Origin of the sequence: Mesorhizobium denitrificans (assembly GCF_003403035.1) — a bacterium.
GTDB classification, from domain to species: domain Bacteria; phylum Pseudomonadota; class Alphaproteobacteria; order Rhizobiales; family Rhizobiaceae; genus Mesorhizobium_G; species Mesorhizobium_G denitrificans.
The window spans coordinates 1-114,804 of sequence record NZ_QURN01000010.1 but is presented as its reverse complement, the minus strand read 5'-3'; the positions used below and the strand labels follow the sequence as shown (position 1 = coordinate 114,804).

Below are 114,804 nucleotides of genomic sequence, written 5' to 3'. Positions count from 1 at the left end.
TCGAGCACTGGCCCTGGTCCACATTTGGCGATGCGGACAAGCTGAGGGAGTACAATCCGCTAACGCGCGTGCCCACGCTTGTGCTGGACGGCGGCGAAGTGCTGATCGAGACGTCTGCGATTGTCGATTACATTGATGGCTTGGTATCGGCGGAGCGCAGACTGTTTCCCGTTAAGGAGCCTGCCCGCTATCGCGCCATGCGGGTTGTAGGGCTTGCGTCCGGCCTGTCGGATCTTGCGGTGCGGCTTTTCTACGAGCAGGTTTTGCACAAGCAGCCGTCGGACGTTCTAGTCGAACGTTTGCTTACGCAGATCAGGGCGGGTCTGGCGGTGCTGGAGCGCGAGTGCGCAGATTTGACCTCGACATATTGGTTTGGTGAGAATCTCGGATATCCCGACATCGCTGTCGCGGCTTGCCTTCGCCACATCAAGGAAGCGCATCCGGGGTTAGCCGATGGTTCGGATTATCCCACGCTCAACGCGTTTTCCGAACAGTTGGAAAAGCTGCCGGTGTTTAAGAAGATTTCGCAGGTTTTTATACCGCCTGCTTGAAGGCGTTTGCCTGTTATCAAAAGCAGCGCTGCCCCTCTCCCTGTTCTTCACGGGGGAGAGGGTAAGGGTGAGGGCAATTTACCTATTTGCCATCGAAGGCGTTTTGCAAGGTTGCGATTTCGATCTTGCCCATTTTCATGAGCGCCTGAAATGCACCGTTTGCCTTTTCCTGATCAGGATCGGTGTACATTTTGATGGCAGGGCTCCAGTAGATTTGCCATGAAAGGCCGAAGCGGTCCTTGAGCCAACCGCATGGTCCCGGCTCTCCGCCACCTTCAAGCAGCGCATTCCAGTAGTAGTCGATTTCGGCCTGATCCTTGCACTCGATCATCAACGAAATGGCTTCGGTGAACTTGAAGTGTGGCCCACCATTGAGGGCCACGAGCTTCACTCCTTCAAGTTCGAACTCGATGACCATCACCGTTCCTTCAGGTGCGTGGCCGTCCTTGAGATAGTGAGCGGTTCGCAAAATGCGCGAATTTTTGAAAACTGACGTGTAAAAGGTAACAGCTTCCTCGCCGTTGAAGTCGAACCAGAGACACGGCGCGATTTTCTGTACGATTGGCATAGCATTCTCCTCACATGTGCGCAGCATTGCGCGTCATGCCAAGGACGAATAGCGCCCAATGGCGCCGACAATTATTTTTCAAGTTTGGCGCGGCTCAGACGAAAGGCCGCCCAACTTCGTATTTGCGTGGGATCAGACGCTTGAAATAATCGATGCCGGGCTGCGCCAGATGCGTGCCGTCGGCAGCCAGGAAATCTTCTGGCATGTGCCGCGTTTTGGCGGCGACCGCCGAGAGTGGCACCTTGCGCATGACGGTTTTGCCGCCCTCATATTTGAGCGCAACGGAACCGCCGCCTTCTTCGGCAACCTGAATGGCATATTGCCCCGCCTCATAAGCCTCGCGGGCGTCCGTGGCGTTGATCGCGCCGATGTAGCCGCGCGGCATGTAACCGAGAGCGTCAACGCGTGCGCGCTTGCCCGGCAAACCATTGGCAAGGGCGGTTTCAAAGGCGCGGTTCAGGTCGCTGCCGGAAAGCTTGACGTTGCCGTGGGCGTCGCGCTCGACCTTGTCTGCGCCGACAATGCTTTCGACCAGCGACTTGCCGTCTTCTGTCGTGACGCCTTCGGAAACGGCCACCACGCAGCGCTTGTATTTGTCCATCGTGCGCTTCACATCATCGATAAAGCGCGCGGTCGAGAAGGGACGCTCCGGCACATAGATAAGGTGCGGGCCATCATCCTCATCGTCGCGCCATGCTGCCGCTGCGGCGGTGAGGAAACCGGCGTGACGGCCCATGACGATGCCGACATAGATGCCGGGCAGGGCGCGAAAATCGAGATCGACACTCTGGAATGCGCCGGCGACAAACTCGCCAGCGGAGATGAAGCCGGGCGTGTGGTCGTTTTCCATAAGATCATTGTCTATGGTCTTGGGCGCGTGGACGAAAGCCATCGAGCCGCCAGCTGCATCAGTCAATATCTGCTGGGTGCCGGAGGTGTCATTGCCGCCAATATACATGAAAGCGTCGGCATTGATTTTCTGCAGGCCTTTCAGAACCTGTTCGCAATAGGCAGCATCTGGCTTGTCGCGGGTGGAGCCAAGAGCAGCGCCGGGCGTGTTGCCGATAGCGCGCATACGAGCGGGCGGCACATCGGAAAAATCCACATAATCGCCATCTCGAACACCACGCACGCCATGCCGTGCGCCAAGGATGCGGGCGTCAGGATAACGCCGTTCGATCTCTGCGACTGCACCAGCAAGTGTCTGGTTGATGACGGCGGTGGGGCCGCCGCCTTGAGCTATGACGAAAGTCTTGGGCATGGTGTTCTCCTCCCACAATTACGGGGACGCGGTCTAATCGTTTTAGACCTCAATTGCGAGAGAAGAAATGGCTACAGCACAACGATTTGCGTCTTGTTCATAACCGCATTGGAATTCACGCGGTCGAATAGGTCGATAACGTCCTGATTCATCATGCGCACACAGCCTGACGACATGGCCTGACCGATGGTCCACCACTCTGGTGAACCGTGAACGCGATAGCCCGTGTCTTGATTGTCGCGATAGATATAGAGCGCGCGTGCGCCCAGCGGATTATCCAGACCGCCCGGCTGTCCACCCGCCCATTTGCCAACTTCCGGCTTGCGCGCAATCATTTCCTTCGGCGGAGTCCATGTCGGCCATTTGCGGCCATATTGAATGACGCCGCGACCCGACCACTCAAAACCAGCCTTGCCGATACCCACGCCGTAGCGCAGCGCTTCGCCGCCGGTTTGAACCAGATAGAGGTAGCGGTTCTTGGTATCGACAACGAGTGTTCCCGGTGCCTCGCCAGTGGGATCGACGACGATCTGACGACGGAACTCCGGCTTGACCTTCTGATAAGGGATCGCGGGCAGCACGAAGCCGGAATCCTCAAACGAGGCGTACATCAACTCCGGATTCGTGACGTTGCGGTCGATGCTGATCTGCGGACGGATCGCGCCCGTGGGCGCCATGTCGACGCTGCTCATCGCCGGAACGCCGGCGCTTAAATCGATAGTCGAGCAACCGGCCGCGCCAAGTAGCGCAGAGCCGAAACCGAACAGCGCTGTTCTGCGCGTGATGGAGAATTCGGAACGCGAGGGTTCGGAATTTTCAGACGAATGCTTAGGCAACATACACACCCACACAAAGTTACTGAGGCCACGGCTCCGACAAGCCAATTGTCCCGCATTTTCAAGGCTTATGGTTGATAAAGGGTGAAAGCCGAAAAGCGTTTCTTTTCAAAGGAATATAAGCGCGTAAGTCGTTGTGGGGCTGCCAAAACCGGGTTTGCCGCGACTTTTCCCGCTTTTCGTCACAAAGCCGTCCAGAGGCTGCGGGTAGTATCATGCTGCATTGCACAATCGGGGCACAATCGGGGCACAATCGGGCGGTTAAGGGGATGCGGAGCATGTCACCAGTATTGTCGGCCACAGTGAAACGCTGTTCTTTTCCGGGCGTTTTGGTAGGAGCGGCGATCCAGGAATTTGCTGAACCATTTGCGCCTCGCGAGCGACATGCTATGCGTCGGCAAGAGGTGCGGCGGCAGTTCTAGTCTGTGCCTCATTGTAAGAGGCGCGCATGACATTCGAAACCTGGCTTGCCTTTTGTGCGGCATCTGCGGTGCTGCTGGTTATACCCGGTCCGACAATTCTGTTGGTGGTGTCCTATGGACTAGGGCAGGGGTGGCGTACGGCGCTGCCGACCGCTGTCGGGGTCGCACTGGGCGATTTCACGGCCATGACGCTTTCCATGCTCGGCGTGGGCGCGCTGCTGGCGACATCCGCAACTGTGTTCACCGTGCTGAAGCTCGTGGGTGCGGCCTATCTGATTTATCTCGGCGTGAAGCTGTTCCGCGCGGGCGGGACATTTCAGGCTGAACCGAAACGCGATGCGGCGTCTGCGGCGAAGATGATTGGCCATGCGTGGGTGGTTACGGCACTGAACCCGAAGAGCATCACGTTCTTCGTTGCGTTCCTACCGCAGTTCATCGACCGCCATGCCGATTTCTGGTCGCAAATGCTGGTGTTTGAAACGACATTTCTCGTTCTCGCCTTCCTGAATGCACTTGGATATGCGCTGGCGGCGGCGCGAGCGCGCAGGGTTTTTGCAAATCCGCGAGCAATCAGCATTTTCAATCGGGCGGGTGGCACAATGCTTGTTGGCGCGGGCATTGCAACCGCTGCGGTGCGAACCGGAAGCTGAGTGTGAAAAGAATCTGGTAGGACCAGTTTTTTCCATTTGATTTTTTTGCTAGTAAGGCGGCGCGGGCCTTGCAGTCAGGCCGCGAGCTTCGGCTCCGCGCCCCCGTAAGGAGGAGTGGCATATGTATCTGGGCATTGACCTCGGCACGTCTGGCGTAAAGGCGCTGCTGATCGACGCCAACCAGAAAGCGGTGGCATCCGGCCATGCCGCGCTGGATGTGTCGCGACCTCATTCGGGCTGGTCTGAGCAGGATCCGGCGGACTGGATTCGTGCGGTTGATGAGGCGATCAATGCGCTGAAGGTTTCGCATGGCGCCGAACTGGCGGCGGTGAAGGGCATTGGCCTTTCCGGCCATATGCATGGCGCGACGCTTGTGGATAGTTCCGACAAGGTGCTGCGGCCCTGCATTCTCTGGAACGATACGCGCAGTTTTGCCGAGGCGGCGGCGCTTGATGCCGACCCTCGCTTTCGCACGATAACGGGCAATATTGTGTTTCCGGGATTCACAGCGCCGAAGCTCGTCTGGGTGGCAAAACACGAACCGGACATTTTCAAGCGCGTGGCGAAAGTGCTGTTGCCGAAGGACTATTTGCGGCTTTGGCTTTCGGGCGAGCACATTTCCGAAATGTCGGATTCTGCCGGTACGGCATGGCTGGATGTCGCCGGGCGGCGCTGGTCGAAGGAATTGCTGGACGCCACGGAACTGACGGAAAGCCAGATGCCATCGCTGGTGGAAGGCACCGAGAAGGGCGGAACGCTGCGCGCTGATCTTGCTGCATCATGGGGCATGAAGCCGGGCGTCGTGATTGCAGGTGGGGCTGGCGACAACGCGGCTTCGGCGGCTGGCATGGGCACGGTGCTGCCCGGACAAGCCTTTGTTTCGATTGGCACATCGGGCGTGCTGTTTGCTGCGAACGGCTCCTATATGCCCAATGCGGCAAGCGCGGTGCATACGTTTTGCCATGCGCTGCCGAATGTCTGGCATCAGATGGGCGTGATTCTTTCGGCATCGGATTCTCTGACCTGGCTGAGCGGCATTACCGGCAAGAAGCCGGAGGAGTTGACAGCCGAACTTGGCGAGACGTTGAAAGCGCCGGGTGGTGAGACTTTCCTGCCTTACCTTTCCGGCGAGCGCACGCCGTATAATGACGCGGCGATCCGCGGTGTGTTTACGGGGCTGGCGCATCAGTCCGATAGGGCGGCGCTGACGCAGGCTGTGCTTGAGGGCGTTTCGTTCGCCTTCCGCGATAGCCTTGAAGCGCTGCGCAAGGCCGGTACGGAGCTGGCGCGGGTGACAGCTATCGGAGGCGGTTCGCGCTCGCGCTATTGGCTGAAATCGGTGGCGACGGCGCTCAACCTGCCGGTCGATGTGCCTGCCGACGGAGATTTCGGCGCAGCATTCGGCGCGGCGCGGCTCGGCCTGATTGCAGCAGAAAATGCGGATCCGGCAGCGGTTTTGACACCACCGCGCACGGCGGAAACGATTGAGCCGGTCGGCGAACTGAGCGGCGCCTACCATGATGCATACCAGCGCTATGTGGCGCTCTATCCAGCGATCAAGGGAGCAGACCAATGACGACGCGTTTCTTCGGCGACATCAAGCCGGCGAAGTATGAAGGACCGGACAGCACAAATCCACTCGCTTATCGCTTTTACAATCCCGACGAGATGGTGATGGGCAAGCGCATGGAGGACCAACTGCGCTTTTCTATTGCGTACTGGCACAGCTTCGCGTGGCCCGGCGGCGATCCATTTGGCGGGCAGACGTTCGAGCGACCGTGGTTTGGCGATACCATGAAGCACGCCAAGCACAAGGCTGATGTAGCGTTTGAGCTGTTCACGCTGCTGGGCGCGCCGTACTACTGCTTCCACGATGCAGACGTGCGGCCAGAGGGCAAGAATTTTGCAGAAAGTGCGGAGCGGCTGGACGAAATCACCGATTATTTTGCGCAAAAACAGCAGGCCACGGGCGTCAAGCTGTTGTGGGGAACCGCGAACCTGTTTTCCAACCGCCGCTTCATGAGCGGTGCTGCGACCAACCCTGACCCGGATGTGTTCGCCTATTCCGCAGCGACGGTGAAGAAGTGCATCGACGTGACCAAGAAACTCGGCGGCGAAAACTATGTGCTGTGGGGCGGTCGCGAAGGCTACGAAACGCTGCTGAACACCGACTTGAAGCGTGAACGAGAGCAGGCGGGGCGTTTCCTCTGCATGGTGATCGATTATGTGAAGAAGATCGGTTTCAAGGGAACGATCCTGATTGAGCCGAAGCCGCAGGAGCCGACCAAGCATCAGTATGATTATGACGTGGCGACCGTCTACGGCTTCCTAAAGGATTTTGGGCTTGAGAAAGAGGTGAAGGTCAATATCGAGCAGGGACACGCGATCCTCGCTGGACATTCCTTCGAACATGAACTGGCGTTGGCTGACGCTCTGGGCATTTTCGGCTCCATCGACATGAACCGTAATGATTATCAATCCGGCTGGGATACGGATCAGTTCCCGAACAACGTTCCGGAAATGGCACTGGCTTATTATTATGTGCTGCAGAATGGCGGCTTCACCACCGGCGGCACAAATTTTGACGCCAAGCTGCGCCGACAGTCGCTTGAGCCCGAGGATCTGCTGATCGCCCATATCGGCGGCATGGACTGCTGTGCGCGCGGACTGAAAGCCGCAGCCAAAATGCTGGAGGACAAGGCATTGTCCAAGCCACTCGCAGAACGTTATTCCGGATGGGACAGCGGCGAGGGTAAGGCAATGCTTTCCGGCAAGCGCACGCTGGAAGAGGTAGCGGCGCGAGTTGTTAAAGACGGAATCGAGCCTCAACCGCGCTCCGGGCGACAGGAGTATCTGGAGAACGTCGTTAATCGATACGTGTGAGGGCCGTTTTCAGCAAGGCGGCAAAGCGCGCAAAATTTTGTCACGCTTTGTCGCGGAATTGCCAAGCTCCTGCCTTCAAGCTGTCATGGACCATGCGTTACATTCAGCGCATGGTACAGGAACACGCAAATCAGTTTATCGAAGCAACGCCGATCCCCGAGATCGAGGCGCTTCTTTCGATGTGCGGTTCGGCCTCATTTGTCGACCGCCTTCTGGCCATTCCACGGCCACGTGATCATGACGCTCCCAACGAGTGGGAGCGTGCCGTAACCAACCGCTTACAGATGCGTATTTCAAACATGATGCGCGAAACGCTTGAAGGCGGTAACTGTCGCGCTGCATGAGACCGGTGGCGCATTGCCAGGGATTGCGAACCTAATTCAACGGAATGTCGTTGTCGCCTTTGTCGGCCTGATACTGGTTTGAAAGCCGGTCGTACTCGGCAGAGATCTTACCAATGCGCGCTTCCAGCCGCTTGCGATCTGCTTCTGGAAGCGTGCGAATCAACTTACGGATGGAGTGACTTTTCCAGTAAGCGTTTTCGGCATTGTAGCCGCCGGGCTCGAGCGTGAAGACCTCTTTCAGAATTTTCAGATCGTGCGGTATCGCGAAGGAGTCGCGCGAATCTTCATGGCTGAAGAGATAGTAGAAATTGTCGAATCCGGTCCATGTTATAGCTGACAGGCACAGCGAACAGGGCTCGTGCGTTGCGATGAAAATGCAGTCGCGCGTGTCGGGACGGTCGGCCTTCGGCATTTCATAAAAGCGCTTCAGGCAATGAACTTCGCCGTGCCAGAGCGGATTTTCCATTTCATTGTTCGTTTCGGCGATCACCAGCGACTTGTCGTCTTTTCGAACGATAGCCGCGCCAAACAGCTTGTTGCCATGTGAAACACCTTCTGCCGTTTTGGGCACGATGTCGTTCTCGATGACGTCCAGCAGGCGCTCCGCCAATTCGGTTTCGTTCGTCATGACAATCGCACCTCGTAGGGGCTTGCGAAGTGGAATTCTTCGAGGTTCTTTTCGGTGCCGCCGCGGTCGACGACCACGAATTCCTGCGGTTCGCCGATGGGCGTCAGAACGCCGTGCCAGGCATTGCGGGGATAGTTTACACCCTGTCCGGGTTGGGTGATGAAGGCGTGAGGTTCGCCAGGACCGTCTGGTGTGTCGTGGCATACGACGACGAGAAACGGACGCGCGGACAATGGGATGAATGCCTGGCTGCCGTAAGGATGGCGCTCGACCATGCCGAGCTTTAGCGGGAACTCATAGGGCGTTGCTTTGAAGAGAGAGATCAGAACGCGGGCATTTTCGCCAGTCGCTTCTACACGCGCGAGATCGTGATAGCGCTCGCAGCGCCCAGCATTGATCGAATAATGATTGTCGCCCCCCGTGTCGATCACATCGCCAAATGGTGCGAAGTTTTCGCGGGTTAGCTTAGTTGCCAAGATTAGCTTGCTCATTGCCAGATACCCCTCATCATCGCAGGAAATAACCGAGGCGTGGGTGGCGGTTGACGTCTTTATAAAGCAGGTAGCGGAAGGGACCGGGGCCGCCCGCATAGCAAGCCTGCGGACAGAAAGCGCGCAGCCACATGAAATCGCCAGCTTCGACTTCAACCCAGTCATTGTTGAGCCGGTAGACTGCTTTGCCTTCAAGCACATACAGGCCGTGTTCCATGACGTGCGTTTCCGGGAAGGGAATTATGCCGCCCGGCTGGAACGTGACGATTGTGACGTGCATATCATGGCGCAAATCGGCAGGATCGACGAAGCGTGTGGTTGCCCATCTGCCATCAGTGTCGGGCATCGCGATGGGTTCTATATCTTGCTCGTTGAGAACCAATGGGTCCGGCGCTTCCAGCCCTTCAACATATTCATATGCCTTGCGAATCCAGTGGAAACGGGCAGGCTCGTCGGAGCGATTGCGCAGCTTCCAGTGCTGCGAGGGCGGGAGATACGCATAGCCGCCGGGTGCGAGATCATACTGTTCGCCCTCAATAACAAGCGAAACAACGCCGTCTACGACGAATAGAACGCCCTCGGCATCCGTATCCGGTTCGGGTTTGTCACTGCCGCCACCGGGCTGAACCTCCATAATGTATTGGGAGAAGGTTTCCGCGAAGCCGGAGAGCGGGCGCGCGATGATCCAGAGGCGGGTCTTGTCCCAATGCGGCAGATAGCTGGTGACGATGTCGGAAAATTCACGACGGGGAATAACCGCATAGGCTTCCGTAAACACGGCACGATCGGTGATGAGGTCCGTCTGCGGCGGCAGGCCGCCCTGCGGCGCGTAATAATTGCGAAGTTTCATCCGCTGTCCCTGTTTCTGTGTCATGCGGGCAAAAGGTCTTTCAGCCGATACCATGCGATGCGCTCGACCTGCTTGCAGGCGGTCGCAAACTCTTCGTCTCGACTGTTTGCGAGGCGCTTGTTGAACGCCTCAAGAATGCTCGTTTTGGTGTTGTCGCGAACGGCGATGATGAACGGAAAGCCGAATTTGGCGACATATTCAGCGTTGAGCCGTGTGAACGTCTCGCGCTCCGCGTCGGTGAGCGCATCTAGTCCTGCGCTGGCCTGTTCCGATGTGGATTCGGTGGTGAGGCGCTTGGCCTGCGCGAGCTTGCCGGCAAGATCCGGGTGAGCGGTGAGAACGCCAAGCCGCTCCTGTTCTGCAGCGGAACGAAAGACGCGGCATAGCGCATTGTGCAGCCCGCCGGCGCTGTCCATAGCGGGGCCGAGTTCCAAGCCGTAGGCGCGTTCGGCAATCCAAGGCGAATGTTCGAATATGCCGCCGAAAGCGCTGACGAATTCGTCCTTCGCCATACGGGAGGGGCGAAGTGCCGGAGCTTTGTAAGGGTAATTTTCTTGCCAGTGGCGCGCGATGTCTATGCGGCGCGGAATCCAGACCTTGTCGTGTGATTGGAAATAATCAATGAAACGCTTGAGCGCAGCGGCACGACCGGGGCGACCGACCAGGCGGCAGTGTAAACCGACGCTCATCATTGCCGGGCGGCCTGCCTTGCCTTCGGCATAAAGCGTGTCGAACGAATCCTTCAGGTAGGTGTAGAATTGCTCGCCGGTGTTGAACCCTTGTGGTGTGGCAAAGCGCATGTCGTTGGCGTCGAGTGTGTAGGGAATCACCAGTTGCGGCGAGATGGCATTGCCGTGGCCGTCATGGTCGAGCCAGTAGGGCAGATCGTCATCATATGTGTCTGAGAGATAGGTGAAGCCGCCTTCCTCCGCGACAAGGCGCACCGTGTTGACCGATGTGCGGCCCGTATACCAGCCGGTTGGGCGCTCGCCAGTGACTTCGGTGTGCAGGCGAATTGCTTCCTGCAGGTCGCGGCGCTCGTTTTCCATCGAGGTTTCGCGATAGTCGATCCATTTCAGGCCGTGCGAGGCGATTTCCCAGCCTGCCTGCTGCATGGCTGCCACCTGATCCGGCGAGCGGGCGAGCGCGGAGGCGACGCCGTAGATCGTGACGGGAACATTGGCTTGCGTGAACATGCGGTGCAGGCGCCAGAAACCAGCGCGCGCGCCATATTCGTAGATCGATTCCATGTTCCAGTGGCGCAGGCCGAGCCACGGCGCGGCGCCCACAATTTCCGAAAGAAACGCTTCGGAGGCAGTGTCGCCATGAAGAATGCAGTTTTCGCCGCCTTCCTCATAGTTCAGCACGAATTGCACGGCCACATGAGCGCCGCCCGGCCATTTCGGATCGGGTGGGTTCTGGCCGTAGCCGCGCATGTCACGAACGTAACGCATATGGTCTCCGCTGATCGCTGCCGCTGTGTTGCTCTTATCATATGAGTGCGCAACGGCTTTCAACAGCTTGATAGCCTCATCTTCTTCAACAATAACGTGGCGAGTTTGGAATATTCCCCCTAAAAAAATTGAAAATGCTTTTTGAAGTGAAGAGCTTCCGGCCTATTGTGCATTGGTCTTTAATCGACGGAAGTTTGACCATCAAAAAGGTGGCTAGGGGAATATGGCTGAAGGCAAGAGCGGAAAACTGACAACCCATGTTCTCGATACGGCGCTGGGTGTGCCCGCAGCGGGGCTGAAGATCGCGCTTTATAAGGTGAGCGGGAACTCGCACCACAAGATGCTGGAGGTCGTGACCAATGCGGATGGGCGCGTTGATGCGCCGCTGCTCGAAGGCAAGAGTTTCGCGACGGGCGTTTATGAGCTGGTTTTCTTTGCCGGTGATTATCTGCGTGCTTCCGGGCAGAAATTGCCTGAGCCAGCGTTTTTGGATCAAGTGCCTCTACGCTTCGGCATGGCCGAGGACAAGCACTACCATGTGCCGCTGCTCATCTCGCCCTATAGCTATTCGACATATCGCGGGAGTTGAGAGTTGAAAGCAATCAAACCAACATTCAGGGGTTGATGGAAAATGGCCAAGGCACAACCCAGGTCGGAAATCCGCTTCCTGCTAAACGGCGAGGAAGTCGCGCTGCGTGATGTCGCGCCGGATGAAACACTGCTCGATTATCTACGCCTGCGGCAAAATTTGCGCGGCACCAAAGAGGGCTGCGCAGAGGGCGATTGCGGCGCGTGTACGGTACTGGTGGGGCGGTTTCTCGCGGGCAAGCTGATCTACGAAAGCGTCAATGCGTGTATCCGGTTTGTCGGATCGCTGGATGGTACGCATGTAGTGACGGTCGAGCACCTCAAAAGTTCGGATGGTCGGCTGCATCCTGTGCAGCGGGCGATGGTGGATTTCCACGGTTCGCAATGCGGTTTCTGTACGCCAGGCTTTGTGATGTCGCTCTACGGTTTGCGGATGCGCGAGCCGAACCCTACAGATGCCGCGATTGAAAAGGCATTGCAGGGCAATCTCTGCCGCTGCACCGGCTACGAGGCAATTGTTCGCGCAGCGCATGCCATCTCGGACTATGGCAGGGCTTCGAAAGACCCGCTGCTGGCCGAGCGCAATGCAGTGGTCGCGCGGCTGACGGCCATGCGCGATGGCGTGCGCGTCGAGATTGGCTCGGGTAAGGATCGGCTGGTCGTTCCAGCCAGCGTCGATGATTTTGCGAAGCTGCTGAATGACGAGCCAACCGCAACGGTGGTTGCAGGCTCAACGGACGTCGGGCTGTGGGTAACGAAGCATATGCGCGATATTGCGCCGGTGGTGTTCATAGCCGGGCTGGAGGAGTTGAAATCCATAAGCGAGGAGAAGGGCGTCGTAACTATCGGCGCTGGTGTGACCTATACGGAAGCGTTTGAAACGCTGGCGAAACGCATTCCTCCGCTCGGAACCTTGATCAATCGGATCGGTGGCGAACAGGTGCGCAATATGGGGACGATCGGCGGGAATATCGCCAACGGTTCGCCGATCGGTGATACGCCGCCACCGCTCATTGCACTCGGTGCATCGCTGACGCTGCGGCGAGGCAAAAAGCGCCGGACAATTTCGCTGCAGGATTATTTTATCGCCTATGGCAAGCAGGACCGCGCGCCCGGTGAATTCGTGGAAGCGGTGCATGTGCCGGTGCCGAAGAAGGGCACGCATTTTGCGATTTACAAAGTGTCGAAACGCCGCGATGAAGATATTACCTCCACGCTTGGCGCGTTTCTGATCGAGGTGAAGGGCGGTGTCGTGAAGGAGGTGCGGATTGCTTATGGCGGCATGGCCGCGACCCCGAAACGGGCAAGCGCGGTTGAGGCCGCACTTTTGGGCAAGCCGTGGAATGAGGCGACGGTTGAAGCCGCGCTTGGTGAGTTTGCCAAGGATTTTGCACCGCTGACCGATATGCGCGCGACGGCGGATTATCGCGCATTGGCCGCACGCAACTTGCTCGTGCGGTTTTATGCAGAAACGACCGGCACCAAGGCGCCGATCCAAGTTTCGAGGGCCGCGTGATGACTGCTCACCAGCCAAGTGTGAAGGCCACGAAAATTGCGGGCGGGGTGCATACCGACCAGCGGCATGATTCCGCGCATAAGCATGTGACCGGCGAGGCGATCTATATTGACGACATGCCGGAACCGCGCGGCACGCTGCATGGTTGCCTCGGCCTCTCGACTGTTGCGCATGGCAAGATGGTGAAGATCGATCTTGCTGCGGTGCGGACCGCGCCCGGCGTGGTCGATGTGCTGACGGCAAAGGATGTGCCGGGCGTCAATGACATTTCGCCAACCGGTCGCCATGACGAGCCGGTGCTGGCCGAAGGTGTCGTGCAGTTTTATGGGCAGCCGATTTTCTGCGTGATTGCGCAAACGCGCGAACAGGCGCGGCGAGCCTGCAAGCTGGCGAAAATCGAATATGAAGAACTGCCGTTTGTCGTGGACATTGGCGGGCTGGATGTCGAGAAGGACAAGCTCGTTACGCCGAACCTGACGCTGACGCGCGGCGATGCGGCGGAAGCCATACGCAAAGCGCCGCGCCGTCTCAAAGGGCAGGTGCGCAATGGCGGGCAGGACCATTTCTATCTGGAGGGCCAGATTTCCATGGCGGTTCCGGGAGAAGATGGCGACGTAACCATCTATTGCTCTACGCAGCATCCGAGCGAAGTGCAGCACATGGTTGGTCATGCGCTTGGCGTGCCGAGCCATGCCGTGACAATCGAGATTCGCCGCATGGGTGGCGGTTTTGGCGGCAAGGAAACTCAGGGCAACCAGTTTGCGGCGCTGGCTGCGATTGCAGCCAAGAAGCTGGGCCGCGCGGTGAAGATTCGTCCGGATCGCGATGACGATATGACCGCCACCGGCAAGCGGCATGACTTCCTGATCGACTACGAAATCGGCTTCGATGATGAAGGCAATATTCTGGGCGTCGAGTTTACATATGGCGCGCGCTGCGGGTTTTCATCGGATCTGTCTGGACCTGTGACGGACCGCGCGCTGTTCCACTGCGACAACGCTTATTTTTATCCGGCGGTGAAGGCGGTTTCTGCGCCGTTTTATACCAATACGGTGTCGAATACGGCGTTTCGTGGGTTCGGTGGACCGCAGGGCATGATTGGTGCCGAGCGGATCATCGATGAAGTGGCTTTTGCGACGGGCAAAGACCCGCTGGAGATACGCCGCAAGAACTTCTACGGCACCACCGACAGGAATGTGACGCCGTATCACCAGACCGTCGAAGACAATATTATTCACCGTATATTCGATGAGCTGGAACAGAGCGCCGACTATGACGGGCGGCGGCGAGAAATCCGCGCGTTCAACAATAATAGCCGGTTCATCAAGCGCGGGCTGGCAATAACGCCAGTGAAATTTGGCATCTCATTCACCGCTACGCACTACAATCAGGCGGGCGCGCTGGTGCATGTCTACACGGACGGCTCGGTGCATTTGAACCACGGCGGCACGGAGATGGGGCAAGGTCTCAACACCAAGGTAGCGCAGGTTGTGGCCGAAGAATTCCAGATCGACATCGATCAGGTGAAGATTACAGCCACCACGACCGGCAAGGTGCCGAACACCTCCGCGACGGCGGCGTCATCAGGTGCTGATTTGAATGGCATGGCTGCGCAGGACGGCGCGCGACAGATCAAGGCGCGGCTGATCGATTTCGCTGCCGAAAAGTGGAATGTCGAGAAGGATCAGGTCGTTTTCCTGCCGAACCGCGTGCGGATCGGCAATCAGGAAATTCCGTTTGGGGAGCTGATAAAGCTCGCCTATTTCGCGCGCATCCAGCTTTCAGCGGCGGGCTTTTACAAGACGCCGAAAATTCACTGGGATCGCGCAAAGGGGCAGGGGCGTCCATTTTATTATTATGCCTATGGCGCGGCGTGTGCCGAGGTTTCAGTCGATGTGCTGACCGGCGAATATATGGTCGAGCGCGTTGATATTCTCCACGAGACGGGGCGTTCGCTGAACAAGGCACTCGACCTTGGACAGATCGAAGGCGCGTTCATTCAAGGCATGGGCTGGCTGACGACAGAAGAATTGTGGTGGGATGCAAAGGGTAGGCTGCGCACTTTTGCGCCGTCGACCTACAAGATCCCGCTGGCTTCGGATCGTCCTAAGATATTCAATGTGACGCTGGCTGACTGGTCGGAGAACCGCGAAAATACGGTGTATAAATCAAAGGCCGTGGGCGAGCCCCCCTTCATGCTGGGCATGGCGGTTTATCACGCGCTGACCGACGCTGTTGCGAGTGTGGCTGACCACAAGCTACATCCGCAGCTTGACGCGCCTGCCACGCCGGAGCGTGTTCTGATGGCAATTGAGCGGTTGAAGGCGGCGCGATGAACTTCGTGCTATGATGGTGTGATGGCTTCGCTTGTAAAAGATCTGAGCGAATTTCTGGAGCGCGTCAGCGACGCGGCCTTGGTGCAGGTGACGTCCGCCAAGGGTTCAACACCGCGCGAGGCCGGAACGTGGATGCTTGTCGCGCGCGACGCGATTTTCGGCACGATCGGTGGCGGGCAACTCGAATATATGGCCATCGACAAGGCGCGCGAATTGCTGGCGCTGGACGGCGAAGCGGTGATGCTCGACGTTCCGCTGGGTCCTGAGATCGGCCAGTGCTGTGGCGGCCGGGTCGGGCTTTCGGTAAGCCGGATGGACGCAACGATGCGTGAGGAATTGCAAGCGCAATTGGCGCGGGAAGATGCTGCGCTGCCTCATATTTATGTGTTCGGCGGCGGGCATGTGGGCCGCGCCCTGGCGGCGGCGCTTTCGCTGCTGCCGGTGAAGACGATCGTGGTTGAAACGCGCGCCGAAGAAATCAAAGGCTTGCCAAAGACGATTGAGACGCGGCTGACGCCTATGCCCGAAGAAGCGGTACGCGATGCGCCCGCGGGATCGGCATTCCTTGTGCTGACGCACGACCATGCTTTGGATTTTCTGATCGTTGCGGAGGCGCTGAAGCGCACCGATGCTGCCTATGTCGGCATGATCGGCTCGAAAACCAAGAAGGCGACGTTTCGAAGCTGGTATCTGCGTACTGCGGGCGGGACGGAAGCGGCATTCAGCCAACTTGTGTCGCCGATTGGCGGGGACAGCGTAAAAGATAAGCGGCCAGCGGTGATTGCCGCGCTGGCCGCTGCAGAGGTTATGACTGCGCTGTCGCTCAGCCCGGCTGCAGATGCGATTCCAGGAACCAGAGATTCTTATCCAGTGACCGCGAGTAAGCGGTGAAAATGTCCGCAGCGTCGGCGTCGCCTGCTTCGTCGCAATCTTCGATAGCCTTGCGAACCAGTTTTGCTGTCATGGCGTAGCGCTCTACCAGCGCTTCCAGATGCTGGCTGATCTTGGAGATGTCGGTTGGATACGCCGGAAGCGGCGTGCGGCTGGCAACCGATTGCGATGTGCCAAGCGCCATGCCGCCAAGCTGAGCTACGCGTTCGGCAACCGTATCGACGTGTTCATCCTGATCCTTGCGAAGCTGATCAAGCAATTCGTGAACCGCGATGAAGGTTGGACCTTTCACGTTCCAGTGCGCCTGCTTGATGATGAGGGCGAGGTCGATTGCATCGGCCAGTCTGGCGTTGAGAATATCAATCACCGTTTTGCGCGTGTTCGATTTCAGATCATTATGGGTTTCGAGCTTGGCCATTTGCATTGTCCTCAAGAATTCAGAACTGAATTGAAGTTTATTCGCATTTAACAACGCGAATGTAACGCAAACGGTTTCATCGAAAAACGGCTTGATCAATCCATTCTCATGCGCCAGCGAGGGCTCCACGGATCATCTTTTCGCAGCGGTCGGCCATGAAATCGAGCAACAGCCGCACCTTGGGATCTTGCAGTTTTTTGTGCGGATACACGGCGGCGAACTGTATCGGCGTGGGCGGATAATCCGGCAGGACCAACCGCAATTGCCCTTCGCGCAAATAGGATTCGATCTCGAAACGCGGCTTTGAGACGATGCCGCGACCGCCCAACGCCCAGTTGGTCAGCACGTCGCCATCGTCTGAATCATAAGGGCCGGTGACTTCATATTTGGATGGGCCATTCTTCGTTTGAAGCATCCAATAGTGCTCTTTGGTGCCCGGAAAGCGCAGCATCAGGCAGTCGTGGCGATGTTCAATCAACTCGTCCGGTGTTTTTGGCTCGCCGCGTGCGCCCAGATATTCTGGTGATGCCACCAGAACGCGCTCGCACTGCATGATGCCGCGCATACGCAGACTGGAATCCTCGATGATGCCGAGGCGGAACGCGACGTCGATGCCTTCTTTCAGAATGTCGACATTGTGGTCTGACAGGCGCAGCCGAACCTGAATGTCCGGGTATTTGTCGTGGAAATCCGGGATGCCGGACGCGATGAACCGGCGACCAAGCCCAAGCGGAGCGGTGACGCGGATTGTGCCGCGCGGCTGGCCGGAAAGTGCTGACACGGCAGCTTCGGCCTCCACGATTGCATCCATCACCTTTTTCGCGCCATCGTAAAACACCGCGCCATGTTCGGTAGGCATTAGTTGGCGAGTGGTGCGGTTGAAGAGCCGCACGCCGAGGTGCTTCTCCAACTCCTTGATTCTGTTGGATGCTACAGCGGGCGAGATGCGCATATCGCGCCCTGCGGCAGATAGATTGCCGAGTTCGACGACGCGAACGAAAACCGAAACATTATCTAAATATGCCATTTGAACGTCCTCCTCATTCCCATGGCCCGCTCAATGTTATAGCGCATCTATTTTAAATGTTTTTTTGAAAGTCATCGACAGTTGGCTCTCTTTCCGATTGGTTTGGATTGGGTCAAAGTCGCGTCACCGAGGAGTCACAGGCCGAATGGCCGGACTGGGAGTTTCTGATGCTGGATTTCGTGATTTTCTGGGATTGGGCGAGCTTCGCCGTGCGGTGGCTGCACATCATCACCGCGATGGCGTGGATTGGCTCGTCGTTCTATTTCGTCGCGCTCGATCTCGGATTAAAGCAGCGACCCGGCTTGCCGAAGGGTGCCTATGGCGAAGAATGGCAGGTTCACGGCGGCGGCTTCTACAATATCCAGAAATATCTGGTTGCTCCGGAAGCACTGCCGGAACACCTCGTCTGGTTCAAGTGGGAATCCTACATGACCTGGGTGTCAGGCTTCTTCCTGCTGGCGCTGGTCTATTATGGCAGCGCGGATCTCGTGATGGTGGATCGCAATGTGCTGGATGTTTCAGGCACGACTGCAATCGCGATTTCGCTGGCGTCTATTGGCGTTGGCTGGGTGATTTATGATCTGCTTTGCAAGTCCAAGCTCGGCGACAGCCCGACACTGCTGATGCTGCTGCTCTACGGCATGCTGGTGGCGATGAGCTGGGGCTATACGCAGCTTTTCACGGGACGCGCGGCCTTCCTGCATCTGGGCGCTTTCACCGCCACGATCATGACCGCAAATGTGTTTTTCATCATCATTCCGAACCAGAAGATCGTCGTGGCCGATTTGAAGGCCGGGCGCACGCCTGACCCGAAATACGGCAAGATCGCCAAGCTGCGCTCGACGCACAACAACTATCTGACGCTACCGGTCGTGTTCCTGATGCTCTCGAACCACTATCCGCTGGCATTCGGGACGCAGTTCAACTGGGTGATTGCCTCGCTCATTTTCATTATAGGCGTGTTGATCCGGCATTTCTTCAACACGGGCCATGCGGGAAAGAATCCGCCCTACTGGACGTGGCTGCTTGCGGGCATTCTGTTCATTATTATCATCTGGCTTTCGACCGTGCCGCGCGTGCTGACCGGCGAACCGAAAATGTCGATGCAGGCGGAGCGGCTGGTGGCCGATGTGCATTTCGAAAAGGTGCGCGACACAGTGCTTGGGCGCTGCTCCATGTGCCACGCAAATGAACCGTCCTATGAGGGCATTTACTTCGCGCCAAAAGGCGTGAAGCTCGAAAACGATGCGGAAATAGCGGAGCATGCCGAGCAGATCTATATTAATGCCGGCCGCAGCCACGCCATGCCACCCGGCAATGTCACGCAGATAACGCCGGAAGAACGCGCGCTGCTCGTTGCATGGTATGAGAGCGCACGATGAGCCAGACACTGCTGCGCGGGCGGACGTTGAGTTTTCATCGTTGGCCCGAATCCGTCGAGGATCGTTCGGCGTTTTCCTATGAGGAGGATGGGGCGATCCTGATCGAGGACGGCCGCATCGTTGCATCAGGTGCGTATGCGAACGTGGCCGGCAAGGCGAAGGCAGACGTGAAGATCGTTGATCACCGGCCAAACCTTATCCTGCCGGGTTTCGTCGATTGCCATGCGCACTATCCGCAGATGCAGGTGATAGCGTCCTATGGCGCGGAACTGCTCGACTGGCTGAACAAATATACGTTTCCGGAAGAGACGAAGTTTGCGAATCCGCAGCATTCGCGGCGCATTGCGCGCGTGTTTCTGGACGAGCTGATCCGTCACGGTACGACAAGCGTGGTGGCTTATTGTACGGTGCACAAATGCAGCGCCGAGGCGTTCTTCGCGGAGTCGCATTCGCGCAACATGCTGAACATCGCCGGCAAGGTGATGATGGACCGCAACGCGCCAGCGGGTGTGCTGGACACGCCGCAATCAAGCTATGACGACACCAATGCGCTGATTGCCGAATGGCATGGCAAGGGACGGCAGCATTATGCCGTGACGCCGCGCTTTGCGATTACGTCTTCGCCGGAGCAGATGGAGATGGCGGGTGCGCTGATGCGCGAGCACCCGAACCTGCACATGCAGACGCATCTATCGGAAAACCATGCCGAGATTGCCTATACCTGTGAGCTTTATCCGCAGGCCAAGGATTATACGGACGTGTACGCGCAATACGGTTTGCTAGGGCCGCGCGCGCTGTTCGGTCATGCGATCCATTTGTCTGACCGCGAGCGAGATGCGCTATCCGACAGCGGATCGGTGGCGGTTTTTTGCCCGACCTCAAACCTGTTTCTGGGATCAGGGTTATTTCCCTATCAGGAGAACCGGCAGCGCGCGAAACCACTGCGCATTGCGACGGCGACGGATGTTGGCGGCGGCACGAATTATTCCATGCTGCGCACGATGGACGAAGCCTACAAGATCATTGCCTTGCAGGGCGAAAAGCTCAATCCGTTTGCGTCGTTCTGGCAACTGACCCGCGGCAATGCCGAAGCGCTTTCATTGGCCGACCGGATCGGTACGCTTGAAGCGGGAAGCGATGCGGATCTCGTGGTGTTGAATGCGAAAGCCACGCCGGCGATGCGCTTGCGCATGGAAACCATCGAGACGCTCGCGGAGGAGCTTTTCCTGCTGCAAACGCTGGGCGACGATCGCGCGGTTTCGGAGGTTTATGTGGCTGGAAAGCCAGCAAAAAGCGATATTCTCAACGCTTGAGGCTTGCATCTAGTGTAAAGCGCGATAGGCATTGCACGCGAGTTGAGACGGGACGGAGCCCATGAGCGCAGCAGATATTGCCAAGATCAGCGAACAAGAGGCGGCGCTGGTTTTTGACCGCTTTGATGAAGCGGCTGCCTATGAGATCGGCACGAAATTGCGTGCGCGCGCGAGCGCCGAGAAGATGCCGATCGTCATCGAAATCCGCTTCTGGGACAGGCTGCTGTTTTATGCGGCGCTGCCGGGTTCGACCGCTTCCAACACTGACTGGGTTCGGCGCAAATTGAACGGCGTAAAAATGTTCCAGAAGAGCAGCTATCGCATGACGCTGGAGCAGAACTCGCCCAATCGGCTGTTCAGGCCGGACTATGGCCTGAACCCTGCCGATTACGTGCTGGCGGGTGGCGGGTTTCCAATCCACGTGAAGGACACCGGCGTTGTGGGTGGAATTGGCGTTTCCGGTTTGCCACAGCGGCAGGACCATGCGGTGATTGTCGACGCGCTGGCGACGTTTCTGAAGCTCGACGCTGCGGCGCTAGCACTGCCGCCGGAGGCCTGAACGTGCAAGCAGATGCGAAGGCTTTCCTGACCTCCATATTCGAGGCGGCGGTTGCCGCTGCCGACCCTGAAAAGACTATCCGCAAACATCTGCCGGAAAAGCCGAAGGGCCGCACCGTTGTGATCGGTTTCGGCAAGGGGGCCGCGCAAATGGCACAGGCTTTCGAGAAGGTTTGGGATGGGCCGTTCGAGGGCGTTGTCGTGACGCGATATGGCTATGGCGCGCCGTGCCGGATAATCGAGGTGCTTGAGGCGTCGCATCCGGTTCCCGATGAAAACGGATTAAATGCATCGCGGCGCCTGATGGACCTGGTTACTGGGCTGAGGGCGGATGATCTGGTGATCGCGCTAGTGTGTGGCGGCGGTTCGGCGCTGCTGCCTGCGCCTGCGGGCAAGCTTTCGCTGGCGGATGAGGTTGCCGTGAATGAGGCACTGCTCGCATCCGGCGCACCGATCTCCGCCATGAACGCCGTGCGCAAGCATGTGTCGAACATCAAGGGCGGACGGCTGGCCGCATTGGCGCATCCAGCACGTGTGGTGTCACTGGTGGTTTCGGATATTCCGGGAGACAATCCGGCGCTTGTGGCTTCAGGTCCGACAGTGCCGGATGGTACGACGCGGCAAGATGCGCTGAAGATTATCGAGACGTATGGGATGAAATTGCCGGATGCTGTGATAGCGCATCTCGCGAGCGACGAAGCCAATGCACCGATGCCGGATGATGCGCTGTTTGCGGCGCATAGTGTGCAGGTGATTGCCTCGGCGGCGGTTTCGCTGGAGGCGGCGGCGGATGCATCGCGCGCGAAGGGCGTTCCGGCGGTTATTCTATCCGACGCAATTGAGGGTGAGGCGCGCGACGTGGGCGGTGTTCATGCCGCTATTGCGCGCGAGATTGCCACGCGGAACAGGCCGTTTGAAAAGCCAGTGTTGGTGTTGTCGGGTGGTGAAACGACCGTGACGCTGCGCGCTAAAGGCAAGGGCGGGCGCAATAGCGAGTTTTTGCTGGCGTTCGCGCTTGGTGTCGATGGGCTGGAAGGCATTGATGCATTGGCGGCCGATACCGATGGCATTGACGGCTCCGAAGACAATGCTGGTGCATTTGCCGACGGCTTGACAGTCGTGCGGATGCGCGCGGCAGGCGTTGACGCCAAGGCCATGCTGCAAGGTAACAATGCCTGGACGGCGTTTGATGCCGTTGACGATCTTTTCGTGCCGGGTCCGACCGGTACGAATGTCAATGATCTGCGCGCGATTTTGGTGCGGTAGTTAAGTACCCCTCATCCGCCTGCTGGCACCTTCTCCCTCAAGGGGAGAAAGGGGGTAACTGCGGCGTTGGCTTCAATCTTCCACGTTGCGGAATATGTGAGACGTTGACACTGCTGCTTTCTCCCCTTGCGAGAGAAGGTGCCGGCAGGCGGATGCGGGGTAATGGCTATCTTGCCATCAGTGATTTCACCTCCCGCATATCCTCCAGAAACCTGGCGCGTTCGGCGCGCTGTTCGGCAGGGTCGGGGATGCGCAGGATGAAGGACGGATGGATCGTCAGGAACACGCGCAGGCCGTCGTCGCGTTCGACAACATTGCCGCGCATTTTCGTGACCGGAATGGCTTTTCCAAGCAAAGCAAGCGCGGCGGTGGCACCCATCGCGACGGCCAATTTCGGCTTGATGAAGCCAAGCTCATGATCGAGCCACCAGCGGCAGGCGGTGACTTCGCCGGCGTTAGGCTTCTGGTGGATGCGGCGCTTGCCGCGCGGTTCGAATTTGAAGTGCTTCACCGCATTGGTGACATAGGCTAGGTCGCGGTCGATACCGGCTTCCGCCAGCACATCGTCGAATATCTTGCCCGCCGGACCGACAAAAGGCTTACCGGCCAAATCCTCCTGATCGCCGGGCTGTTCGCCCACGAAAACAACCGCGGCTGACGGCAGACCCTCGCCGAAAACGGTTTGCGTGGCATCGCGCCACAGCGGGCAGCGGTGACATGACATTGCCTGCTCGCGAAGCTCTGCAAGGGAAGTCGCCTCGCTTTCCGGATCTGGCGTTTTGTCGCGAGTGCCCCAGTGCTGTGCCCGGACACTGCGGTGGTGTGGTGCAGGTTGGGTGGGCATGTTCTTGATCATCTCCGTTGCGGCGCTTTCAGCCCCCGCAATCAGATCAGGAATGAGCGAAGCCTCGGGCAGGTTCCGCCAATATTTCTTCGGCATTTCCGCCTGCATGGCTTTCACCTTCAACCGCGCCGGATTGAAGATGTTGCGATAATAGGTCAACCAAAGATCCTCGGCAGCATCATCTGCCGGAACGTCGCTTTTGTTTGCACCGGGACCGAATGTGATTTCGCTACCATCCCATGAAGCGGAGTGGTGGGGCGTGAGTATCGTCCAGTTCATGCCGGTGAAGCGGCGCACGAAAAAAGGCGCGTTGCGCTCCACGATGAAATGCGCAGGCTCGAACCAAGCCAGGAAATGGCCGTCCACTTCGCGAAAGCGGACGAAAGCACGCATTTTGTGGATGTCGCGGCGAACCGCTTTTTCCATCTCGCGCATGCGCACCACATCACGATCCGAGGCGATAGACAGCAATTCCGGCGTTTGCTGGAGCCAGGTGAGGGCTCGATGTAGAAGCGCAAAGCGCTCCGGGTCGATGTGGCAGATGATCGTCTGAGCGAGTTCGATGAAACTGCGCGGAACGCGAAGCTCAGGCGCATTTGGTCGGGGCTCCGGCAAGCCCGTGCTGTCGCCGCCCACGATCCACTCTACATCAGCGGGATCGACGCCTGCGAGTGCAAGGCTTCGGGCGGCTTTGCGCCATCCGTCGAAATCTACGGGGCCGCTGAGAGCGATTTGGTAACCTGTGAGGGAGAGGGCGTGCTGCAAAGCCATTGCGCGACCTCAGAGCAAAGAGAGTTGCTGAGGCTGCGGCGTCAGCTTTTCACGTAGACGCGCTGCATCAAGTGTGCCGCCCGGCGACCAACCTTCCGCAGTGATGAAGGGGCGCACCTTGGCAATCGAGCCGCAAAGACGGCCAACATCTTCCAGTCGCAAGCGGTGGTGTCGCCGCGTTTCGATTATGCGTGCGACGGCCTTTGTGCCAAGGCCGGGAACGCGCAGTAACATTTCGCGTGCGGCGCGGTTCACGTCGACCGGGAAGCGCTGGCGATTGCCAAGCGCCCAGGCAAGTTTCGGGTCTATGGCTAGGTCAAGCATTCCGTCCGGTGAGGATTGAAGAATTTCCTTCTGATCAAAGCCATAAAAACGCATCAGCCAATCGGCTTGATAAAGGCGATGTTCCCGCATGAGCGGCGGCTTGATGAGGGGCAAAGCCGATGAGGAATCCGGTATTGGGCTGAAGGCCGAATAGTAAACCCTGCGCAGTTGATAGCTGCCGTAAAGGCGCGCGCTGGTGTGTAGGATCGTATCATCGGTGGCGGTGTCTGCGCCGATAATTATTTGCGTCGATTGCCCGCCCGGAGCGAAGCGTTCCTTGCGCTTGGTGCGCACGGTTGGCTCGGATTTTTCCTCCATGCGCAGGCGCAGCTTTGCCATCGACTGGCGGATGGTTTCGGGTCGCTTTTCGGGGGCGAGCCGGTTCACGCTCTCGTCGGTCGGGAGTTCGACGTTGATCGACAGCCGGTCTGCGTAAAGCCCGGCTTTGTCGATCAGTTCCTGCGAGCATTCGGGAATGGTCTTGAGGTGAATGTAGCCACCGAATTTTTCATCGACACGCAGGCGGCGCGCGACTTCAACCATTTCCGCCATTGTTTCATCGGGTGCGCGAATGACGCCAGAGGAAAGGAAAAGCCCCTCGATATAATTGCGCTTGTAGAAGGACATTGTGAGCGCAATGATTTCATTAACCGAGAACCGGGCGCGGCGGACGTTTGAGGATGAGCGGTTGATACAATAGCTGCAATCGTAAATGCAAAAATTGGTCAGCAGGATTTTGAGCAGCGAGATGCAGCGACCATCTGGTGCGTAGGAATGGCAAATGCCCATGCCTTCCGTTGATCCGATGCCACCCGTCTTGCGGGAATCTCGCTTGGCAGCACCAGAAGATGCGCAGGACGCATCATATTTTGCGGCGTCAGAAAGAATCGCCAGCTTTTCACGAATCGATAGCACAGCCATATGTTCATGATACGTTCTTTTTGATATGATAGCGATAACATTTGAGGGAGAAGGTGCCGGCAGGCGGACGAGGGGTATTTTTCAGCCCCGGCTCAAACTTCGTGCAGGTAGAGGTGATAATCCAACTCGCTGACCGTGCGGGCGACGCGCAGATATTCCGCCTGTTTGATGGCGGTGAAGGTGCGGTGCAGCTCTTCACCCAAGGCGGACTTCAGGAAGCTGGAGGCCTTCGCGGCTTCGATCGCTGAACGCCAATCGGCGGGAGTATCACCCTCCAGCTTTGGCGTGTTTTCATAGCCATTGCCGGTGACTTCAGCGCCGGGGTCGAGCTTTTCGTCCAACCCTTTCGCGATGCCAGCGAGTACAGTTGCCGCGACCATGTGCGGGTTGGTGTCCACTCCGGCGGGGCGGTGTTCGATGCGCCGCGCGCGTACGTCACCTTCTGGTACGCGCAGCGCGACGGAGCGGTTGTTGACGCCCCAAGTCGGGGCCATCGGCGCGTAGGATTGCGAGACAAACCGACGCCATGAATTCGCATGAGGAGCGAAGACGAGCATGGATTCCGGCATGGTGGCCAACAGTCCACCCATCGCGTTGAGAAGGGTTGGTTCGTAAGCGCCGGGCGTCTTTTCAGAAAAGATGTTCTTGCCGTTCTTGTCCGGCATGGAAACATGCAGGTGCATGCCCGAACCGGCGTAGTTTTCGAACGGCTTGGCCATGAAGCAGGCCGTGACGCCATGACGCCGCGCCTGCATGCGGACAAGTCGCTTGAGCATGGTGAGATCGTCGGCGGCTCGCATGAGGTCGGTGCGATAGTTAAGCGTGAGTTCGTACTGACCCGGTGCATATTCGGAAATTACGGTTTCGACCGGTAGGGCCTGCGCCTTCGCGCCAGCGTAAATATCCGAGAATAGCGGCTCCATGCCGTGCAGATGATCCACAGAATAGACTTCCGTTTTGCCGCTCACGCGACCGTCCAGAACCGCCTCTGCGGGGCGCACGCGCCCATCGGCGTCGCGCTTGTTTGACAGCAGGAAAAACTCAAGCTCGAAGGCACCTGCAGGCACCAATCCGCGTGTGCTCATGTCGGCAAGCTGCCGCGCAAGCGCATGGCGCGGGTCGCTGAGCATCGGCTGGCCGTCAAGGTGATACATACTCATCAACACCTGTCCGCGCGGCGGCGTGGTGCCATGGAGCGGAACCAGTGTGCCGGGAATGGGCCACGCACGCATGTCACCGTCGCCTGTATCCCAAGTCAGGCCGGTTTCGTGAACATCCTCGCCGCAGATGTCGAGGCCGAGTATCGAGGTCGGCATCGGGCGGCCGCTCTTGTAAACGGATTCAAGCTCGTGGCGGCGAATGATCTTGCCGCGCCCAATGCCGTTACAATCGACGAGCACGATGTCGATGGCTTCGATTTCAGGATAGAGGGCCAGAAATTCTTTGGCTTCGTCGAAGGTCGAGCCGGATGGCGAGGTCATGATTGGAAGTTACCGCATTGAACAGGTGGGTTTTCTCACGCCGCAAGGCGCTGTGCAATATCGCTGAAATTGGCAATAAGGCGGTCGATCTGGCGGTTCGTGGTGGCAGGCGACACCAGCATCATGTTGTGGAACGGCGCAATGAGCGTGCCGCGATTGATAAGCGCGACCTGAATGGCGGCTTCGAGATCCGGTGCGTGGGCAAGCTCGGCCTCAGCGCCATTGTGCAGCGGGCCGGGGGCGCAGATGAATTCGACGCGCGCGCCGACCCGCGTTACATGCCAGGGCAGCGCGTGCTTTTCGATTGCTGCGGCGATGCCACTTTGCAGGCGTGCAGCTCCGCGCTCCATATGAGCGTAATTGTCGGCGGTCATGATCTGCGAAAGCGTGGCGCGCATCGCCGCGAATTGCAGCGGGTTGGCGGAAAGCGTGGTTCCCATGCCGGAATAGCCGGGCTCGCGACCGTCGCAATCCTGCTGCCAGCGTGCGGCTACTTCGTGCGTCATGCCCCAAACACTCGCCGGTACGCCGCCCGCAACAGGCTTGCCGAGAACGAACAAGTCCGGCAGCAGTCCGTGGACGCGTGTGTAGCCGCCGAGGCCGGACGAAATCGTATGGGTTTCGTCGATGAGGAGCAGCGTGCCGTATTTGCGGGTGAGGGCGCGCAGACCATCGTGGAAGCCGGGATCGGGCAGCACCATGCAGGAATTGGTGAGCACCGGCTCTGTGATGACGCAAGCGACGTCCTCATGCGACAGGGCGGATTCCAGCGCGGCGAGGTCGTTGAATTCGACGATGCGCGTGCGTTCGGTAAGGTCGCGGAACTCACCCGCAAGGCCGGGCCGGTTGATCGGCTTGCCATTGCGGATGCGCACCATCGTTTCATCCACTGCGCCGTGATAGCAGCCGTTGAACACAAGGATCTTGTCGCGATTGGTCACGGCGCGCGCGACGCGCAGGGCAAAGCGATTGGCGTCTGTGGCGGTTGTAGCGATCTGCCATTCCGGCAGACCGAAGAGGGTCGATAGCATGTTGCCAAGTTCGAGCGCATCTTCGCTGGGCAGCATATAGGTTAGCCCGCGATTGGCTTGCGTGCGGATTGCTTTCGCGACGGGTGCCGGCGAGTGACCGAACATGGAGCCTGTGTCGCCAAGGCAGAAATCATCGAGGGTATGACCGTCAATGTCAGTGATGGCTGCGCCTTTCGCAGCGTGGACGACAAAAGGGAAGGGCATCGGCCAATCGCGCATCCAATGCATCGGAACACCATCGAGGAAATGCGCGATGCCACGCGCAAGCGCGGCCTTCGATTTCGGGCGCGCGGCGGAATAGGTTTGAGCTTCCGTGGCGCGAAGCTGCGTGATCTTTTGATGTGAGATGCCGGCCGTCATTCTTTCTCCCTCAATGCGGTGGTTGTATTGCCTGCAATGGCAAGGTCAACCGGGTGCCGGTGCTGGCACAATGGCAAGCTGGCATTGCCTGAAAATTGGCTCTAAATTCGCTGGATGCAGATGATTGCCGAACTTCTTCCAATTTCGCCGGATGATCGCGAAAAGATCCTTGCGCTGAACAATCTGTTTGCTGCCGAGCTTTCATATCTCGATGAGGCGCGGCTGGATCATTTGCTTGCGCAGGCGTTTCTTGCGCTAAAGGTGGGTGATGTCGAAGCGCTGCTTCTGACCTTCGATCAGGATGCAGATTACGACAGTCCGAATTTTCTGTGGTTCAAGCAGCGCTATCCGCGCTTTGTGTATGTCGACCGGGTGGTGACGGATGAGCGCGCACGCGGCCGGGGCCATGCGCGCAGGCTATACCAGCATTTGTTCGAGATGGCTCATGAGGCGGGACATACGGTCATTGCCTGCGAGGTCAATTCCGAACCGCCAAATCCGGCTTCGGATGCATTTCATGCCGCGCTGGGATTTCGCGCGGTTGGCGGTTCCGCGATCCACGGGGGTAAGAAGACCGTGCGGTATTTTGTGAAGAATATCGGATGATTTTCGGGGCTGCGTAATTACCCCTCATCCGGCTGCCGCCACCTTGTCCCGCAAGGGGAGAAGGCAAGAGGTGTCAGCGCTACGCAAGCTTTGCGGCGTTGCCGATTTAAACCAGCGCGTTTCAAATCTCCCTTCTCCCCTTGCGGGAGAAGGGGCCGGCAGGCGGATGAGGGGTATAATAAGAAAGGCCGTTCAGGCTGAAATATCGACCACGCCGCAGTCGCCAGCCTCTGAGCCGAAGGCAAGGCGGCGGCCTTCGTCATCCCAACTCATCGAGCTGATTGCGCCCTTGCCGGGGCGGCGCAGCAGGACTTCCTTCGTATCGGCAAAGCGGACGGCGAGGATCATGCCGTCACTGTAGCCAATGGCCGCGATTTCATCCGTTGGGTGGCAGGCAACGCAGGTGACGAGCACATCGCCGCGCGTGCCGAGTTCAAGCGGCGCTTTGCCCATCGGCCCGTCCTTGGCCTGAAATGGCCAGACGATTGCCGCCGGTGCGCCCGAAGTCGCCAGCCAACGGCCTTTGACGCTCCACGACATGGATTTGACCTTTGCGGGATAGCCGCTCATGCGCATGTGCTTGGCGTCGGAAATTCTCCAGCCATGTAGCGCATTTTCCTGCATCGCCGTGACAAGAAAATTGCCGTCGGGCGAGAACGTCACCTTGGTGTGTGCACCCTCCCAAAGCAGTTCGGTGGGCTTGGCCTCCGATGCGGGAAAGTGGAGCGTGGCGCCGCCATAATGCGCAGCGGCAAGGCGCATACCCTTGCGCGCAAAGGCAACTGCTTCGACGGAGCGCTTGTGCGTGAGTGTGCGCGACTTTCCATCCGCAAAGCGAACGACTGCATTCGGCCCATAGCCGAACGCGACCGCACCTTGCGGGCCTGCGGCAACGCAGTTGATCCATTTGCGGCCAATCGATGCCAACTCGGTGACGTTGCCTTCAGCGTCTACCGAGCACACGCGGCCATCTTCGCCGGAAGTGATCAGGCTGCGATTGTCGAGCGCAGGCGCAGCGGCGAGCAGGCCGTCATGGACCGTTACGCTTTTCTGGCCGTGGTCGAGGCGGTGAACTTCGCCCTCGGCAAGCGAAAAGAACGAAATTCCGGCGATGAAGTTCGCTGAAACGCAATGGCCCGCGAGGTCTAGTGGCGCGACTGTTGGCATCGATTAAAGATACTTACGCCTGACTTGCTTCAAACGCGCTCTTAAGCGCATCGGCATTGAGCTTGCGGCCAATGAAGACCAGCCGGCTTTCGCGTTTTTCATCATCCTTCCACGCACGCTGATGGTCGCCTTCCATGATCATGTGAACACCCTGAACCACATAGCGGTCCGGGTCATCCTTGAACGCGATGATGCCCTTGAGGCGCAGAATGTTCGGCCCCTCATTCTGCGTGACTTTTTCGATCCACGGAAAGAACTTCTTCGGGTCCATTTCGCCAGCGCGCAATGAGACGGATTGCACCGTTACGTCATGGATCGGGGATGCCGTGCCATGATGGTGGTCGTGATCATGGCCGTGATGGTGATGATGATCATGGTCATGATGATGGTGGTCGTGGTCGCAATCGGGTCCGCATACGTGGTCGTGATCATGATCGTCCGCGTCGAGGAAATGCGGGTCGTTGTCCAGCACGCGCTTGAGATCGAATGCACCGCGATCCAATACCTTATCCAGGCCGATGGATGCGCGCTCGGTGCGATAAATCTGGGCGGTGGGGTTGATGGCGCGGAGCGTGCCTTCGATGTCGCGAAGCTCTTCGCGCGACACGAGGTCGGTCTTGTTCAGCAGAATGACATCGGCGAATGCGATCTGGTCTTCTGCTTCCTGCGAATCCTTGAGGCGGAGCGGCAAATGCTTAGCGTCAACCAGCGCCACAACAGCGTCGAGCTTGGTCTTGGCGCGCACATCATCGTCCATAAAAAAGGTCTGTGCGACGGGTGCAGGGTCCGCAAGGCCGGTGGTTTCAACGAGAATGGCGTCGAAACGCCCCGGACGGCGCATAAGCCCCTCAACGGTGCGGATAAGATCACCGCGCACGGTGCAGCACACACAGCCATTGTTCATTTCGTAGATTTCTTCGTCGGATTCCACGATCAGATCGTTGTCGATACCGATCTCGCCAAATTCATTGACGATGACCGCATAGCGCTTGCCGTGCGTTTCGGAGAGAATCCTGTTGAGCAATGTCGTTTTCCCCGAGCCGAGATAGCCGGTGAGAACGGTTACGGGAATCTGGGCCGGTGAAAGTGTCTGGGCATCGCTCATGGTGATCATCCTGGAGACGGGAGGGCTTCATATAGGACTCTCTCCGCCAATTTGGAAGGATTTGACGTGCGCAAATCGGCGTAATTGTGGGTTGTCACATTCCTGAAATAAGAGTGTCGTATCGACAGCCGGCTATTCAGTTTCTGAGGGATATTATGGTGAAGTCGCGCAAGAACGTGGTGATGAACCGCCTGCAATCTGCCGCCAGGCTGTCACGCACCGTTTTGGCGGCGCGGCTAAACGGGCATGGATTCTATGCCGGGCAAGATCAGATTATGCTGGCGCTGAACAATCTGGACGGGCAGTCGCCAAGCGAATTGGCTACGCGTCTTGGGGTTCGCCCACCGACAATTACCAAGACGATCAATCGCTTGCAGGCACAAGGCGTGCTGGAAAAGCGCGCTTCCCAAGAGGATGCGCGGCAAACGCATATCTTCCTGACCGAATCCGGCCGCGAAACCATCAAGGCAATCGAAAAATCGGTGAAGAAGACCGAAAAGCAGGCGTTGCGCGGCCTGGACAAGAAAGAACAGAAAGCTCTTTCGAAGCTGCTGTCCCGGATCGAAGCCAATCTTGCAGGCGCTGTCGAGGCTGACGCCGATGACGATGGCGAGGTGGATGAGGGGGTCGCGTTGCCGCCCGCTGAGCCTGTCGTGACCGCAAAAGAATAAATTTAAGCAAGTCCACGATTCCCCCTTCGCGTCAGACTTTAGTTGCGGCCAAAAAAGCTTTACTTTCCCGACGCAGTTAGTCTAAACGAAATTAAAATTTTTAAAGTTTTTAGACGCCGCTTGGAAGGCGTTTCGCCAGGGAGGGGAAGCTGGCACAGAAAATCAAGCTCTCTACCATTGCCGATGCGTTGAATGTTTCGACGGCGACGGTTTCACTTGCTTTACGGGACAGTCCCCTTGTTGCAGAACAGACAAGGGAGCGGATCAAGGATCACGCCCGCGCGATCGGTTATATCTATAACCGACGAGCGGCCAGCCTGCGCACATCGCGCTCAGGGATTGTGGGTGTCGTGGTGCACGACATTATGAACCCGTTCTTCGCGGAAATCCTGAAAGCCATCGAGAGCGAACTCGACCGCAGCAGACAGACCTTCATTCTTTCCAACCATTACGACCAACTGGAAAAGCAGCGCACGTTTATCGATACGCTGCTGCAGCTTGGTGCCGACGGGGTGATCATGTCGCCTGCCATCGGCACGCCGCCGGAAGACATAATCGTTGCGGAGGAAAACGGCCTTCCGGCAGTGCTGATTGCGCGCACGGTCGAAGGCGCGCAAGTGCCGGTATTTCGAGGTGACGACGCATATGGCACGGCGCTGGCGACCAATCACCTAATTTCACTGGGCCACAAGCGCATCGCGATGGTGGGGGGTACGGACCAGACATCAACCGGGCGCGATCGCTATCATGGGTATCTGGGTGCGATGGAGAAGGCCGGCTTGCCGGTCGATCCGGCGTGGCGCATTTCCGGGCCGCGCACCAAGCAAGGCGGCTTCGAAGCGGCGGGGCAGTTTCTGGCGCTCAAGGACAAGCCCACGGCGGCATGCTGCTGGAACGACCTCGTTGCGATTGGCTTGATGAACGGTATTTCGCGCGCGGGTCTGGTGCCGGGCGTTGATGTTTCGGTTACGGGCTATGACGATCTGGAGGAGGCGGCTATCGCAACTCCGGCGCTGACGACTGTGTGGAACGGACAGCGGGAGGTTGGGCGGCAAGCGGCGCGCGCGCTTTTGGACAAGCTGTCTGGCGCAAGCGTTAAGCCATCTCAGGAATTGATCCGGCCGGAACTTCATGTCAGGCAATCGACTGCACGACCTGTCGAGCGAAGCTGACCCCGCGTGAGGTAGTTATGACTGATTTGAAGGCGATCACCGTTCTGGTGCCGGGAAAGTTGCATCCGCGCTCGGTGCAGCGGATCGGGGAAACATTCAATCTCGTGACGGTAGATGCGTTTGATCCGTCGACATTTGCAGACGATCTCACGCAGAGTGTGCGGGGGGTGGCGGTTTCGCCCGCGCTGGGCGGCGCATTTGTCGGGCCAGCCTTCATCGACGCTCTGCCCAAGGTCGAAATAATTTCCAACTTCGGTGTTGGCTATGACGGCGTTGACGCAGTTTATGCCGCCAAAAAGGGCGTGATGGTTACCAACACGCCGGACGTGCTGACCGAGGAGGTCGCGGATACGACGCTGGGCCTGCTGCTGAATACGGTTCGGGAACTCGCGCGCGCGGAAAATTATCTGCGAGAAGGTCGCTGGGCGCGCGAAGGCGCATATCCGCTCACGCCTTCGCTGCGTGGCCGCAAGGTTGGAATTCTGGGCATGGGACGTATCGGGCAGGCCATTGGCAAGCGGTTGGAAGCGTTCGGGCTGTCTGTGGCCTACCACAACCGTCGCAAGGTGGACGGGCTGACGTATGACTATTTCCCGACGCTGGAAGGATTGGCCGAGGCTGTCGACATTCTGATTTCCGTCGTGCCGGGCACGAAAGAGACGGAGAAGGTTGTTAATGCGCGCGTGCTGGAAGCACTCGGACCGGATGGAATTTTCGTCAATATCGGTCGCGGCAGCACAGTCGATGAGGCGGCGCTGGCGGCGGCTCTCAAGGGAGGCATTATCCGGGCTGCGGGGCTCGACGTCTTTGCCAACGAGCCGAATGTTCCGCAGGCGCTTCTTGAACTTTCAAACGCAACGCTGCTGCCGCATGTGGGATCCGCATCCACGTACACGCGGGATGCGATGGCCGATCTGGTTGTCGATAATTTGATCGAGTGGTTCTCGAAGGGCAGGGCGCTTACGCCAGTGCCTGAAACAAATCATGTAAAAGCCTAAAGTTGTTCATACTTCGTCAACATTAACGCCCGGATAAGGAAGTCTCCGTATCGGGAGGGCGGAGCGACGGAGTTCTTTGATGCGCAGCGTGTTTGTATTGGTTTTGATTGCGGGTGCCATGGGCGTGGCATGGATGGCTGCGAGCGCCCTGCAGAATACGCCTGAAATCGACCGCGATTTTACGACTGCAAGCATTCCCGTTCCGCAACCGGTTATACGGCCCACGCTTCAGGTTTTCACGCTTTCATCAGCGGAGGCGTCTGGTTCGTGCATGGTCGTAAAAGGGCGCACGCTTTCGCCCGGCTATGCCGAATTGAAGGTAAACCCCGCCTGCGACCGCATTCTGCAGGGGCTAACGACTGCTCGCTTCTGGCGCGAACGCGCGGATGGCTCTATTGCCTTCGTGGACAGCCAGAATGCGCCGGTAGCCGAATTCGCGATTGGCGATGACGCGGATTACGAATCCTATCAGCCCCGCGCTGCGCGCCTTTCGATGTGGGCCGAGTAGAAACGCGAAAAGTTTAGCGGCTTATAAAAGGAAGCCGAAACAGGCTGCGGCTAGTTTCCTTGCTAAAAGGCGAGGGGAAGGCGCAGACCGAATTGGAACTCATTCAACTTTCGCGGGATCCAGACGCAAACAGCTGGGTGATCTTGCTGATCTGCTTGGTGGCAGGGCTAGCATGCTACTTCGCACTTAACGAGATATCGCAGCGCCGATACAAATATCACTCCAGCTCAAAATCAAACCGCAGCTTTGGGCGACGCAGCAACTATGAATTTAGCAAGCGCAGTCGTTCGGCCGACATAGCTCCGCCATCAGCAATAAGTGACAACATTGTTGCGTTGCCAACGCCCAACGGCAACCTGAACAGCGATTACGTCGAACAGCTTCGCCACGTCATGGCCGCGCCTTTCCGCAAAAAGCGCGTGATGAATAAATCTGAATTCCGCGTTTTCCGTATCGTGGAGGAGGAGTTGCGGGTTGTTCGTGGCGGACACCGGATATTGTCGCAAACCTGCCTTGGGGAAATTCTCGATTCAGACGACAAGGCGGCATTCGCGTCAATCAATGCGAAGCGCGTGGATATCTTGGTTATCCAGCCGAATGGTGAGCCACTGGCCGTTTTCGAATATCAGGGGCAGGGCCACTACCAGAATATGGCTGCTGCACGTGATGCAGTGAAAAAGGAAGCCTTACGCAAGGCGGGCGTGCACTATCTGGAAATAAATGAACACCATGAGCCGGAGGAAATCAGGCAAATGGTTCGTAAAGTGACGAGGTAGGCTTTATTCGGCCGCGGCTTTGACGCCCGTGCGGGCAGCGGCGTGTTCGCGCACCGCATCGCCAAAGGCGCTGAAGATTTTTGCCGAGGTGCTGTCAGAATGGACCCAATATTCCGGGTGCCACTGAACGCCAACGGCAAAGGCGCTTGAATTGCGGACGGATACCGCCTCGACCGTTCCATCAGGTGCAACGGCTTCGACCTGCAAGGCGGAGCCCAGGCGGTCCACTGCCTGCCGGTGCACTGAGTTGACCTGAATGTCGCCAGCGCCGAAAACGCCCGCAAGGCACGAGCCGGACTTGATGCTGACCGTCTGCCGGATCGCGAAACGCTCATCCTGATTTTCGCTAACCGGCGCGCGGTGGTCCATGCTTCCGGCACGCTCCTGAATTTCGGTGGCGAGTGTGCCGCCGAGGGCTACGTTCAACTCCTGAATGCCACGGCAGATCGCGAGCAGCGGCACGCCGCGCTGGATAGCCTTGCGGATAAGCGGCAGCGTGGTGGCGTCCCTGTCTGGATCATATGGGCCATTCTCCTCCGTGGCGTCTGCGCCATAGAGCGAGGGATGAACGTTCGACTTCGATCCAGTGACCATCACGCCGTCGACAGAGGTAAGGAGTGTGTCCAGATCGAGACGTTCGCCGAAGGATGGGACCAGAACAGGGAACACTCCGGCGCCGACGATTGCCGCTTCAAGATATTGGCGCGGGGCCGCGTGCCAGGTGTAATTTTCGAACTGGCGAACATCGGTCGAAACGGCGACGAGCGGCTGATACATAGTGGATAGTTCCTGTCGTGCAGGCAGTTGATTTGCCTATTAAATAGGCGATTTTGTGCCCGATTTCCACGTCAATCCGAATTGGTATGCCGCGATCTCTAATACATTAGTTTTAGACGCCCGATATTGGGTCTCCAAACAAGAATTCGTGGTCCATGCCGTGCTAGACACCTAGGCCGTGGCGTGTATTGTTTCCGACCGGTGCATAGCAATAGACAAAAATGTATGCGCCCGATTCACTTGAGAGGAAACAAGGGAGGTCCACTTGGATCGTCGTTCATTTATCACCAAAGCTGGCCTTGCTGGCGCTGGCGCCGCTGCCGCGACCACGCTCGCGGCTCCGGCAATCGCACAGTCGAATCCGAAGGTTACATGGCGGCTTGCCTCGTCCTTCCCAAAGTCACTCGATACGATTTATGGCGGCGCGGAAGTGTTCTCGAAGATGGTGTCGGAAGCAACCGACGGCAATTTTGAGGTACAGGTTTTCGCGGCTGGTGAAATCGTTCCCGGCCTGCAGGCAGCAGACGCTGCCGCGAGCGGTACTGTCGAAGCGGCACACACCGTGTCTTACTATTATTGGGGCAAGGATCCGACATGGGCGTTGGGTGCGGCCGTGCCGTTTGCGCTGAACGCGCGCGGTATGAACGCCTGGCAGTATCATGGCGGTGGCATCGATCTCTTCAACGAGTTCCTTGCAACGCAGGGTCTGATCGGCTTTCCAGGCGGCAATACCGGTGTGCAGATGGGTGGCTGGTTCCGCAAGGAGATCAACACCGTTGCGGACATGAAGGGCCTTAAGATGCGTATCGGCGGGTTCGCCGGTAAGGTTGTCGAGAAGCTTGGTGTTGTGCCGCAGCAGATCGCCGGCGGCGACATCTATCCGGCGCTTGAAAAGGGCACCATCGACGCTGCTGAGTGGGTTGGACCTTATGATGACGCCAAGCTTGGCTTCCAGAAGGTCGCGCCGTTCTATTACTATCCCGGTTGGTGGGAAGGTGGTCCGACGGTTCACCTGCTCTTCAACAAGGCGAAGTTTGAGGAACTGCCGAAGAACTACCAGTCGCTAGTTCGCACCGCGGCACAGGCCGAAGACGCGAACATGCTGCAAAAGTACGACTATTTGAACCCGGCTGCCATCAAGCAGCTCGTGGCGAATGGCGCGCAACTTCGTCCGTTCAGTCAGGAAATTCTAGCGGCATGTTTTGATGCGGCGAACGAGGTTTATGCTGAAATCACCGCGTCAAATGCGAACTTCAAGAAGATCTGGGACTCGATCGTTGCGTTCCGCAAAGAGTATTATCTCAACATGCAGATCGCGGAATACAACTACGACACATTCATGATGGTGCAGCAGCGCGGCGGCAAGCTGTAAGCTCAGTCACTGCATTGAATACGGCCCCGGAGGCGAAAGCTTCCGGGCCTTTTTTATTATGGTGCATCGTCGCGGGCGGAATGACGCAGAATCAGCGTAGCCGCGAGAAACGCCAGCATCCAAGCATCGCGCCATTCCGATGGGAAATAGCCTGTCCAGACTGTTTCGCCGATGCCGAATGCAAACGCGCCAAGCGCCGCGCGAAAGGGGGAGGTATAGCTGCCTGCTGCGGTGACGAAGAGCACTTTCAAGCCATAGACCAGACCGGTGCCGAAACTGATATTGCCGTAGTAGGCTGCGGCGAGAATGCCGGATATCGCGGCGAGCAGGGCTGCGAAGATGGATGCCAGCCGGAAAATGCGCGGCGGATCGACTCCGCACAGAGCGGCGGCAAATGGATCATCCGCGACTGCCTGCCAGTTTCGCCCGAAGCGCGAACGGGCCAGAAATACAGAACTCGCTGCCAATATCATGAATATTATCAGGCAGCCGATGATCTGGTTCAGCGTCAGCGTAACGATGAAACCTTCCGCCTGGGCGAAAACGATGGGTTCGGATAGCAGCGGCGGCAGCCAGTAATCGCGCGTACCGGCGGCGATGCGCGATGCCTCCATTAGTACGATTGCGACACCAAGCGTGGCGGTGACGATGGTGTTGGGCGCGGCACTGCGCAGTGGCTCGAAAATGTGGCGCGACAGGACCATGCCGAGGATCGCCGCATAAGCCAGCCCGACAAGCGCGCCGAAGCCTATTGCTGCGGGCCAAGTGAGCCAAAGCACGTTCCAGCCGAACAACGTGGCCAGTATCATTGCGTGTCCGCAGAAGGCGAATAGTGCTCCGTGGGCGAGATTCGTGCGGCGCAGCAGCGCGTTCACCAGCACATAGCCAAACGCAAGCAATGCATAGATCGCGCCGGCATGGATGCCGAACAAGGCTTGCTGGAGAAAATAGAGCATCGAGTGAGTGGCCAATTAACCGATGTATTCTAACTTGCAAAAAGCATTTTACCAGTTAGATAAGCGTATGGCTGTCGATTGGTCCGAGCATAGATTTTCAGGCGGTGCGCTGGCGTTGGATGTCGCCAATACCGTGGTTCTGCGTATCGATCCTGCACGTCGCTTCGATCGCTTTGAGAAAGCCGAAGAGGTCGAGCGATTCGCAACGGCCGCTAGTCGGTTTTGTGCGGACGAATTGGGTGGTGCAGTTTTGACCGTTGCCAAACCGGAGGCTGCGAAGGCGACAGTCATACGACTTCGCGAGGCTACCGATTCACTGTTTCGCGAGACTGCGGAATCCGGGAGGCTGGATGCCGATAGAGTAGCTGAATTGTTGGGTGCTTGTTCTCAGGCGATGCAGGGCGGCGGCACGTTTACATGCCAGGGGATAGCGTCGACGGGAGCCTTGGAGTTGGAACCGGCGGTCGCCATGTCGGCGCTGCGCCTGTTGCAGCCGGACCGGCTATCGCGGATGCGAATTTGCGCGAATTGCGGCTGGCTGTTTGTCGATCGCAGCCGAAACAGCAGCCGCATCTGGTGCGACATGGCGGTGTGCGGGAATCGCCGCAAGGCAGCCCGCCATTACAACCGTCTCAAAAATGCAGAGGTGATTTATGAAAGCGTGGCCGATTAGAACGGCGGCGATGGGTTTGGCTATCGTCGCATTGGTGGCCGGATGCCGGGACAGCAAAGACACTGAGCGTTATGCGCTGGACGGCAAGCTGGTGGTGTTCAACTATCGAGTGGCGACCGCGCGCTTTCTGGTAAACTTGAAACATTTGCGCACGCCAGGCGAGGGAGAAGTTGCGGTTGCAAGCTTTGAGAATCCGGCAGGTGGCGACGCAATTGAGGTGCGCGAGAAAATCTGGCCAGCAACGGACAAGACGACACTGACCACACCGCCCCTGCGCTGTATCGTCAAAGACCATCCCTACAAGATCGCAATCAAGATTGAAGACAGTGCGGGCCAACCCGTTCAGACCATCGATACCACGGTAACTTCCTCGGAAGACCAGACTTTATTGCCCGACAAGCCGCTTGTTGTTGGCCCGTTTTACACGCCGAACCCGGAAATGAAGGGGCGCAGCGTGGCTGAGCAGGCGGCCGCTTCGCGCGAAGATTGTCCGAATTTCTGATACAACCGAATTTGTTTGACCTTCGCGCCTTGCGCGTCGACATTGGGCAAATCACCGACTCGACGTTGGCTTACGAGCCTCCGCAGAGGAACCTGATTTATGACCCTTCACAATATCTCGCTGGACGACAAATTCGATCTGGCGAAGGATCAGGTTTTCCTGTCTGGATCGCAGGCAGTCGTGCGCATGCTCCTGATGCAAAAGGAGATGGATCGGCAGGCTGGCCTCAATACGGCAGGATTTGTCTCGGGCTATCGCGGCTCGCCGCTTGGCGGGTTGGATCAACAATTGTGGCGCGCCAAAAAGCAGTTGGCGGAGTCGGACATCGTTTTCCAACCTGGATTGAATGAAGAACTGGCCGCGACGGCCTGCTGGGGCTCGCAGCAGTCGGAACTGCTGGGCGAGGGCAAATATGACGGGGTGTTCTCCGTCTGGTACGGCAAAGGGCCGGGCGTTGATCGATCCGGTGACGTGTTCCGCCATGCGAATCTGGCCGGATCTTCCAAACACGGCGGCGTTCTCGCGCTGATGGGCGATGATCATACGGCCGAATCCTCAACCAACGCCCACGCCACGGAATTCCTTTTCGTGGATACGATGATCCCGATACTCAACCCGGCGGGTGTGCAGGAAATTATCGACTACGGGCTGCTCGGCTTCGCTTTGTCGCGCTTTGCGGGGACTTGGGCTGCGATCAAATGCGTGAAGGACAATATTGAATCGACGGGTTCGGTGAATGCGGCGCTCTCGCGTATTTCGATAAAGGTGCCGGAATTCGAGATGCCTGCTGGTGGTTTGAATATTCGCCCGGAACTGGACCAATTGGGACAAGAAGCGCGGCTGCACGAATATAAGCGCGCTGCCGCCGCCGCGTTCATTCGGGCCAATGGGCTGAATCGCATTGTCTATTCCGGCGGGCGGCAGGCGAAAATCGGCATTATTTCTTCTGGCAAAAGCTTCCTCGACGTGCGGCAGGCGCTGGACGATTTGGGGATCGGCGAGAAGGAAGCGAATCGGCTCGGTATCCGGCTTTTCAAGGTGGGATGCCCGTGGCCGCTGGATTACGAACACCTCAAGGAGTTCGCCAAGGGGCTAAGTTTAATCATCGTCGTTGAAGAGAAGCGCTCACTGATCGAAACGCAGGTTCGCGAAAACCTCTATGGCACGGCGTCACAGCCTGTTGTGGTGGGCAAGCGGGACGAGCGCGGCAACTGGCTGTTCACGCCGAAGGGGGCGCTGGACCCGAACGACATTGCCATCGCCATTGGTGAACGCGTGTTGAAGCAGATAGGTCGTAGCGAGGAAATCGCGGCACGCGTGCATAGGCTGAAACAGTTTCAGGCGATGCTGGCGGATACGGTCGATGTTGCGAACCGCACGCCCTATTTCTGTTCTGGCTGCCCGCATAACAGTTCGACGAAAGTGCCGGAGGGGTCGCTCGCTGCGGCGGGTATCGGCTGCCATTTCATGGCGCTTTGGATGGACCGTTCGACCGTTGGTTTTACAGCCATGGGCGGTGAAGGCGCGCAATGGGTTGGCCAGGCTCCGTTTACAAAGCGTGACCACATTTTCCAGAATCTGGGCGACGGCACATACAACCATTCGGGTTCGCTGGCTCTGCGGTTTGCCAGGGCGTCAAACGCAAATATTACCTACAAGATCCTCTACAACGATGCCGTGGCGATGACCGGTGGGCAGCCGCATGAAGGAAATCTGACGGTCGATATGATCGCCAATCAGGTGCGAGCGGAAGGTGTCGAGCGCATCGCTGTCGTAACTGACGAGCCGGAGAAATATCGCGTCGCGTTTCCGGGTGGAACAACCATTCACCATCGCGACGACCTCGACGCTGTGCAACGCGAGTTGCGCGAGGTGCCCGGCGTTTCCGTGCTGCTCTATGACCAGACCTGCGCTGCAGAGAAGCGTCGTCGCCGCAAGCGCGGTTCGTTTCCAGACCCTGACCGGCGGGTGATGATCAACGAGCTTGTGTGTGAAGGATGCGGCGATTGCAGCGTGAAATCGAACTGCGTTTCCGTGCAGCCGGTCGAGACGGAGTTCGGACGCAAGCGCCGCATCGACCAGTCGAGCTGCAATAAGGACTTCTCCTGTCTGAACGGGTTCTGCCCGTCATTCGTGACCGTGCATGGCGCGAAGCTGCGTAAAGCTTCCGGTGCGGCGGGTGATGTCGATCCGCTCGCGGGCGTGCCTGCCGCGCAGGTTTGTCAGATGGGTTCGGACGGCTGGGCGTCCATTATCGATGGTGTGGGCGGTACGGGCGTCGTGACGATTGGCGCGATCCTCGGCATGGCGGCGCATCTCGAAGGCAAGGGCTGCGGCATGATCGACATGGCCGGTCTTGCGCAAAAGGGTGGGGCGGTTTTCAGCCATGTTCGCGTTGCGCGAACGCCTGCGGAGATAAATTCGATCCGAGTTTCGGCGGGTAAGGCCGATCTGGTGCTTGGCTGCGACCTTGTCGTTTCGGGTGCGCGCAAGGTGCTGGCGTCTGTGCGTGAAGGGCATACGCTTTTTGTTGCCAATACGGCAGAAGTAATGCCGGGTGAGTTTACGCGCTCGCCGGATTTTTCGTTGCCGGTGGAACGTCTCAAGAGGGCGATCCGTGCGGCTGCGGGCGACAAGGCGGTCTTCTTCGATGCGACGCGCACGGCGAATGTTCTGTTTGGCAATGCCATCGGCGCGAATATGCTGATGCTGGGAATGGCAGCGCAGGCCGGTGGTCTGCCGGTTTCGGTGCAGGCGGTAGAACGCGCCATCGAACTGAATGGCGAAGCGGTTTCCATGAACATCGCGGCATTTCGTTGGGGACGTCGCGCTGCGCATGATCCTGAGTTCGTGCGGGCAATGATCGCCGCGTCCGGCGTGCGCAAAGAACAGGTTTCGCAGACGCTCGATGAGGTGATCGCGGCGCGCGTGGAGTTCCTGACGGGATACCAGAACGCGGCTTACGCAGAGCGCTACCGCAAACAGGTGGAGCGCGTTCGTGACGCGGAGCAGGCGTCGGGAGCATCGACCGCCGTTACAGAAGCCGTGGCGCGGAACCTCTTCAAGGCCATGGCGATAAAGGACGAGTATGAGGTCGCGCGGCTTTACACCGGCGCGGCGTTCAAGCGGCAGCTCGGTGCCGAGTTTGCGTCGTTTGATCGGCTGGAGTTCCATCTGGCGCCGCCAATCCTTGGCCGTAAGAATGCAAGCGGCGAGCCAGTAAAATCGAAATTCGGTCCCTGGATGATGAAGGCATTCGGCGTGCTTGCATCGCTTAGAGGTTTGCGCGGTACGATGTTCGATTTGTTTGGCTATACGCATGAGCGCAAATCCGAGCGTGGTTTCCTCGACCAATACGAAGCCGATCTTGAAATGATTGCCGGTGGCTTGCGCGAGGGGCGGCTGGAAGCGGCAGTCGCACTTGCCTCGATACCGTCGCTCGTGCGCGGCTATGGCCACGTCAAAGAGCGCAATCTGAACGAGGCCCAGGCAGAGCGGCAGCGCCTTCTTCAGCGCTGGGACGAGCAACTTAAAGCTGTGGATGAAGCCGGAAAAAATGGAGTCCGGGCAGTAATTTAGAAAACAGGTCTAAAGTTTTCTTAATTGCCTTGTGTCACCAGTGAGGTGATGGTTGAGGCGAAATCAGATAAAATATCGGACGATATCTATCTTCCGTTCGTGGAAACGCTATTCCGCGACGGATTTACGCTGGCGATTGGCATCTTTGCCCAATCCGCGCTGATCACTCTCGTTTGGCTCAATACGGGCAATTCGGCCTATCTGACCGTGTTGACTTGTCTACTTGCGGTTGGTGCGATCCGTCTGGTCAACATGCGGCATATCAATGCCAAGCTGCCGGCCACGACTCGCGCAGAGGCGCAGAAGCGCGAAAATTATTACATCCTGTTCGGGGCCATGCATGGCGCGACACTGGGCTGTTTCAGTCTGGTGGCGATCTATTCGGGTGAGGACAGTTTCTCGGAAACGGCCGCGGTTTGCATCGCGCTCGCGACGGCCACAGGTATTGCGGGGCGAAACTATGGTTCGCCGCGCATGGTAAACATTCTGGTTATTGCGCTTACCCTGCCAATGGCCATGGGCTTCATTCTGCGCGGCGACTTTTTCCATGTGGCGCTGGGCCTGTTGTCGATCCCGTTCCTGCTGGCGATTCAGCGATATGCGACCACTGTTCGCGAAGTTTTGTTCGCCGCAATTTCAGCGCAGAACCGCGCGAACGGATTGGCCGAGCGCTTCAATCGCGCGCTCAACACCATGTCCCACGGGCTCATTATGTTGAGCAAAGAGGGACGCGTGGTGGTTGCCAATGGGCAGGCCGCAAAGATGTTGGGTATGCCCTCGGCGGATGCCATGTTGGGACGCACTTCCGGCTCGCTGTTGCGGCGAATCACGGCGGCTGGGCTGATCGGGCGGGCTGAGTCTGACTTCATCAGCGCCCAGCTTGGGAAGAACCTTCGTGAAGGCATCGACCGCAAGATCACGATTGGGCTGAACGACGGACGTTTTTTTGAAACGTCAGCGCGCGAAGGACGCTATGAACTCGGCGTCATAACGTTCGAGGATGTGACGCAGCGCGTTCAGGCCGAAGAGAAGATTCGCGCAATGGCGCGTTTTGACGATCTCACTGCTCTGCCGAACCGCAACTACTTCCAGGAACTGATCGGCCAGCGGTTGGCGGATGGCAATCCGCAGCGGCTTTGTGGCCTGATGGTTATCGACCTGGATGACTTCAAGAGCGTGAACGACAAGTTCGGCCATCCTGTGGGCGACGGCCTGCTTTATGAAGTAGGACGGCGTATCGGGCGGATTTCCGGCGACGTGGTGTGCTGCCGCTTCGGCGGTGATGAGTTCATGATTTTCTACAACAACGTCCGGAGCACCGACCAACTGTCGTCGATTGCCGAAAGTACTTTCGCCGCCATTGAAGGGCCGACATTCGTTGCGGGCAATGAATTTCGGATTCGATTGAGCATAGGTATCGCGTGCGAACCGGCAAATAATTTCAACATTGAGACAATGATTGTAAAGGCGGACCTCGCGCTGCACGTGGCCAAGAAGAACGGCAAGGCGCGTTGGCAGTTGTTCGAGCCGCGTATTGACGAGGCGTTCCGCACCCGCCAGCGGCTTATCGAGGATTTGCGCGCTGCGGTGGAGAAGGGCGGTTTGAACGTCGTCTACCAGCCAATCATTTCCTCAAAGACAATGAGAGTTGTGAGTTGCGAGGCGCTTTGCCGTTGGAACCACCCCGAGCTTGGTGTCATCTCTCCCGCTATCTTCATCCCACTGGCCGAAGAAATCGGGATCATTTCGGGGATTAGCCGCTATGTGCTGAAAGCCGCAACGCTTGAGTGCGCCAAATGGCCGGAGCGTATCGGTGTTTCCGTGAACCTTTCGGCCAAGGACTTCCATGATGACAGCGTCGTGGGGACCGTGCGCGAAGCGCTGGCAAATTCCGGCCTGGATCCAGCGCGTTTGGTTGTTGAGGTGACGGAGACAGCGCTGCTAAATAACAAGCTCGAAACTGCCGCAAAACTTGCGATGATTCGGGCAGAGGGCGTTCGAATCGCGCTTGACGACTTCGGTACGGGCTATTCTGCGTTGAGTTATCTGCATCGGTTGCCAATCGACAAGATCAAGATCGACCGCAGCTTTGTCTCGGATATTGCCACTAACAAGCATTCGCTCAAGCTGATCGCCGGCATTGTGGGCCTGTGCCATTCGCTCGGAAAAAGCGTGACGGTGGAAGGCATCGAAACCTTCGACCAACTTTCGGCCCTGCTGCCTGAAGCGCGTCCAGAAACGTTGCAGGGCTTCCTGTTCGGCTCCGCGCTAACCGCCAATGGAATCAAGACAATGTCTACTGCCGTTTGGCAGTTTGGCGCACCTCCCAAGCCTCGCAGCAGCCAGATTAGCAAGAACCGCTAGACGGTATTGCGACCCTGCGGGAACGTTATCGCCAGTTATCCGTTAAGGTTAACAGAAGGTAAACACTCTAATTTAATTTTAGTGCTTTACTCATTGTTAAGCATAGATGATCCTTCGCGGTGGGGTGGCGGAGTGGAAATTATGTCGGAACGGCGTGCCGTGTCGCGTGTGAATGACAGCGACGAAAATGCAAAATCGCAAAACGAGAGTTTCGCAAGTCATGTTGAAGCTCTGTTGAATCGTACCGAGTATCGCAAATGCGATAAGGGTGATGACCGCGAGGATATTTTCCGGCTTCGGTACAAGGCTTATCTGGCCAACGGAATCGTCACCGACATCGATAATCGCATGTTGAGCGACGATCTGGACGAAACGCCCAATGTCCATCTTTTTGGGGTGTTTGTTGATGGACGGTTGCTAAGCACGCTCCGCATTCACCATGTGACCGCCGAAATGCCTTGGTCAACCTCAACGCGCGCGTTCGAAGATATTGTCCTGCCGATGCTGGAAGAGGGGCTGACCTTTGTTTGCATGAGCCGTTTTGCATCCGACCCTGAATGGACGCGGCATTATCCGCAATTGCCGTATGTGACGCTGCGCCTGGCAGGCATGGCGTGCATGTATTTCGACGTGCCCTATGGGCTTTCGACTGTGCGTGAAGACCATGCCGGTTTCTACAAGCGCATTTATGGCTCGGAGTGCATAAGCGGGCCGCGGCCTTATCCAGGCGTTCTCAGCAAAGTGGTGCTCTATCGGACGGATGCCCACACGAATACCGAGACGTTCTTCTCGCGGTTTCCGTTCTTCCGTTCGACGCCGATGGAGCGGCGGATGCTGTTTGGCAAGCCTGCGTTGGGCGAGCCGGAACCGCTGACGATTTTGCCTACTACGCGTTTCATAAGGGCTGCGTGAAGGCAGCGTTCTGATCTCTCGATAGACGAACTGCCTATTGCGCTGAGCAGCACAGGTGGCAGTATCGGCATAGACCGCTTTAAAGCGGCTGGGAGGAGAATGGTATGAATGCGACGGCGCTGCCCGCCGGCATGACGCTTGACACGTTCCCTAAATATCTTCTGCTGAACGCGCAGCGCTTCGGTGACAGGCCAGCATTGCGCCACAAGGATTATGGCATCTGGCAAAGCTGGACATGGGAAGACCAGCTTGATGAGGTGCGCGCATTCGCGCTCGGACTGCAGGCGATGGGCCTTTCGCATGGCGAGCGCGTTGCGGTCATCGGTGCCAATCGGCCTCGGCTCTACTGGAGTATCTGTGCGGCGCAATCACTCGGAGCCGTGCCCGTGCCGGTTTACGCTGATGCGGTGGCGGAAGAGCTTGCCTATGTGCTCAATCACGCTGATGTGCGCTTTGCTGTGGTGCAGGATCAAGAGCAGGTGGACAAGATCCATTCCTTCGCCGACAGCATCCCGCATCTCAAGACGATCATTTACGATGAGCCGCGCGGCTTACGCGATTACGATCACACCAACCTGCACTCATTTGCCGATGTGCAGGCGCAAGGACGCTCTGCGGCGGCTTCGGATCATCAGCTTGTCTCGCGCTGGGAGCAGAGCATTCTCGCTGCCAGCGGCGATGAAATTTCGGTTATGCTGTACACCTCGGGCACAACGGGCCGCTCCAAGGGCGTGATGCTGACGGCCAAGGGTTCCGTTGGGGCGGCGCAGGATACGGTCACATTTGACAGGCTGACCGAGCAGGACAGCGTGCTGGCGTATCTGCCGCTGGCGTGGGTGGGCGACCACTACATGAACTACGCGCAGGGCTATGTTTCGGGCTTCTGCATGAACTGTCCCGAGAGCACGGAGACCGTCGCGCAGGATTTGCGCGAGATCGCGCCAACTTTCTATTTCGCACCGCCGCGGGTTTTCGAGGGATTGCTGACCAGCGTTACCATTCGCATGGAGGATGCGAGCAAGCTCAAGCAGCGCATGTACAAGCATTTCATCGGCGTTGCGCGAAAGCATGGAGAGGCGATTCTGGAGGGCAGGCCGGTGCCGCTTGGCGCGCGGCTTTCCTATGCGCTGGGGCGCTTCTTCGTCTATGAGCCTTTGAAGAATGTGCTCGGTCTATCGAATATCCGCGTTGCCTATACTGCAGGCGAAGCAATTGGGCAGGATTTGTTTTCGTTCTTCCGCTCGCTCGGCATCAATCTGAAACAGCTTTACGGTCAGACCGAAGCCTTCCTCTATGTGACATGCCAGAAAGATGGCGCTGTGCGCTCTGACGCGGTGGGGCCCGCCACACCAAACGTAGAAATTCGCATCTCGGATTCTGGTGAAGTGCAGTTCAAATCGCCCGGTCAATTCGTCGGCTACTTCAAGCAAGATGCGGAAACGCGCGAGACAGTGACCGCGGATGGTTTCGTTAAAACCGGCGATGCCGGCTTCTTCGAACCTGACGGGCAGTTGCGCATTATCGACCGGGCCAAGGATGTCGGCAAGTTGAACGGCGGCGCGTTGTTTGCGCCGAAATACATCGAGAACGTGCTGAAGTTTTTCCCGAACATCAAGGAAGCGGTTGCGTTTGGTCACGGCAAGGATTTCGTGACGGCCTTCATCAATATCGACTTGCAGGCGGTCGGGAACTGGGCCGAGCGCAACAATATCGCCTATGCATCCTATCAGGAGCTGGCGGGCCACCCGGATGTCTACAAGATCATTGCAGGACATGTGGACGAAACGAACAAGAGGCTGGCGCAAGAACCGATGATGGCGTGCGCACAGATCAACAGGTTTCTTATTCTGCACAAGGAACTCGACGCCGATGATGGCGAATTGACGCGCACGCAAAAGGTACGCCGCAGCTTCGTGGCCGATCGATATGAGCCGCTGATCAATGCGCTATACGACGGGTCGAGCGAGAAGTTCGTCGAAACGGAAGTGACTTACGAGGATGGTCGCAAGGGCCGCATTCGCGCGAATGTGCGCATAGATGATGCGGCGATTTATGGCGGCAAGGCTCCGATGCAGGAGGCGGCAGAATGAACGCGCCTCTCGAACACACTGAAATCGTTGCTGCTGGGGATGATGGAATTGCGCCCGGCGAATTGCTGATGGACGTGCGCAACGTGTCGCTGCGCTTCGGCGGGGTGAAGGCCATCACGGATATTTCCTTCAACGTGAAAAAGGGCGAAATCCGCGCAATCATCGGCCCCAATGGTGCGGGCAAGACGTCGATGCTCAATGTCATCAACGGGTTTTACACGCCGCAGGAAGGCTCGATCACTTTTCGCGGCGTGGAGCGCCGGGCGATGAAACCGCATCACGCGGTTCGGCAGGGCATCGCGCGTACTTTTCAGAATGTCGCTCTGTTCAAAGGCATGTCCACGCTGGACAACATCATGGCGGGGCGTTCGGTGAAAATGCATCGCGGCCTTGGCTGGCAGATGCTTTGGCACGGACCGGCGCTGCAGGAAGAAATCGCGCATCGCGAGAAGGTTGAGGAAATCATCGACTTTCTGGAGATACAGCACATTCGCCGGACGCCCGTGGGCAAGCTGCCTTATGGCTTGCAAAAGCGCGTTGAGCTTGGTCGCGCGCTGGCCATGGAGCCATCCCTGCTTCTGTTGGATGAGCCGATGGCTGGCATGAACCTCGAAGAAAAAGAGGACATGAGCCGCTTCATCCTCGATGTGAACGGGCAACGCGGCACGACGATTTGCCTGATCGAGCACGACATGGGCGTGGTCATGGATCTTTCGGACCGCGTGGTTGTTCTCGACTACGGAAAGAAGATCGCGGACGGCGTGCCGGACGACGTTAAATCCGACCAGCAAGTTATCGACGCCTATCTCGGCGTAGCGCACTAGGAGGAAGAAATGGTCTTTTCATCAATCGCGATAACGCCACTTATCTCTTTGATCGCGGGTATTCTGATCCTCGTCATGCCGCGCCTGCTGAACTACATCGTGGCGATTTACCTAATCATCATCGGATTGGTCGGCCTGTTCCCGAACCTGCTCGGCGGGTGATCAATGGAGCTTCTCAACTCCATTTTCATCAAACCATTTCAGGACATGGTTGCAGCGCCAGACTTTCTTTTGCAGGTGCTGTGGGAAGGGCTCGTGGCTGGTGTGCTTTACGCACTGATCGCGCTGGGTTTTGTGCTGATCTACAAGTCGTCGCGCATATTTAATTTCGCGCAAGGCATCATGGTGGTGTTCGCGGCGCTTACCCTTGTCGGCTTACACGAAAAGGGCATACCGGCGCTGCTGGCGGTGCCGCTGACGCTGGTGGTGATGCTCATTCTCGCCATAGCAATTGAGCGCGTGGTGCTGCGGCCACTGGTCAATCAGCCCGACATCATCCTGTTCATGGCGACCATCGGGATAACCCTGTTTCTCGTGGGATTCGGAGAATTGATTTTCGGCGGCGAAAACAAGGTGATGATTACCGAGCAACTCGGCATTCCGACCGGCAGTTTCACCTTCGAGCCCTTTGGCGGATTCGTATCCATCGAGCAGAAGGATTTGACCGCGGTGATTGGAGCGGTGGTGCTTGTGGCGGCGCTGCTGGTGTTCCTCAACAAGTCGAAGATGGGCCGCGCGATTCGTGCGCTCGGTGATGATCATCAGGCGGCGCTGTCGGTCGGCATTTCGCTTTCGACAATCTGGATTCTTGTGTGGTTCATCGCGGGCATTATTGCGCTGGCGACAGGTATCGTTTGGGGCGCGCGTGCCGGGGTTTCATTTGCCTTGGAGGTGATTGCCTACAAAGCGCTGCCGGTTCTGATGCTGGGCGGGCTCGAAAGCGTGCTCGGAGCCATCATCGGCGGTTTGGCAATCGGCATTCTCGAAAAGCTGTTCGAGATTTACTGGGGTCAGCCGCTGATGGGCGGCAATACTGAAACGTGGTTTGCGTTTGTCTTTGCGCTCATCGTGCTGCTGTTCAGGCCTCAGGGTCTGTTCGGCGAGAAAATCATCGAGCGGGTGTAACAGGCGATGCTCTATCGTACAGCGGGACAGTTCAAGACAAGCTACCATGCGGATCATGCGCTGTTTCCAGTCAAGCAGGATGCGTGGCTGCTCGGCATTATCCTGATCTTCGCCTATGCCATTATTCCCATGACGGCGAGCGAGTTTTCCTTCAACGCGCTGCTGATCCCCGTATTGATCTACGCGCTGGCGGCATTGGGACTCAACATTCTGACCGGCTATGCCGGGCAGCTATCGCTGGGCACCGGTGCATTCATGGGCGTGGGAGCTTATGCCTGCTTCAAGATCATCACGGCGTTTCCGGACCTGAATATCGTGGTCGCGATTGCGCTGTCGGGATTCGTCTCTGCGGCAGTGGGTGTGGCATTCGGTTTGCCGTCGCTGCGCATCAAGGGGTTCTACCTCGCTATCACGACACTGGCCGCGCAGTTCTTCCTAGTATGGCTGTTTGAGAAGTGGGGCTGGCTTTACAATTATTCATCTTCAGGCGCAATTCAGGTGCCCAATATCAAGATGTTCGGCATTACCGTTGCGGGGCCGAACGCTGCTCCGGTGACGCAGTATTATTTCGTTCTCGGTGTGGTGACGCTGGTGACCTGGTTCGCCATCAACATCACGCGCGGACGCATTGGACGCATGTGGAAAGCCGTGCGCGATATGGACATCGCAGCGGAGCTGGTCGGCATCGATCTCATGAAGGCCAAGCTCTCGGCGTTTGCAGTCTCGTCCTACATCGTCGGCGTGGCGGGTGCGTTGTTTGTCTTCCTTTGGCGTGGTGCTGCGGAGCCAAACCTGTTCGACATTCCACTGTCTTTCCGTGTGCTGTTTATCGCGATTATCGGTGGGCTGGGCTCAATCCTCGGCAATTATCTCGGTGCAATGCTGATCGTGGCACTGCCGGTTGTGCTTGGCACGCTGCCGGGAATGCTCGGTATTCCGATCCAGTCGGCCACCGTGGAGCATCTCAACGTGATGATCGTCGGTGCGACGATCATTCTGTTTCTGGTCGTGGAGCCGCACGGGCTGGCGCGCTTCTGGCAGATCATTCGGGAAAAGTTGATCATGTGGCCATTCCCGCACTGACTTCGCCCGGCGGCGGGCGCGAATGAAAAGGGGATGTTCGCCCCATCCACAACGGAGAAACGGACAGTTGGAGGAGTAGAGATGAGACGATTGATGAAGACCGCCTTGCTTGCGACAGCCATCGCAACGAGCGCCGCATTTGCCGGATCGGCCTATGCGGAAGACTCTGTGCTGTTGCCGAACCTTTCCTACCGTACCGGCCCGTTTGCGGCGACCGGCACGCCACTGATGAACGGCCAGCGCGACTACATGACCATGCTGAACGAGCGCGATGGTGGCGTGAATGGCGTGATCCTGAACTATCAGGAATGCGAGACGGGCTACAACACCGAGAAAGGTGTTGAGTGCTATGAGAAGACCAAGGCGGAAGGCGCTGTCGTAACGCAGCCCTGGTCGACGGGTATCACGCTGCAAGTGCTGCCGAAGTCGAACGTTGATTCCATGCCCATCCTCGCGCCGGGCTACGGCTTCTCGGCCATGCAGGACGGGAAGATTTTCAAATGGGCCTTCAATCCGCCCGCGTCCTATTGGGACGGCGCATCGATGATCTTGCAGAACATTTCCGGTGGCAATCTCGATAGCCTGAAAGGCAAGAAGATTGCGCTGCTGCATCTCGACCATCCTTTCGGCAAAGAGCCAATTCCGCTGCTGGAAACACTGGCGAAGAAACATGGCTTCACGCTGCTGCCGATTCCGGTTGGCCTGAAGGAGATGCAGAACCAGTCTGCGCAATGGCTGCAAATTCGCCGTGAGCGTCCCGACTTCGTCGTGATGTGGGGTTGGGGTGCGATGAACGCGGGCGCGATCACCGAAGCCGTGAAAACCAAATATCCGATGAACCAGTTCGTTGGCATCTGGTGGTCTGGTCTGGACGCAGACCTGAAGCTGGTCGGAGATGCCGGCAAGGGCTATCGCACCTTGTCGTGGAGCTTCCCGAACAACGAAGCCAAGGTGATGAAGGACATCAAGCAGCTCGTGGTCGATCCGGGCAAATCGATGCTTAACACCAGCACGGGTGAGTTTGACTGGGTCTTCTATCAGCGCGGCGTGTTGATTTCTGCGATGCTGGCCGAAGGTGTGAAGGAAGCGCAGAAGCATTTTAACACCAAGGTAGTGGACAGGGAGCAGCTTCGCTGGGGGCTGGAAAATCTCGATTTCAGCGAAGCCAAGATCAAGGAACTTGGGCTTGACGGGATGATCCCGCCTTTCAAGACGACATGCGCGAACCACACGGGCCATTCCGGAGCATGGATGCTTGAATGGGATGGCACAAAGTTTGTGAAGGCGTCGGATGTGCTTCAGGCAGACCGCGCGGAGATCGATCCGCTGGTCGCTGAAAAGGCGAAGGAATATGCCGACGCCAACCAGCCTTGGCCAACCAACGAAGAGTGCAAACTCTAAAATGGAAGGCGCTCCCGTTCAGGGAGCGCCATCAATTTGAAGATGGTGACGATGAGCGAAGCCGCCGCGAAAACAGAAGCTGCGAAGCCGATCCTTTCGGTCAACAATATCGAGGTGATCTACGACCACGTGATCCTCGTATTGAAAGGCGTTTCGCTGTCGGTTCCTGCGGGCGGCATTACAGCTCTGCTGGGCGCCAACGGCGCGGGCAAGACCACGACGCTGAAAGCGATTTCTAACCTGCTCCATGCCGAACGCGGCGAGGTGACGAAGGGCACAATCGTGTTCGAGGGCGACCAGGTGCAGGCGCTTTCACCCAACGAACTGGTGCGTCGCGGCTGCATTCAGGTGATGGAGGGGCGGCACTGTTTCGGGCATCTGTCTGTGGAAGACAACCTCATGACGGGAGCCTTTACGCGGCGCGATGGCAAGGCGGAAATTAATCGCGACCTTGAAATGGTCTATGAATATTTTCCACGCCTGCGCGTGCGGCGAGCCAGTCAGGCGGGTTATACGTCGGGCGGCGAACAGCAGATGACTGCAATTGGTCGCGCGCTGATGTCACGTCCGAAAATGATCCTGCTGGACGAGCCCTCAATGGGCCTTGCGCCGCAACTCGTCGAAGAGATTTTCGAGATCGTGAAGAAGCTCAACGAAGAGCAGGACGTGTCGTTCTTGCTCGCTGAGCAAAATACGAATGTGGCGCTGAGATACGCGAAGTACGGCTATATTCTGGAGTCGGGCCGCGTTGTGCTCGACGGGGCGGCCGAAGCGCTACGCACGAACGAAGACGTGAAAGAATTCTATCTGGGCGTCGGTGGCGAGGGACGCAAATCCTTCCGCGACGTGAAGCATTACAAGCGCCGCAAACGGTGGCTGGCATGAGTGGTGTTGTCGAAGGTCGCGGAAGCTCACGTTTTGATTCAAGCGCTTCGCGTGCAGATTCAACTACCTGACAAAACGAATCTGCTTTGCCGGTTAAGCTATTGGCGCGGAATCGCTTTTGGTGTCAGTGAAGAACCAGAACGTCGTTGGACGCGAAGGTAACTTTCGTGCTGTCGCCAATGGTTGGAGGCGGCGTGCGCGAATTGTTGAACGTATCCAGCGCGATGGTTTCCGCTCCTAGATTGACCCGCACACGGATGACCGAGCCCAGGAAATGAACGTCGGTGATCTTGCCGTGAAGCTCGGTGTCGTGACCACTATAGTCACCCAGCGCCATAGCCTCAGGACGCAGGGCGAGCGAGACAGCATCGCCCCTTTTTGCGCCGTTCAGTGAGTGCTTCACGGCGATCTCGTCATTGTTGACGCGGACCTTGCCGAGGGCAGGGTCAACTACGGTGCCTTCAAGCACATTAAGCGTGCCGACGAAGTTCGCGACGAACTTGGTCGATGGGCGGTTGTAAATTTCAAACGGCGTGGCGACCTGTTCGGCAACGCCACCATACATGACGACGATGCGGTCGGAGATCGACAGCGCTTCTTCCTGATCGTGCGTAACAAAAATAGTGGTGATGCCGAGGCGCTTCTGGATGGAGCGAATTTCATCGCGCAGAGACACACGCACCTTCGCGTCAAGCGCAGAAAGTGGTTCGTCGAGCAGCAGGAGCTTGGGGGAGGGAGCCAAGGCGCGAGCAAGAGCAACGCGCTGCTGCTGACCGCCTGAAAGCTGATACGGATAGCGGTCGCCAAGCTGAGGCAGCTTGATGATGTTGAGCATCTCCGCGACGCGCTTGTCCTGATCGGCCTTGCTTGCGCCCGCGACCTTCAGACCAAAGGCGATGTTCTGCGCGACAGTCAGGTTCGGGAACAGCGCGTAAGCCTGAAAAACCATGCCGATGTTGCGCTGGTTCGGCTTGAGGTTGGTGACGTCTTTTCCAGCGATGAAAATCTTGCCGGCGGTAGGTTCCTCGAAGCCTGCGACCATGCGCAGGACTGTGGTCTTGCCACAGCCCGACGGCCCGAGGAAAGAAACGAACTCGCCGGGCTCGACGTCCAGATTGAAGTCCTGAACGACAGTGTTGTCGCCGAACGATTTCTTGACGTGCTGGATCGAGAGAAAGGGCGCGGCCATTGGTTCGTCCTCAGTTCGGTCGGTTCGCTGAACGCGGCGCATAGCGCGACAGGAATTGGATCATTGCCATGCAGCCCCATGTCAACGCGAACGCGATGATAGCGAGCGCGGCTGGCTCATATGCGCGGTTCGCGCCGAGGTTCTGCATATAAGGCCCGAAGGCCGGACGGTTGAGCAGCGAGGCCATCGTAAATTCGCCGATGACAATCGCGAAGGTAAGGAACGCACCGGACAAAACGGCAATGAGCACGTTCGGCAGGATGACCCGAGCAATAATGGTGGTCCACCCTGCGCCAAGAATCTGCGCAGCTTCCGTCAGCGTCGGCACATCCACTGTTCGTAGGCCCGTATCCACGGCCCGATACATGTAGGGCAGCGAAAGCACCGCATAGCCGATGACCAGCAAGACATTCGTACCGCCTGTCGTACCCAGGAAAGGCAGCATCGAATTGGAGCCATACATGCGGATGTATCCAAACACGATCACGATTGCCGGGATGACCAATGGCAGGAGCGTGACGAATTCGATCACCGGCCTGAGATAGGGCATGCGCAGCCTGACCCAATATGCGGTCGGCACCACGATCAACACGCCGAGCAGAATGGTGAAGATTGCGGCGAGCACTGAGTAGGTGAAGGTTTGCTGGAAACGCGGATCACCAAACACATTGTTGAAAACGCCGAAGCTGTATCCCTGTCCAAAGAGCGAAAAAACGGGATTGTTTCGCTGACGCATAGAGAATTCCAGCGTCGCGATGAGCGGAACCAGAAAATAGGTCGCCCCGATTGCGAATGTGAGCCATGCCCACCAGGCGCCGCCCTTCCTCATTTGAGCCACCGTTCTGAACGTGTGCGGAACCAGATGTAGAATGTGTTGGCAACGCCAGTGATGAAGATCATCCCGAATGCAAGCGCGTAGCCAAGATGCGGGTCGTTCAGAACGTCGCCGCGAATTTGCGCATAGAGCAGGATCGGTACGATATTCAGCGAGGAACCCGTAAATGCGTATGCCGTGGCGATGGCGCCAAAGGCGTTCGCAAACAGAAGGATGACCGTGCCGAGGAAGCTCGGCCAAAGAACCGGAATGAGAACCATGCGCCAGAACTGCCACGGCGTTGCGCCGAGCGTCGCTGCTGCCTCACCCCATTCCTTGCGCAAGCCATCCAGCGCCGGCGTGATGATAACCACCATCAGCGGGATCTGGAAATAGAGATAGACGAGGATCAGACCATAGCTGCTGAGCAGGTTGAAGCCGGTCGTATAAAGATTGAGCCCGAAAACATCGCGCAGGATTATGGTGACAAGTCCCAGCCGTCCGAGCGTCGATATGAAAGCGAAAGCCAGTGGTACACCGGCGAAATTGGAAGCGACGCCTGAGAAGGTCATGGTCGCTGAACGCACCCAGTTAGGCAAACCGCCGCGCACGATTGCCAGCGCGATTGCGAGGCCGACTAGCGCACCAAGGACAGCAGACCAAAAACTGATCTTGATCGACACCCAGTAGGAAGCGCGAATCGAGGGGTCGAGGAAAAGCTGGCGGATGTTCGCAAGCGTGAACTGGCCATCTGAATTCTGAAACGCTCCAATGATGAGATACATCGTTGGCAGGACCAGAAACAGAACTGCAAACAGAAAAAACGGCGTTACGCCCAGCCATTGCGTCGGCAGGCGCGTTTTGCTGACAGCGGGCGTGGCCATTGTAGCGACGTTGGTTTGCTCGGTCATTTGCTCACGCTCAGTTGCGAAAAATGATCCGGGCGGCTTGTGGCCGCCCGGTTGATATGTCGCTTACTGAACGTTTGCGCCGACGACGCTATCCCAATTCTTGGTGATGGCGTCCTTCATGGCAGCCTGTTCATCCAAGGTCGGGAATACGGCAGCCTCATACGCTGCGGCTGGCGGCATCTTGTCTAGCATTTCCTGCGGGATCTTGCCGTTCTTGGCGAGATCGTTGAAGCGGATCGGGTGGCAATAACCCTTCAGCCAACCGAGCTGACCTTCGTCCGAATAGAGATGCTCCATCCAGAGCTTCGCAGCGTTCGGATGCGGCGCATAAGCGCTGATCGCCTGAACGTAAACGCCGGCGACAACACCGGTCTTCGGCACAATCACGTCGACTGGCGGGTTGCCAGCAAGCGTGTCACGACCACCGAGAGCATTATAGTCCCAGGTGATGAGGATAGGGGACTGACCCTGAGCCAAAGTAGCTGCCTTACCAATGACCGGAACGAAGTTGCCCTTGGCGTTCAGCTCCTTGAAGAAGTCGAGGCCCTTCGTGCCGCCTTCTGCACCGGCTGCGCCGCCGGCAGAGAGACCTGCAGCGTAAACGCCGAGGATGGCCTGGTTGGAAGCGCGCGGATCGCCAGCGAGAGCGACGCCGTTCTTGTATTCGTCCTTGAGCAGATCGGACCAATCCTGCGGTGCGTTCGGCACCAGATCCTTGTTCACCATGAAGGAAAGCACGCCGTAATAGTCGCCGTACCAGTAACCATCAGCGTCCTTGGCATTTTCAGGAATCGAATCCCAGGTCGAAACCTTGTAGGGCTGGATCAGGCCATCAGCCTTGGCCGACGGGCCGAAAGAGAGACCAACGTCGATCACGTCCGGTGCCTGCGGACCCTTGTTGTCCTTGTTTGCCTTGATGGCTTCGATCTCATCGCCTGAACCAGCGTCGGGGTTGAGTTCGTTCACTGTGATTTCAGGATACTTAGCCTTGAAAGCATCAATGACCGCGCCATAGCCGCACCAGTCATGGGGCAGAGCGATCGTGGTGAGTTGGCCTTCCTTCTTCGCAGCATCAATCAGTTCAGCGGATTGAGCGTTTGCGAGTGAACTTGTCACCAGCAGCGTTGCTGCGGTGAGGGAAAGGATTTTCCCTGTAATTTTCAGCATGAGTGTTCTCCGTTGGACTTTGGCATCTTGGACGCCTGTTATCGTTGTTATGCTTGTCTCGTGACAGTTGGATGAACCATCCGGTCTCGCTACATTCTGTTTAATGAAGCGCCTTTCCGGCAAGGTTGCAATGTGTTTGGATTGTTGTTCGGCTATCTACTCCCAAATTGCCAGATGTCATTTTCGTATTATTGATTGGCGAGTCAATAAAAGAGTTTGGAGAGGCCGAAGCCTCCCCAGATCAACCCTCGCCAAGCGAGGCGTTAAGAAGCGACAGCGCACCCTTTTTGGTAAGCTTGATCGGGTTGCCGCCAGCGGTCGGATCGACCACTGCCATATCTGCGATAAGCGCTTTGCGCTTGTTGTCCATGTGCAGATCTTTGATAAGCCCTTGAAGCGTATTAGGAACTTTCAGTTCCTTGCGCAGCTTGAGAACGGCTTTGCTGAACCCGTCAAAGCCGCCTTTGATGCCGCAATAGGCAGCCAGACGAGCGATTCGCTCTTCAATGACCTCGCGATTGAAGGCAAGCACGTAGGGCATGAACACAGCGTTGGTCATGCCGTGATGAGTGTCATATAGCGCGCCAACTGGATGCGAGAGCGAGTGAATCGCGCCCAAACCTTTCTGGAATGCTGTTGCACCCATCGCGGCGGCGCTCATCATATTCGCGCGCGCGGTAATGTCCTTTCCATTGGCAAAGGCTTTGGGAAGGTTTTCGAAGACGAGTCGAATGCCTTCGACCGCGATACCGTCAGCCAAGGGATGATAGCCCGGCGCACAATAGGCTTCGAGACAGTGAGCCAGCGCGTCCATGCCGGTGCCAGCGGTGATGAAGGGCGGCATGCCGACCGAAAGCTCCGGGTCCGCGATAACGATGGCTGGCATCATTTTCGGGTGGAAAATAACTTTCTTGGTGTGAGTCGCCTCATGTGTAATGACGGCAGCGCGCCCAACTTCCGAACCTGTTCCAGCAGTTGTGGGAATGGCGATAATCGGAGCGATCTTGTCCGCGTCGGCGCGAGTCCACCAATCGCCGACGTCTTCGAAATCCCAGACCGGGCGCGTCTGCTTGGCCTGAAATGCGATCAGCTTGCCAAGGTCGAGCGCTGAGCCGCCGCCGAATGCAATGACGCCATCGTGTTTGCCCTTAAGATAAACTGCTACGCCGGCTTCCAAATTCGATTCCACAGGATTCGGGCGCACCTCGGAAAAGACACCGTAAGGAATCTTCGCATCGTCAAGCAGCTTGAGCGTTTTTGGCACGACCGGCAGCTTGGCTAATCCGGGGTCGGTCACGAACAGCGGTTTTTTGATGCCGACAGCTTCCAGCACCTCCGGCAGTTCAGCGATGCGCCCTGCGCCGAAGCGCACCGTCGTAGGGTAATTCCATTTGGCAGCGAGTTTGCTCATGATCAGATCCGAATTCTTGCTTGCGTGAGTTACCCCTCATCCGCCGGCCGGCGTCTTCTCTCTTGTGGGAAAAGGTGCCAGCCGGCGGATGAGGGTGATTTGCTCAAAGTTAGATTTTTTCTCTCAGGTGATAGCTCTTGGGGCGCGTGAGATTGTCGTAGCCGATTGCCGAAAGAGCCGCACCCTTTCCGGTCTCTTTCACGCCAGTCCAGACAAGTGCGGGATCGAGATAATCGCAGCGGTTCATGAATACCGTGCCGGTCTCGATCTGATCGCCGATCTTAACAGCGTGTTCGGTATCCGCCGTCCAGACCGAAGCGGTCAGGCCATACTGGCTGTCGTTCATCAGCGCGACGGCTTCATCATCGTTGCGCACCTTCATTATGCCAACGATCGGGCCGAAGCTCTCCTCGCGCATGACGCTCATCTGATGGTTGACGTTGGTGAGCACTTCGGCAGGAAGGTAGGGCGAGCCTTCGCGGTTGCGGTCGTCCTTCGTGTTCATGTGGGCGGTTGCACCCTTGCGCAGGGCCTCGGCCTTTTGTTCGCGGATAAGGTCCGCGAAGCGCGCCTGCGCCATTGGTCCCATCGTGGTCGCTTTATCAAGCGGATTGCCCAGAGCGTAGGACTTCGTCTCTGCGACAAAGCCCTCGACAAATTCGTCATAGACTTTCTCGTGCACATAGATCCGCTCGATACCGCAGCAGCACTGGCCCGAATTGAAGAATGCGCCTTCGACCAGGTTTGCTACCGCATGGTCCATCTTCGCATCGGGCAAAACGTAAGCGGGGTCTTTGCCGCCGAGTTCGAGACCAAGTGTCATGAACGTGCCTGCCGCCGCCTTTTCGATAGCGCGACCGCCGCCGACCGAGCCCGTGAAATTCACATGGTCGATCTTGCCGGAGCCTAGCAGTTTTTCCGTCTGCGCATGGTTCAGAACGATGTTCTGGAACACGCCTTTAGGCAGCCCGGCGGCCTCGAACGCCTTGGCGAAGCGCTCGCCTACGAGCAAGGTCTGTGCGGCGTGCTTGAGGATAACGGTGGAACCGGCGATCAGCGCCGGGACAATGGTGTTGACCGCGGTGAGATAAGGATAGTTCCACGGCGCAATGACCATCACGACGCCAAGCGGTTCCTTTTTCACATAGCGGCGGAAGCCATCTTTCGGGTTCGACGCCATGACCGGTTTGAGCGCCTGCTCCGCGATCTCAACCATATAGTTCGTGCGTTCTTTGACGCCGCCGAACTCGCCTCCGTAGCGGATGGGACGACCCATCTGCCAGGCCAGTTCGGGCACGATCTCGTCGCTCATGCCAACCAGGGCTTCGAGCATCTTGAGAGCGTATTTGCAGCGTTCGGCAATGGACAAAGCTGCCCATGCGGGCTGCGCCGCGCGCGCTGCTTCCACTGCCTTGTTCAATTGAGCATCGGTGGCGACGGGACGCTCGACATAAACCGAGCCGTCAACCGGCGTAATGAGCTTGACCGTTTCGGACAATTTCTTCCTCGTTCCTGTCTATGTTTTTCGTACTGGCGATTAGTAGCGCTCGAAGCCGCGGTGCAATTCCCAATCGGTGATGCGGCGGTCGTATTCGAATTGCTCCCAGCGTGCAGTATGCACGTAATGCTCGATGACATCTTCGCCAAAAGCGGCTTTCAGCATCTTCGATTTCGCCATTGTTTCGGTGGCTTCGCGAAGTGTCTTGGGGATTTCCGGCAAGCGGGAAGCCATATAGGCATCACCCACGAACGGCTTTTGCAATTCCAGCTTTTCATCGATACCGGCCAGACCCGCTGCGATGAGCGCAGCAAAGGCGAGGTAGGGATTGAGATCCGCGCCACCGATGCGGCATTCCATGCGGATGGCCTTCGTGCCTTCGCCGCAAAGACGGAACCCCGCCGTGCGATTATCCTCGCTCCACATGATCTTTGTGGGAGCAAATGTGCCAGATTGGAAGCGCTTGTAGGAATTGATGTAGGGCGCGAGGAACCAGGTAAATTCCTTGGCATATTTGAGTTGGCCCGCGCTCCATTGCTGGCCGAGTTTCGAAAGCGTCCACGGCTGGCTTTTGTCGAAGAACAGCGGTGTCTTGCCGTCCGCGCTCCATAGCGAATTGTGGATGTGGCTGGAGTTGCCGGCCAGACCGTAATTGTACTTGGCCATGAAGGTGACGGCCTTGCCTTCCTGATCGGCAATTTCCTTTGCGCCGTTTTTCAGGAAGACGTGACGGTCAGCCATTTCTAGCGCTTCGGCATAGCGCACATTGATTTCTTCCTGTCCTGGTCCCCACTCACCCTTTGAATTTTCAATCGGGATTCCGGCAGCCTGCATCTCGTTGCGCAGCCTGCGCATGTAGCCTTCTTCCTTGGTGGTGATGCCAATCTGATAGTCACCGATATAGGGCGAGGCGGAGTTCAAATTCTGCCAGTGCTTGGCGCGCGCCGAGTCATATGTCTCAGTCAGCAGGTAGAATTCCAGTTCGGAAGCGAAGTAGCCGATATAGCCACGCTCCTTGAGAAGTTCGACCTGCCTGCGCAGGATAGCGCGCGGCGAATGCGGCAAGTCCTTGTGGTGATGGTGGTCCTGAATGTCGCAAATTACCAGCGCGGTTTTTTCCAGCCAGGGTACGCGGCGCATGGTGTTAAGATCGGGCTTCAGAACGAAATCGCCATAGCCCTGGCTCCAGCTTGCGGCCTTATAGCCGGGCACTGGCTCCATATCGATATCGAGCGCCAGCAGATAATTGCAGCCATGCGTCTCATCGGAGGCGGATTCCGCAAAGAATGAGGCTAGAAAGCGCTTGCCGAAAAGGCGGCCTTGCATGTCGACACCGCATGCCAGCACCGTATCGATGTCGCCTGCGGCGATTGCTTTCTTAAGGTCTTCAAAAGATAAACTTGCGGACATTCAGCGAACTCCCGGTTCCCGTCATTTTTTAAAAAAAGACTATGGCGGGCGTTGGCCCGCCACAGTCGGATCAAGAATTTACTTGCCAGTTTCGCCGACAGCCCGCTCGGCAGCGGCGATTTCGGCAGCGCGCTTCGCAACCTCATCACCGATGGGCGGGCCACGGAAACGGCGCGCCTCGAAGCCGAACCAGACGATGCCGGTGACGACGAGGAACCCGACAGTGATATACAGCGCCCAATCGTTTGGCGGCTGAATGCCGAGCACGAAGATCAAGATCATCGCGAGAATCGACAGAACGGCGAACAGCTTGAAGACGCCTTCGCCGAGGTCCCACGGACCCATCTTGTCCCACTTCGAGGTGCCCCAAGTGAGCAGACCCAGCGCGATCGGGATCGTGAAGGAGAAGAATAGGAAGATGACCGTGCAGGCGACGACGATGGTGTAGACCGGCGTATCGCCGATCGAGACCAGCGACGAACCCCAGACGAACAGCACTGCCAGGATCGAGCCCGTCCAGATCGCCGCCACAGGCGTGCGGTAGGTTGGGCTGACCTTGGCCAGCGCTTTCGAAGCGGGCAGGCCGCCATCGCGCGAGAAGGCGAAGATCATGCGCGACACCGACGTGACGGTCGCCAGACCGCACAGCCACTGCGCCGCGAGGATGGCAAGGTAGAGCAGGTCCTTTATGACTGGATGAACCTGTTGCTCCATCGCCCAGAAGAACACGTTCCAGCCCTGCGCCGCTGCCTCGTCCATGCTAGGCAGCATAAGGACGAACGAGCAGAGCATGATGTAGCCGAACAGCGCCGACCACAGCACCGAACTGACCATGGCGCGGGGAACGTTATGCGCTGCCTTCAGGGTTTCCTCCGACGTGTGCGCCGAAGCGTCATAGCCGGTGATGGTATAGATCGGCAGCAAAAGGCCGAGCAGGAAGACCCAGGTCGAGGAGTTTGTTGGCCACACATTGGCGCCGGCTTCTCCGGAATAGTTGGCGAAGGTGAACAGGCGCCCGATCTCGAAGCTGTCGGCGGCGGCAAGGCACACGATCGCCAGGATGATCGAGGTCGCGAAGATCAGATAGCCGGAGAAATCGGTGAGCTTGGCGGTGAGGCCGATGCCCATGTGGTTTACCAGCGCCTGAACGCCGGTGATGATCACCAGGAAGATGATACGCACCGTCGTCGTGTCTTCCAGCCCGAAATAGGGCGTGCCGAACGAACCCATGAAGAAATAGTAGGTGCCGACGTTGATCGCACCGAGAACCGTGACGAGGCCGAGCAGGTTGAACCACGCGGTGAGCCAACCGGTGAAGCGGTTGCCGAGGATCGAGCCCCAGTGATAGAGGCCGCCCGCCGTTGGATAGGCCGAGCTGATCTGCGCCATGGCGACAGCGAACACCAGCGAAACGAAGCAGCCGATCGGCCAGCCGATGCCGATCGCCGCGCCGCCCGCTCCGGACGTCGCCTGCGCCAGCGAATTGATGCCGCCGGAAAGAATGCAGATAATCGAGAAGGAGACGGCGAAGTTGGAAAATGAACTCATGCGCCTTTCGAGTTCCTGCGCATAGCCCATGCCGTGGAGGACCTTCATGTCCTCATGCTTGTCTTTTTCGGAATAACCCGGTGCTGCCATAACGTTCCCCTTTTGGCTTTAGTCCGTTGTCCCAATCACTCGAGGCGCGCTTGTCGACGCTTTTGGTCTCTCGATAGTCTTCGTCTCGCCGGATTCTTCCGGCCCCAATATTTCCGCAAGCCGCTTTGCCCACCTCGATTGAGCGGCTTCGTTTTGAATTTCATCATTTCGAATTTCGATCATTACGCAGGCGAGGCCATGTGCACGCCCATGCCTCTCCAGCGTGAAGTAAACGCGATCCGCCGGCGAATATGGTTCATTGTCGCCAACGACGATGTCATCGCCTCGTTGCAGTTCCAGAATAAGCGGCGTTGAGAGACGCAAGTCTTCGTCGTGAAGAATGCCGATATGCCAGGGCCGGGAAACGCCTTTATACACGGGCGTGAAAGAGTGAATGGAAACAAGGTTTGTTTCTCTGCCTTGCGAAAGGCGCGTTTCGACCAGTTCGTCAATTGCCGTGTGAAACGGATCGTAAGCCAGAGCCACGCGCTCGGCACGCTGAGCCTTATTGAGATTTTGATTTCCCGGAATGGGCGTCGTTTCGCTGACCTCCCAGATCAGGTCCGGCGCATCTAGCGGACGATTACAGTCGATGATCAAACGTGAAATGCCGGATTCGATCAGTGGCGCGTCCATCAATTCGGACATCATCTGCGCAACGGGCGCTGCGCCCGGATCCCAGGCGATATGCTTCGTGAGGTCGTCTTTTTTCAGACCGAGTGTGCCGAACTCAGCAGGCACGAAATTTGAGGCGTGATCGCAGATAAGTACGAAGGGACTCGTGCCATGCCTGTTCGAAACTCGAACGGACTCGAACGCCTGATCTGCGTTCATTTGCTCCATATGGCTCCCTCGGGCCTTGTAACGAATGATACGTATCGTTCAAAAAATTGTCATTATGGATGAATTCATACAAATTTTCTGCCATTGTCAAACGTGTTTTTTAGCCGTTTGCGGATTCATAACAGAATGCGAAGGGGAAGGGGCATGGAACCTAGCGTTGCAGAGCGTATAGCGGACCGCATCGACCAGATGCCGGCGGGTGAGCGCCGCGCTGCGCAGACGCTAATTGCGAACTATCCGTTGATCGGGCTGCGAACGGTGGCGGAGTTTGCGCAGCAGGCCGAAGTTTCCTCGCCCACGATCCTGCGATTTGTCGCGCGCCTGGGCTTCCAGAACTATCCTGATTTTCAAGCCGCGCTGCAGGCGGAACTCGCCGCACAGTTGCAGTCGCCACTTTCGCGAACTGTGATGCCGACCAAGGTGGCGCCTGCCGAGGCGGCGACCATTGTGGATTCTGCCGTCGAAAACATACGCGAGACGTTCCAGCATATTTCCGCCAAGCAATTTTCTGCGGTGGCGACGCGCCTGTCCGATCCGCGAAGCAGGCTTTACCTTTCAGGCGGGCGTTTCAGCGATCCGATTGCGCGCTATCTGGCGGCGCATCTCGCGCTGTTGCGGCCGGGCGTCGTGCATCTTGCAGGGCAGGAAAGCACATGGCGCGACAAGCTGGCAGACATGGGCAAGAAGGATTGTCTGGTGGCTTTCGACATACGCCGATATCAGACCGGCCTTGCTGACTTCGCTGAAAAGGCCGCGCGCCGGGGAGTCACCATCATTCTGTTCACCGATCAATGGGTTTCGCCTATCGCCCGTTTTGCGCGACATGTCATTTCAGCGCGCACGGCGTCTCCCTCAGCATGGGATTCGTCTGCCGCGCTGTTTGTTCTGGCGGAAACGCTGATTGATGCAGTGACACGCGAGCGCGCGGACCAAGGGGCAAAGCGAATGCAGGACATTGAATCTCTGCGGTAAGCCTCTGTTACGCGAATAACAATTTCGTTTGTTACAGAATTTTAAGGTGCCGCTAGGGTGCCCTTGCCATAAAGGTGATCGCTATCCTCTAGCGGGTTTGGCGCGCTGGGCTATGATTGATTAACGGCCCGCATCAAAGCCGCGCTAAGGCAGAAATGATCTGGAGTTTGCATGGCCGCCTGGAAGCAACTGGTTTTGGCGCTGGCGATATTGATTGCCGCGGGCGTGCTTTGGTTCTTTTTCTTCCCCGGTGCAAAGCAGACATTGGCTGGACTTGGGTTCAACGTAGGAACTGTTGAAAACGCTGCCCGCGGGTCCGGTTCCGGTAACGGCAATGGTTCAGGCGGACAACGCGGACCGAGCGAAGTGATAGCCGCTGCGGTAACTTCCGCGACAATCAATGACAGGCTTTCCGCTATCGGCACAGGGCAAGCGAATGCGTCGGTGGTGGTCAATCCGTTTGTGGCGGGCCGCATTGTTGGGATCAGCGTTCAGCCGGGCGGCAAGGTTGATGTTGGAACGATGTTGGCGAAGCTCGATTCCGACTCCGAGGAAATCGCACTTGACCGCGCAAACCTTTCCGTCGAGGACGCAACGACGAAACTGGAACGTGTGCGCGCGCTTCGCACGACGAACACGGCCACGGCAGTCCAGTTTGCAGATGCCGAAATCGTGCTCAGCAATGCCAAGCTGGAACAGCGCAACGCCGAATTGGCGCTGGCCCGTCGCTCTGTGCGTTCTCCGATCGCGGGCATTGTGGGCATTCTGCCGATTGAGGTCGGGGACTATGTTACCACCCAGACGCCTATCGCGACGATCGATGATCGCTCCAGCATCAAGGTCGATTTCTGGGTGCCTGAACGTTTTGCCAGTGAGATCGTTGTGGGCCAACCCGTGAGTGCTTCGCCGGTAGCACGACCCGGCGATATACTGGAAGGCAAGATCACTGCTGTCGATAACAGGCTGGATCAGACGAGCCGCACGATGCAGGTGCAGGCGACGATCCAGAATAAGGATGACCGCCTGCGCGCGGGCATGTCGTTTCAAGTGACCATGAAATTTCCGGGCGATACATATCCGGCGGTCGAACCGCTTGCGATCCAATGGGGATCGGACGGCGCATTCGTCTGGGTCGTGCGCGATGGCAAGGGTGAGCGCGTTCCGGTTCGCATCGTTCAGCGCAACACCGAAACGGTGCTGGTTCAGGGCAATGTCACCGAAGGCGAGATGGTCGTAACACAGGGCGTCCATCTGGTGAGACAGGGCAGCGCTTTGCGTATCGCGGGGCGTGACACGAGCGCGAACGGCAACGCGACCGTTGTGAGCGGCGGCTGAAATGTCTGCTTCCGCCAACACGAACGAGAACGATATCACCGCACTTTTCGTGCGGCGCCCGGTGCTCGCCTTCGTTTTGAATATGTTGATTATCGTGGCGGGCCTTGCCGCCTTTTACGGCGTCGAGATTCGCGAATTGCCGGATGTGGATCGTCCCGTCATTACGGTAACAACACAATATGACGGCGCGGCCGCAGAGACGGTGGACAGGGAATTGACCGATGTGATCGAAGGCGCTGTTTCGCGCGTCTCCGGTGTCAAGTCCATCTCATCCAGTTCGTCTTACGGGCGCAGTCAGGTGACGGTTGAGTTCAACGATGGCGTGGACTTGAACGTCGCCGCCTCGGATATGCGCGATGCTGTCAGCCGCGTAACCAATAATCTGCCGGACACCGCAGATGCACCGCGCATCGTGAAAGCGGATGCGAATTCCAGCCCGGTGATGCGGCTTGCCGTGACATCCGACACCATGTCGGTCGAAGACATGACGGTGCTGGTCGAGGATCAGGTCGTTGACGAACTGGCTGCGGTTCCCGGCGTGGCCGATGTGCAGGTTTTCGGCGACCGCGAGAAGATATTCCGCATCGACATCGATCAATCGAAGCTCGCGAGCCTTGGCCGAACGGTCGCGGATATTCGCAATGCGCTTGCGTCGATATCGCTCACTACGCCGGCTGGGTCGATCACCACGACCAATCAGGACATTGTGGTTCGCACCACTGCTGATGTGAACACGCCGGAAGCATTCGAGGCTTTGCTGATCGGCAAGAATGTGCGCTTGGGCGATGTGGCAACCGTCACGCTTGGGCCGGACCCGAGTGCCGCATCGTCCCTGCGCTCGGATGGCAAAACCGGCATCGGCCTTGGCATAATCCGCGCAGCAGAGTCGAACACACTAGATATTTCCGAAGGCGTTCGGCGTGTAACCGGCGAAATCCAGAAGAATTTGCCGGAAGGCATGACCATTCGCGTTACCAGCGACGACGCGACGTTTGTCGATGGCGCTATCCACGAGGTGGAAATTGCGCTCGGTCTGTCGGTATCGATTGTGTTGCTGGTGATCTTCCTGTTCCTACTCGACTGGCGCGCGACGCTTATCCCCGCGATGGCAATGCCCGTTGCGCTTATCGGTGTTATCGCCGCGATCTATCTGGCGGGCTTTTCCATCAACATCCTCACGCTGCTTGCGCTTGTTTTGGCGACCGGCCTCGTGGTGGACGATGCAATCGTTGTGCTCGAAAACATTGTGCGGCGACGCAATGAGGGTATGGGTCCGCGCGCGGCGGCTGTGCTCGGCACGCGTGAAGTGTTTTTTGCAGTCGTAGCGACCACCGCGACACTGGTTGCCGTCTTTGTTCCACTGTCGTTCCTGCCCGGACAGACCGGCGGATTGTTCCGTGAGTTCGGTTTTGTGCTGGCTATGTCGGTGATGCTTTCTTGCGTGGTTGCCCTTTCGCTCTGCCCCATGCTCGCATCGCGCATGTTGAAACCGCATTCGGGTGAGCATCATGGACTTGGCGGGCGCATCGGCGGCTGGCTTGCGCGCCTTTATCGGCGGTGTCTGGTTGCCTGTCTCAATGCACCGCTGATCGTTTTGCTCGTTTCGATCCTTTTTGCTGCGGGAGCGGCGTTAGCCTTTGGTATCGTGCGCCAGGAGTTGACGCCATTGGAAGACCGTTCCGTGGTGCTGTTGCGTATACAAGCGCCGCAGGGCGTAAGCCTCGATTACACGACTGCGCAGATGCGCGAGATTGAGAAACTGATCCAGCCATTGCGCGACTCCGGTGAGATTGTGACTACCTTCGCCAATGCGGGGCAGGGCGGCTCAGTCAACAATGGCTTTATGGTGATGACGCTTGCGCCGTGGGGCGAGCGCACGCGCACACAGCAGCAGATTGCCGCCGAGATCAACCAGCTTGTGAAGCAGGTGCCGGGCGTGCGCGCGACGCCGTTTCAGCCAAATAGTCTCGGCATTCGCGGCGCGGGCAGCGGCCTGCAATTTGCCATCGTGGCGAACAGCTATGCTAAAGCGAATGAGGCAGCGGCAAAGATACTGGCCGAAATGGAGAAAGACCCGCGGTTCCAGCAGCCTCGGCTTTCCAACGATGCAACGCAGCCGCAATTGCGTGTGCGTATCGACCGCGAGCGCGCGGCCGATCTTGGCATAGACATTACCGGTCTGGCCGAAGGTGTGCAGGCAGTGCTGGATGGGCGCGAGATCGCCGATGTGTTCATCGAAGACAGAAGCTATCCAGTAAAGCTGCTTTCTACGACCAATCCGATCAACGATCCGACCGACCTGGAAAATGTGTTCCTGAAGACGTCGGACGGGCGTTTCGTGCCGCTGGCGACCATCGCTTCGCTTGAAGAAATTGCTGTGCCGCCGACCCTGACGCGCGAGCAACAATTGCGTTCCGTGGCGATAACTTCGAACCTCGCCGACAATTTTGCGCTTGGCGATGCGTATAAAGACGTGCAGCGCATTTCAGAGTCGCTCCTTCCGGCGGGCAGCTACATCATTCCCTTGGCGGAAGCTGCGACCTTGGGCGAAACGTCCACCGGCATGCTGGCGGTTTTCGGCTTCGCGCTGGTGATTATCCTGCTCGTGCTTGCCGCACAGTTCGAGAGTTTCGTCAGCGCCATCATCATTATGGCGACGGTGCCGCTCGGGCTCGCCTGCGCGATCTATGCTTTGCTGCTGACCAATACGAGCCTGAACGCCTATAGCCAGATCGGGCTGGTGTTGCTCGTCGGGGTCATGGCCAAGAACGGCATCCTGATCGTCGAGTTTGCAAATCAGTTGCGCGACAAGGGTGTGGCGCTGCGCCAAGCAATCGAAGAAGCAGCGACGATCCGCCTTCGCCCGGTGATGATGACCATGATTTGTACGGTTCTTGGTGGCCTGCCGCTGGTGCTGGCATCCGGTGCCGGAGCGGAGGCACGCATCGCACTTGGCTGGGTGATTGTGGGCGGGCTCGGCATGGCGACGCTCTCGACGCTGTTCTTAACGCCGGTTGCCTATCTCCTGCTTGGGCGCTTTGTAACTCCGAAGGTTGAAGAAGAGGCGCGGCTCAAGCGCGAGCTTGAGGAGGCGGCCTATACAGGCATGGATCCGGCTGAATAAAATGCGCGGGTGACAATGCGGGCTGCAGCCTCTATCAGTCACGCCTCGAAAAAGATGAGAGACCGCGTGAATGCTTGAACCCGTATCCTTCGAGTTGGCCGAAACGATGGTGGGGCAAGAGGTCGGCGTTTCGCCTTGGCGCACCGTCACCCAGACAATGATCGATCAGTTCGCCGATGCGACAGACGATCACCAGTTTATCCATTGCGACCCTGAGCGTGCGGCGCGGGAGACGCAATTCGGCGGCACCATCGCACATGGTTTTCTGACGCTTTCGCTTCTCTCGGCCATGACCTTCGACGCTGTGCGACCGTTGGCCGGGGCGAGCATAGGCGTCAATCAGGGCTTCGACCGTGTGCGCTTTGTTGCGCCGGTTAAAACGGGTGCGCGCATCCGCGCTCGCTTCGTTCTGACCAAGCTCTATGCACGGCCTTCCGGCTGGATTGAAACCGTTCATGAAGTGACAGTGGAGCTTGAGGGATCACCAAAGCCGGCACTCACCGCGACGTGGCTGACACTGGCTTTCGTAGAACCTCCTGCTGATCCTGCCTGATGTGTGCTTGACGCGGCGTAGCCGATTGCCCAATAACGCGGCAGAAACAACTCTGGCGAGCATTTTCAATCCATGTCCCGACGCTTTGAAGGCATGACCGTGCTGCTTACGGGCGCGACCGGCGGGTTTGGGTGCCGCTCCGCCGAGCGTTTCGCGGCAGAAGGTGCGCGGCTGGTGCTGTCGGATCTGGATGAAAAGCCGCTGCAGGAACTGGCATCGCGACTGGATTGCGAGACGGAAATACTGGCGGGCGACATTACTGACGAGAAGCTTTCCGAGGCATTGGTCAAGCTGGCGCTTTCCAAATTCGGCCAGCTCGATGTTGCGCTCAACAATGCGGGCATAGTGCACAGCTTTGTTAGTCTGGCGAATTTGCCCACCGAAGAAGCACGCCGTGTGATCGACGTGAACCTGCTCGGCGTGTTCTATGCGATGAAATATCAGCTTCCGGCTATGTCGCGGCAGTTTCGCGAAACCAAACGGCCGGGCGCGGTGGTGAATATCGGTTCGTCCGCAGGTTTAAGCGCTGCGCCCAAAATGGCGCTTTATGCCGCTGCCAAGCATGGCGTGATCGGGCTGACCAAAACGGCCGCGATTGAATATGCGAGCAAGGGTATTCGCGTGAATGCGGTTTGCCCCTCTTATGCACGCACGCCGATGGCGCAATCCTTTTTGAAGATCACCAAGGCATCCGAAGAAGCCGCCTATGCCGAGCTGACCCGCAGCGTTCCGATGAAGCGGCTGGCGGAGGTTGATGAGGTTGTCGAAGCGATCATGTTTGCCGCCGATCCGAAGAATTCGTTCATGACCGGCGCGTCGATTCCGGTCGATGGCGGTGTTTCCGCAATTTAATTTTCGGTCGTTATGCTACAGAGTGGCTCCCGAACAGGAGTGCCCCACTTGCCCGAAGTAGCCATCATCGTTGAATTTGAAACTTTGGAGGGGGCCGAGCCGGAGTTCCTTCGCATAATGCAGGACCACGCGCAGCGTACGCTTGATGAGGAAGAAGGTTGCCTGCGTTTCGAGGTCTATAAGCCCATCGATGAGGATGGTGCGCCAATTCCGAACCGCGTCATGATCGATGAACTTTATGCCGATCAAGCGGCTGTCGAGTCGCATCATCTCAACCCGCGCATGTCCGCGTTTCGGCTGATTGTCGATCCGCTGTTGAAGTCACGCAAGCGGCTTGTGGCGCGCGCAATTGCCGAGCGCGAAATGGAGCAAGGCATTCTGCCCTCTGAACTAAACGCCGCCAACGACGACTAATTACAACTGGCGGACTCGTTTACGTTCGTTTTTTTTGCACCCCTCATCCGCCTGCCGGTGTTGGCAGGCGGATGAGGGGTAATGGCAAGTCAGCCAAGGCTGGCACGTCAATCGATGACGCTATTATTTCTTAGGCTTTGCCGGCCTGCGTTTGGGCTCGCCGGGGATGGATGTCGAAATCGCGGAAATGGGATCACTGGCCGGGAAAGTGTCCTCCAGCGCTTCTTCCAGTTGGTCGTCGGCTTCCTGCTTGGCGTTCGCGGCTTCCTTCGTCGCGCGCTGTTCGCGCTCAAGGGATCGAACGGCAGGGGACTTCTTTTGCGGAGGCTTGCTCATAACGATCTGGCTCGCGACAATTCGTGTTGTCGCGATGCTACCGCCAGTTGCGCTTTGCCTCAAGCGGCCGCGTCGTGTGCTGCTTCGCCGAGGAATTCGAAAACATAATCGGAGAATGACCGCCAGCACTCGACACGGAAGGCATCCGGCGCGGTGCGCAACAGCACAATTTCCACTTTGCCGAGAATGGTGCGAGTTGCCGCTCCAACCGGGAATACTGCGAGAGACAAGTCCTGCGGGCAGCCCGCACTGAGCGTTGCCTCTGCGCCGGAACCTGTAACGGCCAGCGCGACGTTGCGGTGAGAAATGTCGACCGCCGAATGCAAAGCCTTGACCGGCGCACAATCCGCTACCGGCGATTTTCCTGCCTCGTCAATAACCAGCCACTCATCCGGGCCGAGCCACAACGCCGTACGCCCACCCTTGGACGCGGAGGTCTTGGGCTTCGTTGGCAGGGTCAAGCCCAGCGCCTTCGACAGAGCCGAAACGGAACCGGCAGGTGCGCGCAACGAGATGCGTTCGGCGGGCGGCAGAACCGCAACCCGAACGGCAGCGGCTGCGATTTCGCGTCCCGCCAATGCGGGACGGCGCTCTGCAACCGCGCCTGATTTAGTGCTTGCCTTAGCCATTGAGCCGTTCTCCCTTCTCGTCGAAGAACACGGTGCTGCCAATTTCGACCTCGATAACGCCTTTGGGCATCGGGACGAACAGAGTTTGACCCATCCGGTCGCGACCGCCAGCGACCAGCGCGAGCGCGATGGAGCGGCCACAATTCTCCGACCAATAGCTGGAGGTGACGTGGCCAATCATTTTCATCGGGACCGGCTGGTTGGCGTCCGCGACGATCTGCGCGCCTTCTTCCAGCACGATCTTCGGGTCTTTCGTCAGCAGGCCGACAAGCTGCTTGCGACCGGGCGCCACAAGGTCGGGGCGCTTCATGCCGCGAATGCCCACGAAATCCGTCTTCTTCTTGCCGATTGCCCAGTCCAGACCGGCGTCGTTGCAAGTAACAGTGCCGTCCGTGTCCTGCCCGACGATGATGTAACCCTTTTCCGCACGCAGAACGTGCATGGCTTCGGTGCCATAGGCGCAAGCGCCATATTTGCGACCCTCTGCCCATAGCGCTTCCCAAACGGACTGGCCGTAATCGGCGGGCACGTTGACTTCAAAACCGCGGTCGCCGGTGAAGGACATGCGGAACAGCCGCGTTGGCACGCCACAAATCTTGCCCTCGCGCACGGACATATGCGGCATGCCTTCGTCGGAAAGGTCAATGCCTTCCAGCAACGGTGCGATGATGTCACGCGAGTTCGGACCTTGCACGGCGATGACAGCCCATTGCTCCGTGATCGAGGTCAGCCACACATTGAGATGCGGGAACTCGGTCTGGAGATAATCCTCCATGTGGTTCATCACGCGCGGCGCGCCACCGGTCGTGGTGGTGACATGGAAACGATCCGGAGCCAGTCGCCCGACAACGCCATCGTCATAGATAAAGCCGTCTTCGCGCAGCATGATGCCATAGCGGCAACGGCCCGGCTCAAGCTTTTCCCACGGGTTGGTATAGAGCAGTTCCATGAACTTTGCCGCGTCGGGACCAACAACCTCGATCTTGCCTAGCGTCGAAGCATCGAACATGCCAGCTGCCTTGCGTACGGTGACGCATTCGCGGTCGACGGCCTTGTGCATGTCTTCTCCCGCTTCGGGGAAATACCATGCGCGCTTCCACTGGCCGACATCTTCGAACACCGCGCCATGCGCCTCCGCCCAAGGGTGGATCGGCGTCTTGCGGGTGGGGTCGAACAGATTGCCGCGCGCGTGGTTGACGATGGCGCCGAACGTGACCGGCGTGTAGGGCGCGCGGAACGTGGTGAGGCCGACTTGCGGGATCGGCTTGCTGAGCGTTTCCGCTGCAATGGCGAGGCCATGCATGTTGGAGGTCTTGCCCTGATCGGTTGCCATACCGTTTGTGGTGAAGCGCTTCACGTGCTCGATGGAGCGCATGCCCTCATGCACCGCCTGGCGAATGTCCTTGGCGGTAACATCGTTCTGAAAATCAATGAACGCCTTGACCGTAGTACCGGGACCGGGAGCGGCACCGAGCATACCGCCCGTCCAGCCTTCCTGAGCCTTGATTGTAATCTTCAAAGTCTTGCCGGGCTTTCCGGCTGCATCGCTGCCTGCCTGAATGGCTTCAGCAATCGTCGCTTCCAGACCGTCCGTTCCCGCACAAGCGCCTACTGAAACGCAATCCTGTGCGTAGGTTCCCGGCAGGAAGCGCTGGGTATCGGCGTCGAACGCGACCTTGCCGCGCGACTGCGAAAACAGATGCACCGAAGGCGTCCATCCAGCCGAAACGAGCAGGGCATCACATTCAATGGTGCGGCTGGCGCCGCCCGTTTTGGGCTCGACCATGACAGAAGAAACACGGAGCTTGCCGTTTGCCTTGACAACAGCGCGTCCGGGCAGAATTTCAATGCCGAGCGAGCGCGCTTCATCGACTGCCGCACCGCTTGGCGCGTCGCGCACGTCGATGATTGCAGCGACATTCACGCCCGCTTTCTTGAGATCGATGGCCGCGAAATAGGCGGAATCGTTTGCCGTGTAGACAGCGACATTGCGACCGACGGCCACACCATAATGGTTGAGATAGGTGCGTGCCGCCGAGGCCAGCATAATGCCGGGACGGTCATTGTCGGCAAACACCATATGCCGCTCGATTGCGCCGGTTGCGATAACCACGCGCTTGGCGCGCACCTGCCACAGCCGCTCGCGCGGTGCCGTGCGATCCGGGCTGGCGAGGTGATCAGTGGCGCGCTCGGTCAGGGCGACGAAATTCTGCGCGTAATAGCCGAACGCGGTCGTGCGCGGCAGCAGCCGGACATTCGGCATTGCTGCCAGTTTGGCCGCTGTTGCTTGCGCCCAGGACCAGCCATCCTGACCGTCGATCTGCGCACCTTTTTCAAAATGCAGCGCGCCGCCGAACTCGGCCTGCTCATCGCAGAGAATGACGCTCGCGCCAGCCTGCGCCGCTGCAACTGCTGCGGTTAGGCCCGCAGCCCCACCACCGACAACCAGAACGTCACAATGCGCGAAGCGCGAGGAGTAGTGGTCCGGGTCGGGCTGATCCGGCGAAACGCCAAGCCCGGCGGCGGAACGAATATTGGGCTCGTAGAAGCTCTTCCAAGCCGATTTCGGCCACATGAACGTCTTGTAGTAAAAGCCCGCCGAGAAAAAGGGCGAGGCGAGATCGTTCACCGCGCCGACATCGAAAGCCAGCGACGGCCAGCGATTTTGTGAGTTTGCGGCCAGGCCGTCATAAAGCTCCTGCACGGTTGCGCGCACGTTAGGCGTGCGGCGTGCTGCGTCCCGCTCTACAGAAACGAGTGCGTTGGGCTCTTCTGCACCGGCGGAAAGAATGCCGCGTGGACGGTGGTATTTGAACGACCGTCCGACCAGATGGATGCCGTTTGCCAAAAGGGCAGACGCCAGCGTGTCGCCCTCAAGGCCGGTATAATGCTTGCCGTCGAAGGTGAAGCGGGCGGTGCGTGCAGGCGTCAGGCGGCCTGCATTGCCTATACGATAAGTTCCGGCCATTATGCGTCTCCCTTTCTGGAGCGCGGCTTGGCCGCCGCTTTCGGTTTTGCGGGCGCAGTTTTTGCCGGTTCGCTTACAAGCAAAGGTTTTGGCTCGCCAGCCTTATATGTCATCAGGAATTTGTCGCTGACAGTGTCGCGCACTGCATTGAAGAAACGCGCGCAGCCATGAATATGCCGCCAGCGCTCATAGATAATGCCCTTGGGGTTCGTGCGGATGAAGAAAAATTCCTCGAAGTCCTGATCGGAAACATCGGCAAGATGTGATGAGCGCACGACATGCGCTTCGCCAGCGTTGCGGAACTCGAGTTCCGGTAGCTCTTCCTCACAATATGGGCAGCGGATCAGAAGCATTAGATTTGAACCTTGGTTGCAGCGGTTGCGGCATCGCCGGTGTTTGGTGTCCCGGCGGGCTCTATCAACAGAAGGTGGGTTTCTTCCTCCGCGACCGGGCAATGTTCGACCCCCTTGGGCACGACATACATTTCGCCGGGCCCAAGGACGACATCGCCATCCCGCAACTTGATCGTAAGTCTGCCCTTCAGCACGAGAAAGAAATCGTCAGTGTCCGGGTGCGAATGCCAGTTGAATTCGCCCTTTACCTTCGCGACCATAACGTCATTGCCGTTGAAGTCGGCGACGATCTTCGGCGACCAGTGTTCGGAGAAAAGCGCGAGCTTTTCGTTGAGGTTCACAGTCCTGCTCATCACGAAACCTCAGTGCGCGACGGCGGCAGCCGCCGCTTCGTCGATCAGGCGGCCCGTGCGGAACCGTTCAAGCGTGAAGGGCGCGTTGATGGGATGCGGCTCATCACGCGCGATGGTGTGCGCGAAGACATTGCCGGAGCCCGGCGTCGCCTTGAAACCGCCGGTGCCCCAACCGCAGTTTACATACAGCCCTTTTACCGGTGTCTTGGCCAGAATGGGCGAACGATCCGGCGTCACGTCAACAATGCCGCCCCACGAGCGAAGCATCTTCATGCGCGTGAAAATGGGGAACATCTCGCAGATTGCGTCGAGCGTGTGGTTGATGATGTGCAGACCGCCAGTCTGCGAATAGGAGGTGTACTGGTCGGTGCCAGCGCCGATGACCAACTCGCCCTTGTCCGACTGTGAAATATAAGCATGTACCGTGTTCGACATCACGACGCACGGAAAGATCGGCTTGATTGGCTCGGAAACCAGCGCCTGCAGCGGATAGCTTTCCAGCGGCATGCGCACGCCAGCCATTTCCATAAGGACAGATGTGTGGCCCGCAGCAACGACGCCAACCTTCTTCGCGCCAATAAAGCCGCGCGACGTCTCGACGCCTAGCACATGGCCTTCCGGCGAGCGGCGAATGCCGGTCACTTCGCAATTCTGAATGATGTCGACACCGCGCGCATCCGCTCCGCGAGCATAGCCCCACGCAACGGCGTCATGGCGTGCAGTGCCGCCGCGCCGCTGCAGCGTTGCGCCGACGACCGGATAGCGTGCATTGCGCGAAATATTGAGTGGCGGGCAGAACTCCTTGGCCTCTTCAGGCGTCAGCCATTCGTTGTCGATGCCATTCAGCCGATTCGCATGAACGTGTCGCTTCAGCACCTGCACGTCATGCACATTGTGCGCCAGCATCATGACGCCGCGCGGCGAATACATGACGTTGTAGTTGAGATCCTGGCTCAGCCCATCCCAAAGCTTGAGCGCGTGATCGTAGATGCCCGCGCTTTCGTCATAGAGATAGTTCGAGCGGATAATGGTCGTGTTGCGGCCCGTATTGCCGCCGCCAAGCCAGCCCTTGTCGAGCACTGCAACATTGGTGATGCCGTGCTCCTTGGCGAGATAATAGGCAGTTGCCAGCCCATGACCGCCCGCACCAACGATGATGACGTCATAGCTGGCCTTTGGCTCTGGCGAGCGCCATTGCTGCTCCCAGCCCTTGTGCCCGCGCATGGCTTCACGGGCGATAGCGAAAGCTGAATATTTACGCATGGGTCAAGTGTCTCGCGTGGGCAGCGCCTATTAGCATTACAAACTGGTATCGACCAGCTTTGCACTGATTGCGACACGCTCAAGCCTTGCGGCGAAGCACCCCGATATTCGGCAGCAGGATCGTCAGCAAACCAAGCAGCGGCAAATAAGAGCAGATGCGGAATACATAGTCGATGCCCTGATGGTCTGCGACCACGCCGAGTACTGCTGCAGCAATGCCTCCCATGCCAAATGCGAAACCGAAGAATATGCCCGCAATCAACCCGACACGGCCCGGAACAAGCTCCTGTGCGAAAACGACGATAGCCGAAAATGCCGAAGACAGAATCAGGCCGATCAGAATCGACAGCACAATCGTCCACTCGTAATTCGCGTAGGGCATCGCAAGCGTGAACGGCAGAACGCCGAGAATCGAGAACCAGATCACAGCCTTCGGGCCGAAACGGTCGCCAAACATGCCGCCCAGCAGCGTGCCAACCGCGGACGCACCCAGGAAAGCGAACAGCATGATTTGCGACTGTTGTACGTCGACGCCAAACTTATGGATCACGTAGAATGTGTAGTAGCTGGCGATCGAAGCGATGTAGATATTCTTTGTGAACACCAAAAGCGTCAGCACGGTGAGCGCTATTGCGACGCGCCGCCTGGGCAGCATAACGGATACGCCACCAAGCGGCTTGCGTGTGGTGTCGGCGCGGTAGCGCGCATACCAATTGCTGACCTGCCAGAGAACGGTGATGCCGACGAGTGCACCCGCTGCAAACCACGCCACCGAATGTTGCCCAAACGGAACAACTATGAAAGCCGCCAGTAACGGTCCCATCGACTGGCCGAAATTGCCTCCGACCTGAAAAAGTGATTGCGCGAGCCCAAAACGCCCACCCGAAGCCAGACGGGCCACCCGCGAGGATTCGGGGTGGAACACAGCCGAGCCAATGCCGATCAGCATCGCGCCAACCAGCAGCAGCCAGTAATTTCCAGCATAGGCGAGCAGAATCAGGCCGATCAGCGATGAACACATGCCGTAGGGCAGGGAGTGAGGCATCGGTCGTTTGTCGGTTGCATAGCCGACGATGGGCTGCAGCAAAGAAGCCGTTACCTGAAACGCAAAGGTCAGCAGGCCGATTTGCCAGAAGTCGAGCTGATAATTGTCTTTAAGCAGCGGATAGAGTGCTGAAAGCAACGACTGCATGATGTCGTTGATCATGTGACCGAAACTTACGGCCAGAATGATAATGAACGCAGTTCCATGTGCTGAAACCACAGGTTTTTGCACCGCCGTATCGTTCACTTTTGCACCCGCCACGCAATAATTTGGCCCGCTGATACGCCTTTCATGCACATGTTCCAAGCGCAACCGCATGATGCAGAGCCGAAAATTCCACTGGCCAGTAGCGCGGCCAGCCATAAGTTCACCATAATCCGGGTTCCCTACGCGACAAACTAAAGAAGCGCACGCTAAAGGAGCGTCCGGAATGTCAATACGGCGGCTATCGCTTTCGAGCACAGCTTTGAGCCTGCTCGTTGCAAGCTACATCCTCCTTTTGCTCAACATCTCGTTTTGGAGAAAGGCGCTTGCCTATTTCGACGACGACTGGATGCATCTTGCAGAACTCGGCCTCATTCTGCTGCTGCTGCATTTCGTCGTGCTGCTTGCGTTTTCCTCACGATGGCTGACAAAGCCGGTATTCATTTTTTTCATCATGGCGGGCGCTGCCGCATCCTATTTCGTTGATGCGTACGGGGTAGTGATCGACCGCGATATGTTGCTGAATGCCGTCGTTACAACCAGCACCGAGGCGGGCCATCTGATTACACCCGCGCTTTTGAAACACATTGCTCTTTTCGGAGTGCTGCCGTCGCTTTTTGTTGCTTGGGTGGATGTCAAACACCTGCCGCTACGCAAAAAACTGCAAAGAAACACCGCGTTGATACTCGTTTCGCTTCTGGTCGCGGTCGCGGTTTTCGGTTTGCAATTCTCGACCTTCGCCTCAATGTGGCGCGAACAGCGTGTGGGCATGATGTCCAATCTTGTACCGGCAACGCCGTTGATTGGCGCCATCAGTCTCGGGGTGCGCCAATTCCGTGAAGTCGGCATCAAAGCCGAGCCCTACGGCACGGACGCACATCTGGGGTCGGTTATCTCCGCTTCGCCGAAGAAGGTGCTGACCGTAATCGTGGTTGGCGAAACGGCGCGAGCGATGAATTTCAGCCTCAACGGCTATCCGCGCGAAACCAACCCCGAGCTGCAAGCGCTTAACGCGCTTAATTTCACCAATGTCACGAGTTGCGGCACGGCCACGGCAGTTTCGCTGCCCTGCATGTTTTCGCACTTTGGCCGCGCGCAATACAGCAACATTCGCGGCCGAGGCTCAGAGAACCTGATGGATGTGCTGACGCATGCCGGCTTGCGCACGGAATGGTGGGAGAACAACACCGGGCCGAAGAATGTCGCGGATCGCATTCCGGTGGTTGAGTTTTATCACAAGACCGATCCAGCCTATTGCGCACAAGGCGAATGCCGCGATGACATTCTGGTCGACTATCTGCGCGACCATATCAGCTCTTTCGCTGACAACTCGGTGCTTGTCTTGCACACGGGCGGCAGCCACGGCCCGGCATATTATTTGCGCTATCCGCAATCATTCGAAAAGTTTACGCCCGCCTGCCATACGGCGCAGCTTTCTGATTGCACCACTGATGAGATCGTTAACGCATACGACAACACCATCCTTTTCACAGATCATGTGCTGGCCGGAGTTATCGACGTTCTAAAGCAGCAAGACGGGCTTGCGACAGCGATGATCTATATGTCCGATCACGGCGAATCGCTGGGCGAAAACGGCATCTATCTGCACGGCGCGCCGTACTTCATCGCCCCGAAGGAACAGACTTCCATCCCCATGATCGCATGGTTCTCGGACTCATATAAAGATGCGATGAGGCTTGATGAAAATTGCATACGCAACGAAGCTTCCAAGCCGTTTTCGCATGATAATCTCTTCTCGACCGTGCTTGGAATGATGGATGTAAATACCTCCGTATATCGTCCTGAGCAGGATGCGTTCGCGGCATGCCGAAATAAGGTCGTGTCTGCTCAATAATGGCTTCTGTGGGTAGCGACGTTAGCGCGGTCGCATCCTCTGCGTGCGGATGCTAAGAGCAGCCGCCATGAAAGTTGAAATCGATATGGGAACCGCGAGCGGAGCCAAAAGCGCGGCGCTCGATCTCGAAGAACTGCTTGCGACCCGCCTGCTGGTGCAGGGCAACTCGGGATCCGGCAAATCGCATCTTCTGCGCCGGTTGCTCGAACAGAGCGCACCGTGGGTGCAGCAATGCGTGATCGATCCCGAAGGTGATTTCGTCACACTCGGGGATCGTTTCGGCCATGTCGTTGTGGATGCGCAGCGTACGGAATCAGAGTTGACGCGCATTGCAGGGCGTATTCGCCAGCACCGCGTTTCGACAGTCCTCAATCTCGAAGGGCTTGATGTCGAGCAACAGATGCGCGCTGCCGCCGCCTTTCTTGGCGGGTTGTTCGATGCCGAGCGCGACCATTGGTATCCGGTGCTGGTGGTTGTCGATGAGGCGCAGCTTTTTGCGCCGGCCGCTGCGGGCGAAGTGTCCGACGAGGCGCGAAAGCTCTCGCTAGGTGCAATGACGAATTTGATGTGCCGTGGGCGAAAGCGCGGTCTTGCGGGTGTAATTGCAACGCAACGCCTGGCAAAGCTTGCAAAGAACGTTGCGGCGGAAGCCTCTAACTTCTTGATGGGGCGCACTTTTCTGGACATCGACATGGCGCGCGCGGCGGACCTGCTTGGCATGGACCGCAGGCAAGCGGAAATGTTCCGCGATCTCGCGCGCGGCAATTTCGTGGCGCTTGGTCCGGCGCTTTCGCGGCGTCCCCTGCCACTGGTCATCGGCCCAGTAGAGACTTCCGCGCGCTCATCCAGCCCGAAGCTCACGCCTTTGCCAGAAACACCGCAGGACGCTCACGACCTCATATTTATGCCTGGCGCGGATGAGCCTGTCCGGCCTGTTCGGCGTGATCCGCCACCGCCGGTATCGACGGCTGCGATTCTCGCGCAGCTCACCAAGCCCAAATTCGAAGTGCCGGTGCCGGAACAGCCGGTTTTCGCAATTATCGATGAGGCCGAGCGCGAAGCTGGCATCGAGACTGTGCTGCGCGAGATAATTGAAGACCCTGATGCGGGCTTCCGCTCTGATGCTGTGCTCTATCAGGATTTTCTGGTGCGTTGTCGCATTCGCAGGGTGCCGGGTGAGCCGTTAGCGCTCCCCGCGTTTCGCCGCAGGTTAGCGGTAGCGCGTGCGGGGGTGGCGCCCGACAGTGCTGGCGGTGATGCTTGGAATATTGCCCTTTCGCTCTCCGAAAATCTGCCGGACGATCTACAAGGTGTGTTCCTGCTGCTGGCGCGCGCGGCCGTTATGGGGGCGCCGACGCCGTCGAATGCTGCACTTGCGCGCGCATATGGCACGCATTCGGAACGCCGTGCGCAACGGCTTATCGCCTATTTCGAGGAAAAAGGGCTGGTTGTTCTGCGCACCGACTTCCACGGCAAGCGTATTCTCGCATTTCCCGACCTCGGTTGTGAGACGGCTCCTGCCGATCCGCTGGCTGACGACGGGGAAGGCACCGCTGCGGCAGCTGAGTAAATTCGCAACAAATCGTGGTGGCACCCTCGACATCGTTCGTTGATTCTGCTAATCCCCGCCGCAATTCGCGATGGAATGCTATCGCGGAGCCAAGGCTTATTCGCTTGGCTTTTGATTTTCACACCGGAAACACAGGATCGCCAGTGCAGGTACTAGTCCGCGATAACAATGTTGACCAGGCGCTTCGCGCTCTCAAGAAGAAGATGCAGCGCGAAGGTATCTTCCGCGAAATGAAGATGCGCGGTCACTATGAGAAGCCGTCCGAAAAGCGCGCCCGCGAAAAGGCTGAGGCCGTTCGCCGCGCTCGCAAGCTCGCTCGTAAGCGCGCTCAGCGTGAGGGCTTGGTGCCTGGTGGCGCTCGTCCGGCAGCTCCGGCTGGTGCTGCGGCACGTCCGGCGCGTTGATACGCCAAGTTTTCGTCTCTTTCACAGTATAGCGGCAAGGCGGGGGCGTGACAGCGCCGCCGCCTTTTGTTGCGTGCCATCCGGCAAGCAGATGGTTGGCGGTGGAAGAGAATTCTAAGGATTTGGGGATCGTTGCGATGAACCTGAAGCGAGCGAAATTCGATATGCCGGCTGCGCGTCTGGCCGCATTGCTGGTCCTCGGCTCAGTGGCCTTGTCAGCTTGCACATCCACATCTGCGGTGAGCGATCTCAATAATGTGGATCGCGCGCAGGGATCGAGCGAAAACATCTCGTCGCTGTCAGCGGTGGTGAATCGCAATCCTCAGGACCCCGAAGCGTACAATGTTCGTGGCTCCGCCTATGGCAAGGGTGGCCGGTATCGTGAAGCGCTCGCAGACTTTGACAAGGCCATTCAGCTCAATCCGCAATTCTATCAAGCCTATGCCAATCGCGCCCTGATCCAGCGCTATATGGGCAATCAGCAGGCGGCGATTGCGGACTACAGCCGCGCAATCCAGATCAATGCCAGCTATGATGCGGCCTATATCGGACGCGGCAATCTTTACCGACTTGCGGGCAACACGCAGGCTGCATTCAACGATTTCCAGAAGGCTATCCAGCTCGATACCACTGATCCGCGCGCCTATCATAATCGCGGATTGCTCTATCAAAGCCGCGGCCAGCATGCGCTTGCGATTGAGGATTTCTCGACTGCGATCTCGCTGTCGTCAGATTCGCCGGAGCCTTACAATGGGCGTGGGCTGTCCTATCTCGCAAACGGCCAGTTGGATAACGCGTTTGCCGACTTCAATACGTCGATCAAGCTGAATCCGAAAATCGCGGAGAGCTGGGCCAATCAGGCGCTTGTCTACGAAAAGCAGGGCGACAAAGCCAAGGCAGCGCGTTCCTACAAGGAAGCGAAGCGGCTTGACCCGAACTACAAGCCAGCAATTGACGGCTTGGCGCGAACAAGCGCCGGCGCATAAGCCCACTGCAATATTTTGTCAGATTTGTTGAGATTTCTTAACGGGAACCTCCTCATCACGTGCGCATTTCTCTGCGGTGAGCGCCATGGCGCTCTGAAAGGAGAGTTCATATGCGTACGAAACTAGCAATTTGGGGTCTGGCTGCCGGAATTTCCGCCTTTGCCATGCCGATGACGGCTCAGGCCCGCGGCGTTGAAATCGGCTGGCTGGATTGTGTCGTCGGCAAAGCCGGCCACATCGAGATTTTCCGCTCGGATCGTGATGTAAAATGCACTTACACGCCGATGGGCGGCTTGAGCCACCCGGAGCCCTATGTGGGTCGGATTGAAAAGTTCGGCCTGAATATTGGCGCTACCGGTCACAAGGTTATGCAATGGAAGGTGATGGCCGTCGGCAGCAATGCTTATGAACCCGGCTCGCTTTCAGGCCGCTATCTCGGCGTGAGCGCGGAAGCTACCGCTGCAGCAGGCGTTGGCGCAAATGTTCTCGGCGGCGGCTCCGATCAGAGCTTCTTGCTGCAGCCGATCAGTGTGCAGCAACAAGGCGGCTTGAACGTCGCGGCGAGCATCACGCGATTTACGCTGAGTTCCGGCGGCTACTAATAATTCCAGTCAAGGCCCGGCATTGTCCGGGCCTTCTTTTTTCGTGTGGATCGCGCAATGTAGCTTTCGCGCGAGTTGCTGCGCTTGATTCGGGGTAGGGAATATGCCGGGAAAGCTGGTCGTGCTGGCAGGTATGGTAATGGCTTTGTTGGCCGCTCCCGCGGAATCGAATGAAGCGGGTGTGGACCTTGGTTCGCTGGATTGTGCGATCGAGGCGGGCACCGGCTTTATTTTCGGCTCTACCAAAGATTTGCGCTGCACTTTTACACCGGCAAATCCAGAATTTCTGCCCGAAAGCTATTTTGGAACCGTCACCAAATATGGCCTCGACATTGGCTCGACACGCGAAACGGTGATGCGGTGGTTGGTGCTCGCGCCCAGCACGAACATTTATGCGCCCGGTGCGCTGGCCGGGAATTACATCGGCGCAAGTGCTGAGGTCACCGCAGGCATCGGCGCGGGAGCCAATGTGCTGGTTGGCGGTGCTGGACCGAGCTTCACTTTGCAGCCGGTGAGTTGGCAGACGCAGAAGGGTATGAACCTCGCCGTTGGCGTCAGTCAGTTCGAGCTTCGCAGCATAAACAACTGAAACAGTCTCAACTGCAATATCTCCGTGGATTACTGACGCGAGCTAAAGCTCGTGGCACAGATGGTGTTCGAACTTTCTCAGGTATGGCCAATGGCGCAACCGGCATCTGAACGCGTGGACTGGCGGGATTTGTGGACCAATGGCGACCTCGCGCGCTTTTGTTTCATCAGCCTTGGTATCCTGCTCCACGCCACGAACGAAACGATGGTTGCGACCGTCATGCCCGCTATGGTGAGCGAGCTATCCGGCGTCGAGTTGATCGGCTGGTCGCTTGCGATCTACGAGCTTGGGGCAATTGTTTCCGGCGCAGCCGCGGGCCGCCTCGTTTCCTATGTTTCCTTGCGAACCAACATGGTTGCGGCGGCGGTCATCTTCGCCATCGGCGCACTGATCTGCGCAACCGCGATTTCAATGCCGATGTTTCTGGTTGGGCGGCTGATCGAAGGTGTTGGTGGCGGGGCACTCGTTTCGCTGGCTTTCGTGACTGTCGAGCGGCTGTTTCCAGCGCGGATCTGGCCGCAGCTCTTTGGAATAATTTCCGCCATCTGGGGCGTTTCGGCGTTCAGCGGCCCGTTGATTGGTGCGGCTATTGTGCATTTTCTCTCGTGGCGCTGGGCGTTCGGCATATTTACCCTGATCGCTCTTGGAATGGCTCTGGCCTGCAATCTGGTGCTGAACTCACCGGAGGCGCGCCGCCGCGTGCCATCGCTGGAAGCCTTGCCACCATTTCCTTATGCGGCGCTGGCGGTGCTCGGCGTCGCGGTTCTTTTTATTGCCAGTGCCGGTGTGAATATCGAACTGTTGCGGTCAACGGTTTTGCTCGCGCTTGGGCTGCTTGGTCTTGTCGCCTTCTTTCAACTCGACAGAAGGAACGCTCGCACCCATCTGTTTCCATCCCGCATGTTCGATGCGCGCACGACGCTGGGGCGCGGAATGATCATGGTGGGAGCATTCTCGGTTTCGACCTGTTCGCTGGCCATTTATGGTCCGCTCTTGTTGACCACGCTGCATGGCGTCTCGCTGCTGATGACCGGCTTCGTCATCGCGAGTGAAGCGATTGCCTGGTCGGTCATGTCGATGCTGGTTGCAAATGCAGGGCCGCGGCGCGAGCCGTTTTTAATCTTCACCGGCGCGCTGATGATCACCGCTGGAATTGCCGGTTTCGCATTTGCGATTCCAAACGGCTCGCTGGCGCTGGTCCTCGGCTGCGCGATATTGCAGGGCGGAGGTTTCGGCATTGCATGGCCGTTCTTCACGCGTATCATCGTTTCGTCAGCTGCGCCGACGGAGCGAACCATCGCGGCATCAGCGGTGCCGACATTGCAGCGCATCGGCTATGCAGCCGGCTCTGCGCTTGCCGGCATCGTGGCCAATGTCGCGGGATTTTCGATTGGGTTGGATCGCGAAACAGCGGCGGCGGTGGCCCCGGTCGTGTTTCTGGCGTTCCTGCCGCTTGCCTTTGTAGGCGTTTCGATGGCCGTGGCGTTGGTTGCGTCGCTGCCGAGAGACAAGTCTGCCTAACAAAAACGCGGCGTTGCCGCCGCGCTTTGAAAGCTCAGTGATCCATCGCCTTGACGATGTCTTCGGTCATCTTCTTTGCATCGCCGAGCAGCATCATCGTGCCGTCCTTGTAGAACAGCGTGTTGTCGATACCAGCGTAGCCGGAGCCGAGTGATCGCTTCACGAACAGGCAGGTGCGCGCCTTGTCCACGTCGAGGATCGGCATGCCATAGATCGGCGAGGACTTGTCGTCGCGTGCTGCCGGATTGGTCACGTCGTTCGCGCCGATGACATAGGCGACGTCTGCCTGTGCAAACTCCGAATTGATATCCTCAAGCTCGAACACTTCATCATAAGGCACGTTCGCTTCGGCCAGCAGCACATTCATGTGGCCGGGCATGCGGCCCGCAACAGGATGAATTGCGTACTTCACCTCAACGCCATTGGCTTTCAGCTTATCCGCCAGTTCGCGCAGCGCATGCTGCGCCTGCGCGACCGCCATGCCGTAGCCCGGCACGATGATAACCTTCTGCGCATTCATCATGAGATAGGCCGCGTCGTCAGCAGCACCCGTTTTCACCGTGCGCTGCACGCCGTCGTCAACAGCAGCGGCAGTCTCACCGCCGAAGCCACCGAGGATCACCGAGATAAAGGAGCGGTTCATGCCCTTGCACATGATGTAAGACAGGATCGCACCCGACGAGCCGACCAGAGCACCGGTAATAATGAGCGCCAGATTGCCGAGGGTGAAGCCGAGAGCTGCTGCGGCCCAGCCCGAATAGGAGTTCAGCATCGATACGACGACGGGCATATCCGCACCACCGATCGGGATGATGAGAAGAACGCCAAGCGCCAGCGAAACCAGCACGATCAGCCAGAAGATGAATGTGCTCTCGACGGAAACAAGCATCACGATCAACACAACCAGTGCTGCCGCCAAAGCCAGATTCACCATATGGCGCATGGGGAGGAGGATCGGCTTGCCGGACATGCGACCATCCAGCTTCAGGAAGGCGATAACGGAACCAGTGAAGGTGATCGCGCCGATGGCAACGCCGAGCGACATTTCGACAAGCGCCTGCGCGTGAATGTGTCCATTGTCGATAATGCCGAAACTGTCGGGCGAATACATGGCCGCAGCCGCGATCATCACGGCGGCGAGGCCAACCAGCGAGTGGAAGGCGGCGACCAGCTGCGGCATCGAAGTCATGGCAATGCGCCGCGCAACCACCGCACCGACCGTGCCGCCAATAGCCAGTCCGACCACAATGAGCACCAGGCCTTCAAAAGAGGGGAGCGCCAGAAGCAGCGTGGTCACGATGGCGATACCCATGCCGATCATGCCGTAGAAATTGCCCTGGCGGCTGGTTGTCGGATGCGACAGGCCACGCAATGCCAGAATGAACAGGATGCCTGAAATCAGATACAGGAAGGAGGCAATGTTTGCGGACACTTTACTTGTCCTTTTTCTTGTACATGGCGAGCATGCGCTGGGTCACGAGAAAGCCGCCGAAAATATTGACTGAGGCGAGCACGAGCGCGATGAAGCCGAAACCCGTTGCCACGCCGGAAGCTGAGATGCCCACTGCCAGCAGTGCGCCAACCACGATCACCGACGAAATTGCGTTGGTGACAGCCATCAGCGGCGTGTGCAGCGCGGGCGTGACCGACCACACAACGTAGTAGCCAACAAAGATCGCCAGCACGAAGATGGCGAAGCGGAACACGAACGGATCGACCACGCCGCCTGATACAGCGTGGGCTGCCTGACCGGCGGCGTCAGCAACGCCGGGCGAAGTCACGACACTATGCGCAGCTTCGCGAACGGCGAAAATCGCCTGATCGAGCTGTTGAAGAGCATTGTCCAACTCGTTCATCACGCATCCCCCTTCTTCTTCGCGGGTGCCTTTTTCTGCGTTGCTTTAGGTGCCACTGTCGGTGTGGCAGGCTTGGTTGCAACTTTTGTCGGCTCCGCAGCCTTGGCAAATTGGGGATGCACCACCGCGCCACCGTCGGTCAGCATCGTCGCCTTCACCAATTCGTCGTCGCGATTGATCTTCAGCGCTTTCGCTTCCTTGTCGATCATCGTTTCAAGGAAGGCGAACAGGTTCTTGGCGTAAAGTAGCGAGGCGGATGCCGCCACACGGCCTGGAACATTGAGGTGGCCGACGATCTTTACCCCATTGGCAGTTGTTACGACCTTGCCGGGCACTGCGCCGTCGACATTACCGCCGCGCTCTACCGCCAGATCGACGATCACCGAGCCGGGGCGCATAGAGGCTACCATCGCAGCAGATATGAGCTTGGGAGCAGGACGGCCCGGAATGAGCGCGGTCGTGATAACGATGTCCTGCTTGGCGATGTGGTCAGCGGTCAGCGCGGCCTGCTTGGCCTGATATTCCTTGGACATTTCCTTGGCATATCCGCCAGCAGTCTCGGCCTGCTTGAACTCTTCATCCTCAACCGCGATGAATTTCGCGCCGAGCGAGGCAACCTGTTCCTTCACGGCCGGGCGCACATCCGTTGCGGTCACAACAGCGCCGAGGCGGCGTGCCGTTGCGATTGCCTGCAGGCCCGCAACGCCTACGCCCATGATGAACGTCTTTGCAGCTGGAACCGTGCCGGCGGCGGTCATCATCATCGGGAGCGCACGGTCATATTCATATGCCGCGTCTATCACCGCCTGATAGCCTGCGAGGTTTGCCTGCGAGGACAAAACGTCCATCACCTGCGCACGTGTGATGCGCGGCATCAGTTCCATCGCGAAGCCGGTAACACCTGCTTTGGCCATTGCTGCCAGCGCGGCGTCATTGCCGTATGGGTCCATAATGGCGAGAACTGCTGCGCCCGATTTGTAGCCTTTCAGTTCGGCTTCGCTTGGACGTCGCACTTTCAGCACGACATCGGCCTTGGCTGCATCTGCAGCCTTGCCAATCCTCGCTCCGGCCTTTGTGAAATCTTCGTCGATAATGCGCGAGCCAGCGCCAGCGCCGGTTTCGACAACCACATCGAAACCGAAACCCACCAGACGCTTGACTGTGTCTGGAGAAGCGGCAACGCGCTGCTCGTTCGCATCAGTCTCACGCGGGATGAAGATTGTTTGTCCCACCGCATCCACCTCTTTGCATAGCGCGCCCCTGCCTGCGGCGCACTTGGACGGGCCGCGACCGTGGCGGGAATTCCTATAAGGATTAACGCAGCAGGAAGCCGCCGACGAGGCAGATCAGTGCGAACAGAATGACACTGGAGATCACGCCTGCGCTTGTGAAAAAGCCGAAAGCCATCGCCACCATGAGCGCAGCGCAAACCAGCGTTCCGTACTTAGCCAGGCCAAGGAACATATGGTATGTTTTGTCGTGCTCGGAATAGTCCATCGCTGCGCCGACTTCGACAGGCCCGCTCGGTGAATGATCTGCCATGGGAAACCCCTCCATAAACTGTTAGTGCCCAATTAGCGAAAAGGGCGGCGCAGGGCAATGGCACCTTTGCCATCTATTGCGTTGAAACGCTTTATTGTCGCGCCTATCCGCAGCTTCTATCGAATCCGCTTTAGAATTGCGTCGCGCAGCATGATTGCAGCGGCCGAAAGCGTGCGGTTTCTGGCTGTGATCAGGCTGTAAGGCTGCACCTCTATTTCGAAGGCCAGCGGTACCACATCTATCGCGCCGCCCAAGCTTTGCCGAATAAATCGAGCGACGTCGATGGACACGGCGGCTATCGCATCTGACTGCGCGACCATCACAAGTGTCAGCAGCAGCGAACTTGTGTTCAGGATTCGCTCTGGCAGCGGCACATCGTGCCTGATAAAATGCTGTTCGACAGTGCGGCGTAGCAGAGAGCCGGAAGGCTGCAGAACCCAATCGAACGCGGCTGTTTTTTCCAGCGGCACCTTCCGCGCACCAAGAACCGGATGGCCGCGTCTGGCGATCAGGCATGCTTTTTCAATGCCGATAACACGCGACTCGAACAGACGCGGATTCAGGTCTTCCGGGATGCGCGCGATTATGAGGTCATGCCGCGAGGCAAGCAGTTCGCGCGCAAGCACGTTGCTTGTCTCTACCTGTATCGAAATTTCCAGCCGTGGATGGCGGGCACGCAACTCGCGAATCGCGGGAACCGCAAGATCAATAGCGGGTGCGGTCACTGCGCCGATGTTGACCGTGCCGCCCGTTCCAGATCGTAGATCCGAGATTTCACGGTCAGCCTCGCGCAATTCCAGCAGAATCGACCGCGCTCGGCGCGCCAGTGCCTGACCGTATGGCGTAAGGCGCACGCCGCGCGGCAGACGTTCGAGCAACCGCGCCCCAGCGATCTGCTCCATTTCAGCGATGGTGCGGGAGGCTGCGGGTTGCGATACGTTCATCGTTTCCGCCGCCGCGCTCACCGAGCCGTGTTCATCGAGCGCCACGATCATACGCAGATGCGTGAATTTGAGCCCGCCCCGAAGCATCGAGTCATGCGCCGCTGCGCCTCGCGGTGCGGCTTTTGTCTGCTCTTCCATCGCGTACCCTCTCGCGGAGCAAAGATTTTTGCCATATCGAAACTGTTATGGCAAACCCTCTCAATTGCATTTGACTTGTATGGCGGTCGGTTCCAAGTTCGCGGCAGGTTGGAGCGGGGTATCCGTTTCGAGCTGCTGCGGGCTCTGGAGGAGCGAACGGCCTGCGGTTTGTGGAGGCTACCAGACATCTAGGCTTGCGGCGCCCAGTTGCGATCTGAGGCGTGCCGGGATGTACGGTTGCGCGGTTTTCAGCGCTTTTCAGGGAGAAGCAAAAGTGAAGTTCACCAGAAGACTCGTTCTCGCCGCAACGGCTGCCGGTTTCGCGGCCTTTGCCATGCCCGTGCACGCACAGGAAAAAGGCCTCGTCGGCATCGCTATGCCGACCAAGTCGTCCCTGCGCTGGATCAGCGACGGCGACAGCCTGAAGGCTGCGCTTGAAGCCAAGGGCTATACCGTCGATCTGCAATACGCGGAAGACGACATTCCGAACCAGCTTGCCCAGATCGAGAATATGGTCACCAAAGACGCCAAGGCGCTCGTGATTGCTTCGATCGACGGCACCACGCTTTCGGCAGTGTTGCAGCAGGCCGCCGACAAGGGCGTCAAGGTGGTGGCTTATGACCGCCTGATCCGCGACAGCCCGAACGTCGATTATTACACCACCTTCGACAACTTCAAGGTTGGCGTGCTTCAGGCAGAATCGCTGCTCAAGGGGCTCGGCTACCCTGAGAAGCAGGGTCCGTTCAACATTGAACTGTTCGGCGGTTCGCCAGACGATAACAACGCGTTCTTCTTCTATGATGGCGCGATGTCTGTTCTCCAGCCGCTCATCGACAAGGGCGTCCTCGTCGTGAAGTCCGGTCAGATGGGCATGGAGAAAGTCGGCACGCTGCGCTGGGACGCTGCTGTTGCACAGGCACGCATGGATAACATCCTGTCGGCCAACTACTCGGACGGCAGCCGCGTTGATGCGGTTCTGGCTCCATATGACGGTCTATCACGCGGCATCATTTCGTCGCTGCGCGGCGTTGGTTATGGCAGCGCAGATCAGCCTTGGCCGATCATTTCCGGTCAGGATGCGGAAGTTCCGTCTGTGAAGGCGATCATCGCCGGCGAACAGTATTCGACCGTGTTCAAGGACACGCGCGAACTGGCAAAAGTCACGGGTAATCTGGTCGATGCGGTGCTTTCCGGCGGTCAGCCTGAAATCAACGACACCAAGACCTACAACAACGGCAACAAGGTTGTTCCTTCGTATCTCCTTGAGCCGGTTTCCGTCGACAAGACGAACTACGAGAAGATCCTCGTGACCGACTCGGGCTATATCAAGGCCGAAGACCTCAAGTAAAATCGACAAGGGCGGAGGGCCGCAGGGCCTTCCGCCTTCGTTCATCCTTGAGTAGCGTAGAGGTGCGGATATTGTTTGTTCCGCGTCCAGGGAGGCCCTGATGAGCGACTACATTCTTGAGATGCGGGGCATCACCAAGGTGTTTCCCGGCGTGAAGGCTCTGGAGAACGTCAATCTCAAGGTGAGGCGGGGCGATATTCACGCCATTTGCGGCGAGAATGGCGCAGGCAAATCCACGCTGATGAAAGTGCTTTCAGGCGTGTATCCCTACGGCACTTACGATGGCGAAATTTACTACGAAGGCAAGGAATGCCGATTTACCGGCATCCACGATTCCGAAAAACTCGGCATCGTCATCATTCATCAGGAACTGGCGCTGGTTCCGATGCTTTCGATTGCCGAGAACATGTTTCTGGGAAACGAGCAGGCAACCGGTGGCATGATCAATTGGAGCGTGACGCGCAAGCGCGCACACGATCTGCTGCGCAAGGTGGGCTTGCGGGAAGACCCGGATACGCTCGTCACAAATATCGGCACGGGCAAACAGCAATTGGTCGAGATCGCCAAGGCGCTGGCCAAGGACGTGAAGCTGCTAATTCTGGACGAACCTACGGCGTCCCTGTCGGAGCGTGACAGTCAAGCGCTGCTGGACCTGCTGCTGGAATTCAAAACGCAGGGCATGACCTCGATCATGATCTCGCACAAGCTGAACGAGATCAAACGCGTCGCAGATCAGATCACCGTTATCCGCGACGGCCAATCCATCGAAACGATGGAGCGCGAGGACGTTACGGAAGACCGTATCGTAACCTCGATGGTGGGCCGCACCCTTGAAAATCGTTATCCGCACCGGACGCCGAAGATCGGCGAGACGATGTTCGAGTTGAAGAACTGGTCCGTTCACCACCCTATTCACCCTGAGCGCCAGATCATCAAGAACGTCAATCTGACCGTTCGAAAAGGCGAGGTGGTGGGCATTGCGGGATTGATGGGCGCCGGTCGCACAGAACTTGCAATGAGCGTTTTTGGACGCACCTATGGCGTCAACATTACCGGTGAAGTTTTCCTGCACGGCAAGAAGGCCGATACGTCAACCGTGGGCAAAGCCGTCAAGGCAGGGTTGGCCTACGCCACTGAAGACCGCAAGGTTTATGGTCTCAATCTGATCGACCACATCAAGCACAATGTTACCATCGCGAACCTGCCGGGCGTTTCGTCCAAAGCCGGCGTTATCGATGATATGCACGAACTTAAGGTCGCGAATGAATATCGGCGGAAGACGAATATCCGCTCCTCATCGGTTTATCAGATCACGGGCAATCTTTCCGGCGGCAACCAGCAGAAGGTTGTTCTGTCGAAATGGCTGTTCGCAGACCCGGATGTGCTGATCCTCGATGAGCCGACGCGCGGCATTGATGTCGGCGCCAAATATGAAATCTATACGATCATCAATCAGCTTGCCAGCGACGGCAAAGGCATCATGATCATTTCGTCCGAGATGCCGGAATTGCTCGGCATTTGTGATCGTATCTATGTTTTGAATGAAGGCCGCATCGTCGGAGAGATGGAAGCAGCCGAAGCCAGTCAAGAAAAAATCATGCGGGCAATCGTGCGCGGTCACGCGCGGGAGGAACAGTTGGAGGCAGCATCATGACGACCGAAACCGCAACTCCCACTGTCAATGCCGCAAAGGCCTCGGCGCGCGATGCGATCAAGGCCAATGTGCGCGAATACGGCCTGATCATCGCGCTCATCGCGATCATGATCTTTTTCCAGATCATGACCAAGGGCGTGCTTTTCTATCCAGTCAATCTGACCAATATCGTCCTGCAGAACTCCTACATCATCGTCATGGCGCTCGGCATGTTGCTGGTCATCGTGGCCGGGCATATCGATTTGTCGGTCGGATCGGTCGCGGGCTTCATCGGCGGCGCTGCCGCCGTTCTCATGGTGGATTACGGGTTCAATCCGTTCATCGCCGCGGTGCTTTGTATTGCGCTCGGGGCGGTGATTGGCGGCGTTCAAGGCTATTTCGTCGCCTATATGAAGATTCCATCCTTCATTGTGACGCTGGCTGGCATGTTGGTCTTTAAAGGCTTGCTGCTATGGCTGCTTAGTGGACGCTCGCTCGGCCCGTTCCCGGTCGAGTTCCAGATGCTGTCTGCAGGCTTTATTCCTGATTTCATCGGCCCGTGGACATTGGTTGCGCCGACGCTCAACGCCAATGGCGGACCGACGCCCGGAACCGGAATTGTCCTGCACGCGACCACGCTATTGATCGGCATAATCATCGTTGCGCTGATGCTTTTCTTCGCTCTGAAAAGCCGCCGCAATCGCGAAAGCCACGGCTACGAGGCCGAACCGTTCGGCTTCTTCATCGTCAAGAACGTCGTGATGGCCGCTATCATCATGTTCCTGATGTACAAGTTCGCTTCGTATAAGGGTCTGCCGAACGTGCTGATCGTTATGGCAATCCTGATCGCGGGCTTTGTGTTCCTCACCAAGCGAATGACCTTCGGGCGACGCATTTATGCGATGGGTGGCAACATAAAGGCTGCCGCGCTTTCGGGTATCATGACCGAACGCCTGACGTTCTACATCTTCTCAATCATGGGTGCGCTGGCCGGGCTGGCGGGCCTCATATACGCCGCCCGTCTCAATCAGGCGACGCCGAAAGCCGGTCTCGGCATGGAGCTTGACGTTATCGCTGCCGTGTTCGTCGGTGGCGCGTCGGCCATGGGTGGCATTGGCGAGGTGGCGGGCGCTGTCATTGGTGCGTTCATCATGGGTGTGATGAACAACGGCATGGGCATTATGGGCATCAACATCGACTGGCAGCAGGTCATCAAGGGGCTGGTGCTGCTCGGTGCTGTTGCCTTCGACCTCTACAATAAGAAGAAGGCGTAAGCGCCCCGGTAGTAGGACGCCGCGACGCAGCGCACCGCGCGTAAACGAGGCGGCGACCGATAGGTGAATTGAAGAACTCCAGACGCGGCGGCACCTCCGACGCGAACGAGAGAGCTTTGTCCGACGTGTGCGGCAGGGAGGATGTTGTGCTGATTTCACAGATTATCGAGGGTGACGCTCTCCGGGTCGCCGTTCGCATCGACGGAAAAGCGCGCATCCTCAATGGCGAGCGCACCGTCTATTCACTCGCACTGGAAGCGGCACGCACCGGCAGCGGATTGGTCGAACTTGTGGAGCGCATCGGTATGGGTCGCACTGTCGATCTCGACGCTGCTTACAGGGAAGGGCGCATTGCCTCGCCGATAAGCCACCCCGACCCGACGCATATGCATATCACCGGCACCGGCCTGACCCATCTTGGCTCTGCAGCCACGCGGGATTCCATGCACAAAGCGGCAGCAAATGACGATGTGGCGCAACTCACGGACTCCATGAAAATGTTCCGCATGGGGCTTGAGGGTGGCAAGCCTGCAAAAGGCAAACTCGGCGTTCAGCCCGAATGGTTTTACAAGGGCAACGGTTTCATGGCGGTCGCGCCGGGTGCGCCGCTTGTTTCTCCGGCCTTTGCCGAGGATGCGGGCGAGGAGCCGGAAATCGCGGGCATTTACATAATTGGTGACGACGGAATGCCGTTCCGTGTCGGCTTCGCGCTGGCTAATGAATTTTCCGACCACATCACCGAGCGTGGCAACTATCTCTGGCTCGCGCATTCCAAGCTGCGCAACGCGTCATTCGGTCCAGAAATTCTCGTCGGCGACCTGCCGGAAAATGTCGAAGGTGTCTCGCGCATCCGACGGGATGGCAAAGTGGCGTGGCAGAAACCTTTTCTTTCAGGAGAGGCGAACATGTCCCATTCCATCGCCAACCTGGAGCATCATCATTTCAAATATCCGATGTTCCGGCGGCCGGGCGACATTCACGTCCATATGTTCGGCACCGCAACGCTTTCTTTCGCGGATGGCGTGCGAACGCAGGCGGACGATGTGTTCGAGATTGAAGCGCCGGATTTCGGCCTGCCACTCCGCAATACCCTCAAGCTTGATGCGCCAACGCCTGTTTCCGTCCGGGTGCTTTAAGGCTACTCTGCCCGAGACTCGACGGAGGAGCAGATGCAGGAATTCGGTAATTGGCGGCATATGAAAAGCGCTCCCAAGGATGGCAGCCGCATTCTTGTGACAATCCGTCCCGTTGAGCAGGGAGCCGCCGACGTCGATGTCGCCTATTGGGCGAAGGCCGATCAATTTGGGATCGAGGGTTGGCGCGCTGTCGACTCTTCGCCGGGCTGCATCATTGGCTATGCCGACCCCGAGCTAAAGTGCTGGATGCCGCTGCCAACCGCCAATCTGGGTTCGATGCGACCCGATCCTTGGGAAGGCGAAGACGAAGAACAATTGGACGGTTCGGGCATATAACTGCCGACATCTTGCCAACGGAACCATTCTGTATAATCTGGTCCTACCAGATGTTTGCGGTATGGGAGGAGATACTGGCTGTGACTACGATTCCGTTTGACAGTGTGCGTGCTGACCGTCTGATGGGCGAGGCGGGAATTGACCTCCTGCTCACCACGTCCAAGCATAATGTGCAGTATCTGCTCGGCGGGTATCGTTTTATTTTCTTCGTTGCAATGGATGCGATCGGCCACAGCCGCTATCTGCCATTCGTTATTTATGAGCGCGGGACTCCCGAACATGCGGGCTATGTTGGCAATCGCATGGAAGGTTCAGAACACGCGGTGAATCCGTTCTGGACGCCAAGCGTTCACGCAGCCGCATGGGGGGCGACTGACGCTGCGCGGCTCGCAGTCGAGCATGTCAGGAAAATTGGCAAGGCCAATGCGCGCATCGGCATCGAGCCATCATTCCTGCCGCTCGATGCGTATCAGGTGCTGGTCGATGGCTTGCCCGACGCCGTGTTTGTGGACGCCACCGGCATGCTGGAGCGCCTGCGCGCGATCAAGTCGCCCGCCGAGTTGGAAAAGCTGCGCAAGGCTTCGGAACTCATCACGGATTCCATGCTCGCGACGTTCAACGCTCAGCCGGAAGGCGCGACGAAGGCCGACATCGTCGAGACTTTGCGTCGCGAGGAAACCAATCGCGGTTTGCATTTTGACTATTGCCTGATCGCTGCCGGTTCCAGCCATAACCGTGCAGTGTCGGCGCAGACTTGGGGCAGGGGCGAAGTGCTGTCCATCGATTCCGGCGGCAATTATCACGGATATATCGGTGACCTTTGCCGCATGGGCATTCGTGGCGAGCCGGACGCCGAGTTGCAGGATCTGCTGGCGCAGATCGATGGGGTGCAGCAGGCAGCTTTTCGGCTCTGTAAACCCGGCACGCTGGGCGGCGATATGATCGCGGGTGCCGAAGCCGTTTTGAAAGAATCGGCGGTTGCGAATTACACCGACTTCTTCGCGCATGGCATGGGTTTGATAAGCCACGAAGTGCCGTTCCTCATGACCGATCACCCGGTGACATATGAGGGCGTTGACGCGGCGCATCCGCTGGAATCGGGCATGGTGATTTCGGTTGAAACGACCATGCTTCATCCAACGCGAGGCTTCATCAAGCTGGAAGACACGGTCGCAATCACCGACACCGGCTATGAGATGTACGGTGATCGCGGCCGCGGCTGGAACGTGGTCGAGTAAGTTATCGCTGCCCCTCACTCTTACCCTCTCCCCGTAAGAACAGGGTAAGGGTAAGGGGCGGCGCTTAGCTCTCAGCTTCCCGCCGGGATCAGCCTGAAGTCCGGCAGATCGCGAAGGCCCTTCTCCGGTCCGGCTGGCGAGTAGACCACGAACAACTGCATGGGCGTGCTGCCAGTGTTCAGCGTCGAATGGAATCGACTGTCGGGAACGAAGATCGTGCAACCCGGACCCACGTCGCGCGTAACCGGATTGCCGTCGTCGTCTTCCACCATTTGCTGCCCATTGCCGGAGATCACGAAAATGATTTCTTCCGATCCGGGGTGGTTGTGACGGGAGTGTCCCTGGCCCTGCGGCAGGTCCACCACGCCGGCAGAAAACTGGTTCGCTCCGTTCACTTCCGGTCCCACCGTCAGCGACAGCTTTCCCCAGTCAAATCCGAATGCGCTGACGTCCTTGGGGTAAAGAAACATCTTGTCTGGTGTGGGCATTTCAATCTCCGCTCAAAACTGAATTGATTTGAATTTTCTGGTCTGTTCGGCGAGTGCAGTTTCGACGGGCAGGCGCTCCATCGAACTGGCGCCATAAAAACCGTGGCAGTTCTTGGCGTTCTTGAGGATGAAGTCCGCATCGTTCGGCATGGCGATCGGTCCGCCATGGCAGAGCACGATCACATCCTTGCGTACCTTGCGCGCCGCCTCGGCAATTGCGTCAATCTCACCGACGCAAGATTGCAGCGTCTTGGCGCTGGTTGCTCCAATTGAGCCGCCCGTTGTCACGCCCATATGGGCGACGATGATGTCGGCCCCGGCCTTGGTCATCGCAGTCGCCTCATCCGGGTTGAACACGTAGGGCGTGGTGAGCAGGTCCAGCGCGTGAGCCTGCGAGATCATGTCCACCTCAAGGCCGTAGCCCATGCCGGTTTCCTCGAAGCTCTGGCGCATGACACCATCGAACAGGCCGATGGTGGGGAAGTTCTGCACGCCGGAGAAGCCCATATCCTTCAGTTCCGCGAGAAAGCGGGGCATCAGGATAAACGGGTCTGTGCCGTTGACGCCGGCAAGCACGGGCGTGTGCTTCACGACCGGCAACACCTCAACCGCCATTTCCTTGACGATTTCATTGGCGTTGCCATAGGCCAGAAGCCCTGCAGCAGAGCCGCGTCCGGCCATGCGGTAGCGGCCTGAATTGTAGATGATAATCAGGTCGATGCCGCCTGCTTCTTCGCCCTTCGCGGACAGGCCGGTGCCTGCGCCGCCACCCACAACCGGGATGCGTCGGGCAACCATGTCATTAAACTTTTCAAGAATTTTCTTGCGCGGAATGGAGGGCATTTTTGGCCTCAGCGGTTGGCGATTTCTTCGAATGCGGCGACAGCCGCGCTGGCGAATTCAGGATCGTTGATGTGCAGCGGAAGGCGGATCAGCTTGCGCCGCGCTGTCTGCTTCAGCGCAGATTCGATAGTGTTGAAAAGGGCCGTGTCCGCTCCATGATCGAAGAAGGTACCGCCCTCGATGTCGATTGCCGAAATGCCCTTTTCGGGAATGAGAAAGCGGACCTCGCCCTCACAGCGGTTCAGCCGTTCCGCGATCCATTCGCCGATGCGAACGCATTCCTCCGGCGTCGTGCGCATCAGCGTGACGTTGGGGTTATGTTCGTAGAAGAGCCGGCCCTTGTAGCGATTTGGAATGGTCTCCGGTGCCCAGAAGTTCACCATGTCCAGGGCACCGACCGATCCGACGTAAGGCAGTTTGGTGCGCGCAACTGCGCCGAAGCGATCATCCGTTGCGGGCAACACGCCGCCCATAAGCAGGTCGCAAACCTCAGTCGTCGTGATGTCGATGATGCCTGCCAGCAGCCCGCTATCGGCCAGCTTTTCCATGGAGCGCCCGCCAGTGCCGGTGGCGTGGAACACCATGCAATCATAGCGGTTGCGCAATTGCTCGCTGATGGCCATCACACATGGCGTCGTGACGCCGAACATGGTTAGCCCGATTGCAGGCTTACCGCCTTCTTCCGTCGCAGGGCTTAGAGCCATGCCGGCAATAGCCTGCGCCGCGTTGTGCAATATGGTTCTGCTCAGGCGATTCAGGCCTGCGAAATCCGTCACCGACGGCATCATGATGATGTCGGAAACATCGACATAAGGCGCGACGTCGCCGGATGCGAGTGTCGAGATCATCAGCTTCGGCAGGCCGAGCGGCAGCGTACGCATGCCGGCGGTGATGATCGACGTTCCACCGCCGCCGCCAATGCCCACAATGCCGGCAATATCGTTGCGCGTCGCGACGAAAGCCGAAAACGCCGCGCCCATCGCTGTAACGGCTGTGCCTCGGTCATCCGTGCCCAGCACTGCTGCCGCGCCGTTCGGATGGTGAGACGCAATGATGTCAGCTGCAATATCGACATCGACGGTTGGCGCTCGCGTTCCCACATCGACGCGCATGACAGGAACGCCTGCGTCGGCGATGCGCTGCGCCAGCCACGCCAATTCTTCTCCCTTCGTGTCGGCCGTGCCGACCACGTAAACGCGTTTCATGGGCAGTCCTCCCTGTTGCTCGCGCTCCGCTGGCGGCAACCGTCTCCGCAACAATGCCGATTGCAAAATTGTGAGACGTGAGTATCATATTGATATGGAAGTCTCACGTCAATCAAGTGAAATGACAGTCACCGCTGCGCGTGGTCCGCGCGCCCGCACGCGGCGACTGATACTGCAAACCGCGATGCAACTTATGCAACAGGGGCAGACCCCATCGGTGAGCGAAGTTGCGGAGGCGGCGGGCGTTTCCCGAGCAACGGCCTATCGCTATTTTCCCAGCCAAGCTGCTCTTGTGCAGGCTGTGGTCGATGAGGGACTTGGACCTATCCTTGACTGGAAGTCGCGCTCGACCAATGCGGAACGGCGGATGGCGGATTTGCTCGACCTGTCCATGCCACGAATCGATGAATTTGAGGCCACTTTCAAAGCCGCACTGCGCTTGTCTTTGGAACAGTGGGCAAAACGTCAGGCCGGCACGTTGGGCGAGGAACCGCAGTTCACGCGTGGGCATAGAATTGATCTTTTGCGCTCGGCCATCGCTCCCTTGTCCGGGCGCTTATCAAAGCGTCGGTTTGATCGACTCGCACAGGCCTTATCCCTGGTGTTTGGGGTTGAGGTGCTTGTCGTGTTGAAGGATATTTGGGGCTTGGATGTGCAGGAGGCACTGTCCGTAAGCCGCTGGGCGGCTTCCGCCCTGATCCAAGCGGCAGAAGGGGAGGCAAACACCTAATCCTAATGACTATCTGGTTGGACCAGATTATCGCGCGTATGCGTGAATTCTCGAAATCGTCTTGACGACATGTCGGATTTGGTACTACCAGTTTGATGAGAAGGCGGTTCGCGATCTGAGGAGTTCAGCGAATCGAGGCCGCGGAGGGCCTAAGGCAAGATAAGCGTTTCCAGCATTGCTGTCGCACTACCGGAAGAGGCCGGCTTGAGGCGGCAACTCAGCGCGCGCGAAAGGGAGGAACCATCATGCGCAAGAGACTAACCGGCATACTGGCCGGCATCGGACTATCGCTCGCCTGCACGACATCAGTGTTTGCGCAGGAACTGACTATTTTCTGGGCCGAGTGGGATCCTGCAAACTATCTTCAGGAACTCGCCAACGAGTATGAAAAAGAAACCGGCGTAAAGGTTACGGTGGAAACAACGCCGTGGTCGGACTTCCAGACAAAGGCATTCACCGAATTTAACGCCAAAGGTTCCGCCTACGACCTTATCGTGGGTGACTCGCAATGGCTCGGTGCGGCTTCGGAAGCGGGTCACTATGTCGATCTCACCGACTTCGTGAAAGAGAACAAGGTTCTCGAAACAATGGCGCCCGCCACGGTCAAGTTCTATGCCGAATACCCCGGCAATAGCGGCAAGTATTGGTCGATCCCAGCCGAAGGCGATGCGGTTGGCTGGTCCTATCGTAAGGATTGGTTCGAAGATCCCAAGGAGAAGGAAGCGTTCAAAGCCAAGTACGGCTATGAACTCGACGCTCCCAAGACCTGGAAAGAACTGCGCGACATTTCCGAATTTTTCCATCGTCCGGATGAGAAGCGCTATGGCGTAGCAATCTACACCGATAACTCATACGACGCGATGGCGATGGGTTTTGAGAACGCGCTGTTCTCCTACGGTGGCGATCTTGGCAATCCCGAGACGTATCAGGTCGAAGGATACATCAATTCAGATAAAGCCGTTGCAGCGCTTGATGCCTATAAGGAACTGTACAAGTTCACGCCTCCGGGCTGGGCCAAGACCTTCTTCGTTGAAGATAACCAGGCCATCACCGAAGGTCTGGCGGCGATGAGCATGAACTACTTTGCCTTCTTCCCGGCACTGCTCAACGAATCGACCAATCCACATGCGAAGAATACTGGGTTCTTTGCAAATCCTGCAGGTCCGGGCGGCGATCAGTACGCAGCGCTTGGCGGGCAGGGCATCTCGATTGTGTCCTATTCCGAGAACAAGGAAGAGGCGTTCAAGTTCCTGAAATGGTTCATCAAGGACGAGACGCAGAAGCGCTGGGCCGAGCTCGGTGGCTATACCTGCAACAAGGCTGTTCTGGAGTCTGAAGCTTTCCAGAAGGCAACGCCTTACAACAAGGCGTTCTACGACACCATGTTCAAGGTGAAAGACTTCTGGGCTGTTCCGGAATACGCAGAGCTGCTTACCCAGCTTAACCAGCGTGTTTATCCGGCAATTGTCGGTGGCGAAGGCACCTCGAAAGAAACGCTTGACGCCCTTGCAAAGGACTGGACGGAAACGTTCAAGAAGTATGGCCGTCTGAAGTAGCTATAGTTCGCGGGAGGGGTCGGGCTTTCCGACCCCTTCTTTTTCTTAACTGCCGGCTTACGATTGCCGCATCCGAGGAGACTTGCAGTGGCTACGGCAGTCATGACGTCGCTTGACCCAAAATCGCGCGCCGCCGCTCGCGGCATGAGCGATATTGCAATCCGAAATCTCTTCATCGTCCCGACGATCGTCTTTCTGATCGTCTTTAACGTGTTTCCCCTGATCTACTCGCTGGGATACTCGTTTACAGATTTTCGGGCTTCCACAAATTCACCTGCCAATTTTGTCGGGTTGCAGAACTATCGTGCGCTTCTGAACGATCCATTCATCTGGAACAATTTCGCGATCACTGCGAAATACGTGATTGTTTCAGTTGTCGGCCAGGTGCTGGTGGGTTTCGGAACTGCCATGCTGCTTAACCGAACAATTCCGTTCAAGGGGTTGCTCACCACGCTTTTGCTGTTGCCCATGATGCTATCGATGGCGGTGGTCGGCCTGTTCTGGAAGCTGCTCTACGATCCTTCCTTCGGCATCATCAATTATGCGCTCGGATTGGGTACATTTGAATGGCTGGCCAATCCCCGGATGGCGCTCTACGCGGTTGCAATCACTGACATCTGGATGTGGTCGCCCTTCGTGATGCTGCTTTCGCTCGCGGGCCTTTCAGCGGTGCCGAAACATCTCTACGAGGCAGCGGCGATTGATCGGGCAGGTCCGTTCTACACCTTCTTTCGCATCACGCTGCCGCTGGTCGCGCCGATCCTGATGATTGCAATCATCTTCCGCACGATGGAGGCGTTCAAAACATTCGATCTGGCCTATGTTTTGACAAGCCAGCCGACGACCGAGCTGATCTCCATCCGGCTTTACAAAATGGCGTTTCAGGAATGGCAGACCGGCATGTCCTGCGCCTTCGCTTACATCGTGCTGCTCATGGTGCTGGCTATCACCAATATCTATGTCAAATACCTGAACAAGGTGAAGGAACGCTGAGATGGCTGCCGTCACCACCTCTACAGAACGCTCGCTCAACAGGCTCGCAATTGTGGGTGTGTTGATCGTCACCATGATCTTCCTCGCGCCGATCTACTGGATTGCATCTACGGCCTTCAAACCGCGCAATCTGTCCACCACGATCCCGCCGACAGTGGTGTTCACGCCGGAAGTTTCGCCTTTCGTGAAGCTGTTCACCAAGCGCTCGCAACTTCGCACTCCGCCCACGCCGGAAGAATATGCTGCTGCTCCGTGGTGGGAGCGCATGGTGTTCGACGGCGGCGAAAAGGTAGTGCGCGATGGCAAGGGCAATGTTCAATGGTCGGGCTATCCCAGCCGCTTCATGAACTCGCTGATCGTTGCGATCGTGTCCACCATTCTGGCGGTGGGCATGGGCACGCTGACGGCCTATGGCTTCTCGCGCTTCAAGGTTAAGGGGGAGGGCGATTTGCTCTTCTTCATTCTATCGACGCGCATGCTGCCGCCTGTCGTCGTCGCAATTCCCATGTTCCTTATGTACCGCGCGGTAGGGCTGAACGATACGCATCTTGGCCTCATCATTCTCTATACGGCTTTCAACCTGTCCTTCTCGGTCTGGCTGATGAAGGGTTTTATGGATGAAATCCCGAAAGAATATGAGGAAGCCGCGCTCGTTGACGGTTACACGCGCATGCAGGCCTTCTTCAAGGTCGTGCTGCCGGAGGCCGCAACAGGAATCGCCGCCACAGCAGTGTTCTGCTTCATCACGGCATGGAACGAGTATGCGTTCGCGCTTATCATGACCAACCGTCGCGCACAGACCGCGCCACCCTTCATCCCAAGCCAGGTGGGCTCCGGTCTGCCGGACTGGACAGTCATCGCCGCAGGTACACTGCTGTTCCTGTTGCCGGTGGCAATCTTCACCTTCCTGTTGCGCAACCATCTTCTGCGCGGCGTTACATTCGGAGCGATCCGCAAATGATCCGTGCCGACAAGCTTCAGAACATTTCGGAGGTCGTGATGGTGCTTGGCATCATCGCACTCTGCCAACCGTGGAACCTGTTCCTGCATCGCTATGGCCTGACTATCATCATTATCGGCCTTGTCACCTTCATGTTGACCAACTGGTTTGGTGGCGAGAAGGCGGCTGTCGTACCGGATGATGACGAAGGCTCCGGCCATTCGGGGGAGGCGGTTCAATGACCAGCATCGAACTCCGGGACGTCCAGAAGTTTTTCGGCGCGGTTCAGGTCATCAAGGACATGAACCTGAAAATCGCGGATGGTGAGTTTATCGTTTTGCTTGGCCAGTCGGGTTGCGGCAAGACGACGACGCTTCGCGCCATTGCCGGTCTCGAAACCATCGATAGAGGCGATATTCTGATCGACGGTCAGCCGGTTCAAAACCTCAAATGCTCCGACCGTGACATCGCGATGGTGTTCCAGTCGTTCTCGCTCTACCCGCACATGACGGTGTTCGAGAACATCGCCTTTCCGCTTCGTGCTACCCGCATGAGCAAGGCTGATACCGACAATCGCGTGCGTGAAATCGCGAAGGTGCTGCGTATCAACGATCTGTTGGACAAGCGGCCCTCGGCGCTTTCCGGCGGCGACATGCAGCGCGTTGCAATCGGCCGTGCACTGGTGCGTCGTCCCAAAGCCATGCTGATGGACGAGCCAATCGGCGCGCTGGATGCCAAGCTTCGCGAGGAAATGCGTGCGGAGATCAAGCGTCTGCACGTCAAGCAGGGATCGACGACCATCTACGTGACGCATGATCAGATCGAGGCGATGAGCCTCGCGGATCGCATCGTCATCATGCATGAGGGACGCTTGCAGCAGGTCGGCAGCCCGACCGAAGTTTATGCGCGCCCTTCAAACCTGTTCGTCGCGCAGTTTGTCGGCAGCCCGGTCATGAACATCGCGCCTGCCGAAGTGAAATCCTCTAAGGATAGCGCGGAAGTCGGTCTTGGGGGCGGCCAGAATTTCGGCTTTCCGTCTGCACTCATCTCTCAACTGGATGCAGCGCGGAGCCGCAGCGGGCAACTTGCGCTCGGTATTCGCCCGGAAGGTGTGCTTGTTTCGCGCGAAGAGAAGAAGGGCTACCTGCCGGTGGAGATTCATCTCATAGAGCCGCTTGGGTCATATGACATTGTGGACCTGAAGGTGGGAGAGCAGCTTTTGCGCGCGCGCACCCGCAGCGGCTATGTCGAGCGAACCGGCGACAAGGTCTACGCACGGATCGACCCGGAACAGACGCATTTCTTTGATACAGCCAGCGGCAACAGTCTCGGCGTACGGTTGTGATTTTCAGGGCGCGGATGAACTGACATGGCACATATCGAACTCAGGAATATCACCAAGACGTTCGGCGGCCATACGGCGCTGAAGAAGCTCAATCTCGAAATTGAAGACGGGCAGTTTTTTGTGCTGCTTGGCGAAACAGGTGCCGGCAAGACAACCACGCTGCGTCTGATTGCGGGCTTGGAAAAGCCGACCTCCGGGCAGATTCTGATCGATGGCGTCGATGTGGGCGATTGGGGTGCCGCAGAGCGCGATGTCGCGCTCGTGCTTCAGCAATATTCGCTATACCCTCGCTATACCGTACGCGAAAATCTGGAATTTCCGCTGAAGTCGAAAATTCGCCGCGTGCCGGATGATGAGATCAAGGAGCGCGTTGGGCGGGCGGCCAAAACGCTGCGCATCGAGCATTTGCTGGAGCGCAAGACGGACCGTCTCTCCGGTGGCGAAATGCAGCGCGTTTCGATTGGCCGTGCAATTGTCCGCAAGCCGCGCGTGTTCCTGATGGATGAGCCGCTGTCTGCGCTCGATGCCAAGTTGCGCGAGTCGCTGCGCACGGAGTTGAAAGATCTGCAACGCCGCCTGGGCGCAACTTTTCTGTTCGTGACGCATGACCAGATCGAGGCCATGTCGATGGGCGACCGCGTTGGCGTCCTCAATCACGGCCATCTCGTGCAGACCGGAACACCGAAGGAAATCTACGACAATCCGCGCGATACTTTCGTTGCCAGCTTTGTCGGTTCACCGCCCATGAATTTGATCAAGGGTTCCCTGGTGGGCGGTCGGGCGGTTATTTCAGCCAAGACCTTCGAGTTGCCCTATGAGGGGCTGGCCACATCAGGGGCCGACAATCGCCCGCTCACATTCGGCATTCGCCCGGAAGATGTGGTTCTTGAATCTGGCGCGCCGGTTGCGGCCAAGGTGCATGACGTGGAAAATCATGGCGTTGAGAAGATCGTCACTCTGCGGATCGACGACACCATGTTGCGTGCCACCGTTCCGGCTTCGACGGATGTCGAGATCGAACAGGATGTTCGCTTTGCGTGGAACCCGCGCAAGGTCGCACTGTTCGACCGCAACAGCGGTGTCAGCTTGCGTCACGCCGGATAGCTATTTCTGCGGGAAGCGCTGCCGATAGTGCTCGACAACATCGGGGTTGCGTAAATTGTGGGGCAGGTCGCCCCGCAAAATGCTCACGGCCTCTTCTGCCGCTCCCACACCCATGCGCATCATGGACTCGTCCGTGATGCCTGCCATATGTGGGGTGATGATCACATTTGGAAATCCGAAATAAGGACTTTCCGGCGGCAATGGCTGCTCGGCAAAAACGTCCAGGGCCGCGCCTCCAATACGCCCTTCGCGCAGCGCTGCGAGCAAGGCGTCATCCACGATTACCGGTCCGCGCGAAACATTCACAATCAGTGCGCCGGGTTTCATCAAGCCGATACGCCGCGCGTCGATCAGGCCTCGCGTTTCTGGCGTAAGCGGACAGCAAAGCACGACAATATCGGCGCGCGTAATCAGCTCATCCAGAGCTAGAAACTCAACACCCGGTGCAGGCTTTGGGCTGCGATTATGTGCAATCACATTCATGCCGAAGCCATTGCGCGCCATCTCGGCCAGCGCAGCGCCCACATTGCCGAATCCCACAATGCCCAAGGTTCGCCCGCCAATGTCGTGGCCGTCATTGGAGTGCTCGCGACCGGCCAGCCAGCCCTTGCTGCGCAGATCGGAATCCACGATGCGGAAGCGCCGCAACAGCATCATGCTCATCATCAGCACGTGCTCGGCAACAGTCCGCGCATTCGCGCCCGGCACGTTTGCGATTAGCACGCCTGCGCGGGTGGCTTCCTCAAAGGGGATCATGTCTATCCCGGCGCCATGCCGGATTGCAGCGCGCAGCTTCGGCGCATCGTCAAACAGTACAGGGGGTAACGGAGCGCGCACGATGATGACGTCGGCCTTGCGCCCTTCCTCGATCAGCACTTCGTCTATGAGCGCGGACGCGATGACGAGGTTGCCTGCGCTGCGAAGTATATCCTCGGCGCGCGGATGGAGCTTGTGCGTCGAATAGATCGTGGCGCTCATGCTGTCAGCTTCTTTCGAGTTGCGGGTGCGCCCAATCCGGCCTGCCGCTCGCAATCAGGCCCTTCCAATAGCTCTCCGCACCCTGAAGGTGCGCGCTCATCAAGGCCTGCGCGAGATTGCCATCCCGCCGCAACAGCGCGCCGAATATCTGCAGATGCTCTCGATGCGATTGCCGCCCGCGCTCTGGATCATCGAAATAGATCGGCAGACGCTGCTCGCCCAACACGTAATAGACACTGCAAACGCGATGAAAGACGCTGTTCTGCGTGGCGCGAACGATTTCCAGATGAAACTCGCGGTCCTGCCGTGACAGCCCCTCGCCGCGTGCCAGACAGTTTTCCGACTCGCGCAATATTTCGCGCAGCCGTTCGAAATTCTCTTCCGTTGCGCGAGTGCATGCGAGTTCAGCGGCCTTGATCTCATGAATCTTGCGCAGTTCCACCGTCTCGTAGATCTGGATCGGGTCAAGAGGTACGCCCGCCTTGGCAAACAAGGCCAAAGCCTCGACGCTCGCCTCTCTCGTCGTCAGGTAAATGCCGGATTTCGCCCTGCGTTCCACAATGCGCATGGCTTCCAAAATAGCGAGCGCCTCGCGGATCTGCCCGCGGCTCACTGTAAAATGGTCTGCAAGTTCTCTTTCTGATGGCGTGCGGCCGTTCTCCTTGTCCGAGTGGGAGAACAGGTAGGCTGCCAAGTCGGCCAGAAGATTTTTTTCTTTTGTCATCCGGTGTGTATGTGCGCCGCTAAAAATTCCTCATCAATGGTAAAGCCCAAGCCGGGTTCGTCCGGAATTGCAACCGTGCCATTCTGTGCGTCCACTGATTCCTTTATCAGGTTGTGTATCATCGGGTTGGCGCCAAGCGAATATTCGATAATGAAACTGGATGGCGCTGCTGCGCATATGTGTAAACCGGCGAAGAAGCACGGCGCGCCGGCCCAAAGATGCGGCGCAAACCGCAAATTAAACGCGCTGGCCAGTGCCGCGATCTTCATCGCTTCGCTTATGCCTCCGCAGAAGGCTGGGTCCGGCTGGAAAATATCCGCTGCCCGCAATGTCGCAAGATCGCGGAATGCGAAACGTGTCGCCTCGCTTTCGCCGGCCGAGATTGGCACCGAGCCGAAGGCGCGCACCTCCGCCATACCAACCTTGTCATCGGCGATCACCGGCTCCTCGAACCATGCAAGGTCGCAGTCTTCGATCATGCGGACGAAGCGCTTTGCCTCAGCTACCGTATAGGTGCCATGCGCATCGACTGCGATTTCTACGTCAGGACCAAGCGCCTTGCGCGCAGCCCGCACGCGTGCAGCGGAAACGTGCGCCGCGCCGTCCATGGCGCCCACGCGCATCTTCACGGTGCGAAAGCCGCCCTTGTCGATATAGGATTGGAGTTGTCCGCCAATCTTGTCGGCGCTTTCCCAGCCGCCCGAAGCATAGGCGGGCAGCCTGTCTGCCTTGCGCCCGCCAAGCAACTGCCACACCGGCACGCCAAGCGATTTTCCGGCAATATCCCAAAGCGCTATATCAACGGCGCTGATTGCGGCCACGCTCAGGCCGCGCCGCGAGAGTTCAGGCATGGCATGACCACCGGTCGCCGCTTTCTGGTGACGCACGCCGTTGTAGAGCAGTTCCCAAATGCCGGAAATGTCGCGTGCGTCCCGCCCGATGAGCTTTGGCCCGACCTCGTCATTCAGCATGTGAACGAGTGCGCTATAGGTTCCCGCGCTGCCCGCTGCGTTTTTGCCTTCGCCCCAGCCAACGATGCCGTTGTCCGTTTCGATACGCAAAATAGCGGCATCGAAGGTCGTCAGCTGACCGAAGTCGCTTTTGTGCTGACGACTGGTTTCGATGGGTATGCGAACCCACCACGCCTGCAGTTTGGCAATCCGCATCCCATCGGTCTCCAAAGTTCACCGGCCTCGCTCCGTCACAACGGCGGAGCGTTAAATGCTCACTTGATCAGCGGCAGGATCGTTTCCGCCGTGATGCGCATCTGGTCGGTGTAGAACTTCTCGGTAAGCACGCTGGAGCCGTGATCCTGAATGAATTTGAGCTGTTCGGGCGAAATATCGACCGGGTTGCGCTCCACCATTTCCGGATAGCGGTTTGCGGGAGTACGATCGACGGGCGCAACAAACTCGTTCGTCAGCGCGCCGTCATAACCAATATCTCTCAAAATCCCGATGATCTTCTTCCAGTCGATCGTACCCAGGCCCGCAGCGAAACGATTGTTGTCCGCGACATGGAAGTCAAACAGTCGCTTGCCTGCCTTGCGAATGGCTTCTTCGACGTCGAACTCTTCCATGTGGATATGATACGCATCAAGACACACGCCGCATTCGGGGCTTACAGCATCCGCCAATGCCAGCGCCTGTTCGCCGCGATTGAAAAGATAGGTTTCGAAGCGGTTCAGCGGCTCAATGGCAATCCTCACACCAACTTTTTTCGCGTGGGTGAAGCATTCGCGTGTGGCGTCTACCACCCACTTCCATTCTTCTTCCTCGGTTCCGTCTGGAACCACTTTGCCAACGGTCGCTGGAACAAGCGTGATGATCTCGCCATCCAGTTCCGAAATCATCGTTAGAACGTCCTTCACATACTGGACGGACCGTTCGCGCTGTCCCTGATCCTTGGCCGCTAGGTTTCGGTCGCCAAGCATCAACGTCACCGCACCCCAGCAACGAATGCCGTGTTCCTTCAACGAGGCGCGCGTTTCCTTGGTCTTGTACTGTTCCGGCTCGCCCGAAATCTCGATGCTTTCGTAGCCGAACTTCTTGATGCGGCGCAGCGTCGTATCCAGTGGCTCGGCGCGCATCCAGTTGTGAGTCGAAAGATGCATTGATCGTCCTTTCCTCTAATCCGGCTTCGTTTTTTTGACGCAGCGCGTCAATCTCCGCCCAAACAATCGCCAGAGATAATCTGGTTCGACCAATTTGGCTCTTATGAATTTCTAACGGAATTCAGAATTCGCTGCAAGCATGTTAGGAATTACTCGTCGAAAAATCATAAATTATAATTATTTCAGTATGTTATTTGATTTTTGAAGATCAAAACGGGTGCGTGATTTAACCTTTCGCCATTATCGATGACTGGTAAGACCAAAGAGGTTTTGATAACTGAATAGGGAGGCCGTGTCCGGCTACGCAACGCCGACTTAGACGCGAGAGCTTGTGCCGCTGAAACCGAGGAAGTCTAGCGCAGGCGGCGCAGGAATTTCTCGCGGTATGTGTCGACGATTACAGCAAGAATGATAACGGCGCCGATGATGATGGGTTTGTAGTTGTCACCGACGCCGAGCAGTTGCAGCCCCGTGGCGAGCACCTGCAGGATGCACGCGCCGGCCAGTGTGCCGATGATAGAGCCTTTGCCGCCATTAAGGCTGGCGCCGCCGATGATGACCGCGGCGATTGCGTTAAGTTCGTAACCAATGCCCGCGATCGGGCTGCCGATGTTTAGCCTGAGTAGATATACGATTGCGGCTATGCCGGCGGTGAGCCCGCAAATCGTGAAGGCGGCAATCTTGTAGGCGTCGGGATTATGCCCCGAGAGGCGCACGGCTTCGTCATTCGCGCCGACCGCGAAGATCATGCGGCCGAACACGGTGAACCGCAGGATGAACCAGCCGATCAGGATGACCAGCAGCGCGACGAGGAAGATCGACGGCATGATGCCGCCCAGGATCAGGTTTCCGAAATCGACGAATTCCTGCGGCAGGCCGGTTATCGTCGAATTGTTACTCAAAACGCGCGCCGCGCCCGACGCGATATTGAGCATGCCAAGCGTGACGATGAAGGAGGGCACATTCCAGTAGGTCGAGACCTTGCCGTTCACGAAACCGCAAACGGCTCCCGTTGCGGCGCAACCGAGAACCGCGAGCGGAATGGACAAGGAAGACTCCATTCCCGAAGTCATGATCAGTGCGCCAACCACTGTGCACAGCGCCATGACCGAACCGACTGAGAGATCAATACCACCGGTGAGGATGACGAAGGTCATGCCCGCTGCCAGCACGGTATTGATCGCGATCTGCACCAGGATTTTCAGGATGTTGCCTGACGTCGCAAAATAAGGAGCGGTGAAGGCGAAGACCAACGTGATCAGAAGCAGCGCCAGAAACACGCCCGCGTCGCGCAACAGGAGACGCGCCAGCTTCGCCTTGTCGTCTGACCCCGTCGGCGCAGGGGCGGGAGGTGGCGAAGACGTGTCTGACATCAGCGGACATGCTCCTGATAGGCGAGCGACAGGATGCGCTCTTGGTCGAATTCGGACCGTGGCAGCTCACCCACCAGCGCGCCGTTGGAAAACACGACGATGCGATGACACATGCCGATCAATTCTGACAGGTCGGACGAGACCATCACGATAGCTTTCTGCTCGGCAGCGAGCATCCACAGCAACTGGTAGATTTCGCGCCGCGCGCCCACGTCGACACCCCGCGTCGGCTCGTCCAGTAGCAGCGTGGAGGAACCACGGAACAGCCACTTCGCCAGCACAACCTTCTGCTGGTTGCCGCCGGAAAGGTTGCGCACCGGCGTTTCGATGGAGGATGTCTTGACGTGAAGCTGGCGCACCAACTCGGTTACTGCGGCCTTCTCCTCACCTCGGTCGAGCAACCCGACATGGGAGATTTTCCTCAAGTCGGAGATGGTTACGTTGAGGTCGACCGGCATGTCCAGCAGCAGGCCCTGGCTCTTGCGATCCTCCGTCAGAAAACCGATGCCGTCGCGCACCGCATCGCGTGGCGAGTTGATAGCGACAGCGTGGCCATTGATATCGATCTCGCCCGCAAACTTCGGATCGGCGCCGAAGATGGCGCGCATGACCTCTGTGCGACCGGAGCCGACAAGCCCGGCGACGCCGAGGATTTCGCCATGACGCACCGAGAACGAGACAGGCGCGAAGTTCGGCCCGCGCTTAAGGCCTTTCACGTCCAGCGCCACGTCGCCAAGCGGTATGGACGCGTCGAAGCCGTATTCGTCGGTGATATCTCGCCCGATCATCATCCGCACGAGATCCTGCACTGTGTGTCCAGCCAGCGGCTGCGTCGCTACCAGCCTGCCATTGCGAAGAACGGTAACACGGTCGCCAATCTCGAACACCTCGTGAAGGCGATGGGAGATGTAGATGATTGTGACGCCGCGCGCCTTGAGCCGCTTGATGATCGAAAAGAGGCGCGCGATCTCTGGCGGCGTCAGTGTCGCGGTGGGCTCGTCGAGCACGAGCAGCGTGCTCTCGTAGCCCAGCGCCTTGGCGATCTCGACCAACTGCATCTGCGCGACGCCAAGCTCTTCGACCCTGGTTCGTGCATCGACATCGAGTCCGACTTCCGCAAGCAACGCTTCCGCGCGGTCGTTCAGCGCTTTCTGGTCCACAATACCGAAGCGCCGCGGCAGATGCTCCAGCATCAGATTTTCTGCAATCGACAGGTACGGGAGCAGATTGAGTTCCTGGTGCACAATCCGGATGCCCTGCACCTGGGCATCGTGCGGGCTCTTGGGGCGATAGGGCTTGCCTTGGAAAAAGATCTCGCCGGTATCTGGCTGATAGATGCCCGCCAGGAGCTTGATCAGCGTAGATTTGCCCGCGCCGTTTTCGCCAAGCAGGATATGTGTCTCGCCACGAAGAAGATCGAGCGTTATCCCGCTTAAAGCTACAACGCCGGGAAAGGTCTTGCCGACATTTTCGAGTCTCAGGACGATGCCGGCAGACGCCATGCCACATTCCCGCGCTATTATGGATTGCCGGACGGATTGCCGTCAGAAAGCCGGCGCCGAGCGCCGGCTCTCACAGTTCCAAGTTCAGAGATCCTTGGCGGTGATCATCTTGATTTCAGTCTTGACCCAACCGGAATATTTCTCGCCCGCGAGTTCCTTCAGGCCGTAGTCGATGCCCATGGCCGCCATCTGCGCGCCAAACTGGTCGATGGTGGCAAGCATTTTGCCGTCCTTGATCAGCGGCTGAACGGCGGGGATATTGTCAAAGCCGACGACCTTGATCTGACCCGCCTTGCCGGCGGCGTCGAGCGCTTTCACCACGCCGAGCGCCATTGAGTCGTTGGCCGCCATGACACCCTGAATGTCCTGGTATTGGGTCAGGAAATTGGTCATTAGCGTGTTGGCTTCCTCGGTCTCCCAATGGGCCGTCTTGGAGTCGAGAAGTGTCAGCCCGCCGGAAGCGACCGCGTCATCGAAGCCTTTCTTGCGCTCCTTTGCGTTGTCGGCTTCCGGATTGCCTTCGAGGATGACGACCTTACCGCCTTTGCCGAGTTCCTTGGCCAGAGCCTCGCCAACCATCTTCGCGCCTTCGCGATTGTCAGGCCCGAAGAAAGCGAGGTCGATGCCGGCCTGTTTCTTGGCTTCCTCGTCCAGGGCAACGTCGATATTGATGACCTTGATGCCAGCGTCCAGCGCCTTCTTAACGGGAGTGACCATTGCTTTGGAATCCGCAGGCGCAAGCACGATCACGTTGAATTGCTGCGTGATGAAATTCTCGACCGCGTCAACCTGTGCGGCGAAATCGCGCTCATCCTTCATGCCAACGGCCGCGAAAGAGAATTTGTCGGTGTTCTTGGCGGCGTATTCCTCTGCGCCAGCCTGCATCTGCTTGAAGAACTCGTTGGCGAGCGACTTCATGACGAGGCCGACCTTTGGTTTGTCGGCCGCGAAGGACGGCGTAAACGGTAGCAACAACGTACCGGCTGCGGCAGCGCTGACCGACAGAAATTGGCGGCGCGAAAAGGGGCTCATGCCAGCAAGTGGCGACTTCAGTGTTGATTTCCACTCAGAAGTGAGCCGGGTTTTCCATCGAGAAGTGAGCCACCTCTGATTATGGATTTCGAGTCATGCTGGGGTCAATACGG

Annotated in this window: 106 protein-coding genes (1 of these 106 only partly in view); 58 read left to right on the top strand and 48 right to left on the bottom strand. The window is 57.9% G+C overall.

All coding sequences use genetic code 11. From position 1 onward, the window contains the following. Positions 1-551 carry the 3' portion of a glutathione S-transferase family protein gene (locus DY251_RS14075; protein ID WP_116624543.1) on the top strand. Its footprint begins 76 nt before the window's first position, so 551 of the gene's 627 nt are visible here — the last part of the coding sequence; its start codon lies off the left edge, out of view; the stop codon is at positions 549-551. Between the two features lie 82 nt (positions 552-633). Here the strand turns inward: DY251_RS14075 and DY251_RS14070 are convergent, their stop codons facing one another. From DY251_RS14070 to DY251_RS14060, 3 genes are all read right to left on the bottom strand, one after another. After that, positions 634-1,119, bottom strand: coding sequence for a VOC family protein (locus tag DY251_RS14070; RefSeq protein WP_116624609.1), 486 nt, complete (start codon positions 1,117-1,119; stop codon positions 634-636). A gap of 94 nt (positions 1,120-1,213) precedes the next feature. Beyond that, positions 1,214-2,380: a diphosphate--fructose-6-phosphate 1-phosphotransferase gene (locus tag DY251_RS14065; RefSeq protein WP_116624608.1), complete on the bottom strand. Its 1,167-nt coding sequence runs from the start codon at positions 2,378-2,380 to the stop codon at positions 1,214-1,216. Between the two features lie 71 nt (positions 2,381-2,451). Then, the gene (locus DY251_RS14060) at positions 2,452-3,219 is read right to left on the bottom strand and encodes a L,D-transpeptidase (protein WP_116624542.1); all 768 of its coding nucleotides are present in this window, start codon (positions 3,217-3,219) and stop codon (positions 2,452-2,454) included. A 445-nt stretch (positions 3,220-3,664) separates the two neighbouring features. Here DY251_RS14060 and DY251_RS14055 point away from each other — a divergent pair, with 445 nt between their 5' ends. The 4 genes from DY251_RS14055 (at position 3,665) to DY251_RS14040 (ending at position 7,515) form a co-directional block, all read left to right on the top strand. Then, the gene (locus tag DY251_RS14055) at positions 3,665-4,288 is read left to right on the top strand and encodes a LysE family translocator (RefSeq protein ID WP_116624541.1); all 624 of its coding nucleotides are present in this window, start codon (positions 3,665-3,667) and stop codon (positions 4,286-4,288) included. Positions 4,289-4,409: 121 nt separating this feature from the next. Continuing rightward, complete coding sequence (gene xylB, locus DY251_RS14050) at positions 4,410-5,864, top strand: xylulokinase (protein WP_116624540.1); 1,455 nt, start codon at positions 4,410-4,412, stop codon at positions 5,862-5,864. Then, entirely contained in the window at positions 5,861-7,171 is a 1,311-nt protein-coding gene (gene xylA / locus DY251_RS14045; protein WP_116624539.1) for a xylose isomerase, read from the top strand. Before xylB ends, xylA begins: the two co-directional genes overlap by 4 nt. A 92-nt stretch (positions 7,172-7,263) precedes the next feature. Next, positions 7,264-7,515, top strand: coding sequence for a hypothetical protein (locus DY251_RS14040; RefSeq protein ID WP_116624538.1), 252 nt, complete (start codon positions 7,264-7,266; stop codon positions 7,513-7,515). 31 nt (positions 7,516-7,546) lie between these two features. On the opposite strand, the gene DY251_RS14035 is transcribed toward DY251_RS14040, so the two are convergent. Genes DY251_RS14035 through puuE form a run of 4 tightly spaced genes read right to left on the bottom strand, consistent with a single transcriptional unit; the run spans position 7,547 to position 10,938 of the window. After that, positions 7,547-8,143: a nucleoside deaminase gene (locus DY251_RS14035; RefSeq protein ID WP_116624537.1), complete on the bottom strand. Its 597-nt coding sequence runs from the start codon at positions 8,141-8,143 to the stop codon at positions 7,547-7,549. Then, positions 8,140-8,634 carry an ureidoglycolate lyase gene (locus DY251_RS14030; protein WP_116624536.1) on the bottom strand — a complete coding sequence of 165 codons (495 nt, stop codon included), beginning with the start codon at positions 8,632-8,634 and terminating at the stop codon, positions 8,140-8,142. Before DY251_RS14030 ends, DY251_RS14035 begins: the two co-directional genes overlap by 4 nt. A gap of 16 nt (positions 8,635-8,650) precedes the next feature. Then, on the bottom strand, positions 8,651-9,484 hold the full coding sequence (locus DY251_RS14025) for a bifunctional allantoicase/(S)-ureidoglycine aminohydrolase (RefSeq protein WP_116624535.1): 834 nt from the start codon (positions 9,482-9,484) through the stop codon (positions 8,651-8,653). Positions 9,485-9,504: 20 nt separating this feature from the next. Next, on the bottom strand, positions 9,505-10,938 hold the full coding sequence (puuE, locus tag DY251_RS14020) for an allantoinase PuuE (RefSeq protein WP_116624607.1): 1,434 nt from the start codon (positions 10,936-10,938) through the stop codon (positions 9,505-9,507). A gap of 223 nt (positions 10,939-11,161) precedes the next feature. Here puuE and uraH point away from each other — a divergent pair, with 223 nt between their 5' ends. Genes uraH through xdhC form a run of 4 tightly spaced genes read left to right on the top strand, consistent with a single transcriptional unit; the run spans position 11,162 to position 16,269 of the window. After that, entirely contained in the window at positions 11,162-11,527 is a 366-nt protein-coding gene (gene uraH / locus DY251_RS14015) for a hydroxyisourate hydrolase (RefSeq protein WP_116624534.1), read from the top strand. Positions 11,528-11,569: 42 nt separating this feature from the next. Then, entirely contained in the window at positions 11,570-13,042 is a 1,473-nt protein-coding gene (gene xdhA, locus DY251_RS14010; RefSeq protein ID WP_116624533.1) for a xanthine dehydrogenase small subunit, read from the top strand. Continuing rightward, the gene (gene xdhB / locus DY251_RS14005) at positions 13,042-15,378 is read left to right on the top strand and encodes a xanthine dehydrogenase molybdopterin binding subunit (protein ID WP_116624532.1); all 2,337 of its coding nucleotides are present in this window, start codon (positions 13,042-13,044) and stop codon (positions 15,376-15,378) included. Before xdhA ends, xdhB begins: the two co-directional genes overlap by 1 nt. A 21-nt stretch (positions 15,379-15,399) precedes the next feature. Continuing rightward, positions 15,400-16,269 (top strand): xanthine dehydrogenase accessory protein XdhC, encoded by an 870-nt coding sequence (xdhC, locus tag DY251_RS14000; RefSeq protein WP_116624531.1) that lies wholly within the window; start codon positions 15,400-15,402, stop codon positions 16,267-16,269. Here the strand turns inward: xdhC and dps are convergent. Beyond that, complete coding sequence (dps, locus tag DY251_RS13995) at positions 16,202-16,687, bottom strand: DNA starvation/stationary phase protection protein Dps (RefSeq protein WP_116624606.1); 486 nt, start codon at positions 16,685-16,687, stop codon at positions 16,202-16,204. The genes xdhC and dps overlap by 68 nt on opposite strands. A gap of 106 nt (positions 16,688-16,793) precedes the next feature. Beyond that, a complete protein-coding gene (locus DY251_RS13990; RefSeq protein ID WP_116624530.1) occupies positions 16,794-17,714 on the bottom strand; it encodes a LysR family transcriptional regulator in 921 nt (306 codons plus the stop codon). A gap of 167 nt (positions 17,715-17,881) precedes the next feature. On the opposite strand from DY251_RS13990, the gene DY251_RS13985 reads away from it, so the two are divergent. The 4 genes from DY251_RS13985 (at position 17,882) to DY251_RS13970 (ending at position 22,233) form a co-directional block, all read left to right on the top strand. Beyond that, on the top strand, positions 17,882-19,096 hold the full coding sequence (locus tag DY251_RS13985) for a urate hydroxylase PuuD (protein WP_116624605.1): 1,215 nt from the start codon (positions 17,882-17,884) through the stop codon (positions 19,094-19,096). Continuing rightward, positions 19,093-20,409, top strand: a complete 1,317-nt coding sequence (gene guaD / locus DY251_RS13980; protein ID WP_116624529.1) for a guanine deaminase — start codon at positions 19,093-19,095, stop codon at positions 20,407-20,409. The genes DY251_RS13985 and guaD overlap by 4 nt, the downstream gene beginning before the upstream one ends. Before the next feature lie 61 nt (positions 20,410-20,470). After that, complete coding sequence (locus DY251_RS13975) at positions 20,471-20,968, top strand: heme-degrading domain-containing protein (protein ID WP_116624528.1); 498 nt, start codon at positions 20,471-20,473, stop codon at positions 20,966-20,968. Beyond that, positions 20,965-22,233 (top strand): glycerate kinase type-2 family protein, encoded by a 1,269-nt coding sequence (locus tag DY251_RS13970; protein WP_170971344.1) that lies wholly within the window; start codon positions 20,965-20,967, stop codon positions 22,231-22,233. Before DY251_RS13975 ends, DY251_RS13970 begins: the two co-directional genes overlap by 4 nt. Before the next feature lie 166 nt (positions 22,234-22,399). On the opposite strand, the gene DY251_RS13965 is transcribed toward DY251_RS13970, so the two are convergent. From DY251_RS13965 to DY251_RS13950, 4 genes are all read right to left on the bottom strand, one after another. Next, positions 22,400-23,848, bottom strand: coding sequence for a UdgX family uracil-DNA binding protein (locus tag DY251_RS13965; RefSeq protein ID WP_170971333.1), 1,449 nt, complete (start codon positions 23,846-23,848; stop codon positions 22,400-22,402). 9 nt (positions 23,849-23,857) lie between these two features. Further along, the gene (locus tag DY251_RS13960) at positions 23,858-25,093 is read right to left on the bottom strand and encodes a putative DNA modification/repair radical SAM protein (RefSeq protein ID WP_116624526.1); all 1,236 of its coding nucleotides are present in this window, start codon (positions 25,091-25,093) and stop codon (positions 23,858-23,860) included. Positions 25,094-25,185: 92 nt separating this feature from the next. Continuing rightward, positions 25,186-26,574 (bottom strand): glutamine synthetase family protein, encoded by a 1,389-nt coding sequence (locus DY251_RS13955; RefSeq protein ID WP_116624525.1) that lies wholly within the window; start codon positions 26,572-26,574, stop codon positions 25,186-25,188. Positions 26,575-26,609: 35 nt separating this feature from the next. Next, the gene (locus tag DY251_RS13950) at positions 26,610-27,965 is read right to left on the bottom strand and encodes an aspartate aminotransferase family protein (protein WP_116624524.1); all 1,356 of its coding nucleotides are present in this window, start codon (positions 27,963-27,965) and stop codon (positions 26,610-26,612) included. Between the two features lie 120 nt (positions 27,966-28,085). Here DY251_RS13950 and DY251_RS13945 point away from each other — a divergent pair, with 120 nt between their 5' ends. Next, positions 28,086-28,571: a GNAT family N-acetyltransferase gene (locus DY251_RS13945; protein WP_116624603.1), complete on the top strand. Its 486-nt coding sequence runs from the start codon at positions 28,086-28,088 to the stop codon at positions 28,569-28,571. A gap of 192 nt (positions 28,572-28,763) precedes the next feature. Here DY251_RS13945 and DY251_RS13940 read toward each other — a convergent pair whose 3' ends face one another. After that, entirely contained in the window at positions 28,764-29,738 is a 975-nt protein-coding gene (locus DY251_RS13940; protein ID WP_116624523.1) for a WD40 repeat domain-containing protein, read from the bottom strand. A gap of 13 nt (positions 29,739-29,751) precedes the next feature. Continuing rightward, positions 29,752-30,843, bottom strand: a complete 1,092-nt coding sequence (locus DY251_RS13935) for a CobW family GTP-binding protein (RefSeq protein WP_170971334.1) — start codon at positions 30,841-30,843, stop codon at positions 29,752-29,754. 155 nt (positions 30,844-30,998) lie between these two features. Between DY251_RS13935 and DY251_RS13930 the strand changes: the two genes are divergently transcribed. From DY251_RS13930 to DY251_RS13910, 5 genes are all read left to right on the top strand, one after another. Further along, positions 30,999-31,514, top strand: a complete 516-nt coding sequence (locus DY251_RS13930; protein ID WP_116624522.1) for a MarR family winged helix-turn-helix transcriptional regulator — start codon at positions 30,999-31,001, stop codon at positions 31,512-31,514. A 149-nt stretch (positions 31,515-31,663) separates the two neighbouring features. Beyond that, positions 31,664-32,686 (top strand): LacI family DNA-binding transcriptional regulator, encoded by a 1,023-nt coding sequence (locus tag DY251_RS13925; RefSeq protein ID WP_170971345.1) that lies wholly within the window; start codon positions 31,664-31,666, stop codon positions 32,684-32,686. Positions 32,687-32,703: 17 nt separating this feature from the next. Continuing rightward, positions 32,704-33,684: a 2-hydroxyacid dehydrogenase gene (locus DY251_RS13920; RefSeq protein ID WP_116624520.1), complete on the top strand. Its 981-nt coding sequence runs from the start codon at positions 32,704-32,706 to the stop codon at positions 33,682-33,684. A gap of 79 nt (positions 33,685-33,763) precedes the next feature. After that, a complete protein-coding gene (locus tag DY251_RS13915) occupies positions 33,764-34,192 on the top strand; it encodes a hypothetical protein (RefSeq protein ID WP_116624519.1) in 429 nt (142 codons plus the stop codon). A gap of 59 nt (positions 34,193-34,251) precedes the next feature. After that, positions 34,252-34,968: a DUF2726 domain-containing protein gene (locus DY251_RS13910; RefSeq protein ID WP_116624518.1), complete on the top strand. Its 717-nt coding sequence runs from the start codon at positions 34,252-34,254 to the stop codon at positions 34,966-34,968. A gap of 3 nt (positions 34,969-34,971) precedes the next feature. On the opposite strand, the gene DY251_RS13905 is transcribed toward DY251_RS13910, so the two are convergent. Next, the gene (locus tag DY251_RS13905) at positions 34,972-35,745 is read right to left on the bottom strand and encodes a gamma-glutamyl-gamma-aminobutyrate hydrolase family protein (RefSeq protein WP_116624517.1); all 774 of its coding nucleotides are present in this window, start codon (positions 35,743-35,745) and stop codon (positions 34,972-34,974) included. Between the two features lie 265 nt (positions 35,746-36,010). Here DY251_RS13905 and DY251_RS13900 point away from each other — a divergent pair, with 265 nt between their 5' ends. After that, positions 36,011-37,117, top strand: coding sequence for a TRAP transporter substrate-binding protein (locus DY251_RS13900; RefSeq protein WP_116624516.1), 1,107 nt, complete (start codon positions 36,011-36,013; stop codon positions 37,115-37,117). 56 nt (positions 37,118-37,173) lie between these two features. Here DY251_RS13900 and DY251_RS13895 read toward each other — a convergent pair whose 3' ends face one another. After that, complete coding sequence (locus tag DY251_RS13895; protein WP_116624515.1) at positions 37,174-38,073, bottom strand: branched-chain amino acid ABC transporter permease; 900 nt, start codon at positions 38,071-38,073, stop codon at positions 37,174-37,176. A 67-nt stretch (positions 38,074-38,140) separates the two neighbouring features. On the opposite strand from DY251_RS13895, the gene DY251_RS13890 reads away from it, so the two are divergent. The 12 genes from DY251_RS13890 to DY251_RS13835 all read left to right on the top strand — a co-directional run bounded on the left by DY251_RS13890 (position 38,141) and on the right by DY251_RS13835 (position 53,511). Continuing rightward, positions 38,141-38,746, top strand: coding sequence for a CGNR zinc finger domain-containing protein (locus tag DY251_RS13890; RefSeq protein WP_116624514.1), 606 nt, complete (start codon positions 38,141-38,143; stop codon positions 38,744-38,746). Next, on the top strand, positions 38,727-39,248 hold the full coding sequence (locus DY251_RS13885; protein ID WP_245415965.1) for a hypothetical protein: 522 nt from the start codon (positions 38,727-38,729) through the stop codon (positions 39,246-39,248). Before DY251_RS13890 ends, DY251_RS13885 begins: the two co-directional genes overlap by 20 nt. Before the next feature lie 99 nt (positions 39,249-39,347). Beyond that, positions 39,348-42,827: an indolepyruvate ferredoxin oxidoreductase family protein gene (locus DY251_RS13880; protein ID WP_116624513.1), complete on the top strand. Its 3,480-nt coding sequence runs from the start codon at positions 39,348-39,350 to the stop codon at positions 42,825-42,827. A gap of 48 nt (positions 42,828-42,875) precedes the next feature. Next, entirely contained in the window at positions 42,876-45,191 is a 2,316-nt protein-coding gene (locus tag DY251_RS13875) for a putative bifunctional diguanylate cyclase/phosphodiesterase (protein ID WP_116624512.1), read from the top strand. Between the two features lie 141 nt (positions 45,192-45,332). Continuing rightward, entirely contained in the window at positions 45,333-46,103 is a 771-nt protein-coding gene (locus DY251_RS13870; RefSeq protein ID WP_245415964.1) for an N-acyl amino acid synthase FeeM domain-containing protein, read from the top strand. A gap of 104 nt (positions 46,104-46,207) precedes the next feature. Continuing rightward, positions 46,208-48,193 carry an AMP-binding protein gene (locus tag DY251_RS13865; RefSeq protein WP_199498831.1) on the top strand — a complete coding sequence of 662 codons (1,986 nt, stop codon included), beginning with the start codon at positions 46,208-46,210 and terminating at the stop codon, positions 48,191-48,193. Further along, entirely contained in the window at positions 48,190-49,017 is an 828-nt protein-coding gene (locus DY251_RS13860; protein ID WP_116624511.1) for an ABC transporter ATP-binding protein, read from the top strand. Before DY251_RS13865 ends, DY251_RS13860 begins: the two co-directional genes overlap by 4 nt. Positions 49,018-49,026: 9 nt before the next feature. Next, on the top strand, positions 49,027-49,179 hold the full coding sequence (locus DY251_RS13855) for a DUF3096 domain-containing protein (protein WP_116624510.1): 153 nt from the start codon (positions 49,027-49,029) through the stop codon (positions 49,177-49,179). Between the two features lie 3 nt (positions 49,180-49,182). Further along, entirely contained in the window at positions 49,183-50,142 is a 960-nt protein-coding gene (locus DY251_RS13850; RefSeq protein ID WP_116624509.1) for a branched-chain amino acid ABC transporter permease, read from the top strand. A 6-nt stretch (positions 50,143-50,148) separates the two neighbouring features. Then, positions 50,149-51,225: a branched-chain amino acid ABC transporter permease gene (locus tag DY251_RS13845; RefSeq protein WP_116624508.1), complete on the top strand. Its 1,077-nt coding sequence runs from the start codon at positions 50,149-50,151 to the stop codon at positions 51,223-51,225. Positions 51,226-51,306: 81 nt separating this feature from the next. Continuing rightward, a complete protein-coding gene (locus DY251_RS13840; RefSeq protein WP_116624507.1) occupies positions 51,307-52,626 on the top strand; it encodes an ABC transporter substrate-binding protein in 1,320 nt (439 codons plus the stop codon). A gap of 51 nt (positions 52,627-52,677) precedes the next feature. Beyond that, on the top strand, positions 52,678-53,511 hold the full coding sequence (locus DY251_RS13835; RefSeq protein ID WP_170971336.1) for an ABC transporter ATP-binding protein: 834 nt from the start codon (positions 52,678-52,680) through the stop codon (positions 53,509-53,511). 124 nt (positions 53,512-53,635) lie between these two features. Here DY251_RS13835 and DY251_RS13830 read toward each other — a convergent pair whose 3' ends face one another. The 9 genes from DY251_RS13830 to DY251_RS13790 all read right to left on the bottom strand — a co-directional run bounded on the left by DY251_RS13830 (position 53,636) and on the right by DY251_RS13790 (position 64,383). Next, on the bottom strand, positions 53,636-54,700 hold the full coding sequence (locus DY251_RS13830; protein ID WP_116624598.1) for an ABC transporter ATP-binding protein: 1,065 nt from the start codon (positions 54,698-54,700) through the stop codon (positions 53,636-53,638). Positions 54,701-54,710: 10 nt separating this feature from the next. Next, positions 54,711-55,529: an ABC transporter permease gene (locus tag DY251_RS13825; protein WP_116624505.1), complete on the bottom strand. Its 819-nt coding sequence runs from the start codon at positions 55,527-55,529 to the stop codon at positions 54,711-54,713. After that, on the bottom strand, positions 55,526-56,425 hold the full coding sequence (locus DY251_RS13820; protein WP_116624504.1) for an ABC transporter permease: 900 nt from the start codon (positions 56,423-56,425) through the stop codon (positions 55,526-55,528). The genes DY251_RS13825 and DY251_RS13820 overlap by 4 nt, the downstream gene beginning before the upstream one ends. Positions 56,426-56,488: 63 nt before the next feature. Next, positions 56,489-57,592: an ABC transporter substrate-binding protein gene (locus DY251_RS13815; protein WP_116624503.1), complete on the bottom strand. Its 1,104-nt coding sequence runs from the start codon at positions 57,590-57,592 to the stop codon at positions 56,489-56,491. Between the two features lie 241 nt (positions 57,593-57,833). After that, the gene (locus DY251_RS13810) at positions 57,834-59,003 is read right to left on the bottom strand and encodes an iron-containing alcohol dehydrogenase (RefSeq protein ID WP_116624502.1); all 1,170 of its coding nucleotides are present in this window, start codon (positions 59,001-59,003) and stop codon (positions 57,834-57,836) included. Between the two features lie 109 nt (positions 59,004-59,112). After that, positions 59,113-60,501 (bottom strand): aldehyde dehydrogenase family protein, encoded by a 1,389-nt coding sequence (locus DY251_RS13805; RefSeq protein WP_116624501.1) that lies wholly within the window; start codon positions 60,499-60,501, stop codon positions 59,113-59,115. Positions 60,502-60,540: 39 nt separating this feature from the next. After that, positions 60,541-61,911 carry a glutamine synthetase family protein gene (locus tag DY251_RS13800; protein ID WP_116624500.1) on the bottom strand — a complete coding sequence of 457 codons (1,371 nt, stop codon included), beginning with the start codon at positions 61,909-61,911 and terminating at the stop codon, positions 60,541-60,543. A 78-nt stretch (positions 61,912-61,989) separates the two neighbouring features. After that, the gene (locus tag DY251_RS13795) at positions 61,990-63,549 is read right to left on the bottom strand and encodes an amino acid permease (protein WP_116624499.1); all 1,560 of its coding nucleotides are present in this window, start codon (positions 63,547-63,549) and stop codon (positions 61,990-61,992) included. 18 nt (positions 63,550-63,567) lie between these two features. Continuing rightward, positions 63,568-64,383, bottom strand: coding sequence for an N-formylglutamate amidohydrolase (locus DY251_RS13790; protein ID WP_425373301.1), 816 nt, complete (start codon positions 64,381-64,383; stop codon positions 63,568-63,570). A 153-nt stretch (positions 64,384-64,536) separates the two neighbouring features. On the opposite strand from DY251_RS13790, the gene DY251_RS13785 reads away from it, so the two are divergent. The 6 genes from DY251_RS13785 to DY251_RS13760 all read left to right on the top strand — a co-directional run bounded on the left by DY251_RS13785 (position 64,537) and on the right by DY251_RS13760 (position 71,642). After that, positions 64,537-65,364, top strand: a complete 828-nt coding sequence (locus tag DY251_RS13785; RefSeq protein ID WP_116624497.1) for a MurR/RpiR family transcriptional regulator — start codon at positions 64,537-64,539, stop codon at positions 65,362-65,364. 171 nt (positions 65,365-65,535) lie between these two features. Then, positions 65,536-66,699: an efflux RND transporter periplasmic adaptor subunit gene (locus DY251_RS13780; protein WP_116624496.1), complete on the top strand. Its 1,164-nt coding sequence runs from the start codon at positions 65,536-65,538 to the stop codon at positions 66,697-66,699. A 1-nt stretch (position 66,700) separates the two neighbouring features. After that, positions 66,701-69,823 carry an efflux RND transporter permease subunit gene (locus DY251_RS13775; RefSeq protein ID WP_116624495.1) on the top strand — a complete coding sequence of 1,041 codons (3,123 nt, stop codon included), beginning with the start codon at positions 66,701-66,703 and terminating at the stop codon, positions 69,821-69,823. Between the two features lie 70 nt (positions 69,824-69,893). After that, the gene (locus DY251_RS13770) at positions 69,894-70,376 is read left to right on the top strand and encodes a MaoC family dehydratase (protein ID WP_116624494.1); all 483 of its coding nucleotides are present in this window, start codon (positions 69,894-69,896) and stop codon (positions 70,374-70,376) included. 72 nt (positions 70,377-70,448) lie between these two features. Next, positions 70,449-71,228, top strand: coding sequence for an SDR family NAD(P)-dependent oxidoreductase (locus DY251_RS13765; RefSeq protein WP_116624493.1), 780 nt, complete (start codon positions 70,449-70,451; stop codon positions 71,226-71,228). A 48-nt stretch (positions 71,229-71,276) separates the two neighbouring features. Then, positions 71,277-71,642: a putative quinol monooxygenase gene (locus DY251_RS13760; RefSeq protein WP_116624492.1), complete on the top strand. Its 366-nt coding sequence runs from the start codon at positions 71,277-71,279 to the stop codon at positions 71,640-71,642. 123 nt (positions 71,643-71,765) lie between these two features. Here the strand turns inward: DY251_RS13760 and DY251_RS13755 are convergent, their stop codons facing one another. From DY251_RS13755 to DY251_RS13725, 7 genes are all read right to left on the bottom strand, one after another. Continuing rightward, a complete protein-coding gene (locus DY251_RS13755; RefSeq protein ID WP_116624491.1) occupies positions 71,766-71,978 on the bottom strand; it encodes a hypothetical protein in 213 nt (70 codons plus the stop codon). Positions 71,979-72,037: 59 nt separating this feature from the next. Beyond that, on the bottom strand, positions 72,038-72,607 hold the full coding sequence (locus DY251_RS13750; RefSeq protein ID WP_116624490.1) for a sarcosine oxidase subunit gamma: 570 nt from the start codon (positions 72,605-72,607) through the stop codon (positions 72,038-72,040). Continuing rightward, entirely contained in the window at positions 72,600-75,575 is a 2,976-nt protein-coding gene (locus DY251_RS13745; RefSeq protein WP_116624489.1) for a sarcosine oxidase subunit alpha, read from the bottom strand. The genes DY251_RS13750 and DY251_RS13745 overlap by 8 nt, the downstream gene beginning before the upstream one ends. Then, complete coding sequence (locus DY251_RS13740; protein ID WP_116624488.1) at positions 75,575-75,928, bottom strand: sarcosine oxidase subunit delta; 354 nt, start codon at positions 75,926-75,928, stop codon at positions 75,575-75,577. The genes DY251_RS13745 and DY251_RS13740 overlap by 1 nt, the downstream gene beginning before the upstream one ends. Then, positions 75,928-76,281, bottom strand: coding sequence for a cupin domain-containing protein (locus DY251_RS13735; protein ID WP_116624487.1), 354 nt, complete (start codon positions 76,279-76,281; stop codon positions 75,928-75,930). The genes DY251_RS13740 and DY251_RS13735 overlap by 1 nt, the downstream gene beginning before the upstream one ends. 9 nt (positions 76,282-76,290) lie before the next feature. Then, positions 76,291-77,544, bottom strand: a complete 1,254-nt coding sequence (locus tag DY251_RS13730) for a sarcosine oxidase subunit beta (protein ID WP_116624486.1) — start codon at positions 77,542-77,544, stop codon at positions 76,291-76,293. 79 nt (positions 77,545-77,623) lie between these two features. After that, positions 77,624-78,952, bottom strand: a complete 1,329-nt coding sequence (locus DY251_RS13725) for an MFS transporter (protein WP_245415963.1) — start codon at positions 78,950-78,952, stop codon at positions 77,624-77,626. A gap of 67 nt (positions 78,953-79,019) precedes the next feature. Between DY251_RS13725 and DY251_RS13720 the strand changes: the two genes are divergently transcribed. From DY251_RS13720 to DY251_RS13690, 7 genes are all read left to right on the top strand, one after another. After that, on the top strand, positions 79,020-80,648 hold the full coding sequence (locus DY251_RS13720) for a phosphoethanolamine transferase (RefSeq protein WP_116624484.1): 1,629 nt from the start codon (positions 79,020-79,022) through the stop codon (positions 80,646-80,648). Between the two features lie 67 nt (positions 80,649-80,715). Then, positions 80,716-82,218 carry a helicase HerA domain-containing protein gene (locus tag DY251_RS13715; RefSeq protein WP_116624483.1) on the top strand — a complete coding sequence of 501 codons (1,503 nt, stop codon included), beginning with the start codon at positions 80,716-80,718 and terminating at the stop codon, positions 82,216-82,218. Positions 82,219-82,361: 143 nt separating this feature from the next. After that, the gene (gene rpsU, locus DY251_RS13710) at positions 82,362-82,622 is read left to right on the top strand and encodes a 30S ribosomal protein S21 (RefSeq protein ID WP_116624597.1); all 261 of its coding nucleotides are present in this window, start codon (positions 82,362-82,364) and stop codon (positions 82,620-82,622) included. A gap of 137 nt (positions 82,623-82,759) precedes the next feature. Continuing rightward, a complete protein-coding gene (locus tag DY251_RS13705; RefSeq protein WP_116624482.1) occupies positions 82,760-83,608 on the top strand; it encodes a tetratricopeptide repeat protein in 849 nt (282 codons plus the stop codon). A 110-nt stretch (positions 83,609-83,718) separates the two neighbouring features. Continuing rightward, positions 83,719-84,210, top strand: a complete 492-nt coding sequence (locus tag DY251_RS13700; protein WP_116624481.1) for a DUF992 domain-containing protein — start codon at positions 83,719-83,721, stop codon at positions 84,208-84,210. 133 nt (positions 84,211-84,343) lie between these two features. Continuing rightward, on the top strand, positions 84,344-84,799 hold the full coding sequence (locus tag DY251_RS13695) for a DUF992 domain-containing protein (protein ID WP_425373302.1): 456 nt from the start codon (positions 84,344-84,346) through the stop codon (positions 84,797-84,799). 90 nt (positions 84,800-84,889) lie between these two features. After that, positions 84,890-86,320 (top strand): MFS transporter, encoded by a 1,431-nt coding sequence (locus DY251_RS13690; RefSeq protein ID WP_116624479.1) that lies wholly within the window; start codon positions 84,890-84,892, stop codon positions 86,318-86,320. A 34-nt stretch (positions 86,321-86,354) separates the two neighbouring features. On the opposite strand, the gene DY251_RS13685 is transcribed toward DY251_RS13690, so the two are convergent. The 5 genes from DY251_RS13685 to DY251_RS13665 form a co-directional block, all read right to left on the bottom strand. Further along, positions 86,355-87,752, bottom strand: a complete 1,398-nt coding sequence (locus DY251_RS13685) for an NAD(P)(+) transhydrogenase (Re/Si-specific) subunit beta (RefSeq protein WP_116624478.1) — start codon at positions 87,750-87,752, stop codon at positions 86,355-86,357. Between the two features lies 1 nt (position 87,753). Beyond that, positions 87,754-88,176, bottom strand: a complete 423-nt coding sequence (locus tag DY251_RS13680) for a proton-translocating transhydrogenase family protein (RefSeq protein ID WP_170971337.1) — start codon at positions 88,174-88,176, stop codon at positions 87,754-87,756. After that, on the bottom strand, positions 88,176-89,408 hold the full coding sequence (locus tag DY251_RS13675; RefSeq protein ID WP_116624596.1) for a Re/Si-specific NAD(P)(+) transhydrogenase subunit alpha: 1,233 nt from the start codon (positions 89,406-89,408) through the stop codon (positions 88,176-88,178). Before DY251_RS13675 ends, DY251_RS13680 begins: the two co-directional genes overlap by 1 nt. 82 nt (positions 89,409-89,490) lie before the next feature. After that, a complete protein-coding gene (locus tag DY251_RS13670) occupies positions 89,491-89,718 on the bottom strand; it encodes an aa3-type cytochrome c oxidase subunit IV (protein ID WP_116624476.1) in 228 nt (75 codons plus the stop codon). 116 nt (positions 89,719-89,834) lie between these two features. Beyond that, positions 89,835-90,800: a LysR family transcriptional regulator gene (locus DY251_RS13665; RefSeq protein WP_116624475.1), complete on the bottom strand. Its 966-nt coding sequence runs from the start codon at positions 90,798-90,800 to the stop codon at positions 89,835-89,837. A gap of 334 nt (positions 90,801-91,134) precedes the next feature. Here DY251_RS13665 and chvE point away from each other — a divergent pair, with 334 nt between their 5' ends. The 6 genes from chvE (at position 91,135) to DY251_RS13635 (ending at position 97,765) form a co-directional block, all read left to right on the top strand. Then, positions 91,135-92,148, top strand: a complete 1,014-nt coding sequence (gene chvE / locus DY251_RS13660) for a multiple monosaccharide ABC transporter substrate-binding protein (protein ID WP_245415969.1) — start codon at positions 91,135-91,137, stop codon at positions 92,146-92,148. Positions 92,149-92,248: 100 nt separating this feature from the next. Further along, positions 92,249-93,802 (top strand): multiple monosaccharide ABC transporter ATP-binding protein, encoded by a 1,554-nt coding sequence (gene mmsA / locus DY251_RS13655; RefSeq protein ID WP_116624473.1) that lies wholly within the window; start codon positions 92,249-92,251, stop codon positions 93,800-93,802. After that, positions 93,799-95,055 carry a multiple monosaccharide ABC transporter permease gene (mmsB, locus tag DY251_RS13650; protein ID WP_116624472.1) on the top strand — a complete coding sequence of 419 codons (1,257 nt, stop codon included), beginning with the start codon at positions 93,799-93,801 and terminating at the stop codon, positions 95,053-95,055. Before mmsA ends, mmsB begins: the two co-directional genes overlap by 4 nt. A gap of 146 nt (positions 95,056-95,201) precedes the next feature. Next, positions 95,202-96,191 carry an AraD1 family protein gene (gene araD1, locus DY251_RS13645; protein WP_116624471.1) on the top strand — a complete coding sequence of 330 codons (990 nt, stop codon included), beginning with the start codon at positions 95,202-95,204 and terminating at the stop codon, positions 96,189-96,191. 33 nt (positions 96,192-96,224) lie between these two features. Next, positions 96,225-96,527 carry a hypothetical protein gene (locus DY251_RS13640; protein ID WP_116624470.1) on the top strand — a complete coding sequence of 101 codons (303 nt, stop codon included), beginning with the start codon at positions 96,225-96,227 and terminating at the stop codon, positions 96,525-96,527. 50 nt (positions 96,528-96,577) lie between these two features. After that, positions 96,578-97,765, top strand: a complete 1,188-nt coding sequence (locus DY251_RS13635) for a M24 family metallopeptidase (RefSeq protein ID WP_116624469.1) — start codon at positions 96,578-96,580, stop codon at positions 97,763-97,765. A gap of 71 nt (positions 97,766-97,836) precedes the next feature. On the opposite strand, the gene DY251_RS13630 is transcribed toward DY251_RS13635, so the two are convergent. Genes DY251_RS13630 through DY251_RS13620 form a run of 3 tightly spaced genes read right to left on the bottom strand, consistent with a single transcriptional unit; the run spans position 97,837 to position 100,301 of the window. After that, positions 97,837-98,253, bottom strand: coding sequence for a cupin domain-containing protein (locus DY251_RS13630; RefSeq protein ID WP_116624468.1), 417 nt, complete (start codon positions 98,251-98,253; stop codon positions 97,837-97,839). 12 nt (positions 98,254-98,265) lie between these two features. Beyond that, positions 98,266-99,096: a phosphoenolpyruvate hydrolase family protein gene (locus DY251_RS13625; RefSeq protein WP_116624467.1), complete on the bottom strand. Its 831-nt coding sequence runs from the start codon at positions 99,094-99,096 to the stop codon at positions 98,266-98,268. A gap of 8 nt (positions 99,097-99,104) precedes the next feature. Then, positions 99,105-100,301, bottom strand: coding sequence for a Tm-1-like ATP-binding domain-containing protein (locus DY251_RS13620; protein WP_116624595.1), 1,197 nt, complete (start codon positions 100,299-100,301; stop codon positions 99,105-99,107). 94 nt (positions 100,302-100,395) lie between these two features. Between DY251_RS13620 and DY251_RS13615 the strand changes: the two genes are divergently transcribed. From DY251_RS13615 to DY251_RS13585, 7 genes are all read left to right on the top strand, one after another. Continuing rightward, positions 100,396-101,031 (top strand): TetR/AcrR family transcriptional regulator, encoded by a 636-nt coding sequence (locus tag DY251_RS13615; protein WP_116624466.1) that lies wholly within the window; start codon positions 100,396-100,398, stop codon positions 101,029-101,031. 245 nt (positions 101,032-101,276) lie between these two features. Next, positions 101,277-102,587 carry an ABC transporter substrate-binding protein gene (locus tag DY251_RS13610; RefSeq protein ID WP_116624465.1) on the top strand — a complete coding sequence of 437 codons (1,311 nt, stop codon included), beginning with the start codon at positions 101,277-101,279 and terminating at the stop codon, positions 102,585-102,587. Positions 102,588-102,674: 87 nt separating this feature from the next. Next, the gene (locus DY251_RS13605; protein WP_116624464.1) at positions 102,675-103,580 is read left to right on the top strand and encodes a carbohydrate ABC transporter permease; all 906 of its coding nucleotides are present in this window, start codon (positions 102,675-102,677) and stop codon (positions 103,578-103,580) included. 1 nt (position 103,581) lies between these two features. Further along, complete coding sequence (locus tag DY251_RS13600) at positions 103,582-104,541, top strand: carbohydrate ABC transporter permease (RefSeq protein WP_116624463.1); 960 nt, start codon at positions 103,582-103,584, stop codon at positions 104,539-104,541. Further along, positions 104,538-104,762, top strand: a complete 225-nt coding sequence (locus DY251_RS13595; RefSeq protein WP_116624462.1) for a hypothetical protein — start codon at positions 104,538-104,540, stop codon at positions 104,760-104,762. The genes DY251_RS13600 and DY251_RS13595 overlap by 4 nt, the downstream gene beginning before the upstream one ends. Then, positions 104,759-105,865, top strand: a complete 1,107-nt coding sequence (locus DY251_RS13590) for an ABC transporter ATP-binding protein (RefSeq protein ID WP_116624461.1) — start codon at positions 104,759-104,761, stop codon at positions 105,863-105,865. The genes DY251_RS13595 and DY251_RS13590 overlap by 4 nt, the downstream gene beginning before the upstream one ends. 24 nt (positions 105,866-105,889) lie before the next feature. Further along, entirely contained in the window at positions 105,890-106,969 is a 1,080-nt protein-coding gene (locus DY251_RS13585; protein ID WP_116624460.1) for an ABC transporter ATP-binding protein, read from the top strand. On the opposite strand, the gene DY251_RS13580 is transcribed toward DY251_RS13585, so the two are convergent. The 7 genes from DY251_RS13580 to DY251_RS13550 all read right to left on the bottom strand — a co-directional run bounded on the left by DY251_RS13580 (position 106,970) and on the right by DY251_RS13550 (position 114,691). Continuing rightward, the gene (locus DY251_RS13580; protein ID WP_116624459.1) at positions 106,970-107,947 is read right to left on the bottom strand and encodes a hydroxyacid dehydrogenase; all 978 of its coding nucleotides are present in this window, start codon (positions 107,945-107,947) and stop codon (positions 106,970-106,972) included. Positions 107,948-107,951: 4 nt separating this feature from the next. After that, the gene (locus tag DY251_RS13575) at positions 107,952-108,671 is read right to left on the bottom strand and encodes a FadR/GntR family transcriptional regulator (RefSeq protein ID WP_116624458.1); all 720 of its coding nucleotides are present in this window, start codon (positions 108,669-108,671) and stop codon (positions 107,952-107,954) included. Then, the gene (locus tag DY251_RS13570) at positions 108,668-109,837 is read right to left on the bottom strand and encodes a mandelate racemase/muconate lactonizing enzyme family protein (protein ID WP_116624457.1); all 1,170 of its coding nucleotides are present in this window, start codon (positions 109,835-109,837) and stop codon (positions 108,668-108,670) included. The genes DY251_RS13575 and DY251_RS13570 overlap by 4 nt, the downstream gene beginning before the upstream one ends. A gap of 59 nt (positions 109,838-109,896) precedes the next feature. Further along, positions 109,897-110,784, bottom strand: coding sequence for a sugar phosphate isomerase/epimerase family protein (locus DY251_RS13565; RefSeq protein WP_116624456.1), 888 nt, complete (start codon positions 110,782-110,784; stop codon positions 109,897-109,899). 353 nt (positions 110,785-111,137) lie between these two features. Continuing rightward, entirely contained in the window at positions 111,138-112,157 is a 1,020-nt protein-coding gene (locus DY251_RS13560; protein WP_116624455.1) for an ABC transporter permease, read from the bottom strand. After that, positions 112,157-113,659 (bottom strand): sugar ABC transporter ATP-binding protein, encoded by a 1,503-nt coding sequence (locus tag DY251_RS13555; protein ID WP_116624454.1) that lies wholly within the window; start codon positions 113,657-113,659, stop codon positions 112,157-112,159. Before DY251_RS13555 ends, DY251_RS13560 begins: the two co-directional genes overlap by 1 nt. An 84-nt stretch (positions 113,660-113,743) precedes the next feature. Then, the gene (locus DY251_RS13550) at positions 113,744-114,691 is read right to left on the bottom strand and encodes a sugar ABC transporter substrate-binding protein (protein ID WP_116624453.1); all 948 of its coding nucleotides are present in this window, start codon (positions 114,689-114,691) and stop codon (positions 113,744-113,746) included. Positions 114,692-114,804: the final 113 nt, after the last annotated feature.

Coding starts and splice junctions, on each gene's coding strand:
- DY251_RS14070 (WP_116624609.1), bottom strand. CDS start 1,119: ATGCCAATCGTACAGAAAATCGCGCCGTGTCTCTGGTTCGACTTCAAC.
- DY251_RS14065 (WP_116624608.1), bottom strand. CDS start 2,380: ATGCCCAAGACTTTCGTCATAGCTCAAGGCGGCGGCCCCACCGCCGTC.
- DY251_RS14060 (WP_116624542.1), bottom strand. CDS start 3,219: ATGTTGCCTAAGCATTCGTCTGAAAATTCCGAACCCTCGCGTTCCGAA.
- DY251_RS14055 (WP_116624541.1), top strand. CDS start 3,665: ATGACATTCGAAACCTGGCTTGCCTTTTGTGCGGCATCTGCGGTGCTG.
- xylB (WP_116624540.1), top strand. CDS start 4,410: ATGTATCTGGGCATTGACCTCGGCACGTCTGGCGTAAAGGCGCTGCTG.
- xylA (WP_116624539.1), top strand. CDS start 5,861: ATGACGACGCGTTTCTTCGGCGACATCAAGCCGGCGAAGTATGAAGGA.
- DY251_RS14040 (WP_116624538.1), top strand. CDS start 7,264: ATGCGTTACATTCAGCGCATGGTACAGGAACACGCAAATCAGTTTATC.
- DY251_RS14035 (WP_116624537.1), bottom strand. CDS start 8,143: ATGACGAACGAAACCGAATTGGCGGAGCGCCTGCTGGACGTCATCGAG.
- DY251_RS14030 (WP_116624536.1), bottom strand. CDS start 8,634: ATGAGCAAGCTAATCTTGGCAACTAAGCTAACCCGCGAAAACTTCGCA.
- DY251_RS14025 (WP_116624535.1), bottom strand. CDS start 9,484: ATGAAACTTCGCAATTATTACGCGCCGCAGGGCGGCCTGCCGCCGCAG.
- puuE (WP_116624607.1), bottom strand. CDS start 10,938: ATGCGTTACGTTCGTGACATGCGCGGCTACGGCCAGAACCCACCCGAT.
- uraH (WP_116624534.1), top strand. CDS start 11,162: ATGGCTGAAGGCAAGAGCGGAAAACTGACAACCCATGTTCTCGATACG.
- xdhA (WP_116624533.1), top strand. CDS start 11,570: ATGGCCAAGGCACAACCCAGGTCGGAAATCCGCTTCCTGCTAAACGGC.
- xdhB (WP_116624532.1), top strand. CDS start 13,042: ATGACTGCTCACCAGCCAAGTGTGAAGGCCACGAAAATTGCGGGCGGG.
- xdhC (WP_116624531.1), top strand. CDS start 15,400: ATGGCTTCGCTTGTAAAAGATCTGAGCGAATTTCTGGAGCGCGTCAGC.
- dps (WP_116624606.1), bottom strand. CDS start 16,687: ATGGCCAAGCTCGAAACCCATAATGATCTGAAATCGAACACGCGCAAA.
- DY251_RS13990 (WP_116624530.1), bottom strand. CDS start 17,714: ATGGCATATTTAGATAATGTTTCGGTTTTCGTTCGCGTCGTCGAACTC.
- DY251_RS13985 (WP_116624605.1), top strand. CDS start 17,882: ATGCTGGATTTCGTGATTTTCTGGGATTGGGCGAGCTTCGCCGTGCGG.
- guaD (WP_116624529.1), top strand. CDS start 19,093: ATGAGCCAGACACTGCTGCGCGGGCGGACGTTGAGTTTTCATCGTTGG.
- DY251_RS13975 (WP_116624528.1), top strand. CDS start 20,471: ATGAGCGCAGCAGATATTGCCAAGATCAGCGAACAAGAGGCGGCGCTG.
- DY251_RS13965 (WP_170971333.1), bottom strand. CDS start 23,848: ATGGCTTTGCAGCACGCCCTCTCCCTCACAGGTTACCAAATCGCTCTC.
- DY251_RS13960 (WP_116624526.1), bottom strand. CDS start 25,093: ATGGCTGTGCTATCGATTCGTGAAAAGCTGGCGATTCTTTCTGACGCC.
- DY251_RS13955 (WP_116624525.1), bottom strand. CDS start 26,574: ATGACCTCGCCATCCGGCTCGACCTTCGACGAAGCCAAAGAATTTCTG.
- DY251_RS13950 (WP_116624524.1), bottom strand. CDS start 27,965: ATGACGGCCGGCATCTCACATCAAAAGATCACGCAGCTTCGCGCCACG.
- DY251_RS13945 (WP_116624603.1), top strand. CDS start 28,086: ATGATTGCCGAACTTCTTCCAATTTCGCCGGATGATCGCGAAAAGATC.
- DY251_RS13940 (WP_116624523.1), bottom strand. CDS start 29,738: ATGCCAACAGTCGCGCCACTAGACCTCGCGGGCCATTGCGTTTCAGCG.
- DY251_RS13935 (WP_170971334.1), bottom strand. CDS start 30,843: ATGAGCGATGCCCAGACACTTTCACCGGCCCAGATTCCCGTAACCGTT.
- DY251_RS13930 (WP_116624522.1), top strand. CDS start 30,999: ATGGTGAAGTCGCGCAAGAACGTGGTGATGAACCGCCTGCAATCTGCC.
- DY251_RS13920 (WP_116624520.1), top strand. CDS start 32,704: ATGACTGATTTGAAGGCGATCACCGTTCTGGTGCCGGGAAAGTTGCAT.
- DY251_RS13915 (WP_116624519.1), top strand. CDS start 33,764: ATGCGCAGCGTGTTTGTATTGGTTTTGATTGCGGGTGCCATGGGCGTG.
- DY251_RS13905 (WP_116624517.1), bottom strand. CDS start 35,745: ATGTATCAGCCGCTCGTCGCCGTTTCGACCGATGTTCGCCAGTTCGAA.
- DY251_RS13895 (WP_116624515.1), bottom strand. CDS start 38,073: ATGCTCTATTTTCTCCAGCAAGCCTTGTTCGGCATCCATGCCGGCGCG.
- DY251_RS13890 (WP_116624514.1), top strand. CDS start 38,141: ATGGCTGTCGATTGGTCCGAGCATAGATTTTCAGGCGGTGCGCTGGCG.
- DY251_RS13885 (WP_245415965.1), top strand. CDS start 38,727: ATGAAAGCGTGGCCGATTAGAACGGCGGCGATGGGTTTGGCTATCGTC.
- DY251_RS13880 (WP_116624513.1), top strand. CDS start 39,348: ATGACCCTTCACAATATCTCGCTGGACGACAAATTCGATCTGGCGAAG.
- DY251_RS13875 (WP_116624512.1), top strand. CDS start 42,876: ATGGTTGAGGCGAAATCAGATAAAATATCGGACGATATCTATCTTCCG.
- DY251_RS13870 (WP_245415964.1), top strand. CDS start 45,333: ATGTCGGAACGGCGTGCCGTGTCGCGTGTGAATGACAGCGACGAAAAT.
- DY251_RS13865 (WP_199498831.1), top strand. CDS start 46,208: ATGAATGCGACGGCGCTGCCCGCCGGCATGACGCTTGACACGTTCCCT.
- DY251_RS13860 (WP_116624511.1), top strand. CDS start 48,190: ATGAACGCGCCTCTCGAACACACTGAAATCGTTGCTGCTGGGGATGAT.
- DY251_RS13855 (WP_116624510.1), top strand. CDS start 49,027: ATGGTCTTTTCATCAATCGCGATAACGCCACTTATCTCTTTGATCGCG.
- DY251_RS13850 (WP_116624509.1), top strand. CDS start 49,183: ATGGAGCTTCTCAACTCCATTTTCATCAAACCATTTCAGGACATGGTT.
- DY251_RS13845 (WP_116624508.1), top strand. CDS start 50,149: ATGCTCTATCGTACAGCGGGACAGTTCAAGACAAGCTACCATGCGGAT.
- DY251_RS13840 (WP_116624507.1), top strand. CDS start 51,307: ATGAGACGATTGATGAAGACCGCCTTGCTTGCGACAGCCATCGCAACG.
- DY251_RS13835 (WP_170971336.1), top strand. CDS start 52,678: ATGAGCGAAGCCGCCGCGAAAACAGAAGCTGCGAAGCCGATCCTTTCG.
- DY251_RS13830 (WP_116624598.1), bottom strand. CDS start 54,700: ATGGCCGCGCCCTTTCTCTCGATCCAGCACGTCAAGAAATCGTTCGGC.
- DY251_RS13825 (WP_116624505.1), bottom strand. CDS start 55,529: ATGAGGAAGGGCGGCGCCTGGTGGGCATGGCTCACATTCGCAATCGGG.
- DY251_RS13820 (WP_116624504.1), bottom strand. CDS start 56,425: ATGACCGAGCAAACCAACGTCGCTACAATGGCCACGCCCGCTGTCAGC.
- DY251_RS13815 (WP_116624503.1), bottom strand. CDS start 57,592: ATGCTGAAAATTACAGGGAAAATCCTTTCCCTCACCGCAGCAACGCTG.
- DY251_RS13810 (WP_116624502.1), bottom strand. CDS start 59,003: ATGAGCAAACTCGCTGCCAAATGGAATTACCCTACGACGGTGCGCTTC.
- DY251_RS13800 (WP_116624500.1), bottom strand. CDS start 61,911: ATGTCCGCAAGTTTATCTTTTGAAGACCTTAAGAAAGCAATCGCCGCA.
- DY251_RS13795 (WP_116624499.1), bottom strand. CDS start 63,549: ATGGCAGCACCGGGTTATTCCGAAAAAGACAAGCATGAGGACATGAAG.
- DY251_RS13790 (WP_425373301.1), bottom strand. CDS start 64,383: ATGAACGCAGATCAGGCGTTCGAGTCCGTTCGAGTTTCGAACAGGCAT.
- DY251_RS13785 (WP_116624497.1), top strand. CDS start 64,537: ATGGAACCTAGCGTTGCAGAGCGTATAGCGGACCGCATCGACCAGATG.
- DY251_RS13780 (WP_116624496.1), top strand. CDS start 65,536: ATGGCCGCCTGGAAGCAACTGGTTTTGGCGCTGGCGATATTGATTGCC.
- DY251_RS13775 (WP_116624495.1), top strand. CDS start 66,701: ATGTCTGCTTCCGCCAACACGAACGAGAACGATATCACCGCACTTTTC.
- DY251_RS13770 (WP_116624494.1), top strand. CDS start 69,894: ATGCTTGAACCCGTATCCTTCGAGTTGGCCGAAACGATGGTGGGGCAA.
- DY251_RS13765 (WP_116624493.1), top strand. CDS start 70,449: ATGTCCCGACGCTTTGAAGGCATGACCGTGCTGCTTACGGGCGCGACC.
- DY251_RS13755 (WP_116624491.1), bottom strand. CDS start 71,978: ATGAGCAAGCCTCCGCAAAAGAAGTCCCCTGCCGTTCGATCCCTTGAG.
- DY251_RS13750 (WP_116624490.1), bottom strand. CDS start 72,607: ATGGCTAAGGCAAGCACTAAATCAGGCGCGGTTGCAGAGCGCCGTCCC.
- DY251_RS13745 (WP_116624489.1), bottom strand. CDS start 75,575: ATGGCCGGAACTTATCGTATAGGCAATGCAGGCCGCCTGACGCCTGCA.
- DY251_RS13740 (WP_116624488.1), bottom strand. CDS start 75,928: ATGCTTCTGATCCGCTGCCCATATTGTGAGGAAGAGCTACCGGAACTC.
- DY251_RS13735 (WP_116624487.1), bottom strand. CDS start 76,281: ATGAGCAGGACTGTGAACCTCAACGAAAAGCTCGCGCTTTTCTCCGAA.
- DY251_RS13730 (WP_116624486.1), bottom strand. CDS start 77,544: ATGCGTAAATATTCAGCTTTCGCTATCGCCCGTGAAGCCATGCGCGGG.
- DY251_RS13725 (WP_245415963.1), bottom strand. CDS start 78,952: ATGGCTGGCCGCGCTACTGGCCAGTGGAATTTTCGGCTCTGCATCATG.
- DY251_RS13720 (WP_116624484.1), top strand. CDS start 79,020: ATGTCAATACGGCGGCTATCGCTTTCGAGCACAGCTTTGAGCCTGCTC.
- DY251_RS13715 (WP_116624483.1), top strand. CDS start 80,716: ATGAAAGTTGAAATCGATATGGGAACCGCGAGCGGAGCCAAAAGCGCG.
- DY251_RS13705 (WP_116624482.1), top strand. CDS start 82,760: ATGAACCTGAAGCGAGCGAAATTCGATATGCCGGCTGCGCGTCTGGCC.
- DY251_RS13700 (WP_116624481.1), top strand. CDS start 83,719: ATGCGTACGAAACTAGCAATTTGGGGTCTGGCTGCCGGAATTTCCGCC.
- DY251_RS13695 (WP_425373302.1), top strand. CDS start 84,344: ATGGTAATGGCTTTGTTGGCCGCTCCCGCGGAATCGAATGAAGCGGGT.
- DY251_RS13690 (WP_116624479.1), top strand. CDS start 84,890: ATGGCGCAACCGGCATCTGAACGCGTGGACTGGCGGGATTTGTGGACC.
- DY251_RS13680 (WP_170971337.1), bottom strand. CDS start 88,176: ATGAACGAGTTGGACAATGCTCTTCAACAGCTCGATCAGGCGATTTTC.
- DY251_RS13670 (WP_116624476.1), bottom strand. CDS start 89,718: ATGGCAGATCATTCACCGAGCGGGCCTGTCGAAGTCGGCGCAGCGATG.
- DY251_RS13665 (WP_116624475.1), bottom strand. CDS start 90,800: ATGGAAGAGCAGACAAAAGCCGCACCGCGAGGCGCAGCGGCGCATGAC.
- chvE (WP_245415969.1), top strand. CDS start 91,135: ATGCCCGTGCACGCACAGGAAAAAGGCCTCGTCGGCATCGCTATGCCG.
- mmsA (WP_116624473.1), top strand. CDS start 92,249: ATGAGCGACTACATTCTTGAGATGCGGGGCATCACCAAGGTGTTTCCC.
- mmsB (WP_116624472.1), top strand. CDS start 93,799: ATGACGACCGAAACCGCAACTCCCACTGTCAATGCCGCAAAGGCCTCG.
- DY251_RS13640 (WP_116624470.1), top strand. CDS start 96,225: ATGCAGGAATTCGGTAATTGGCGGCATATGAAAAGCGCTCCCAAGGAT.
- DY251_RS13635 (WP_116624469.1), top strand. CDS start 96,578: ATGTTTGCGGTATGGGAGGAGATACTGGCTGTGACTACGATTCCGTTT.
- DY251_RS13630 (WP_116624468.1), bottom strand. CDS start 98,253: ATGCCCACACCAGACAAGATGTTTCTTTACCCCAAGGACGTCAGCGCA.
- DY251_RS13625 (WP_116624467.1), bottom strand. CDS start 99,096: ATGCCCTCCATTCCGCGCAAGAAAATTCTTGAAAAGTTTAATGACATG.
- DY251_RS13620 (WP_116624595.1), bottom strand. CDS start 100,301: ATGAAACGCGTTTACGTGGTCGGCACGGCCGACACGAAGGGAGAAGAA.
- DY251_RS13615 (WP_116624466.1), top strand. CDS start 100,396: ATGGAAGTCTCACGTCAATCAAGTGAAATGACAGTCACCGCTGCGCGT.
- DY251_RS13610 (WP_116624465.1), top strand. CDS start 101,277: ATGCGCAAGAGACTAACCGGCATACTGGCCGGCATCGGACTATCGCTC.
- DY251_RS13600 (WP_116624463.1), top strand. CDS start 103,582: ATGGCTGCCGTCACCACCTCTACAGAACGCTCGCTCAACAGGCTCGCA.
- DY251_RS13595 (WP_116624462.1), top strand. CDS start 104,538: ATGATCCGTGCCGACAAGCTTCAGAACATTTCGGAGGTCGTGATGGTG.
- DY251_RS13590 (WP_116624461.1), top strand. CDS start 104,759: ATGACCAGCATCGAACTCCGGGACGTCCAGAAGTTTTTCGGCGCGGTT.
- DY251_RS13585 (WP_116624460.1), top strand. CDS start 105,890: ATGGCACATATCGAACTCAGGAATATCACCAAGACGTTCGGCGGCCAT.
- DY251_RS13580 (WP_116624459.1), bottom strand. CDS start 107,947: ATGAGCGCCACGATCTATTCGACGCACAAGCTCCATCCGCGCGCCGAG.
- DY251_RS13575 (WP_116624458.1), bottom strand. CDS start 108,671: ATGACAAAAGAAAAAAATCTTCTGGCCGACTTGGCAGCCTACCTGTTC.
- DY251_RS13570 (WP_116624457.1), bottom strand. CDS start 109,837: ATGCGGATTGCCAAACTGCAGGCGTGGTGGGTTCGCATACCCATCGAA.
- DY251_RS13565 (WP_116624456.1), bottom strand. CDS start 110,784: ATGCATCTTTCGACTCACAACTGGATGCGCGCCGAGCCACTGGATACG.
- DY251_RS13560 (WP_116624455.1), bottom strand. CDS start 112,157: ATGTCAGACACGTCTTCGCCACCTCCCGCCCCTGCGCCGACGGGGTCA.
- DY251_RS13555 (WP_116624454.1), bottom strand. CDS start 113,659: ATGGCGTCTGCCGGCATCGTCCTGAGACTCGAAAATGTCGGCAAGACC.
- DY251_RS13550 (WP_116624453.1), bottom strand. CDS start 114,691: ATGAGCCCCTTTTCGCGCCGCCAATTTCTGTCGGTCAGCGCTGCCGCA.